This is a genomic window from Leclercia sp. LSNIH8, assembly GCF_002920195.1.
Classification (GTDB): domain Bacteria; phylum Pseudomonadota; class Gammaproteobacteria; order Enterobacterales; family Enterobacteriaceae; genus Enterobacter.
On the sequence record NZ_PQJY01000006.1, the window covers coordinates 1 to 114,243 of the forward strand.

The 114,243-nt window shown below is 54.2% G+C and carries 110 protein-coding genes and 6 pseudogenes (1 of these 116 only partly in view); 37 read left to right on the forward strand and 79 right to left on the reverse strand.

What is annotated here, in order from left to right:
* Both C3406_RS26525 and C3406_RS17110 read left to right on the forward strand, forming a co-directional pair.
* Positions 1–72: hypothetical protein (locus C3406_RS26525; protein ID WP_223177208.1), on the forward strand; the 72-nt coding region annotated here is incomplete at its 5' end.
* A gap of 203 nt (positions 73–275) precedes the next feature.
* Positions 276–1,205: an Rpn family recombination-promoting nuclease/putative transposase gene (locus C3406_RS17110; protein ID WP_040113343.1), complete on the forward strand. Its 930-nt coding sequence runs from the start codon at positions 276–278 to the stop codon at positions 1,203–1,205.
* On the opposite strand, the pseudogene C3406_RS26530 reads toward C3406_RS17110, so the two are convergent.
* Positions 1,202–1,434 (reverse strand): annotated as a pseudogene (locus tag C3406_RS26530) (DUF2913 family protein); the annotation flags it as partial. The gene C3406_RS17110 and the pseudogene C3406_RS26530 sit on opposite strands and share 4 nt — an antisense overlap.
* A gap of 160 nt (positions 1,435–1,594) precedes the next feature.
* Between C3406_RS26530 and C3406_RS17125 the strand changes: the two are divergent.
* Positions 1,595–2,292 (forward strand): IS1 family transposase gene (locus C3406_RS17125; RefSeq protein WP_223852547.1). Its coding sequence is split into 2 segments (ribosomal slippage): positions 1,595–1,844 and positions 1,844–2,292, totalling 699 coding nucleotides; the frame shifts between segments, so codons are not numbered across the junction.
* A 212-nt stretch (positions 2,293–2,504) separates the two neighbouring features.
* Here C3406_RS17125 and C3406_RS17130 read toward each other — a convergent pair.
* From C3406_RS17130 to C3406_RS17150, 4 genes and pseudogenes are all read right to left on the reverse strand, one after another.
* Positions 2,505–3,485, reverse strand: coding sequence for an NAD(P)H-quinone oxidoreductase (locus C3406_RS17130; protein ID WP_101743360.1), 981 nt, complete (start codon positions 3,483–3,485; stop codon positions 2,505–2,507).
* A gap of 145 nt (positions 3,486–3,630) precedes the next feature.
* Positions 3,631–4,107, reverse strand: a pseudogene (locus C3406_RS17135) (IS3 family transposase); the annotation flags it as partial.
* A gap of 80 nt (positions 4,108–4,187) precedes the next feature.
* Entirely contained in the window at positions 4,188–5,696 is a 1,509-nt protein-coding gene (gene ltrA, locus C3406_RS17140) for a group II intron reverse transcriptase/maturase (RefSeq protein ID WP_001189111.1), read from the reverse strand.
* A gap of 672 nt (positions 5,697–6,368) precedes the next feature.
* Positions 6,369–7,054 (reverse strand): annotated as a pseudogene (locus tag C3406_RS17150) (IS3 family transposase); the annotation flags it as partial.
* Positions 7,055–7,670: 616 nt separating this feature from the next.
* Here C3406_RS17150 and C3406_RS17165 point away from each other — a divergent pair.
* Positions 7,671–10,322, forward strand: coding sequence for an excinuclease ABC subunit UvrA (locus C3406_RS17165; protein WP_103824212.1), 2,652 nt, complete (start codon positions 7,671–7,673; stop codon positions 10,320–10,322).
* Between the two features lie 71 nt (positions 10,323–10,393).
* Here the strand turns inward: C3406_RS17165 and C3406_RS17170 are convergent.
* Positions 10,394–10,693 (reverse strand): annotated as a pseudogene (locus C3406_RS17170) (IS66 family transposase); the annotation flags it as partial.
* Positions 10,694–11,262: 569 nt separating this feature from the next.
* Positions 11,263–12,396, reverse strand: coding sequence for a glutathione-independent formaldehyde dehydrogenase (locus tag C3406_RS17175; RefSeq protein ID WP_022651297.1), 1,134 nt, complete (start codon positions 12,394–12,396; stop codon positions 11,263–11,265).
* 431 nt (positions 12,397–12,827) lie between these two features.
* Between C3406_RS17175 and C3406_RS17180 the strand changes: the two genes are divergently transcribed.
* Positions 12,828–13,154 (forward strand): four-helix bundle copper-binding protein, encoded by a 327-nt coding sequence (locus C3406_RS17180; protein ID WP_022649401.1) that lies wholly within the window; start codon positions 12,828–12,830, stop codon positions 13,152–13,154.
* A 447-nt stretch (positions 13,155–13,601) separates the two neighbouring features.
* A pseudogene (locus C3406_RS17190) lies at positions 13,602–14,198 on the forward strand (LysR substrate-binding domain-containing protein); the annotation flags it as partial.
* Positions 14,199–14,239: 41 nt separating this feature from the next.
* Here the strand turns inward: C3406_RS17190 and C3406_RS17195 are convergent.
* From C3406_RS17195 to C3406_RS17215, 5 genes are all read right to left on the reverse strand, one after another.
* Positions 14,240–14,899 carry an SDR family oxidoreductase gene (locus C3406_RS17195; RefSeq protein WP_007897903.1) on the reverse strand — a complete coding sequence of 220 codons (660 nt, stop codon included), beginning with the start codon at positions 14,897–14,899 and terminating at the stop codon, positions 14,240–14,242.
* 294 nt (positions 14,900–15,193) lie between these two features.
* Entirely contained in the window at positions 15,194–16,030 is an 837-nt protein-coding gene (locus C3406_RS17200; protein WP_023279881.1) for a helix-turn-helix transcriptional regulator, read from the reverse strand.
* Between the two features lie 75 nt (positions 16,031–16,105).
* Entirely contained in the window at positions 16,106–16,957 is an 852-nt protein-coding gene (locus C3406_RS17205; protein WP_023279882.1) for a DMT family transporter, read from the reverse strand.
* 106 nt (positions 16,958–17,063) lie between these two features.
* Positions 17,064–17,939: an MBL fold metallo-hydrolase gene (locus C3406_RS17210; protein WP_017384065.1), complete on the reverse strand. Its 876-nt coding sequence runs from the start codon at positions 17,937–17,939 to the stop codon at positions 17,064–17,066.
* Between the two features lie 82 nt (positions 17,940–18,021).
* Complete coding sequence (locus C3406_RS17215) at positions 18,022–18,954, reverse strand: LysR family transcriptional regulator (protein ID WP_158002126.1); 933 nt, start codon at positions 18,952–18,954, stop codon at positions 18,022–18,024.
* Positions 18,955–19,214: 260 nt separating this feature from the next.
* Here C3406_RS17215 and C3406_RS17220 point away from each other — a divergent pair, with 260 nt between their 5' ends.
* Together C3406_RS17220 and C3406_RS17225 are read left to right on the forward strand one after the other, a co-directional pair.
* Complete coding sequence (locus C3406_RS17220) at positions 19,215–20,339, forward strand: alkene reductase (protein ID WP_023279877.1); 1,125 nt, start codon at positions 19,215–19,217, stop codon at positions 20,337–20,339.
* A 95-nt stretch (positions 20,340–20,434) separates the two neighbouring features.
* Positions 20,435–20,743 carry an ArsR/SmtB family transcription factor gene (locus C3406_RS17225; protein WP_032415288.1) on the forward strand — a complete coding sequence of 103 codons (309 nt, stop codon included), beginning with the start codon at positions 20,435–20,437 and terminating at the stop codon, positions 20,741–20,743.
* 546 nt (positions 20,744–21,289) lie between these two features.
* Here the strand turns inward: C3406_RS17225 and C3406_RS17230 are convergent.
* The 5 genes and pseudogenes from C3406_RS17230 to C3406_RS17250 all read right to left on the reverse strand — a co-directional run.
* A pseudogene (locus C3406_RS17230) lies at positions 21,290–21,978 on the reverse strand (IS3 family transposase); the annotation flags it as partial.
* A 90-nt stretch (positions 21,979–22,068) separates the two neighbouring features.
* Entirely contained in the window at positions 22,069–22,497 is a 429-nt protein-coding gene (locus tag C3406_RS17235) for a hypothetical protein (protein WP_017384060.1), read from the reverse strand.
* 3 nt (positions 22,498–22,500) lie between these two features.
* A complete protein-coding gene (locus C3406_RS17240; RefSeq protein WP_017384059.1) occupies positions 22,501–24,618 on the reverse strand; it encodes a hypothetical protein in 2,118 nt (705 codons plus the stop codon).
* Entirely contained in the window at positions 24,606–26,372 is a 1,767-nt protein-coding gene (locus C3406_RS17245; RefSeq protein WP_040113334.1) for a hypothetical protein, read from the reverse strand. Before C3406_RS17245 ends, C3406_RS17240 begins: the two co-directional genes overlap by 13 nt.
* Positions 26,359–27,606 (reverse strand): tyrosine-type recombinase/integrase, encoded by a 1,248-nt coding sequence (locus C3406_RS17250; RefSeq protein WP_007897923.1) that lies wholly within the window; start codon positions 27,604–27,606, stop codon positions 26,359–26,361. The genes C3406_RS17245 and C3406_RS17250 overlap by 14 nt, the downstream gene beginning before the upstream one ends.
* 613 nt (positions 27,607–28,219) lie before the next feature.
* Between C3406_RS17250 and C3406_RS17255 the strand changes: the two genes are divergently transcribed.
* Positions 28,220–28,855, forward strand: a complete 636-nt coding sequence (locus tag C3406_RS17255) for a hypothetical protein (protein ID WP_023279901.1) — start codon at positions 28,220–28,222, stop codon at positions 28,853–28,855.
* A 27-nt stretch (positions 28,856–28,882) separates the two neighbouring features.
* On the opposite strand, the gene C3406_RS17260 is transcribed toward C3406_RS17255, so the two are convergent.
* The 17 genes from C3406_RS17260 to C3406_RS17345 form a co-directional block, all read right to left on the reverse strand.
* The gene (locus tag C3406_RS17260) at positions 28,883–29,938 is read right to left on the reverse strand and encodes a phosphoadenosine phosphosulfate reductase domain-containing protein (protein WP_022652116.1); all 1,056 of its coding nucleotides are present in this window, start codon (positions 29,936–29,938) and stop codon (positions 28,883–28,885) included.
* Between the two features lie 177 nt (positions 29,939–30,115).
* Entirely contained in the window at positions 30,116–30,562 is a 447-nt protein-coding gene (locus tag C3406_RS17265) for a hypothetical protein (protein WP_015063027.1), read from the reverse strand.
* A 46-nt stretch (positions 30,563–30,608) separates the two neighbouring features.
* Entirely contained in the window at positions 30,609–31,415 is an 807-nt protein-coding gene (locus tag C3406_RS17270; protein ID WP_015063028.1) for a hypothetical protein, read from the reverse strand.
* Positions 31,416–31,644: 229 nt separating this feature from the next.
* Positions 31,645–31,908 carry a hypothetical protein gene (locus C3406_RS17275; protein WP_032610382.1) on the reverse strand — a complete coding sequence of 88 codons (264 nt, stop codon included), beginning with the start codon at positions 31,906–31,908 and terminating at the stop codon, positions 31,645–31,647.
* Positions 31,909–31,964: 56 nt separating this feature from the next.
* Complete coding sequence (locus C3406_RS17280; protein WP_022652118.1) at positions 31,965–32,297, reverse strand: hypothetical protein; 333 nt, start codon at positions 32,295–32,297, stop codon at positions 31,965–31,967.
* A 602-nt stretch (positions 32,298–32,899) separates the two neighbouring features.
* Complete coding sequence (locus C3406_RS17290) at positions 32,900–33,358, reverse strand: RES family NAD+ phosphorylase (RefSeq protein WP_022652120.1); 459 nt, start codon at positions 33,356–33,358, stop codon at positions 32,900–32,902.
* Complete coding sequence (gene parS, locus C3406_RS17295; RefSeq protein ID WP_032610495.1) at positions 33,355–33,795, reverse strand: type II RES/Xre toxin-antitoxin system antitoxin; 441 nt, start codon at positions 33,793–33,795, stop codon at positions 33,355–33,357. Before parS ends, C3406_RS17290 begins: the two co-directional genes overlap by 4 nt.
* Positions 33,796–33,877: 82 nt before the next feature.
* Positions 33,878–34,186 carry a hypothetical protein gene (locus C3406_RS17300; RefSeq protein ID WP_022652122.1) on the reverse strand — a complete coding sequence of 103 codons (309 nt, stop codon included), beginning with the start codon at positions 34,184–34,186 and terminating at the stop codon, positions 33,878–33,880.
* Positions 34,187–34,361: 175 nt separating this feature from the next.
* Entirely contained in the window at positions 34,362–35,630 is a 1,269-nt protein-coding gene (locus C3406_RS17305) for a DNA methyltransferase (RefSeq protein WP_022652123.1), read from the reverse strand.
* Positions 35,617–36,228, reverse strand: a complete 612-nt coding sequence (locus C3406_RS17310) for a polyamine aminopropyltransferase (protein ID WP_022652124.1) — start codon at positions 36,226–36,228, stop codon at positions 35,617–35,619. Before C3406_RS17310 ends, C3406_RS17305 begins: the two co-directional genes overlap by 14 nt.
* 61 nt (positions 36,229–36,289) lie before the next feature.
* A complete protein-coding gene (locus C3406_RS17315; RefSeq protein ID WP_022652125.1) occupies positions 36,290–36,925 on the reverse strand; it encodes a polyamine aminopropyltransferase in 636 nt (211 codons plus the stop codon).
* A gap of 115 nt (positions 36,926–37,040) precedes the next feature.
* Positions 37,041–37,298 carry a hypothetical protein gene (locus C3406_RS17320; RefSeq protein ID WP_022652126.1) on the reverse strand — a complete coding sequence of 86 codons (258 nt, stop codon included), beginning with the start codon at positions 37,296–37,298 and terminating at the stop codon, positions 37,041–37,043.
* Between the two features lie 63 nt (positions 37,299–37,361).
* Entirely contained in the window at positions 37,362–37,796 is a 435-nt protein-coding gene (locus C3406_RS17325; RefSeq protein WP_015063073.1) for a hypothetical protein, read from the reverse strand.
* A gap of 135 nt (positions 37,797–37,931) precedes the next feature.
* Positions 37,932–38,309, reverse strand: coding sequence for a hypothetical protein (locus C3406_RS17330; RefSeq protein ID WP_015063074.1), 378 nt, complete (start codon positions 38,307–38,309; stop codon positions 37,932–37,934).
* 390 nt (positions 38,310–38,699) lie between these two features.
* Entirely contained in the window at positions 38,700–39,881 is a 1,182-nt protein-coding gene (locus tag C3406_RS17335; RefSeq protein ID WP_022652127.1) for a hypothetical protein, read from the reverse strand.
* Positions 39,882–39,889: 8 nt separating this feature from the next.
* Positions 39,890–40,186, reverse strand: a complete 297-nt coding sequence (locus C3406_RS17340; protein WP_015063076.1) for a type II toxin-antitoxin system RelE/ParE family toxin — start codon at positions 40,184–40,186, stop codon at positions 39,890–39,892.
* A gap of 63 nt (positions 40,187–40,249) precedes the next feature.
* A complete protein-coding gene (locus C3406_RS17345) occupies positions 40,250–40,717 on the reverse strand; it encodes a DnaJ-like cysteine-rich domain-containing protein (protein ID WP_022652128.1) in 468 nt (155 codons plus the stop codon).
* Positions 40,718–41,530: 813 nt separating this feature from the next.
* On the opposite strand from C3406_RS17345, the gene C3406_RS17350 reads away from it, so the two are divergent.
* The 7 genes from C3406_RS17350 (at position 41,531) to C3406_RS17385 (ending at position 45,824) form a co-directional block, all read left to right on the forward strand.
* Complete coding sequence (locus C3406_RS17350) at positions 41,531–42,307, forward strand: hypothetical protein (protein ID WP_022652129.1); 777 nt, start codon at positions 41,531–41,533, stop codon at positions 42,305–42,307.
* A gap of 148 nt (positions 42,308–42,455) precedes the next feature.
* Entirely contained in the window at positions 42,456–43,232 is a 777-nt protein-coding gene (locus C3406_RS17355; protein WP_022652130.1) for a hypothetical protein, read from the forward strand.
* A gap of 462 nt (positions 43,233–43,694) precedes the next feature.
* The gene (locus C3406_RS17365) at positions 43,695–44,036 is read left to right on the forward strand and encodes a hypothetical protein (protein ID WP_103826493.1); all 342 of its coding nucleotides are present in this window, start codon (positions 43,695–43,697) and stop codon (positions 44,034–44,036) included.
* Positions 44,037–44,136: 100 nt separating this feature from the next.
* Entirely contained in the window at positions 44,137–44,400 is a 264-nt protein-coding gene (locus tag C3406_RS17370; protein ID WP_022652132.1) for a hypothetical protein, read from the forward strand.
* 51 nt (positions 44,401–44,451) lie between these two features.
* Positions 44,452–44,706 carry a hypothetical protein gene (locus tag C3406_RS17375; RefSeq protein WP_022652133.1) on the forward strand — a complete coding sequence of 85 codons (255 nt, stop codon included), beginning with the start codon at positions 44,452–44,454 and terminating at the stop codon, positions 44,704–44,706.
* A 35-nt stretch (positions 44,707–44,741) separates the two neighbouring features.
* On the forward strand, positions 44,742–45,041 hold the full coding sequence (locus C3406_RS17380; protein WP_032610385.1) for a hypothetical protein: 300 nt from the start codon (positions 44,742–44,744) through the stop codon (positions 45,039–45,041).
* A gap of 84 nt (positions 45,042–45,125) precedes the next feature.
* Positions 45,126–45,824, forward strand: a complete 699-nt coding sequence (locus tag C3406_RS17385) for a hypothetical protein (RefSeq protein WP_022652135.1) — start codon at positions 45,126–45,128, stop codon at positions 45,822–45,824.
* Between the two features lie 519 nt (positions 45,825–46,343).
* Here C3406_RS17385 and C3406_RS26535 read toward each other — a convergent pair.
* Complete coding sequence (locus tag C3406_RS26535) at positions 46,344–46,748, reverse strand: Ig-like domain-containing protein (protein WP_071787996.1); 405 nt, start codon at positions 46,746–46,748, stop codon at positions 46,344–46,346.
* The gene (locus tag C3406_RS26540; protein WP_015063083.1) at positions 46,742–47,209 is read right to left on the reverse strand and encodes a DUF4165 domain-containing protein; all 468 of its coding nucleotides are present in this window, start codon (positions 47,207–47,209) and stop codon (positions 46,742–46,744) included. The genes C3406_RS26535 and C3406_RS26540 overlap by 7 nt, the downstream gene beginning before the upstream one ends.
* A 224-nt stretch (positions 47,210–47,433) precedes the next feature.
* Between C3406_RS26540 and C3406_RS17400 the strand changes: the two genes are divergently transcribed.
* Positions 47,434–49,854, forward strand: a complete 2,421-nt coding sequence (locus tag C3406_RS17400; RefSeq protein ID WP_015063084.1) for an Ig-like domain-containing protein — start codon at positions 47,434–47,436, stop codon at positions 49,852–49,854.
* A 458-nt stretch (positions 49,855–50,312) separates the two neighbouring features.
* On the forward strand, positions 50,313–51,194 hold the full coding sequence (locus C3406_RS17405) for a RepB family plasmid replication initiator protein (protein WP_015063085.1): 882 nt from the start codon (positions 50,313–50,315) through the stop codon (positions 51,192–51,194).
* Positions 51,195–51,781: 587 nt separating this feature from the next.
* Here C3406_RS17405 and C3406_RS17410 read toward each other — a convergent pair.
* Complete coding sequence (locus C3406_RS17410; RefSeq protein ID WP_015063086.1) at positions 51,782–52,297, reverse strand: hypothetical protein; 516 nt, start codon at positions 52,295–52,297, stop codon at positions 51,782–51,784.
* 188 nt (positions 52,298–52,485) lie between these two features.
* Between C3406_RS17410 and C3406_RS26300 the strand changes: the two genes are divergently transcribed.
* The 3 genes from C3406_RS26300 to C3406_RS17420 all read left to right on the forward strand — a co-directional run bounded on the left by C3406_RS26300 (position 52,486) and on the right by C3406_RS17420 (position 53,783).
* A complete protein-coding gene (locus tag C3406_RS26300; protein WP_015063087.1) occupies positions 52,486–52,812 on the forward strand; it encodes a hypothetical protein in 327 nt (108 codons plus the stop codon).
* Positions 52,813–53,125: 313 nt separating this feature from the next.
* A complete protein-coding gene (locus C3406_RS17415; RefSeq protein ID WP_022652138.1) occupies positions 53,126–53,398 on the forward strand; it encodes a hypothetical protein in 273 nt (90 codons plus the stop codon).
* A complete protein-coding gene (locus C3406_RS17420; protein WP_223203170.1) occupies positions 53,388–53,783 on the forward strand; it encodes a DNA-binding protein in 396 nt (131 codons plus the stop codon). Before C3406_RS17415 ends, C3406_RS17420 begins: the two co-directional genes overlap by 11 nt.
* A 292-nt stretch (positions 53,784–54,075) precedes the next feature.
* Here C3406_RS17420 and C3406_RS17425 read toward each other — a convergent pair whose 3' ends face one another.
* The 17 genes from C3406_RS17425 to C3406_RS26545 form a co-directional block, all read right to left on the reverse strand.
* The gene (locus tag C3406_RS17425) at positions 54,076–54,318 is read right to left on the reverse strand and encodes a DUF2274 domain-containing protein (RefSeq protein ID WP_004883121.1); all 243 of its coding nucleotides are present in this window, start codon (positions 54,316–54,318) and stop codon (positions 54,076–54,078) included.
* Positions 54,315–55,595 carry a TraB/TrbI/VirB10 family type IV secretion system protein gene (locus C3406_RS17430; protein ID WP_004883119.1) on the reverse strand — a complete coding sequence of 427 codons (1,281 nt, stop codon included), beginning with the start codon at positions 55,593–55,595 and terminating at the stop codon, positions 54,315–54,317. Before C3406_RS17430 ends, C3406_RS17425 begins: the two co-directional genes overlap by 4 nt.
* 2 nt (positions 55,596–55,597) lie before the next feature.
* Entirely contained in the window at positions 55,598–56,590 is a 993-nt protein-coding gene (trbG, locus tag C3406_RS17435; protein ID WP_004883112.1) for a P-type conjugative transfer protein TrbG, read from the reverse strand.
* Positions 56,587–57,291: a conjugal transfer protein TrbF gene (gene trbF / locus C3406_RS17440; protein WP_004883108.1), complete on the reverse strand. Its 705-nt coding sequence runs from the start codon at positions 57,289–57,291 to the stop codon at positions 56,587–56,589. Before trbF ends, trbG begins: the two co-directional genes overlap by 4 nt.
* A gap of 29 nt (positions 57,292–57,320) precedes the next feature.
* Positions 57,321–58,685, reverse strand: coding sequence for a P-type conjugative transfer protein TrbL (gene trbL / locus C3406_RS17445; RefSeq protein WP_004883106.1), 1,365 nt, complete (start codon positions 58,683–58,685; stop codon positions 57,321–57,323).
* Positions 58,682–59,008, reverse strand: a complete 327-nt coding sequence (locus C3406_RS17450; RefSeq protein ID WP_004883103.1) for a hypothetical protein — start codon at positions 59,006–59,008, stop codon at positions 58,682–58,684. Before C3406_RS17450 ends, trbL begins: the two co-directional genes overlap by 4 nt.
* A 12-nt stretch (positions 59,009–59,020) precedes the next feature.
* Positions 59,021–59,758: a P-type conjugative transfer protein TrbJ gene (trbJ, locus tag C3406_RS17455; RefSeq protein ID WP_004883101.1), complete on the reverse strand. Its 738-nt coding sequence runs from the start codon at positions 59,756–59,758 to the stop codon at positions 59,021–59,023.
* The gene (gene trbE / locus C3406_RS17460) at positions 59,755–62,205 is read right to left on the reverse strand and encodes a conjugal transfer protein TrbE (RefSeq protein ID WP_004883099.1); all 2,451 of its coding nucleotides are present in this window, start codon (positions 62,203–62,205) and stop codon (positions 59,755–59,757) included. The genes trbJ and trbE overlap by 4 nt, the downstream gene beginning before the upstream one ends.
* Positions 62,206–62,216: 11 nt before the next feature.
* Complete coding sequence (locus tag C3406_RS17465; RefSeq protein WP_004883097.1) at positions 62,217–62,489, reverse strand: VirB3 family type IV secretion system protein; 273 nt, start codon at positions 62,487–62,489, stop codon at positions 62,217–62,219.
* On the reverse strand, positions 62,486–62,860 hold the full coding sequence (locus C3406_RS17470) for a TrbC/VirB2 family type IV secretion system protein (RefSeq protein WP_425267603.1): 375 nt from the start codon (positions 62,858–62,860) through the stop codon (positions 62,486–62,488). The genes C3406_RS17465 and C3406_RS17470 overlap by 4 nt, the downstream gene beginning before the upstream one ends.
* A gap of 5 nt (positions 62,861–62,865) precedes the next feature.
* Entirely contained in the window at positions 62,866–63,933 is a 1,068-nt protein-coding gene (trbB, locus tag C3406_RS17475; protein ID WP_004883088.1) for a P-type conjugative transfer ATPase TrbB, read from the reverse strand.
* Between the two features lie 202 nt (positions 63,934–64,135).
* Complete coding sequence (locus C3406_RS26895) at positions 64,136–64,393, reverse strand: hypothetical protein (RefSeq protein ID WP_476629941.1); 258 nt, start codon at positions 64,391–64,393, stop codon at positions 64,136–64,138.
* Positions 64,390–66,405: a conjugal transfer protein TraG gene (locus C3406_RS17485; RefSeq protein WP_004883083.1), complete on the reverse strand. Its 2,016-nt coding sequence runs from the start codon at positions 66,403–66,405 to the stop codon at positions 64,390–64,392. Before C3406_RS17485 ends, C3406_RS26895 begins: the two co-directional genes overlap by 4 nt.
* 290 nt (positions 66,406–66,695) lie before the next feature.
* Complete coding sequence (locus C3406_RS17490; RefSeq protein ID WP_004883082.1) at positions 66,696–66,971, reverse strand: EexN family lipoprotein; 276 nt, start codon at positions 66,969–66,971, stop codon at positions 66,696–66,698.
* On the reverse strand, positions 66,968–67,912 hold the full coding sequence (locus C3406_RS17495) for a LysR family transcriptional regulator (RefSeq protein WP_004883081.1): 945 nt from the start codon (positions 67,910–67,912) through the stop codon (positions 66,968–66,970). Before C3406_RS17495 ends, C3406_RS17490 begins: the two co-directional genes overlap by 4 nt.
* A 74-nt stretch (positions 67,913–67,986) precedes the next feature.
* Complete coding sequence (locus tag C3406_RS17500; RefSeq protein ID WP_223852552.1) at positions 67,987–69,042, reverse strand: TolC family protein; 1,056 nt, start codon at positions 69,040–69,042, stop codon at positions 67,987–67,989.
* Positions 68,984–69,409, reverse strand: coding sequence for an outer membrane factor lipoprotein domain-containing protein (locus C3406_RS26545; protein ID WP_213191790.1), 426 nt, complete (start codon positions 69,407–69,409; stop codon positions 68,984–68,986). The genes C3406_RS17500 and C3406_RS26545 overlap by 59 nt, the downstream gene beginning before the upstream one ends.
* A gap of 109 nt (positions 69,410–69,518) precedes the next feature.
* On the opposite strand from C3406_RS26545, the gene C3406_RS17505 reads away from it, so the two are divergent.
* The 6 genes from C3406_RS17505 (at position 69,519) to C3406_RS17530 (ending at position 77,225) form a co-directional block, all read left to right on the forward strand.
* Positions 69,519–70,154 (forward strand): TetR/AcrR family transcriptional regulator, encoded by a 636-nt coding sequence (locus C3406_RS17505; protein WP_022652140.1) that lies wholly within the window; start codon positions 69,519–69,521, stop codon positions 70,152–70,154.
* A gap of 50 nt (positions 70,155–70,204) precedes the next feature.
* On the forward strand, positions 70,205–71,320 hold the full coding sequence (locus C3406_RS17510; protein ID WP_044256783.1) for an efflux RND transporter periplasmic adaptor subunit: 1,116 nt from the start codon (positions 70,205–70,207) through the stop codon (positions 71,318–71,320).
* Positions 71,321–71,342: 22 nt separating this feature from the next.
* Positions 71,343–74,459 (forward strand): efflux RND transporter permease subunit, encoded by a 3,117-nt coding sequence (locus tag C3406_RS17515; protein ID WP_004883075.1) that lies wholly within the window; start codon positions 71,343–71,345, stop codon positions 74,457–74,459.
* Between the two features lie 190 nt (positions 74,460–74,649).
* Positions 74,650–74,985, forward strand: a complete 336-nt coding sequence (locus tag C3406_RS17520) for a DMT family transporter (RefSeq protein ID WP_004883073.1) — start codon at positions 74,650–74,652, stop codon at positions 74,983–74,985.
* Between the two features lie 12 nt (positions 74,986–74,997).
* Positions 74,998–75,615 (forward strand): DUF3313 family protein, encoded by a 618-nt coding sequence (locus tag C3406_RS17525; protein ID WP_004883071.1) that lies wholly within the window; start codon positions 74,998–75,000, stop codon positions 75,613–75,615.
* A gap of 221 nt (positions 75,616–75,836) precedes the next feature.
* On the forward strand, positions 75,837–77,225 hold the full coding sequence (locus C3406_RS17530; RefSeq protein ID WP_004883070.1) for a patatin-like phospholipase family protein: 1,389 nt from the start codon (positions 75,837–75,839) through the stop codon (positions 77,223–77,225).
* Here C3406_RS17530 and C3406_RS17535 read toward each other — a convergent pair.
* The 9 genes from C3406_RS17535 to C3406_RS26900 all read right to left on the reverse strand — a co-directional run bounded on the left by C3406_RS17535 (position 77,218) and on the right by C3406_RS26900 (position 84,879).
* The gene (locus C3406_RS17535) at positions 77,218–79,200 is read right to left on the reverse strand and encodes a relaxase/mobilization nuclease domain-containing protein (RefSeq protein WP_004883068.1); all 1,983 of its coding nucleotides are present in this window, start codon (positions 79,198–79,200) and stop codon (positions 77,218–77,220) included. The two genes, C3406_RS17530 and C3406_RS17535, sit on opposite strands and share 8 nt — an antisense overlap.
* Positions 79,201–79,636: 436 nt before the next feature.
* Positions 79,637–80,236 carry a S26 family signal peptidase gene (locus C3406_RS17545; protein WP_103826494.1) on the reverse strand — a complete coding sequence of 200 codons (600 nt, stop codon included), beginning with the start codon at positions 80,234–80,236 and terminating at the stop codon, positions 79,637–79,639.
* The gene (locus C3406_RS17550; RefSeq protein WP_004883064.1) at positions 80,233–80,778 is read right to left on the reverse strand and encodes a DUF2840 domain-containing protein; all 546 of its coding nucleotides are present in this window, start codon (positions 80,776–80,778) and stop codon (positions 80,233–80,235) included. Before C3406_RS17550 ends, C3406_RS17545 begins: the two co-directional genes overlap by 4 nt.
* Entirely contained in the window at positions 80,775–81,050 is a 276-nt protein-coding gene (locus tag C3406_RS17555; RefSeq protein WP_004883063.1) for a hypothetical protein, read from the reverse strand. The genes C3406_RS17550 and C3406_RS17555 overlap by 4 nt, the downstream gene beginning before the upstream one ends.
* Entirely contained in the window at positions 81,047–81,685 is a 639-nt protein-coding gene (parA, locus tag C3406_RS17560) for a ParA family partition ATPase (protein ID WP_004883061.1), read from the reverse strand. The genes C3406_RS17555 and parA overlap by 4 nt, the downstream gene beginning before the upstream one ends.
* A gap of 265 nt (positions 81,686–81,950) precedes the next feature.
* Complete coding sequence (locus C3406_RS17570; RefSeq protein ID WP_425267602.1) at positions 81,951–82,769, reverse strand: replication initiator protein A; 819 nt, start codon at positions 82,767–82,769, stop codon at positions 81,951–81,953.
* A gap of 50 nt (positions 82,770–82,819) precedes the next feature.
* Positions 82,820–83,104, reverse strand: a complete 285-nt coding sequence (locus tag C3406_RS17575) for a helix-turn-helix transcriptional regulator (protein ID WP_004883058.1) — start codon at positions 83,102–83,104, stop codon at positions 82,820–82,822.
* A gap of 112 nt (positions 83,105–83,216) precedes the next feature.
* Complete coding sequence (locus C3406_RS17580; protein ID WP_004883055.1) at positions 83,217–83,984, reverse strand: DUF2285 domain-containing protein; 768 nt, start codon at positions 83,982–83,984, stop codon at positions 83,217–83,219.
* 343 nt (positions 83,985–84,327) lie between these two features.
* Positions 84,328–84,879, reverse strand: coding sequence for a DUF2958 domain-containing protein (locus C3406_RS26900; RefSeq protein WP_004883053.1), 552 nt, complete (start codon positions 84,877–84,879; stop codon positions 84,328–84,330).
* A gap of 79 nt (positions 84,880–84,958) precedes the next feature.
* Between C3406_RS26900 and C3406_RS17590 the strand changes: the two genes are divergently transcribed.
* Positions 84,959–85,291 carry a helix-turn-helix domain-containing protein gene (locus C3406_RS17590; protein WP_004883052.1) on the forward strand — a complete coding sequence of 111 codons (333 nt, stop codon included), beginning with the start codon at positions 84,959–84,961 and terminating at the stop codon, positions 85,289–85,291.
* On the opposite strand, the gene C3406_RS17595 is transcribed toward C3406_RS17590, so the two are convergent.
* The 4 genes from C3406_RS17595 to C3406_RS17620 all read right to left on the reverse strand — a co-directional run bounded on the left by C3406_RS17595 (position 85,288) and on the right by C3406_RS17620 (position 89,696).
* Positions 85,288–85,554: a hypothetical protein gene (locus tag C3406_RS17595; protein WP_034138236.1), complete on the reverse strand. Its 267-nt coding sequence runs from the start codon at positions 85,552–85,554 to the stop codon at positions 85,288–85,290. The two genes, C3406_RS17590 and C3406_RS17595, sit on opposite strands and share 4 nt — an antisense overlap.
* Before the next feature lie 39 nt (positions 85,555–85,593).
* Positions 85,594–85,908 carry a DUF736 domain-containing protein gene (locus C3406_RS17600; RefSeq protein ID WP_004883051.1) on the reverse strand — a complete coding sequence of 105 codons (315 nt, stop codon included), beginning with the start codon at positions 85,906–85,908 and terminating at the stop codon, positions 85,594–85,596.
* An 810-nt stretch (positions 85,909–86,718) separates the two neighbouring features.
* Positions 86,719–88,785 carry a ParB/RepB/Spo0J family partition protein gene (locus tag C3406_RS17615; RefSeq protein WP_004883050.1) on the reverse strand — a complete coding sequence of 689 codons (2,067 nt, stop codon included), beginning with the start codon at positions 88,783–88,785 and terminating at the stop codon, positions 86,719–86,721.
* 80 nt (positions 88,786–88,865) lie between these two features.
* On the reverse strand, positions 88,866–89,696 hold the full coding sequence (locus C3406_RS17620; protein ID WP_004883049.1) for a DUF932 domain-containing protein: 831 nt from the start codon (positions 89,694–89,696) through the stop codon (positions 88,866–88,868).
* A gap of 679 nt (positions 89,697–90,375) precedes the next feature.
* On the opposite strand from C3406_RS17620, the gene C3406_RS17630 reads away from it, so the two are divergent.
* The 6 genes from C3406_RS17630 to C3406_RS17650 all read left to right on the forward strand — a co-directional run bounded on the left by C3406_RS17630 (position 90,376) and on the right by C3406_RS17650 (position 96,649).
* On the forward strand, positions 90,376–90,567 hold the full coding sequence (locus tag C3406_RS17630; protein WP_004883046.1) for a type II toxin-antitoxin system RelB/DinJ family antitoxin: 192 nt from the start codon (positions 90,376–90,378) through the stop codon (positions 90,565–90,567).
* A 61-nt stretch (positions 90,568–90,628) separates the two neighbouring features.
* Complete coding sequence (locus C3406_RS17635; RefSeq protein ID WP_004883043.1) at positions 90,629–92,038, forward strand: Shedu immune nuclease family protein; 1,410 nt, start codon at positions 90,629–90,631, stop codon at positions 92,036–92,038.
* A 105-nt stretch (positions 92,039–92,143) separates the two neighbouring features.
* Entirely contained in the window at positions 92,144–94,282 is a 2,139-nt protein-coding gene (locus C3406_RS17640) for an AAA family ATPase (protein WP_103824214.1), read from the forward strand.
* 2 nt (positions 94,283–94,284) lie between these two features.
* The gene (locus C3406_RS26550; RefSeq protein ID WP_233210574.1) at positions 94,285–95,436 is read left to right on the forward strand and encodes a UvrD-helicase domain-containing protein; all 1,152 of its coding nucleotides are present in this window, start codon (positions 94,285–94,287) and stop codon (positions 95,434–95,436) included.
* 94 nt (positions 95,437–95,530) lie between these two features.
* Positions 95,531–96,064, forward strand: a complete 534-nt coding sequence (locus tag C3406_RS26555) for a 3'-5' exonuclease (protein WP_233210575.1) — start codon at positions 95,531–95,533, stop codon at positions 96,062–96,064.
* A gap of 288 nt (positions 96,065–96,352) precedes the next feature.
* Entirely contained in the window at positions 96,353–96,649 is a 297-nt protein-coding gene (locus C3406_RS17650) for a hypothetical protein (protein WP_040113300.1), read from the forward strand.
* A 5-nt stretch (positions 96,650–96,654) separates the two neighbouring features.
* On the opposite strand, the gene C3406_RS17655 is transcribed toward C3406_RS17650, so the two are convergent.
* Positions 96,655–97,686, reverse strand: a complete 1,032-nt coding sequence (locus C3406_RS17655) for an IS630-like element ISEc33 family transposase (protein ID WP_040113301.1) — start codon at positions 97,684–97,686, stop codon at positions 96,655–96,657.
* Between C3406_RS17655 and C3406_RS26305 the strand changes: the two genes are divergently transcribed.
* Positions 97,606–97,845, forward strand: coding sequence for a hypothetical protein (locus tag C3406_RS26305; protein ID WP_103791450.1), 240 nt, complete (start codon positions 97,606–97,608; stop codon positions 97,843–97,845). The two genes, C3406_RS17655 and C3406_RS26305, sit on opposite strands and share 81 nt — an antisense overlap.
* Entirely contained in the window at positions 97,829–98,755 is a 927-nt protein-coding gene (locus C3406_RS17660) for a hypothetical protein (RefSeq protein ID WP_052134032.1), read from the forward strand. The genes C3406_RS26305 and C3406_RS17660 overlap by 17 nt, the downstream gene beginning before the upstream one ends.
* Positions 98,756–98,994: 239 nt before the next feature.
* On the opposite strand, the gene C3406_RS17665 is transcribed toward C3406_RS17660, so the two are convergent.
* The 7 genes from C3406_RS17665 to C3406_RS17695 form a co-directional block, all read right to left on the reverse strand.
* Positions 98,995–100,062 (reverse strand): PDDEXK nuclease domain-containing protein, encoded by a 1,068-nt coding sequence (locus C3406_RS17665; RefSeq protein ID WP_004883035.1) that lies wholly within the window; start codon positions 100,060–100,062, stop codon positions 98,995–98,997.
* Positions 100,059–101,258, reverse strand: coding sequence for a tyrosine-type recombinase/integrase (locus C3406_RS17670; RefSeq protein WP_022652142.1), 1,200 nt, complete (start codon positions 101,256–101,258; stop codon positions 100,059–100,061). Before C3406_RS17670 ends, C3406_RS17665 begins: the two co-directional genes overlap by 4 nt.
* A 502-nt stretch (positions 101,259–101,760) precedes the next feature.
* Positions 101,761–104,217 carry an Ig-like domain-containing protein gene (locus tag C3406_RS17675; RefSeq protein ID WP_022652143.1) on the reverse strand — a complete coding sequence of 819 codons (2,457 nt, stop codon included), beginning with the start codon at positions 104,215–104,217 and terminating at the stop codon, positions 101,761–101,763.
* A 315-nt stretch (positions 104,218–104,532) separates the two neighbouring features.
* Positions 104,533–106,920 carry an Ig-like domain-containing protein gene (locus C3406_RS17680; protein WP_022652144.1) on the reverse strand — a complete coding sequence of 796 codons (2,388 nt, stop codon included), beginning with the start codon at positions 106,918–106,920 and terminating at the stop codon, positions 104,533–104,535.
* A 245-nt stretch (positions 106,921–107,165) separates the two neighbouring features.
* Positions 107,166–107,342: a hypothetical protein gene (locus tag C3406_RS17685; protein WP_022652145.1), complete on the reverse strand. Its 177-nt coding sequence runs from the start codon at positions 107,340–107,342 to the stop codon at positions 107,166–107,168.
* Between the two features lie 14 nt (positions 107,343–107,356).
* A complete protein-coding gene (locus tag C3406_RS17690) occupies positions 107,357–109,033 on the reverse strand; it encodes a DUF4942 domain-containing protein (RefSeq protein WP_015063091.1) in 1,677 nt (558 codons plus the stop codon).
* 265 nt (positions 109,034–109,298) lie between these two features.
* Positions 109,299–110,453, reverse strand: coding sequence for a ParB/RepB/Spo0J family partition protein (locus tag C3406_RS17695; RefSeq protein WP_022652146.1), 1,155 nt, complete (start codon positions 110,451–110,453; stop codon positions 109,299–109,301).
* A gap of 339 nt (positions 110,454–110,792) precedes the next feature.
* Here C3406_RS17695 and C3406_RS17700 point away from each other — a divergent pair, with 339 nt between their 5' ends.
* A complete protein-coding gene (locus C3406_RS17700) occupies positions 110,793–111,638 on the forward strand; it encodes a DNA adenine methylase (RefSeq protein ID WP_015063093.1) in 846 nt (281 codons plus the stop codon).
* Between the two features lie 14 nt (positions 111,639–111,652).
* Here the strand turns inward: C3406_RS17700 and C3406_RS17705 are convergent, their stop codons facing one another.
* The 4 genes from C3406_RS17705 to C3406_RS17720 form a co-directional block, all read right to left on the reverse strand.
* Positions 111,653–112,474 carry a hypothetical protein gene (locus C3406_RS17705; protein WP_015063094.1) on the reverse strand — a complete coding sequence of 274 codons (822 nt, stop codon included), beginning with the start codon at positions 112,472–112,474 and terminating at the stop codon, positions 111,653–111,655.
* Positions 112,475–112,740: 266 nt separating this feature from the next.
* The gene (locus C3406_RS17710; RefSeq protein WP_015063095.1) at positions 112,741–113,460 is read right to left on the reverse strand and encodes a DnaJ-like cysteine-rich domain-containing protein; all 720 of its coding nucleotides are present in this window, start codon (positions 113,458–113,460) and stop codon (positions 112,741–112,743) included.
* On the reverse strand, positions 113,457–113,657 hold the full coding sequence (locus C3406_RS17715) for a hypothetical protein (RefSeq protein WP_022652148.1): 201 nt from the start codon (positions 113,655–113,657) through the stop codon (positions 113,457–113,459). The genes C3406_RS17710 and C3406_RS17715 overlap by 4 nt, the downstream gene beginning before the upstream one ends.
* A gap of 17 nt (positions 113,658–113,674) precedes the next feature.
* Positions 113,675–114,243, reverse strand: partial view of a hypothetical protein gene (locus tag C3406_RS17720; RefSeq protein WP_022652149.1) — the 3' portion only. It continues 505 nt past the right edge of the window; 569 of the gene's 1,074 nt are visible here — the last part of the coding sequence; its start codon lies beyond the right edge, outside the window; it ends in the stop codon at positions 113,675–113,677.

Consider the following 114,243-nt stretch of genomic DNA (forward strand, 5'->3'; position numbering starts at 1 on the left):
GCTATGGCCATGGTGCGTGCGTTGAACAGGATGACAAAGGCTGGGATGCCAGAAAGCGTGCGTATTGCCTGAAAATCCAGCCAGCTACAGGGTCGTTCGCAAGAAATCTTATTTATTCAACAAAGCCTAATTGATGATGAGTAAAGATGGTTTAGGGAGGGGACCGAACCACCCCGGAACGGCCCCCTGAAGGAATGGCAATTCCGTTCACCGCCAATATTAGCTTTTTCCAGGCTGTGATAACATCTCCGGGTCATTTTTCAGAGCCAGGGCAGATGAAGAAGAAAAACAGCACACCCACTCCTCACGATGCCACGTTCAGGCAGTTCCTGACGCAACCGGATATTGCCCGGGATTTCATGGAAATCCACCTGCCTGCAGAGCTGCGAGCAGTCTGCGATCTCAGCACGCTGAAACTGGAATCAGGCTCGTTCGTTGAGGATGATCTCCGCCAGTATTTCAGCGACGTCCTCTATAGCCTGAAAACTACAGCCGGCGACGGCTATATTCATGTTCTGGTCGAGCACCAGTCAACGCCGGACAAACATATGGCTTTCCGCCTCATACGCTATGCGGTAGCCGCCATGCAGCGCCACCTGGAGGCAGGGCATAAAAAACTGCCACTGGTGATACCGGTGCTGTTCTATACGGGTAAGCGCAGCCCGTATCCGTACTCTACTCGTTGGCTGGATGAATTTGACGCTCCCGAGCTGGCAGGCAAACTCTACAGCAACGCTTTCCCGCTGGTAGACGTTACGATCATTCCGGATGATGAAATCGCTGGCCATCGCAGCATGGCCGCCCTGACTTTACTGCAAAAGCATATTCACCAGCGGGACCTGGCAGAACTGGTCGACCGGCTGGCACCCATCTTGCTGGCGGGATACTTGTCTTCATCGCAGGTGATATCGCTGGTACACTATATAGTGCAGGCAGGCGAAACATCCGACGCCGAAGCCTTTGTACGCGAACTGGCACAGCGTGTGCCGCAACACGGAGACGCACTTATGACCATCGCACAACAGCTTGAACAGAAGGGCATCGAGAAGGGGATTCAGCTCGGTGAACAACGCGGCATTGAAAAAGGCGAGCGCGAAGCCACCCTTAAAATTGCACGAACCATGCTCCAGAACGGCATTGACCGCAATACCGTCATAAAAATGACTGGTCTGACTGAAGACGACCTGGCGCAGATCCGCCACTAATCACCCTTTCCTGGCACTCCCTGTCTGGTCATCAGCGAATACTGGTGGGGCAGGGAGTCACCAGACTCAAGTTCAGCCAGCCACAGCGATTAAACAGCTTCATCACCTCGCCACATTCCCCCGTCAGACACGCTGTCAACGGATTTATCTGTAAAGCGACATAGAGATTGGCTCGTAAGAGATAAATGCCGTTCACACCCGCACTGAGCGCCACAGCATTCCGACCGGCCCCCAGTTAGCAGCTTCTCAGTCGGGCACAATCCAGTAAAAAAGCGATGAGTCATCGATGGAGATACAGGCTAGAAAAGTGCGGTTCTGGCTTGTTCATATCCCGGGTGATGCTGCCAACTTACTGATTTAGTGTATGATGGTGTTTTTGAGGTGCTCCAGTGGCTTCTGTTTCTATCAGCTGTCCCTCCTGTTCAGCTACTGACGGGGTGGTGCGTAACGGCAAAAGCACCGCCGGACATCAGCGCTATCTCTGCTCTCACTGCCGTAAAACATGGCAACTGCAGTTCACTTACACCGCTTCTCAACCCGGTACGCACCAGAAAATCATTGATATGGCCATGAATGGCGTTGGATGCCGGGCAACCGCCCGCATTATGGGCGTTGGCCTCAACACGATTTTCCGCCATTTAAAAAACTCAGGCCGCAGTCGGTAACCTCGCGCATACAGCCGGGCAGTGACGTCATCGTCTGCGCGGAAATGGACGAACAGTGGGGATACGTCGGGGCTAAATCGCGCCAGCGCTGGCTGTTTTACGCGTATGACAGGCTCCGGAAGACGGTTGTGGCGCACGTATTCGGTGAACGCACTCTGGCCACACTGGAGCGTCTTCTGAGCCTGCTGTCGGCCTTTGAGGTCGTGGTATGGATGACGGATGGCTGGCCGCTGTATGAATCCCGCCTGAAGGGAAAGCTGCACGTAATCAGCAAGCGATATACGCAGCGAATTGAGCGGCATAACCTGAATCTGAGGCAGCACCTGGCACGGCTGGGACGGAAGTCGCTGTCGTTCTCAAAATCGGTGGAGCTGCATGACAAAGTCATCGGGCATTATCTGAACATAAAACACCATCAATAAGTTGGAGTCATTACCGCGAATGTGTTAGACTGTGTCCACCATAGAAAAGCCAGAAAACGAAATCAGATATTTTAGTCGCCACATATCGTGTCCTGTGATATTTGATTACTATCACCCGATAAGCGTATTAATAAATGCTGGCTCAACATTGGTGGATATTTAAATGGTCATATTCCTGATGACCTAACGTGGGAGTTGTGTCGGGCTTAAAGCTAATTCACCGTAAGAACAATTTTCCCAACATGCTTGCCGGACTCCATCAATGCATGCGCGCGTGCTGCTTCGCGTAACGGGAATGTGCTGTGAATCATGGGATGGCAACGACCTGCATTGAGAATCGGCCAGATATTTTTAAGCAAGTCGTTGGCAATTTCGGCTTTTTCGACCGAAGTTCGTGCTCGCATCGTTGAACCCGTGACAACCGCTCGCTTCAACGCGAGTTCTTGCAGATCCACTTGTTCTGCGAAAGCTCCGCCAAGGAAGCCAATGATTACCAGCCGGCCATCCATTCCTAAACTCCTCATATTTCGGGAGAAATAGGATGCACCCATTATATCGAGAATGATATCAACGCCACGGCCATCCGTTTGCTTCAAAATGAAATCAGAAAAATCAGTTGTCCGGTAGTTGACTGGCGTAGCGCCAAGCTCTGCGATCACATCGCATTTATCATCTGATCCAGCCGTCGCATATGCCTCGATACCGATTTCGCGGCATAGCATCAACGCGGTTGTGCCGATACCACTTGTTCCCCCATGAATCAGAACACTCTGACCCTGTGTTGCGCCACCAATCTTGAACAAGTTTGCCCAGACGGTGAACAGAGTCTCAGGAAGTGCCGCCGCTGCTATCATTGACATGCTGTCTGGCACCGGCAGTGTCTGGCTTTCCGGCACGATGCAATACTCACCATAACCACCGCCATTCGTCAGAGCACAGACTCGGTCACCAATCTTTACGCCCGTGACGCCTTCACCAATTGATGAAACCGTTCCAGCGACCTCAAGACCAGGAATAGGGGTTACGTCGTCAGGCATAGGGTAATGACCCTGGCGTTGAATGACGTCAGGACGATTAACACCTGCGGCCTTGACGCGAACCAAAATTTCCCCAGCCTTTGGCACCGGAATCGTTGTCTGAACGGGCGTTAAAACCTCTGGCCCGCCAGGCTCAGAGATTTCAATGACAGTCATTTTATTCGCAGTATGTAACATGAACGTAAGTCCTTATGATTTTGTTTTTCGTTGAATTTCCCAACTACACTGTGTCTCATCACTAGCCACTTTTCTGTACGTTGCAGCACGTACCCTCTTCTAGGGGTGAATCGCCACGGATAATCTAGACACTTCCGAGCCGTTGATAATACTGGTTTTCATATTCTGTCGGTGACATCTGATCGCTAGAACCATGCCGACGCTTACTGTTATAAAACATTTCGATGTAATCAAAAATATCGCTGCGGGCTTCTTCCCGCGTTCCGTAGATCTTTTTCTTTATCCGTTCGCGTTTCAACAACTGGAAAAAGCTTTCTGCAACCGCATTATCATGGCAGTTACCGCGACGGCTCATGCTGCCCTCCAGGCCGTGTGATTTCAGGAACGACTGCCACTCATGGCTTGTGTACTGACTGCCCTGATCCGAATGAACCAGCACCTGTTTTTGGGGATTACGCCGCCATACAGCCATCAGCAGTGCGTTCAGGACAATGTCCTTTGTCATCCGGGATTGCATGGACCAGCCGATAATTTTGCGTGAGAACAGATCAACAACCACGGCAAGATACAGCCAGCCTTCGTGGGTCCTGAGTAGAGTAAGAGGCAGGGCGTAGTCGGACTATTTCCCTGCCTCTCCTCCCCGAACCGGACGTGCACCTTTCAGCGCATCCGGCTCTCCATTTAAATGCTGGCGAACGCCATTGCCACTTCTGTAAAGCGCGATGTATACGTGTTTCTGGTCTCCGTCCTCAGATAGGGATTACCTTCGGGTAGCCGCCAGCGGAACAGCTTCTTGCCTTGCCCCACCAACCGGTACAGTATTTCGCCGCTGAGCTTGCCGTGATTGGTTTTACCAAATAAAACCCACGTTTTGCTCTGACCCGGTTTCGGTGATTTACACCACCACCTCATCAGGGAAGCGATACCTGTACGGTATTTGCGGGCCAGCCAGTGAGCCAGCTTCCAGAACACGACACGGTCGATATAACTGAAGACTTTGGCCTTAAAATCAACGAACTGATAGAACATGGCCCAGCCTTTCAGTTTTCGGTTGAGTTGTTCAGCCATATCGACTTTGCTTTCACTGTAGTTGCCTGATAACAGTGCTGTCAGCGATGCGGCGAAGTTTCTGGCTTTCTCCTGCGGGATCGTTGAGACCACTCGCATCTCGCCATAACGACTGCGTTTGCGAATGATCCTGTGCCCCAGAAAGATAAAGCCGTCATTAACATGGGTGATTTTAGTCTTATCCATGTTCAGCCTGAGTTTCAGACTGCCTTCGAGCACACCCCGACACTCCTCCCTGATGGCTTCCGCCTGTGCTTTGGTGCCTTTGACGATGAGGACAAAATCATCGGCATAGCGGCAGTACGCCACCGCGGGTTTCCACTGCCAGTTTTCTCTGACCGCCGTACTTCGGCCCCGTTGGATACTGTTATTCCAGTACCACCGATCTTTTCTGGCTTTCCCGCTCAGGTAGCGCTCATGCAGGTATTGATCGAACTCATTCAGCATGATGTTCGATAATAGCGGCGATATAACACCGCCCTGTGGTACACCTTCACTGGCCGCCCGAAAGAGACCGACATCGATATGTCCCGCCTTGATGGTTTTCCACAGCAGAGTCATGAAACGTGCGTCACTGATCCTGCGGCGTACAGCCTTCATCAGCAGTCGATGATGTACGGTGTCGAAGTAACTGGACAGGTCGCCTTCAATCACCCAGCGTCCCCGGGTTTCACCACAGTCTGTGAGCTGTAATTTTACCGTGCGGATCGCGTGGTGGACACTGCGCTCAGGCCGGAAGCCATATGAGAGCGTATGAAAATCACTCTCCCATATCGGCTCCATCGCCATCAGCATGGCCCGCTGAACAATACGATCCCGCAACGCGGGGATACCCAGTGGTCGCAGTTTGCCGTTGCTTTTAGGGATGTAAACCCGTCTGGCGGGCAAGGGCTGGTAGTGGCCTGAGAGTAATTCATCCCTGAGGATTTGCAGCTCAACAGCCAGTCTGGCCTGTAGCATTGTTTTGTTCACGCCATCAACGCCGGGGGTATGGGCCCCCTTTGATGAAAGCGTGATCCGCGCCGCTTCAGCCAGCCATTCTGGTTGTGTTATCAGACGCAGCAGCCGTTGAATCCGTAGGGACGGATCGGTGGCTGCCCATGTGGCAAGCTTGCGTTGCATTTCGCTGATTATCAAAGGTCTTCACCTCGTTAGGTCAGTTAATTCACGTCGCAAACACATTCAAACTGCTTCCCTTCGCCATGTAATGGGCTTTCCCCATCGCGGACTACTACGGAAGCTCCGCCAGCCAGCGCGTCATCGGAGCCATGCCCCCTTAACATCCGTCGCTGACCTTCCCCGGTTTACCTGCCTGGACTCAGGCATACTGAGGAGGCTGCCCGTCGCACTCTTTATCCTTGCTTGCCGCAAGTTGGCAGAAGTCAGCATCGCAAGCGTGATAGACGCTGCTGCCCCGGTGTTTCGCATACATGTCAAAACACCTTCGACCGGCAGTGCTTACGTATCACTGCCAGTTCCTCCTGCACGGCCTGTCAGATCACGTAGGCCGTGGTGACGTTTTCAACCCACAGAGGCGGATTAACGGGTTCATGTTCTTCAGCCTTTCAGTACTTAACCTTGAGGATCATCTCGGCTTAGTGATCTCGCCTCAATCCCCGTTGTCAGCGGGTTACATCACCCTGCGGGCATGCCGCAGGTCACTGCCGCTCAGGTTCTCCACCGTCACACCCGGTGGGATTGTTGGGTTTCTCATCGTGAGTTACCGGTTCAATATTCCAGACAGACTCGCGGTTCATTTAAGCATCCATGCCCGCCCTGAACTCCGGGCACACTATAAGTAATATCGGTGACCCAGACCTGGGTGGCCCGGACAACGGTGAACTGCCGCTGCACGAGATTAGGAGCAACGACTGAAGGCCTGCCAGCGATACGACGTGGCGCTTTATAGCCGCGCACAGCTTTAATCCGGTCCAGTTGCATGATCCGACCCACCCGGTTTCTACCACAGGTTTCCCCGATTTCGTTCAGATCGCCATGAACCCGCCGGTAACCGTATACGCCTCCGCTCAGGGAATATGAGTCGCGGATAAGCATCAGCAGGCGCTGGTTATCTTTATCACGCGCCGAGACAGGGTTATGCAGCCACGCATAGAACCCGGCCCGGGCGACATTCAGTACCCGACACATCGTCATCACACCCCATACAGTTCGGTGCTCATTGATAAAGCGGTACTTCAGTCGGGCTCCTTTGCAAAGTACCGCGCGGCCTTTTTCAGGATATCCCGTTCTTCTTCGGTGCGTTTTAGCTGCGCCCGGAGTTTCAGGATCTCGCTTTTAGCTTCCAGTAAATCCCGGGCATGCTGCTCGCTGTTATCAGGTTTGATAGCCCGTAGCCACTTGTAGAGGCGGTGTGCAGAGACGCCCAGACGCTCAGATACTTAGGCGACGGAATAACCGCGTTCCGTTATCTGACGGACGGCTTCTTCCTTAAATTCAGGTGTAAATCGTGGTGTGCCCATACGCTCCTCCTATACTCAAACTATAGGGCAGGATCGTCTACCGGGGCGGGGTCAGTCCAGGGAGCCGTTAACGACCTGATGGCGGTTGTTCTGGAAAGCTATCTTCGGGAGGAATTCCCCGATACGGGCAAACGAAATGAGTCGCAGAAGAGGTCAATCGACGACACCATTTCGATAGTCCGCTCCTATCTCCGTTAACTCTGCCAGGCAGATGTCTGATGGGGTCTAAAACTGTAATGAAAGGAAATGACATATGAAATCACGTGCATTATTCATCTGTATTTTTTAATTGGTACCCGAAACCGCCTGAGTGTCGCCATCAGCTGGGTCTGGAACCACAGCGTCGCGTACCGGGGAGCCCGCATTATCACGGGAGCCAAATCTCCGGTCCCGGGTACGCCGCCAGCCAGTTCTCATACAGAAGGCGGATCCGCAGGGTACCGCTGAAACTTCAGCGGTGTCCCACATGGTACCACCGGGCCCAGCTTCAGCAATCTGTTTCCAGTCACACAAACGCTTTTTTCGACGGGCTTTCTGATCGAGCGGTCCGGCACACCAGATACCGTCACAAGAGGTGGCCTTATTAAGAGCGGACACACCTAGCACAGGAAATTCTATGGCAAAGAAACTTTTCGGTTATCATCCCATCCTGACTGACGACAACAATTCAGTTGTGATTCGCGGTGCTCGCGAGAACAACCTTAAAGAGGTGGATGTTTCCATTCCGCGCAACGCATTGGTTGTTTTTTCGGGTGTGTCAGGCTCGGGTAAGTCTTCACTGGCCTTTGGCACCATTTATGCTGAGGCGCAACGGCGCTACTTTGAATCGGTTGCCCCCTACGCTCGTCGCCTCATTGATCAGGTCGGGGTTCCGGATGTGGATGCCATTGACGGACTGCCGCCAGCCGTTGCGCTTCAGCAACAACGCGGTGCCAGTAACGCGCGCTCCTCTGTCGGCAGCGTGACCACCTTATCCAGTCTGGTGCGAATGATGTACTCACGGGCGGGCGCTTATCCTGCCGGACAACCGATGCTGTATGCCGAGGATTTTTCTCCCAACACGCCGCAGGGGGCATGCCCTTCTTGCCATGGTCTGGGCCATATCTATGAGGTAACTGAAACACTGATGGTGCCCGATCCCTCACTTAGTATCCGTGAAAAGGCTATTGCTTCCTGGCCCCCGGCCTGGCACGGACAGAATCTGCGGGATATTCTGGTGACGCTGGGGTATGACATCGACACTCCCTGGAAAAATCTGCCAGCGGAAGACCGTCAGTGGATCCTTTTTACCGAAGACACCCCCACTGTACCGGTTTTCCCGGGACTGAGTCCGGAAGATACGCGCGAAGCCGTCAGGAAAAAAATGACGCCGGGTTATATGGGGACCTTCACCGGGGCACGTCGTTATGTGCTACATACCTTCGCCAGCACGCAAAGCGCGTTGATGAGAAAACGAGTCTCCCGTTTTATGGAAGGCAAGCTGTGTCCGGTCTGTCACGGGAAAAGACTGAAGTCAGAATCATTGTCCGTCACCTTTGCCGGTGTGGACATTGGTGAATTTATGCAGATGCCCTTAGACCAGCTGGCGGAATTGCTCCTTCCAATCTCCCGGGGGGATTTCAGTGCCCACCACGCCGGCGCAGATGCCGACAGGGATATCACCCGTCGGGATCTGACAGAGCGTGCTGCATCCGGAAAAGCGGTCCATTCCGATAACGCCGATGTCTGCCGGACATCGGCGTTATCGGAAGAGAAACGACTGGCGGCACAACGGCTGACCGGTGGTGTCATGGCCCGGTTGTATCAGTTGCAGAAGCTGGGGCTGGGTTATCTTACGCTGGACAGAGCAACCCCAACTCTATCTGCAGGAGAGCTTCAGCGACTGCGTCTTGCCACGCAACTCAGTTCGATGCTGTTTGGTGTGGTCTATGTTCTTGATGAACCGTCTGCGGGTCTGCACCCCTCAGACAGTAAAGCGCTTTACGATGCGCTTGAGAACCTTCGTGATGCCGGCAACTCGGTGTTTGTCGTTGAACATGATCTTAACCTGATGCGACGGGCGCAATGGCTTGTTGATGTGGGACCGTCGGCTGGTGAACAGGGAGGACATGTTCTCTACAGTGGTATTCCTGAAGATCTGAAAGCCGTCACCCAATCTCGTACCGCGCGTTATTTATTTGATGAAGTCCGGCCACCACAATCTTTTGGCCGTATCCCATCCGGGTGGCTGAAACTGCAGGGGATCCATCGCCACAATCTTAAGTGGATCGATGTTGATATTCCTCTGGGTGTGCTGACAGCCGTGACGGGAGTCTCTGGCTCCGGTAAATCCAGTCTGATTGCCCAGGCCTTACCGGAACTGGTGCTTTCTTCACTTGGCGGTGAGCCAGAAGACGTGCTTTCCGAAGCCAGCGACGCTGAGGGGCCATCCGTAACGGAGAAAACGTACGGTACCCTGACCGGTGATACCGGACTGGTAAAGCGTCTGGTTCAGGTTGACCAGAAACCGATAGGCAGGACCCCCCGTTCAAACCTGGCGACATATACCGGGTTGTTTGATCCTGTTCGTAAGCTCTTTGCCGGAACGACTGACGCCAAACTCCATCATTACGATGCGGGTCAATTCTCTTTCAATGTGGCAAAAGGCCGCTGTGCAACCTGTGAAGGTGAAGGATTCGTCAGCGTGGAGCTGTTGTTTATGCCGAGCGTGTATGCACCGTGCCCGACCTGCCATGGCGCGCGGTATAACCGGGATACTCTCAGGATCTGCTGGCAGGACAAAAATATCGCGGAGGTCCTGCATATGACGGTGGATGAAGCCAGTCAGTTCTTTGCGACTGAAGAACCAGTGGCTCGTCCCCTCCGTCTGCTGAGTGAAATTGGTCTGGGCTACCTGCGTCTGGGACAACCAGCAACCGAGTTATCCGGAGGGGAGGCGCAAAGGATCAAGCTGGCAACCGAACTACAACGTAGCCAACGTGGCCACACGTTGTATATCCTAGATGAACCGACAACCGGCCTGCATGCTTCAGACGCCGACCGCCTCCTTGTGCAGCTGCAGCGGCTTGTTGATGCAGAAAATACGGTGATAATGATTGAACACGATATGCGGGCGGTTACTCAGGCAGACCAGGTTATCGACATCGGTCCTGGAGCGGGACATGAGGGAGGACGCCTGGTTGCCGCAGGAACTCCCGAACAGGTATCGCAGGTCAAAGAAAGCCGTACCGCACAGTATATTGCCAGGGAACTCTCACGGAACGGTTAAAAAGGGCTGTGTCGTCATTGCGTCAATGGCGGCACATTCCCGGCGTGTTCTGTATCAGTAATCTCCCGCAGGTATAATTTCAGCGCATCCCACTGGTTCAGCGCGTACGCGAACGCCTTCGACAGCTCCGAGTGCCGTGACAGCGTTTTCTGCTTTTCACGCAGCCAGCCCTCCAGCGCGGTCAGCAGCGGTACCGCTTTTTCCTGCCGAATGGCCAGCCGTTCCGCCGCGCTTTTGCCCCGGATGCCCGCCTCGATGCCATACAGCTCGCCGATACGGCACAGCGCTTCGGTCGTGGTGTCAGAGGGCGTCCGCACGTGCACGTCCGCCTGCAACACCCCGCTGAACCCCGCAAGATGCGACTGCGGATGTGTAACGCTGGCGTGATAGAAATTTTAAGTCAGTCATCAGGTGTCCACCTAATTAGGGGTCAGTTTGGATATCGAAAATTATTGTACGTCAAGGTTATTTTTTGACCTCTCTACTTTAGCGGGCCTCAGCCGACGAAACTTATCGGAAGCCGGTACCGGCCAGTCTGACTGAAGATGGAAGCAAAATTAATGCTGTGGGCTACCATACCTTCTTTAACAGGTGATTTGTGAACTGCAACTTCTCGGAACGGGAGTTTGCGCAAGGACCGGAAGTCCGCTTTTCGCTCATAGCGGACCGTTCCTGCGCACATGTCTGCTATGTGGTAGAGGCAGACAATACTTACAGCACAGGGCGTTAATAAATACGGAACAGATCAACCGCAGATGCCTCCTCCTGAATGTATTAATTTTGCTATCTCGTCGGCAAAATCAGGGAACAAGTCTGGATATGGAAGCGCCTGGCAGCTGAAAGTATGAATAATAACGCCCTGACAGGATATTTTATTGCACCCTGTCAAAAGTCATACATTCTTTCCCGGTTTTTGCTTTCTCATACCGGATAACTCTATTTAAGGCTTAAGGATAACCTTCGTCCATCCTTCATCCCGCTCATCGAAGTGCTTATATCCGGCAGGAGCCTCTTCAAGCGAAAGACGATGAGAAATTATTTTGCCCGGACTGGCTTTATCGTGATGGATGAGGCGAGACAGCTGACGGTTATAGGCCTTAACGTTCGCCTGGCCGGTACGGATTGCCTGTCCTTTAAACCAGAAACTCCCAAAATCAAATGGCATCTTACCCTCTCTGGCAAGCTCCGATTCAGCCCCCGGATCCTGAGGAATAAAGACGCCAACCACACCAATTCCCCCGGTTGCTTTCGTCGACGCAACAAGACTGTTCATGGTAACAGAGTTATCTTCATGGCCATGTTTGTTACAGCACTGATAGCCAACACATTCGCAGCCACAATCCGTACCGCGTCCATCCGTCAGGTCGAGAATTTTTTGTACAGCTTCATCGCCAGTAGCATTGATGCCCGTCGCCCCCATTTTTTCAGCCAGAGCCAACCGGTCTGTGTGCGTATCAACCACAAACACCTGTGAAGCACCTTTAATGATCGCCGAATGAGCTGCCATCAAACCGACCGGCCCCGCGCCATAAATGGCCACGCTTTCACCAGGCTTCAATCCGGCAAGTTCTGTTGCATGCCAGCCGGTAGGAAAAATGTCAGAGAGCATCACATAATCATCTTCTTTTTCTGCCGCATCAGGGGGAAGAACAAGGCAGTTAAAGTCGGCAAATGGCACCCGAAGAAGTTCCGCCTGACCTCCCTCCCAGGGACCCATTTCAGCAAAACCATAAGCTGCGCCTGCCGTACCCGGATTGGTAGTGAGACAAAAGCCGGTCAGACCTTTTTCACAGTTTTCGCAAAAACCACATCCCACGTTAAACGGCAGACAAACATAGTCGCCCACCTTAATACGTTCAACGCCTGAGCCAATTTCGACCACTTCACCCAGGTTTTCGTGACCCAGAATCCGTCCCTGTTCAAAGCTGGTCCGGCCCTCATACATGTGCAAGTCCGACCCACAAATGTTGGTGGTGGTGATGCGGACGAGTACATCCGTGGGGCGGACAATTTTCGCATCCGGTACGTCTTTTACTTTTACATCATAAGGACCGTTGTAAATTACTGCTTTCATGATCTTCTCCTTCTTGCGTGCGGAAAGGAAATGCTGCCCCGCGGATTGGGGTATCAATCGAGTTTAGCTGCCATAACAGATCTCGCGATCGGCGAAAGGACGATTAGGATGTTTCTTAACTAAGTGCATTGAAGTCTGTAAGACAGGTACTTACCGATGAAGGCTGCCTGGAAAACGTAAAAACATCACACGTTAATCCGGTTTTTTTAAGCAGGCAAGGGATTACGGACAGCTTTGAGCGAGAAGCGGATAAAGTAAATCTATCTCATTTCTGCATTGTGCCAGAAGTAGACATAGGTGAATTAGGTAACCCTAGAGATGCACTTTGAATCAATGATATGAAATGCTGAAAAGGTAATTAACTAATTCAAAATTTGAATAATCAGTTATCTCTTCCATGCTTAATACGTAACCTTAGCTAAGGAGAAATTATGTTAGACGAATACAAAAAATGCATCGAAGCCTGTTATCTATGTGCAACGGCATGTGATAACTGTGCGGCTTCGTGTCTCGACGAAGAGAATCTGGAGATGATGCGCGAGTGCATAAAACTGGATATGCAGTGTGCAAATATCTGCCGTCTTGCAGCTCAATTCATGACACTAAATAGCGGGTCTGCCCAGGATCTTTGCCGTCTTTGCGCTGATGTTTGTCAGAAGTGCGGTGACGAGTGTGGAAAGCATGAACATGACCATTGTCAGGATTGCTCAAGCGCTTGTCATCACTGCGCCGAACAATGCAGAAAGATGGCCGCCTGAGAAAAACTCAAATTACCAAACCCGCTTCGGCGGGGTTTTATATTCCCGGTAATAAGTCGTAGAAGGATGAGATAGATGAGTTTAAGAGTACGGGCGGGAAATAGATCTACTCGAAAGTACTAGCCTCAATGACAAATTCTGGCACAGATTATTTGATTGGCTCAATGTCCGTTTTCGCTGACAGCGGACTGCACCCCGCCGGGGTGACCGCTTCGTGCCAGAATTGGACGTTTCCAAAATCTGCATGCACTAATCGGTGGAGAGCAGATCTCACTGCATAGCCATGCAGACGCGCAGAAATCATCAGGGGCGTTTGAAAGGTGCCGGAAACAGGCGGGAGGCCGCAGAAACGTGCTGAGGGCGCCTGCGGCGGTGCGCCCAAGGGTTGTTATGTTTAATATGGCAGAACTTTCCTGTCGCTATCATTTTGACGCCCGCTATTCGCTCATAGATATGCCTGTCGCGTTTGCGGCTTTACTTGTTATACCCAACCTGCCTGATTTTTATCGCCAGCATCCCGGAATTGAAATTATCCTGAGCAGCTCAGACCGCCGACGGAATATGCTGCATGATGGCCTGGACTGCATACTGAGGGTGGGGGAGCTGGACGATGGCGACTATATCGCAAAGGAGGTGGGAACCGTTAAAATGACGACCTGCGCCAGTCCTGCGTATCTTGATCAACACGGCACCCCGGAAACAATGGACGAGTTGCAGCAGCATCAGGCCGTCAACTGGATTAACAGCAGCAACAGACAAGTTATGCCCTGGACATTCGGGACGTCAGAGGGCTCCACCGAAATTGAACTTCCAGGCAGGCTTGTCGTGGATAACTCAGAAGCCTACATTGCAGCAGGCCTGGCGGGGCTGGGAATACTACAGGGCATGAATATTTTTTTGCAGCCTTATCTCGATCGCGGGCTGTTGGTAGAGGTTCTGCCAGATAATACGTCCCCGAATCGCAAACTGTAACTTCTGTATCCGCACCGCCATCTCTCCCGAAAAGTACGGGCGTTTACCGACTGGCTGGAAAGTTTATTGTAAACGCCTGGGGGCCTGCAGCCTGCTGGTACGTGCGCTGCCTTTTATCGGCCCGCCAGCTTCTGTATGGCTTCACGGACAGGAGCATCGCCAGACGTCAGCTCAATGATGACGCGGCTGACGGCAGGTTGCTCAATGAGTTCAGCCAGCGTAGCCGCCACGTCATCACGGGGCACGTTACCATACGGGATGGCCAGGCCGGCACGTACATAACCCGTACCAGTCTTATCCTGCAGCGCGCCGGGGCGCAGGATCACCCAGTCAAGCTCGCTTTGTGCTAGTTCCACATCGGCCATTTTTTTAACACGCATATAATTTTCGAATGATTCAGAAGTGGTTTCTCCCCGTGCGGACTCCGGGAATGCAGAAACGAGCAGAAAGCGAGACACACCGGCACTGAGGGCGGCAGCTACCGACTTTTTCAGCCCTTCGCCGTCGACCGCATTGGTCATCTCCTGTCCCCCCTTACCGCCGGCACCGGCAGTAAACACCACTGTATCACTACCTGCAAAGTGCATCGCCAGCGCAGCTGCATCCAGCTCTGTCAGGCTCCCACTGACGGGCTCAGCACCCAGCTCGCCTAGCAATGCCTGCTGCTCTGGCTTACGGTAGAGGGCACGAACAGCATGCCCCCTACCTGAAAGGATCCTGCACAGACGCTGGCCGATTTTGCCTGCACCACCGATAATGAAAACATGAACCACAGTTGTCTCCTTCTGGGGTTATGATGTGTCCGAAATTATAACCTGACATCAGGTCAGTTCCTTTGAGCCTGACCGATTGCACTGCATGCTGCTGCCAGCACCAGACAGCTGGTCAGATACTCAGTTGTTCTTATAGCTGAGAACAACAGCCGTACCGATTTAGCTCTCCCGTCACGATGAGAACTCCTGAACCGGTTACACGCAATGCCGGCCAATATCTTCCGTTATATTCGAAAGATCCACGCAAGTTACTGAAGTGCGAGGGACGCAATGTGTACCTTGAACGAACTGAAGTCAGCGGAACCCTGAAGGTTCGATTCCATAGCGTTCAGAAAACTGCTTGCTGAAGCTCGATAGTGAATTGTAACCCACCCGCCCCGCGACCGTTTTTACCGGCAGCGTCGATGTCATCAGCAGGCGGAGAGCCTCCGCGATACGTGCATCGGCGATAACTGAGCGTAAGCTGGTTGACTCACTGGCCAGGTGGCGCCGAAGCGTGGGGCCACTGAGTCCCGTCAGATCTTCAATTTCAGCAGCACTCCAGGGATGAGCCGGTTTGTCCGCTACCATCTGACGGATTTTCATGGCCAGACTTGGCTGCCGGGCTCGCAGCAAAGCATGGTATCCCATGCCATAAAGCCAGAGCACCACTTCAACCATGGCGTGCAGGGAAAGCGGACGCTTCCCTTCCCGCATTGCGGCTGTCCAGCGGTTAAGGGGTGAAAGAAGAGCTGATACGGAAATGGCTGCGATGCTGCCGGTGTCCTGTGGTGGTGGTGCGGCAAGTAACAGCCTGGCTGCTTCAAGCTGTTCCTCCGCGAGCACCACGCTCAGGGCAACAAACTCACCACTTTGTTCTGAAGGGGCATATTCTATATCGATGCTACGGGCATTCGGGACGACCATAATCTCGCCCGGGATCACCCGGTGCCATTTCTCATTTTCACGATACCGGAATTCTCCTTCCAGCGGGAAGGAAAGGGTCGCACCTTCCACCTCGAACTTCTTTACCTGATGCGTCTGTTCTGCGCGAAGGCAATCGCAGGGAAGTGGAAAACGGGAGCGTGCCAGGGTAAGAAGCTCAGCGAGGAGATCATCAACGGGAGAATCGGAAAAGCTGACTGTTTGCATATTCATCCGGAATTTGACTTTGACCGCTATTATACGTCGCCATATACAAAAGCATACAGCGACGCGTGCGGTTGTCTATTCCCGGATGACAAAAATCAGGCCGATTATAGTTATTGCCATACCCACAAGCATGGGCAATGTAATGGCCTCTCCAAACAGCAACCACGCTTCAGCTGCCGTGAGAATGGGAACCAGGTAAAAGTAAGTAGCGACTTTGGTTGCTTCACCGCTTCGTATCATAAAAATCAGCAACATAATCGCCAGAACCGATACGCCAATAACCAGCCAGCCCAGACCCAGCGCAAATGATAAGCTCCACTGCGTCGGAGCAGATTCGAACATCAGGCTAATTGCACCCATCGATATTGTCAAAGTGACGTACTGTAAAAACGTGTTCGCAAAGATATGTCCATCTCCCTGAGCACGGCGCTGATAAAGCGCTCCGATCGTTACGCCAAATAACCCCAGCATGACCGACCCAAAAGCCACAGGATCCAGTGCAAAACTATGCTGGCCTGGCGAGAGCACCAGGAAAACGCCCGCAAAGCCAATCGCAATACCCAGCCATTTCCGGGGATGCAGGGACTGACGGTGCATGAGTGAAACCAGTATTGCAGTCAGTACCGGCTGCAGGCCGGTGATGAGCGCCACAATGCCTGACGGCATGCCACGATGGATGGCATAAAAGCATCCGCCCAGAAAGAAGCTCTGCAGGAAAAGTCCGACAATCAGGTTGCGAACCATTCCTCTGCCGGACGGAAAACGGGCCCTGAACCCCAGTGTAAGCAGCAGAAGGACCAGACAGGAAAATGCGCCACGCAGGAATAAAAGATGAAACGGCGCGCTGTACTGCACGGTAAATTTGGCTGCGACAAACCCTGACTCCAGAGGAATACAAAAAGCCAGGGCGCAAGAGTAATGAGCCATTTTTTTGTGAGGCAGTGATATTCATAGTATTGCAGGTGGGTTCTTGTCGGGCGATATGAAAGGGGATCTTCCCGGTCACTATTGTGTGCACCGGGAAGGAAGGTGATCAGACTGCGGGTGACCACAGGTCGTAATTCAGTGCGAAGCTGTTACCTTCACGGATAACCTTACCGGTAGTAGGCAGGTTGAAGTGCATACCACTGACAGCCAGGTTATCGCTCGCTGCGCGGTCAAGCACTTTGCTACGGATGGCCGCCGCCGCCGCAGGATCGCTGTCGAACGCGATAGTAACGTCAGGCTGAGCAACCTGAATGTGCGGGAAGTGAACAATATCACCCCAGATGAGCAGCGACTCTTTTTCATCACCCAGCAGATAACCGGTATGTCCTGGTGTATGGCCGAACAGCGGTACAGTCTGAATACCTGGTAAAATCGCTTCCTCGCGGAATGGCACCAGTTTGTCGTCATAAGCGCTGAAGGCGTTCCTTGCTACTTCAAAGAACGGCTTGAATGCGTCAGGCGCGCCAGCGGAAATGGTTTCATCACGCCAGAAAGCGAGTTCTTTCTCATGCACAAACAACTGCTGAACATTGCGGAAAACGGGAGTCTGCAGGGGGCCTGCAAGCCCGCCGATATGGTCAGGATGCGCGTGAGTCAGGAGAAGGGTATCAATCTGAAGCGGGTCAATGCCTGCCGCGGCCAGGGCTACCTGAAGCCGACCGCCCCAGCCATTGATACCTCCGGCACCACTGTCAATCAGGATGGTTCGCTCAGGCGTCTGGATAACGTAGACGTTGATATTAATACGGGGTACTGCTGGCACACCGCGCTTCTGCAGTAAATCCTCGGCACGTGAGCCGTCAATACCAGACAGCAGCTCAAAAGATACGTCCAGATAGCCATCACTCAGCATGGTCACAGTCATGTCACCTACTTTTTTGCGATTGATAGCCGGGGCCTGCCAGTTCAGTTGTGAAGTCATATTGGTCTCCGTTACGATTAGAGGTCATCAGGTTTTACTTTAGCAATAGTAACGAAATTTCTGGTTCGAACTGCTCATCCTGCTACGTAAACCGCTCATTCTTAAAATCCGGAGCACAGCAGGTTATATTGCTTTTGCCTTTCTCATGTAAGGTGTCGGTATTATCTTTACCGGAGCCTGTAATGGACATTATTGGAATTATCATGTCGGCGGGAAAAGCCTCTGACCAGTCCTCAAGCACCCGACAATAGTGTCCCGCCTCAATCCCCGCCAGGGCAGAAGACTCCGGCAGGTAGGCCAGGCCGTAGCCATCTTTTACTGCCTGAAGCATTGGATAAATGCTTGAAAAAGTAAGCTGCCCGTCCACTTTTTTCACAATCTCCCCCTGCCTGACAAATTCCCAGCCATACAGCGGGCCTGTGGGTGACAGACGTATATTGATGCAGTCATGTTTTTCCAGCTGAGAGGGATGTAGCGGCAGACCTCTTTCTGCAAGATAGGTGGACGATCCAATGACGACAAACCGTATGTCCGGTGCGATTCGGACGGCCACCATATCCTTTAATATGTCATCACCAATTCGGACTCCGGCATCAAAATTGCCCTCAACAATGTCGACAAAACCGTTCTGCTGCGACATTTCCACCTTGATATCCGAATATTTTTTTAGTAACGGTGATAATCGTGGCCAGAGACATTCATGAATCATGTGATCTGATACCGTAAGTCTGACCAGCCCAGCCGGTGTATGGCGCAGTCTCTGAAGAGCTGTCACGCCCGCTTCAATGCGCGCAAGACCGGGTTCAAGCGTCAGTAATAATTGTTTACCGGCTTCGGTGACAGCCACCCGCCTGGTTGTACGCATAAGTAACGGCATGCCAACGCGCTCCTCGAGACGACGTATCGTGTGTGAAAGCGTGGATGCCGAGATCCCGAGGCGGACAGCAGCCCGTGAAAAACTGCACTCCTGTGCTACTGCCATGAATGCAACATAGTCATTAAAATCGTGACGCATACCGTTCCCGTTCAGGATCTCCGATAACATTATCAGAACCATTTAGGTTCATGATGCCGATTCTGTGAGCCATCAGGCAACCCCCCCGTTCCGCTCATCCGATCATAATTTTTATAAATCTAGATATTGGTAAATCTCAATATGTGGAATAAAGTGTCGTGGTTCTGCGGCTACATCGGCCGAACGACGACATGCCAGGTCGTAAATGCTGAGACATGGCGTTTCAGTGATATTGAAAATTCGCTATATCAGGATATGTAATGAAGACGAAAAACCTGTTCTCTCCCACCAGACTAGGTCCCTACACCCTGAAGAATCGTGTTGTACTTCCGCCTTTAACCCGCTCACGGAGCTCACAACCGGGTGATATTCCGAACGAACTGATGGCTGAATATTACGCACAGCGCAGCAGTGCCGGGTTTATGGTGACCGAAGGAACACAAATCGAACCTCGTGGGCAGGGTTATGCGTGGACCCCGGGGATCTACAGCTCACGGCAAGTGGAAGGCTGGAAGAAAGTGACGCGGGCAGTGCATGAAAAAGAAGGCATCATTTTTGCCCAGCTCTGGCATGTCGGAAGAGTATCCCATAACTCCCTGCAGCCATGTAACGCCTCGCCTGTCGCTCCGTCGGCGATACCGGCAGGGGAAAACGTTAAGGTATTCATCGAAACCGGGCCGGGAGAGGGTGCGCTGGCTACCGCTTCCTGCCCCCGCGCACTGGAAAAAGAGGAAATTAGTGAGATTGTCAGGATGTACGCCGGGGCAGCTCAGAACGCCCTTGATGCCGGTTTTGACGGTGTGGAAATTCACTGTGCAAATGGATACCTGGTTAACCAGTTCATGTCATCCCATAGCAACAAAAGAGAGGATGAATATGGTGGCTCATTACATAACCGGCTGCGGTTTCTGCGCGAAGTGACGCAGGCTGTCGCTGATGTGGTCGGTAAAGACCGTGTGGGAGTCCGTTTTGCTCCGCTCTTTCAGACCACGGATGAAGTAAGGGTCTATCTTGGCCTGGTGGAAGATGATCCCCATGAAACCTATACCGAAGCCGTTAAAATTCTTGAAGAAATCGGAATAGCCTATATTTCTCTTGCTGAAGCCGACTGGGATGATGCTCCCGAATTGCCTGAAGCATTCAGAGCTGAAGTCCGTAAGTTATTCAGCGGTGTAATTATGTATGCCGGGCGATATACGCAAGAAAAAGCCGAACGGATTATCGGTGCTGGCTGGGGAGACATTATCGGATTTGGCCGCCCGTTCATAGCTAATCCGGATTTACCGCAGCGCCTTTATCATGAATGGCCACTGAATCCGGTCGATCCAACAACCATGTATGGTGGAACGGCAAAAGGCTACACAGATTATCCCGCCTTTGGCTAACCATTCTTATGAGCATCAGCTTTTCAAAAGCTGATGCTTAACGTAGAGAAGTATCGTAACATTGCAATTCCTCAATGCGACAAGTGACAGAGTTTATGCCTGATATTGATTTGAATGACGTGATTAAGGCGCTGGGAAACCCTGTTAGAAGAAAAATTCTGCATATGCTCAAGGAACCGAAAATACACTTCCATCAGCCTTATGCTGATGCGGACGAGTTCGGTGTGTGTGTCAGTATCATTCAGGAAAAGGTCGGGCTCTCACAGTCTACCGTTTCTCTTTACCTCTCAGCTCTTCAACGGGCACAACTTGTTACTTCTCAGCGCATCGGTCCCTGGACGTACTACAAACGTGACAATGATAAAATAAGGGTTGTTCTTGAGTTGCTGAAAAATACAATCTGATACAGGACTGAGCACATTCAGTGTAACAGTACCGGGGGTTCGTACTTGCGATCCCGGCAGGCATTCCATGAAAGCGCACTAATTCCTCAATATCAGGCTGCAGACCGGTCATAAGAGGCTAATAGTTTTGCAAAATATCCACCAGTTTGGGTCAAATCACTCTGTCGGTTGGTGTGCATACTCGGTGCAAGGACCTGCAGATATTTAAGATGGCGGATAGCTTGTTACAGTGCCGCTGATGACATTCCGACCCTGTTGCCGTCCGGGTAAGATAATACCTCTGACAGCGGTCATAAAAGCCCAACATAATTGTCTTTCGAGCCATATATTAATCGCTCATCGCGCTCTCTTTTTCGAAGAGGTGTCACTTAATCATGATCGGTCAGTACAAAAAGACAGTGCTTTTCCAAATTCCGGACGGTTGTATGCGAAAACGGTGAAGCTCAACAAATGGTGTCATCGCTGTGCAATGCTCTGCGGGCTCATTCTTTCAGTTAACTGTTTGGTTACAGCTTCAATGAAGTATTTCAGTTAATTCACAGCGAGGGTTTGAGGAAACCACGCTGTGATTACCCAACGCTCATCCGGAGCATCCGGATTGAACTGTCGCTGGAGCTTGTTGGGCGACACGATACTGGCCTCGCCTTTACATGCCCTCGGGCTCCGGTATCCGACCTGAGCCTTTATCCCGACACGTTTCATCAGTCGCCAGACTCTGTTCACTCCGCACTGTTGCCCGCTGTCCCGCAGATCCAGATGGATTTTGCGATAACCATAGACGCATCCCGATTCCAGCCAGAACTGTTTAATCTGTCCTGTCAGTCTCAGGTCTGCCTGATGGCGTTGTGAATGCGGCTGCTGAAGCCAGGCGTAAAAACCACTGGGATGTTCATCCAGCACCCGACAGAGCAGGCGAACAGGCCAGCAATAGGTGTTGTCACGAATAAAGGCGTACCTCAGTCGGACAGCTTTGCGAAGTACGCCGCGGCTTTTTTTAATATGTCCCGTTCGTCGGTAACCCGCTTCAGCTCTTTCTGAAGACGGCGGATCTCGGCCTGAGCATCTGACTGTTCTTTATTAGTGGAAGAATCCGGACCGTAGTTCTTTATCCAGGCGTAAAGGCTGTGGGTGGTGATATCGAGACGCGTTGCAACGCTGGCAACAGAATAACCGCGATCAACAACCTGTTTGACTGCTTCAATTTTAAACTCTTCAGGATAACGCTTACCGCTCATGGGCACCTCTCTTTAAGTCATCTTAAATGACTCTGAGGTGTCTGTTAAACCTGTGGCGATTCACCTCGCGTCCTTCCGTTCAGTATAGCCTCAGTCCCTGACACCACCCGAGAACGGAATGACGTCCCCTTTCTCCCTCCCGGTGTTGCGTTCAAGCTCCCTGACATACTGCTGTAAAAGTATAAGGTTATGTAACAGCTCTACATTTTCAGCCATCATCTTTTTGATTTCTTCCCTCAGCTCATTTCTCTGACGGCGATACTTTTCTTTCAGCTTGATCTGCTGCTCAATGCCCTGCTCATCAACCGGCGCGGTGCCCTGGCACGTTTTTTTCAGACTGCGGATAGCCTCCCTGACCTGCCTGTACTCAGGACAGTTATAATTCAGGGTGCCGTTTGCCAGCCCCGCTCGTTTTTCCACAGCATACTGGCTGATACGCTCCCCTGATAACATCAGTTCCCTCAGGGCCTGCTCTGCTCTTGCCTGTGTTTTTTTAACCCCCGACTGTTCGTTCGTCATGCTCTATTCATCCTTTTCAAAAAAACGGACAGCATCTGCATAAAAATCTCTCTCAAGCATCAGAAAATCCCTGTCAGCCTGAGGAGCATTATTTCGCACGGCAATCTCCAGAAGGTTGTCATAATGAGCCATCCTGCGTTTCCACACGGGAACAGAATCAGCTCCGGCCAGCATGTTCTCACATCCCGGATTGCAGGACGCTGACTGAACAACCGCCTTAAACTCGCAGTCATGGCCATTCATGCAATAAAAACCGTTTCCAAGAGATACCAGTTTTTGCCCGCCTCGTTTAGCCATGCTCATCGCTTTTTTCAGTGTAGGAAACGTCATCTGATGTAAGTGCCCACCTCTCTGGGACATCAGTAACTTCCCGCCTTCGCCATAAAGCAGGCCTTCATGCTGATAAGAAACAGCCCTGGAAGCTGAGAGTTCGGTATCAACCCTCTCAATCTCGGCAGCGAATGCCTGAGGGATCGCCCGGCTAAAATGCGAAGCGTTGAGTGCACCGGACATATACCACTCCGTCATGCCTCTGATTAAGTGCTTAAACTGCCGGATAAGATCATTAGTAGAAATCAGATCAAGACGCCTGAGGTGTACAGCAAGTGAACGGCGAAACTGATGGGTTCGCAATGGCCAGAAAGCCCCCTCCCGAATCTCCATCGCAACGCGTTCATCATCACGTATGTTTGGATTTAAAAGCCTGAACTCATCAATATGGTCACGTCGGATGAACAGATGGTGTCTTTTCACAAATTTCTTTGCCCACTCAGTCTGGCGCTGCGTCCCCATAAAAGAGAGTTTTTGCTCCGAGAACCACGACCTGATATTTAAAGACAATGGAACATTGTCCAGCGTCTTCCCGTCCAGGCCTGTCATGATTTGATTAATTCTGCGTAAATGCTGAAAAGGCTTTTCCACATAGCGACAAACAACCCAGTCTTCGTGACTTCCACCTTCCGGGGCGAACTTATGCAACACCGAACGAAGTCCCAGGATATCACCATCATAAATCAGTGAACCGTGCATCACGCCAAGCACTTCGCTGTGTCTCATCCCCGACATGGCCTGTATCACATTCATGACTTTTAACGTCAGCTCAAAATGCCAGGTGTTCAGCTTTATGTGATCAACGCCAATAAAATCAGATCTCCAGCGCTTATTTTTATGTACCGAGAACCAGCCCTGCATCCCGGGGCCAAGTGTCGCGAAAAGCGCCCGAATTTCCCCGGCAACAATATTGTAGTAATACGCGGCCCGGTAATCCGGTATGCTTTTTGCTGTCCCTCTTTTACGGGCTTCCAGCATCGACGTATAGTAAGGCGAATCATAAAAACCGTTTATGATAGCGCACAGCCGGGAAAACCCGTCAAAATCGAAATCACTGATTTCAGCATCCAGTTCAGTAATCAGCCCTTCCCAGACAGACATCATAAGACTGAAAGGCATACAATATGTCTGGTTTGAATCATCCACACTGTTGTAACTGTCGAAGCTAATATCAGGAAAGTAACCGTATTTTCGAAGACGGGTATGACCTGTCAGCGAGATATCCGCCAGGTCCATAAAGTAATTACGTAATGTTCTTTCAGAACGCTTCCTGCCGTGCTCATCCTCCTCCTTCATCTTTACAATGAAAGCATTCCGGACAAGCGGAAAACGAAGCTGAAACAGACTGCGATACCCCATAGACTCAATAATACGGGCTCCCGCCACAATGTTTGCACATTTCCGGATCAGGGACTGCGTCTTCGCGGTCCTGCCGACAATCCAGAGCAGGCTGGCTGAGATGATTTTGGCTTCAAGACGCAGTTCAGGATCCCGTATGCCTGAAAAATTAACGGTTCTTAACGTTTCACCAATATGGGTTCTGACATAGCGATTGGTCCAGACATCATCCCTGAAATAAATATTCAGCGTCTCCTCATTGATAAAACGCATATCATGTTCATCTGAGCTGGCGATAACCAGGCAGTTATTCAGACGTTCAAAGCTTTTGTTTTCTAGTGCCTCACAGATGATATCCTCAGTCGGAAACTCATCCCCTGAACGAAGCGGCGTTCCGGCAGGAAACTCCGCCATTCGACTACGGCTTACCTCTTTTTTCTTCAAATCTGCCATACCGGAGCCACACCTTCTCGCTGAAGTTTAACGCGCGCTTTTTTCAGGATCGCCTCATCTACCAGCCCAAGCCGTAAATCAATCTTCAGGAGTAACGTTTCATAACGCTCCACAGCATTGACCGAACCGATGTACAACGGTTTTCCATACTCGATAGCATGCCTGAATGACAGCAGGAGCCATACAGACTCCAGCGTTTCCACAACGCAACTTTTTGAACATTCGACACAATGAGAAAAATCCGCACAAGCCTTTGGTGTCCGGCCAAATCGTTTTTGCTTTTTTATAAAGCGCAATTCAATATCTGTAGGCGGCTCCTGCGATCGACATCCCAGGCCATTCAATAAAAGATCCACACCCTCATCGCTTCCACGCAGATCGATCCCCAGCTCATCAGCAACTTTTACCCGCTCGGATAACGCACGTGTCGCAATCCCCTGATTCATAAGCGTATCAAGTGCAGCACTGAAGTTTTCCTTCGCCCCCTGTGGGTTACCTGCAGCATAATTCCGCCTGTAAGTGCCCCAGTTATGCTGTGCTTTTTCCGCCGTAATCAGACCATTCTTTAATGTTCTGTCCGTATACTGCTCAGACGTTTTGCGCAAGCCAGAAACGGTAATTGATGGAAGCGAGGGATTAAGCTGCCGCATCGTGGCCCACGCCCCCTCAGAGTTAGAAAATTTAGTCAGATGACTGGGATTAAGAGAATAAAGCTTATGGAATTTCACCTGCGGCTCACTCAGAAACAGCGCCTGTACCGGAGGGAAGTTATCTGCGGAAACCAGATAGTTAACGATGTCGTCCCTGAGCCTGATAAAAGACAGAAACCAGTAATAGCCCGCACGTTTGGTCACATACTCCGATTTACCTATCGTCAGACGTATATACTTATTCGCTCTCCCCTTATAAACATAATCAGTGCTGATACCCTTTTCATCCAGATGTATATCATCCCGCGTCAGACCCAGAACCTGAGAGGTGTTTCCCCATGTGTGGTAACAGAACAGAAAAAAAGAAGTAAGAAAGTAATTTTCCAGAACGTCCCTGATGATGATCTCTGCCCTGCTGACCCCGTTCTCTCCCGGATACCGGAAATACGCTTCATAAACAGGTGCCAGCAAAGACGGTGAGAAATGCCGCACCCCTTTTTCCGATTTAGCGATATGCTCCCGGATACATCCCGCAAGGAACTCATTCATGGATGACAACTGCCTCAGGATCTCGGAAAGTTCATTCCTGGTATAGCTATCCCTTCCCTGCTGCTGATACGTTCCTTTCGGTAAGAATTCATATTCATACCGCCTCTGAATCTGCCCGCCCGTAAGCAAAAACCGGTTGACCACGGACAAGTAGTGTCTTGCCATCCTGACTGAAATTTTTCGCCGACGAATATCGTTCATGAGATGTTTAATATACATTTCAACGCCTTCAGCCGTGCCATAGTCATACTGATTGACTGACTGCCATATAAAAAACATATTGAGATAACGGAAAATGGTTAACCTTCCGGCGGGACGGTAAGACAGAAGAAATCGTTTCAGAGAGGCAATAAAATCGCGTTTTTCAGGGCGGGCAAGATGCGAATGTTCACTAAACCATCCGGGGAGCAACACATAATCTGAAAAATGAGCCTGAAGATAAACGTCAAGTAAATAATATCGGTTCAGATCCCGCTGAGTGATGTGTCCGCTGACCGTCTCCCATGACAGCACATTTTCGGCCATCCACGTTATCTGCGTTTCACTCCGGCTCATATATGGCTCCATCGCGACCTGCAGCACCGTCAATCAATGCGTCCATGACCCCGGCGACTGCATCAGAAATCTGGTTTTGCTGAAGAAAGACGATGTATTTCATCGTCGTATTTTCGCTTTTATGGCCCATCCAGTATTTTACTGTACCCAGCGCATTTGCGGCCTGATCGGGATAGCAACTCAGTGCCGAGCGTAAAAAATGGGTCGCAAACGTTGCCCGCAAATCATGGGGTTTATGTCTGAACACATTTCCCGGAGCAGACCGGGCCAGGCGATGGCGAAAACTGTACCAGCGGGAGTAAAAGGCTTTTTCAGACATCCGTTTCCCGTTTGCCATTAAAAATAAAGGCTCGTGCCGCCCTTCCCCACCCTGTCGTGCACGCCATTTTTGGATCTTCTTTTCATACTCCTCATCCGCCAGATAATCCAGAACCTGCTCGTACAATCGTCTGGTGATGAAGAGTTCTCGCGTCATCCCAAACTTCGTATGAACTCCGCATCTCGGACCAATATGAAGCCCCCTGATGGTCAACTCAGATACAGGGACACTGGCAAGGTACTCTTCAGTAAAGAGTGACGACGGCAGGGTCAGCATTTCATCCAGCCGTAACCCACAATTTTTCATCAGCACAATCATTAAACTGAACAACCCGGACTCAGATTTCAGTGCCTCATCCAGGATATGAACCTCTGCATCATTCAGTGGGTTGATTGTCCTTTTTGTTGTGCTGGTTATCCTGATGGCAAGATCCGAACTTATCACCTTGCGTCGCCCGTCAACGACTTTTTCGACCAACGTAAAAAATGAGCTGGCAGCCAGCTCACCACACTTGCCCAGAAATACGTAAAACCGTCGGATAACGCTGATGTACACCGCCGCGGTGGATGAGGCGATGCGCCCCTGCCTTACGGCCCCCAGAAGATACTCCCTGAAGCCATATGTAGGGCTTTGGTATTTCAACGTTCCCGGGGTGAAAGGGTCAAGTCCGTTATCCTCCAGCCACCTTATCCAGCGTAAAAATGCCCGGGCTAAAGGCTTTAAATCCCTGGCCTGCAGGATAGCTTTATCCATAAGATAAAAGTGTACATATCGGCTCAGTTTTCGATTCTGGATGCCGCTAATATAAGGTATTTCAGCATACAGAAATCCGGGTTCAAATTTCAGTTTCGGCTCTGTTGCATCCAGTTTGCTGACACGCCCATAACGCGCATGAATGTTAGTGATTATCCTCACAGTCTGTCGCCCTGAAACGCCACCTCATGCCTACACTATAAATCCGGAAGAAGAAAAAACAAACAACCAGGTTGCCGGGAGTGAATATGCAAATCAGGAGGAAAGTAAAAGATGTAACGACACCATCACGATGCAATACATTGACCTCAACACGTTACCCGGACCATACGTGATAAACATCACAAATCCTTTGAGTGAAGAACTTAAGATGTGATTTTCATTTCCCGGCACAAACCGTGCCCTTAAAAAACAGGCAACGGATACATCTTAATGCCAGAAGTAAACCTTAATTGATTGAATACAGCCTGAGTCCATTGCAAAAATAACACACAGGGTAAATTCGCATATACAGAACCCAACGAAAAGCAAAAGAAACCTGTAACACATTTCGTTTACCTGTCACTTTCAATTGTAAAAGCCAGCAGAAAAAGCGCATATAACTATATTTATCCCTGCGGGGACTTTTGTTTGTGCTATATATTTTTTACAGAGAACCGCAACGCGTCCAAACACAAGAATATATTTACCTCTGGAAAATGGTCTGACTCCCTTTCACGTGGTTGTAGTGACCTGTTCTGTGATTCATGTAATGTCTTTTCTGGATGAGGAAAATATGTCATCACTGATATTTTATACAGACGAAGCACAAGCACTGATTGTAACAGATACCCTTGCCGTCACCGATAATGGGGAGCCGTTATCTTTTGTTTCCAAAGCAGGTTACATCCCCCAGCTAAGAACCATCATAGCAGGTACGGGGGCAGGTGGATTTTCTAACACCTGGTTGCTTGAAGCATCAACCAGAATGGTCGTATCAGGTATACAAAATCTCAATTATCATACATCGGCCTGTCTAAGGAGGCTGTGGAAACAATACAAGCATGACCATGCAATTCCCTCTTCTTCAACGGTGACAACCAGTGTTTATCAGTTCGCAATTTGCGAGGAAACAGGAAATATCGTTTCGTTCGCCTATCGCTCAGTCCATGATTTCGAATCAGAGCAATTACAATACGGAACAGGAGTAAAACCTGAGTGCCAAATCCTGGATGGGGATTTGTTGCAGACAATTCCTGTAATGATGAATGAACAAAGGGCTATACAGGCGACATACTCACACCCGGAACGGATCCATATTGGCGGTGAGATGATTGCGCATTATCTGACATCATCTATGTATCAATGCTTTAAGATTGGGGAATTTGAGGATTTCAGAACTCAGGGAGAGTATATATTGAGCAGGATTTAGGCAAAACGCGGTTCAGATAAAGTGCTTTTAACAGGCTTGCTGAACATTAAAAGGATATCTCTCAATTACGATGAATAGCTTGAATTCTAAAAATAGAAAAGTAGAGTTTAACTCTAAATACATAAAAACAAGAGTAAGCGAGCATCCATAGCGAGCGCCGCAGGCAGAAGACCGGGCCGTGTATTTCTCCGGCGTCCAGATACATTCCCCGGTCGCGTCTTTGTAAAGCGTGGCGAGGCTGAAGTTGTCCGGCAAAAAGCTTGGCAGCGGAAATCGCGCCAGCGAACCACAGGCCATCAGAAATGACCAGATATCCTGTGTCCGCCACTCTTTCACCGGGTACAGTTCGCCGCCGAGCTCCGTGAGCGAGACGCTGTCCGACTGCCCGCCCATTCTGAGGATGTTGCCTGCCCGACGGGCGCTCTCATCATCGCGGGAACCCAGCATCAGGCACACTTTGTTGCGGACGGAAGCTGGTGCATTTTTTAAATAACGGGCTTTGGCCTGGCGCAGTGGAGAGCGTTTGAGATCTGTAGAGCATTGACGCGTATTGGAATTTGTCCAGGTCGGAAGTCCGCGCCCGGTCAGAATGCGTCCGACCCAGCTCTGGGTCATGGACGGGTGGGCCACCAGGACGGTCACGGGCAGTTGCTGTTCGGCAATAAAGGCTCGGAGCTGGCTGAGAACCTGCGTGGACTGATGATGCATCTCAGGGTTTTCAATCAGGGTGTTGGAGATCTGAATGAAGTGGTGCTGGCTGACGTTCGACCCGTTCCGTACGGCACGGATCAGGGCCATGAGGAACAGGTGCAGTAGCGAGTGGGAGTCTTTCCCGCCGCTGTAGCCGACGCACATGGTCCAGCCTTCGGTAATCGCATGATAAATGGCACTGGTTGCCGTCGTCACGCGCGATGCGAGACTGACCGGCTCACCGGCATCGGTATAATTCAGATCCGCATCGGTCTTCAGTGTTTGCCAGACATCGCCCCATTTATCCTGCGTCAGAATGGCAGCGTTAGCCGCCTCAGAAAATTGAATTTCTGAGGGTAATTCAAGGAATGTTTCTTTTATTTCGATATACATATTATTTCCTGAATTTTGGCTTTCGCTGCATTATCGCGCTATTTATTAAACCCATCTAATATCTTCAGTGCAATATGTGAAGATAAATTTAGTTAAATTGGAATTATGCCAATTTAACTAAATAGCACTGAATAAATAGAATTACGCGGCAATAAATATATTATCTTTACCACGCTCTCACGAATACTGCTGGGTAATTAAAACCGTCGTATTTGATTCCAGCTCTGCCAACGGAATTCTGGGGGTATTGAGCATCATGTCATCACCGCAATGGCGGGGTACAGCCGTCAGTTGAAATGATTCTTTCATGACCCGGATGGAAGTTGTTTCCGTGCGAGAGGACGGCATGACGTCCCGGAGCATGGTTTCCTGCCCGTTACTGTCACTTTCAATAAATGCAGCCTTCGCCATGAGTTCCTCAATGTCCTCTTCCGATGTTTCGGACCAGAGGCAGTCATAGAAGAAAAACTCTGCAACGTACAAATCATTCTCTTTCACGTATGCCGCCAGTTCACGGATACGCTGAGCCAGCGATGTATCAATGGAAAAGAAGACGCTTTGCGGGACTTCACTCGCAAATTCATTGATGCAGCTAGCGGACGCAATCAAAAGTTTATTGAACATTTCAGCTCTCCATGCCACCGGCTGTCCCGGTGGCAATCTAGGGTTATCAGGCAGTCACGGGGCACAATACGTCCAGCGAAGGCAGCAATTTGCTCAGGCTGTCGTACACGACGGGCGTCAGTTCGGTGACGCTGTGAAGCGCCATGCTGGTGTTGTCTTCTTCGCTGAGAATGATGACTCCATCCTCATCAGGATCGTCAGAAGTACTCTCGTCCGAGGCCAGGCGGTGGCGTGCAACGTCATAAGGCGATTCAGACGCTTTGCAGCTCATCAGATAGCATTCTGTGTATGTGTTTTCGTGGTTATACTGGTTCACTTTCACCAACGCATACTGAACACCGGCATCATGGGCTTCGTTCATCAGGCGGGAAAAATTAAAGCCTTCCTCATAGTGGTGTGTATCTTTAGTCACCACGATTGTCGCACCGCCGAACTCGTTTTCGCGTGGTCGGTCGCAGACGAAAGCGGCATTGATTGTGACCATTTCAGGCAGGTTAAACACCGACAACACGGCAGTTGTTACCGCGATTGCGTGGTCGAGGTTAATGCTTTCATCATGGCTGATTGCCAGACCGCTACCGGTGATTTCCGCTTTGAGTTCCAGCTCGTAATTGTCTTCTGGTGACTCCGGCTGACCAAAAGTCGGCTCAAACGGATCGCACTCCGGGTGGTTCTGAATAATACCCAGGACCAGCAGTTCAGTGAGGGAACACTCTGAAGCAGGTTTAGACAGCAGGTGATCACCTTCCGACACATCCGTGTCCGTAACATACGCAATCGCGTCCAGAGCCATCTGAGCCTGTTCCTGTGAACAGAGAATTGTGAAGGATGCCTGAGTGTAATTATTTGCCATTGCATAACTCCTTATTTAATTAAGTGTGATTGCTGTCTGTGAATAGATAATATCAAAACAGATACCCGCACCTAATAACCCGAAATGAAATATTTTCGAAGTTTTTATAGAGAAGACAGGCGCCATATTTATTAATCCAGCCATTATTTAGAGGGCGGCATTAAGTAATTATGCGGAAAAAATAAAAAACCGCCACAAGGGCGGCATTTATTAAATGGGAAAGATTCAGTTATAAGGTATGTGTCAGGGCGGAAACAATGATCCGGTCTGGTAACAGTGATTGAAGGGACGCCGACGAAATGACAAGTGCCTTTTCAATGTGTGCCTCTCTGTCGGCGATATGTCGCCGGAATGCCGCTTCTGCTTCACCGGAGGAGTCGGCTTCAACCAGCATCACTTCTTCCTCATCATCAAACATCATGCGGCCTGAGATAATATACAGTCGGCTTAAGTCCGGGAGATTTACAGCGTTGCCCTGTTTGTTAATCATCATTTTTCTCCGTCTGCAATTTTTAAATTTGTCAGTTCTGCTACGGGTAAAATACACCATCAGCCCTGTAAACCCGGACAGGTATCAACGTAGCTCATCGGTTTGCCAATCGCGGCGCTTAGGCGAAGGATTTCGCCGATGGAGACGTACCGCAGCATTTCAGAACGCCCGTGTTTCTGGTATTCATCCACCGACATGGTGCGCCAGTCCTTGTGCGGTGTGTTTTTGCACAACTGCCAGTTGTCGACAGTGGTCGGGCGACGCAGGACATACACACCCAGCGAAGGCGTGAGGCCTAAGCCAAATGACTGCTGCACCACAATACGCACTTCAGAGCCGTCGGGGCGTTTCAGTGTCTGAGTAATTTTAGTGATGAGCTGTTCGGATTCCATACTATTAACCTCGACCGTCAGTTGGGTTGCTGTAGGGATATTTTAGCAAAGTCGGTTCACTGGCTAATAAGTACAAAGCGAAATTTTTAAAAATAGAGGAATAAAACAGGAAGAGAACAAATCTGGAAACAGCAAAATCACATTATCCGATTGCAATTCATTTCACATTTGACATATTCGGAATTAAGTACGCAACGAACCTGCATCGTCTGGTATAAAAGTATATTTCAAATATTCAGGTTATTATCTGAAGTAAAATACTCTCTGCCCCGGTTGCAATACCAGACGGAACACAAGACGTTATGAAGAGCCTGTCCCGGTTCAAAAGCTGCGGCTAATTTTTTCTGACCCACTTAACGAGAATGCCAGCCAGAGTCACAGTCAGCATCAATGCCCATACTGAAGAAATAAAGTTAAGCAATGGAATACGCTCAGAATAATCACAGGTACTGGATGGGTCACTGGCAAATTTACAGATAAATTCGGGATCAAGCCCCCAGTAAACGAAAGAAAATAACACAACGAGCGATACACTGATTTTAAAGATTTTTTCGCTTGTCATCATTTATCATCTCAATCCAGGAGGTTATATAAACCTGAAACTATTTCAGCCGTGTGTCGTACTGGTAAGGAATTTTCTGGACGGTTTTCATCAGATCAAAAATCGCCGGATGAGCCGGATTTAAAAGGTAGTTAAACTCCACCGGAGATAATGCACTGGGAATACGCAGGGCAACAGAAGAGCCACTTTCAGCCCAGTTATCGCCATACAGGGCAAGTTCTGCGGGCGCATCTTCACTTGCCCAGCCCGGCGGCAGCAGGTTCAAGTCAAAGGCCTGGATCTGGTCATCCGGGACATCAATGCTCAGCAGCGTGTAAGCGTCCAGAAGCTGCGGGGCATTGATATGCACCAGCGTCTCCAGCATGGTCAGAGAGGCCGTCTCGGACAGATAGACAAGTGCTGTGCCGACACTGTTCCAGCGGCCTCCCGCTTCTTTCGCACCTAATCCCGACCATGCAGTCGTAATATAGCGGGTCTTGGTCATCCGATACAGGATCACGAATAGACTCCGTGTTCAATACGGGTGATCAGGCGCATCACTTCGAGTGCGCCGGTTTCCGAAGAGACAACATCTGCCGGAGTCTTCCAGCTCAAGCCACGGTTTGGCTCGTTCATCCATTTCTGTGCTGCCTCTTTGTCGCCTTCGAACAGCTCTACAGCCCGTTCAATGACGCGAATAATACGCACCAGACGTTCGCTCTGATCCGCAGTGAAACGGGCTTTTACGCTGCGATTGAAGGTGGTGTTCGGAATGCCGGACATTTTGCGCAGTTCCGACGGCGTGATGTTCGCCCATTCAGAAATGGAATGAGCGACTTTACCTTCCAGTCCGTGGCTAATTTTGTCCATCAGCGCAATGCCGTCATTATCCAGACCCACCACCTGCCATAAGCCGTGCGGGTTCATTTTGGATAAATCTGGAGAAAAAACTTTCATAGTCATAACCGACCCTCCCATTTGGTATGTCAATTATACCATATGGGTGACTACTGGCAATATTTTCACCTTTCTCATAACGTCAGTTCGTCACCCGGCTGACTCTGGCATGGGCATTGCCCTGAATGTTCCAGTACAGCCCAGCCGGAAGCTCTGCGGCCCAGGTTGCCCCCCGTTCCGACATTTGTTCGGGCGTTTCCAGCCATCCACGCGGAATAGTACCGGTGGTGTCACCGATAACCCGCGAGACGCAGGCGGCAACGCGGACGCCGCCGGGGACATCACAGCCGGATTCAACGATGTGCATCACTTCCATTAATGCGCCGTACGCTTCAACACGGTCGCCCTTTTGCAGTTCAATGGGGGAAACCTGTTCAGTCAAATTCTTCATGCTCACACTCCCTTCAGTGATTAAAATTGTCGCCGTCGTTTTTAAGGCATCCGGGAGAAGAATCCTGGTGGCCATTACGCCGGTATGTTGCTGAATCATTTTCTGTCAGCGCCGTCGCCGCAGGACATCCCCGCTGGCGTCACTTCCGGCTGCTGGCCAGGCTAAACCGCCCAGCTCATCCCCCTTCCCGCAGTTCATCACGGTAAAGGGCAACCAGGTCATCGAGTATCGGGCTGCTCTGGTATCCCGGCATTTCTGTAAACAGGCTGCGCGAGATCCCGAGCCATTCCATTATTTTGTCCGTTGCATACCAACGTCTGCCGAGCCGCTCAGCGGCAACCGGTACTTTGTGCAGACCGGCAAATGGCTCAACTACCAGATCACCAGGCCTGGTGAGGAACTCGATCAGGAATGCGGCGAGTCGAGTGGGTGACGTTGCACCGTGCAGCGGAAACCCCAGTTCGCGGGCGATGCGATGGCAGAGCCGCGTATCCGGGCAGGCATTGCCAAACATAAGCGTATTTTTGGAGATAGTCCCTTCTGTCTTATTGCCGAAGGCGCCATTTTTAAGCTGGTAAGCGCCATCCCCGTAAAATGTAGTGCGGTTTTCGCCGCCGGACGCCTGCAATTTCTGATGCTGCTCTGAATGAGGCTGGAGAACGCGCATGTTGTTCGAACGAACCTTTTGCGCGTCATTAGTAAACCACAGCACCGGCTCGTAAGACGAACAGAGCTGAACACGCTGTTTACACGCCCAGTGAGTCGGCGACGGGGGTTTCGCTCGGTTCACCCAGTTCAGTCTGTCCATCAGCTCAAGACCCAGCTTATCGCACAGCGCCAGTGTCAGTCTTTCCAGATACAGAGAGCGCGATGGCCTGCCTGGATTAAAGCTGTCCTGCGTCACATTGAGCGCCACGCTGCCCCCCGGCACGAGCTGCTTCACGATAGGCTCAAGAATCCGCAGCAGCCAGTCAATATACGCCTGCTCACCGCGTCCGCCGCCGTGCCCGTAATTTCGGGCATTACGCAGCAGGAACGGGGGCGACGTAAGGCAGAGATGGATTTGCTCATTGATGTTGCTGAAGAACGCGTACGCATTCCCGAAGACCGATGCCCCGAGCGAAGTTGAGAAGCCAACGACGCACAGTTTGTCCCAGGACTCATGCAGCTTCTTGTCATTTTTGAAGGCATAGCGCCAGACGCCCCGCTTTTCCGGGACACGCTCGATCACCCCGGCCTGCCGCAGCGTCTGCTGATACCAGCGAACCTGATGCTTGACGCCGCTGGTTCGCATTTTGTCCGAGCCGAACGCCTTCATTTTCTGTAGTTCTGCATCCGACATCCCCGTTTCGCGTTGTACCTCGCGATACAGCTCTTCGTTCGTTAACGGGGTGTCTGACGCGGCATAGATCCGCGCAATCAAATCGCTGTTAAGGTTGCTCATCAGCCATCCTTGAAAAACGGACCAGGGCGGCTTCACACTGCTCTTTACCCCACGAGTCCTGCCAGTCGCACAGGTGGAGATATTTGCGTTCGAGTGCTTCCATTTCATCGAGATTTGAACTCGATAATCCCGCCCAGACGTCGTGCCAGCACACATCGTAAGTAACGCCTGCCGGTGGGCAGTATTCCAGAGCATCCGCATGGATGATTTCAACACGGGGATCGTGGGCAAAGGCCTCGGCAACTAGGTTAATCACATCCTGCGACTTCTCAATGACAGTCACGTTGTTAACTTCCGGCTTCTGAAGAATGGCGTGCAGCACCATCCCCAGCCCCAGTCCGTTGATCAGGACGTGCCCTGTCGCTCGCTTTATGAACTCCTGACAGAGTTGGATTTCGTATGGCAAATTGGTCATCACCACATTTCTGCCATTTGAAAGGCGGCGATAGTTACCGGGCTGTAAAACCGCGTCGATATCCTCCGTAGCGGCACGGAGGAAAAGGCTAACCGCCTTATCTTTGGAGATTTCGAAGCTGTCCAGTGTCCAGGCACCGGATGTTCCATCTTTAACAGGTAAATTAGAAAAGCAACTCTTCATCAGTCATCCTTAAAATGGATTCAGTTCAACGTAAGTGGGCGCAGGAAGACGGTGAAGCAGGTCACTTCCCTTTCTGCATCAGGGACTCCAGTGACGATTCCAGCGCCGCGAAACGAATCAGGGCAGCTTCACACTGCTCTTTACCCCACGAGTCCTGCCAGTCGCACAGGTGGAGATATTTGCGTTCGAGCGCTTCCATTTCATCAAGATTTGATCTCGAAAAATCTGGCCAGATATCATGCCAGCACACATTGAAGGTAACGCCTGCCGGTGGGCAGTATTTCAGAGCATCCGCAAGGATAATTTCAACGCGGGGATCGTGAGCAAATGCTTTGGAAACCAGGTTCATCACATCCTGAGACTTCTCAATGACGGTCACGTGGGTCACGTCAGGCTTCTGAAGAATGGCGTGCAGCACCATTCCCAGCCCCAGTCCGTTAATCAGGATGCGTCCAGTTGCTCGCTCAATGAAAGCTTCACAGGTACGGATCTCCATCGGCGTATTGGACATCACCACTTCGTTATCACAGGACAAACGCCGGTAGACGCCTGCCGGGATATATTCATCCTGATCCTTTGTATATTCGGCGCGAAGCTTCAGGGTCTGCGCTTTTTCTGGCGTAATCACAAAGGAGTCCAGCGTCCAGTTACCGGATTTCCCGTTTTTCACCGGCAGCTCAGCAAATTTACTTTTCATACTGATAACCTTAATTTCGAATCATTCTGTTGCCGGGAAATTACCACATAACCCTCGGGCTGGGCAGGCAAGATCGCGTTACAACGGACGGCGGCTGACGCAACCGTCCACGGGTTCACAGGTAACGAAGTAGGATCTCCGCATCCTCCGGTGGCAGCTGTTGGCAGCTCTTCACTTGATAGAAGAATTCCCCGCCAAGATCATACACTCCGCCGTCTTCAAAACTCAGTGCTTCGACCTCGTCGCGACACTCATTCAGTAATGCCGTCTGGCTGGCGTTTGCCTCAGTATCGCTGGCGACAAGCTTCACGCTGGAATGCTCATACTCGCCATTCCGGCATACAATTTTGACAATGAAGTTTTTTTCAGGCATCTGCGCCTCCCGGCTGGTTAGGGGTTTATTCAGCGTTGCCCCGGCGTCCGGGGCAAGACTCAATCAACCCTTGATGAAACTCTGGCCGAAAGAAGGATTGGCTTTAAACTGGTGCTCCTTTATGATTTTTTTCATCATCTGAGAGCATTTCTTGATCGATTTGGTGCTGGCATCCGTGACTTCAGCCATCTTGCGGATAAAGCGATTCACCTGATACTGCGCCTCAGCATCTTGGCTGAGGGCTTCACTGTGGATGCGGTCTTCATGCTGCGCAATCAACAGCACATAGCAGCGGAGACCTGTGGCGGTGCTCACGCGCTGGCTGATCGTGATTTCCGCCGAGCGGGTAGACTGGACGACAGAGAGAGAGACTCTCGATAATTCGCCGTCCCGGAAAATAGCCGGAGTAAGACCATTAATATCCTCGCGGGAATAATTCAGAGAGTCCAGAATGGAAAATAAATCACAGGTGGTAAAATCGAATTCCTGAATGCTCATATCGCCTCCGACGCTTCATTATTTGTTGGCATTGCCTGTAGATATATAATACCAGGTTGGGTTCAAAACCTAATAACCCGGAAGAGAATATTTTGAAGAAAATCTCAGGCATCCATGCCGTGAATTAAGCTGGCACTATTCTGAAATAATATCACCAAGGCTGGTGGTAAATTCTCTTTTGACGGATTCAGTAAACGGCACTCGCTCAATATATTTATAATTCGTGGCATAGGTGTTGGTGTCTAAAGTCCGGGAGATCTCATCATCAATCGGGTCTTCAAACATATCAATGCGCACATCGATATGCTGCGTGCCTTCTGCGGTAGGATGTGACAGGCTGCACGACACTTCGATATAGCGATCTTTCTGCTCCGCGACAAACGTCCAGAAACCTGCATTAAAGTCGGTTGATGCACCGTGACGTTTAAATACAACATCAGATACGGAATAACCGACAGCATTAAGAAGGGAAATGAAATTAAGCTGACTGGAAATGATATCTAATTTATTCATGATGTCTCCTGTTGGTATGTGGCAATTATACCAGGACGCGCTCGACGGCTAATAACCTGCGGCAAAATTTTTCCGAATAGTTGATGATGTGATTGATAGCTTTAAAAATTAGGAGGATTGTTTATAAGAAGGAATATAACCAGAGGATTTGAAATTTAATACACCATGCCGACTGACCACGTCTAATTTTTCAAAAGTTACTTTTCCCGGCTGCCCTGATCCCACGTCGCTAAGACCCGGTATACTCAGGCATTCTGCCCGGAAGGCAATTGGCTTCGGTGATCGGGTATTAAAATAGGGCCAGTCTGTTTTTCTGCGAGTTTCGCGCTCTGTTGATGGCGTGAAATCACCTTTTCCGGATGCCCTCCCTGGCTGTCCGGTGCGCTGGCGCTACGCCCAGCGGTATGGGGTAAAATAGGTCTCGTTAACTTCAAGAAATTCGGTCAGGGAATTCATCGCTCTCGTGTCGTATGCAGTCACAATAAAACGGTAACCGTCCACCGTTTCGATGTAACTGATCCCCCGTGGCGTGCTGCTGGCATTCACCACTTCCGCCGTCATCATAAACTGGCCTTGCGGGAATTCCTGTGACAGGTAGATAAATCCGGTGGTTGCTGATGACGGGGTGGCATTCATCAGCACACCGTTAAATTGCTGGCCGTGTCGCGCCGGGATCAATGTGCTGTCCGCCGTCGCCTGATTCAGCAGCTGCCGGATCAGGGTTTCCTCTTTATATGAGCTGTAAGCGCGGACATCGTCTTCAGCCCCGGAGCGTGAGCAAACACCTACATGTGCAAGCCGCCGGTATTCGTTACGCATGTAGGCATGACAGGATGCACCCGCTCGCCCCTGAAGGGTGACACCAAAATCTTCACACAGCATCAGAACCTGGCGCAGATTGTTGTCATATACCGTCGCAGTAAGGGCCAGGTTATAACTGACGAATGTCAGCTCAAAAACCCGTGTATGCATGTCACTAACGTGTGCCTCCATCCGGATCAGCGGCTTTTCAGTCAGCGGATATGGAGTGCCGTTCACGCAGTACGGGGTAACGCCGCTAAAACACTCGCCGATCACGCTTGCAATGACTACGTCGGCGTCAATGACAGCCGGTGCCGGGACATAGATCTGAAACTGTCCTTCCGTGCCAGATTGGGTAAGGACGGGGAACAAACGCGGGGAATTAAGCTGCTCAAGGTCAGCATTGATCAGTTCTGTCCAGCTGGGTTTCCCGGTGGGTGCATCGAGGCGCAGGCCCAGGTTATCGCAGAAGTCGACGATCTGCCGGGAGTGTTCCACCATCACTGCCCCGGAGAGAGTCAGACCGTGCGTCGTCATCTTCAGCTCACTCGTCCGTGTCTGGGTATTCTGGGACCAGGGCTGTAAAGAAAGTGTCGTCCGGCTTAGTGAAGGTATAATTGTTTCATTCAGTGGGTCGATCAGTTGGCAATGCGCATTCAGCCGGGGGACAAGGGCATCAAATATGAAGCTTGCCTGTTGTTTAGTGCTGGTCTGAATATAAAACATCGCATCCGTGCCTGCATCCCTGGATAAAATACCGAAAAGTTTCATTTTTTACCTTAATGGATTAGCGATTTATAATCATGCGCCGACAGGTGAACGTTATGTACGCCATCATTCCACACAAAGAATAACCGATATTTTGAATTAACTCGAATGGAAGAGTACCGGTTTGCGGTCATCCTTAAGCGTTCGTAACGCAAACTACTTGATAACAATTCGCGTTCGTTTTTTACATTATTTAACGTTTTCAGTCTGCATGAAATCGCATTTAACAGATCAGCAGGAATACCTGCTGTGGACTTTCCATTACGGAAAAAGCTTTCCAGCCGTCTGTCTTTAAATGAATGGATCATATCTTCCTCCGTAATGGAATGAGTAAAATTAAATAAGAATTATAAAAGCCTGAAGCTGATTTATTAAATCCCGAGAATTCTGGCTGCGACCGTTAGTTGTTTATCACTTAATGGATATTTCCGTGATAACGTCGATTTCAGACTGTTCAGAAAGCTGTTCTCCCCGTCTTGCTGTGTGATGGCGTCAACCAGTTCCTGATTGCTCTTACACCACAGATTGAACGCGGAAGTCTTTGATTGTACAGCACGCTGACGCACTACTGCCTGAGCTGCTGAAATCTTGCGTGCCGCTTCCGGGTATGTGCGATATAACGCGGAAAGGGTGTAACATGTACGGGTTGTGACCAGGCTATAGCCCGTACCATTACATGCCATGCAGCGGCTCCTATAAAAGTGTTTACGCTCACCACGGCCTTTGCATTTATTGCAAGTGACCCGATAAATATATTCCCCGGTGCCTTTTACTGAATCAATACACTGAATCTTAGCGTTGTCGATTTCAATTCCGCTCTGGTCAAAGTATTTATCCATTTTTGATTCCTCAGGTTTGGTCTGAAGTAATCATGACAGATTGGTCTCGCTGGCTAATAACCTGAATGAAAGATTTTTAAAAATAATTTTGCAGCACTGCTAAAGGCAGTTTATATATGCAGGATTCAATTTTACTGAGAAATATTTTCGGAATTGTCTGTTTACAAATACCAAAAAAAAACCAATGAGGTCTTAATTACATCCTTAATGGGCATGGTTATTTTACATCCTTATGAGTAGCAATGCTTATGTGTTAATTTAAAAACACCATATGCGTCTAAGGAACTTCCTATCCGCCTTCATGAAGCTTTTTTCCGGTTACCAGTAAGGGCCATATGACTGGCAAATATTCCGCTCGCGGTATACCGAAGTTCCGAGAGGATGGCGAAACGGCAGAATGCTACAGTAAAGGAGAAATGTTAGCTATAAAACGGTGGCACAGGGTCGGGATACTCGCGGGCTGAAATGGCAGATTCAGTTTGTCTTCCGGCTGTAGCGTCCCTTCCCCACTCACAAGACCCATCTTAACCGAAGGTGTCGCAGCCTTTCTCCCAGACGCTCGACGATTCCTGGGTTTAAGGTCACGAAACAATGGTCATGCACACCGGCTTTCAACTGGCACAAATGTGATTACGAAACACTCGTTAATGCCCTCCCGGTAAGCCTTTAGAAAAGTTACTTTTCTGAGATTAAAATGGACTATTTTAATTATAGTTTGGATATGAATTTTTAAAAAAATAAATGCCTTCAACTTATTTGGAAAATAAGCCGGAATGTTAGAGTGTTCTCATTCAAAAAAGAGGAGAACCAACCATGCCAAAATGTCTATTACCTGCCGAGCTTGCGGAAATTGTCTGTGGATTACTGGTGCAACCCACATTAATGAATGAATTAAAAACACCGGAGTCGCATAAAGCATTTATGCAGGATATCGCTGAGCTGGTGGCGAAACATTGCGGAGGAGAGATTGACGGTGTGATCATGCCGGTGGATCGCGATGAATCAAGCCAGGCCGATTATCTGACCTCTCCGGATGTAACCCCTTATCTCGTCGTATCTCCCGGCGCGGACATGCACTCCCTCACCGATAATGTCTGGCGTCACCATGCCCGAGATGGCTGGCTTGACCATATCAAAGGCAGCGACGAAGAAAGCCCTGATGAATTGCCGACGCATAAAGAGTGCTCAGTTCGCCGCTACGCCCTCCAGCGGATGCTCCTTCAGACACAAACCAACCATGCTAATCTTCCCTCGCAGGTGGTACGAATGCGTGATTACTGCAACCTCGACGACGAACAGCCCGGGTCTTCAGCAGAGTTTATCGTTACTATGGCGCTCGGCGGTCATGCCCAGCTGGCAGTACAGGATGTGGAATCACGCCTGGTAATGGCCCTGACGTTGTTAATTGAAAATGGTGTTCCCTCGGTCCATGTAAACGCGGGTGACACTGATCCTTCAGTTCTGCACGTCCAGGCTGCTCACGGCGGCATGGTCCTTTCAACTGACTCCCTGAATCATGAATTCGGTATTTCGCCGCCTGACAGGTATACCAACGGTCGCCCTGGCTTATTAGTTAAAGCAGCCTCCTGATTCATTAATTACAAATTTGTCCTTTTTTAATTCCATTGTTCGCTCTTTGTTTAAAGGGCGAATATATTTTTAAAAAACTTCACGCCGGGTTATTAGCCAGCAAACCGAAACTGTTAGAATTAACACATCAGATGAAAGGATGACTATCATGGCTAAATTAATTTCAACTCGTGAACTGGCAACAATTATTACTGCATTACTGGTAAAACCGGAATTATTGGGCGAGCTGGATTCTCCAGAAAAACATCGCGCACTGATGGAGGATCTGGGGCGTGTTGTGGCAGAGCATTGCGGCGGCAATGTCACGGAAATCGCATTGCCGGAAACCGATGGTACGGCAGTTGATGAAGCTTTGCTGGATGGCCAGCCTGTCCGCTATCTGGAAACAAAAGAAAGCTCCCCATATCTCATCGTACACCCTGACGACTCACTACCGTCTCTGACGCATAACGTTTGGATGCACGCTGATCCTGATGGCTGGGAAGAACATTTCGATGGCGAGGACAATCCCCTGATGGAGGAGTTGAGCCAGCAGTTCCGCCAGCAGGTGTATGCGCTTCTGACGCCGGAATCGCAGGCAACGCCTTCAGAGATTATCCGGACGTTACAGGACTGGCAACTGGGTGAAACCCAGCTGCCAGAAGAAGACTGTCAGTCCTATCAGGTGAAGGTGTTGTTAGAAGAGAAAAACATTCAGTGTGAAGTGGTGAATGAATCCGGCACGACTTGTTTCGGCCTCATTTTTGAGATCGATCGGGGTGTACCGACGCTGCACATCGACACGGGCAGTGATTCACTGCTGCATATTCACGCGGCACATGACGGCCTTGTTCTGACACCAGATGCGCCGAACCACGGATTTGAAGATGCTCCAGTAGACCGCTTTTCTTATAACAGCCCGTCCCTGTTGGTGCCAGGGGTGTAACCTGGCAAACAACACAGCGGTATTTTGGCCCCGAGTGAAATAATTCAGGACAGGAGTCAGGCAGATGGGCGATGTTGCCACACTACCACCGAAAATTAACGATGGCGTACTTCGACGCTGGAATGCTCAGCGCGGGCAACGAAATGGCCGAGGCGGAAGGTATAAGCGCCTTCCGTCACAAAGCAACCTAAGTAACTGGGTTGTAAGACGTCTGATTGAAGAAATCATAATGGAGGACCGACGAAGAGCAGCATCAGGTTGAGCAGTATGTTGATCAAGTTACCACTACTGGCGCAGGAGAAGTGGAAGGTATGACCCGCGTCCCGGTAGTTCCCACGATGGAACAGCTAATTGCAGGCCGGAAGCAGATAACTTCGGCCACTGGAAAAATGTCTCGATTAATGAGCCAGCGTCTTGCAGATGTTTACCGTGCAATGGTCGCAACTGCAAAGGGGGAGTGAGATGCGTGAATTACTTGGAAAGACAGGGGCAGAACATCAAGCCTCCGTAATGTATCAAACGTTTGGACACCTCGATGCGAAGCCAGGCGAAAAGCATAAAGGTCACTTCGTTTTTATCAACGGTCAGCACGGCGATCTGTGTGTTGTGCATAGTGAATTTTCATCCTTTGACGAAGGTCCTGGCTATTTCAGTGACCGTGCCGATTTCATCTGGGAATTGGTTAAAGACGGAGGACCCTGCTCTAAGGTCGGCATCTACCGGTTTGACGGCGAATACTCGCTTCCTAAACGCCGGTACGGGAAAAGGTTTTCGGGAAGCGTGACGTGCCTTCAATCATTCTAATTTCGTAGTGCATGAGCACCGACAGGTTATCAGTAAAACGGGGAGCGCCACAGTTCGCGTGCAACCTTCCCTATCCATCAACTCGAATGAGTACATAATAATGACGAACGCTGACGCATCTAACGTTAAGACCAGTCCAGAATTACCAACTCTCGAACGTGTCTATGCTCTGCTCAAGGACAACTATAAACCCGCAAGATTTGCTGATCGGGATGGGGAAATCTGGGGGCATGAGTATTCATGGAATCTGGCAAAATCAAGCCTGCAAGACCTGGAGAAGTACGGGAAATCGTATGTATCGAAGCATTCCGACCGGATGGGCGATGGATTCAGTTTTGGTCCTGACCTGGTCATTATTCGCTGACATGCGCACGGAAGTGAGTAAGATGGCTGGCTGCACCGGAGGACAAGAGTGATGAAGGGTAAAAATATCGTGGCTCGTGTCGTGCGGGAAGCGACCTATAAGTGGGAAACCCGCCACAAGTTAACGCCAGAACAATGCTCTGAAATTAATCAACTGATGCGTCGGCTTTCAGAACACCTTGCCTGCCCCGTTTGCAAAGCAATGTCCTTAAAGCAACTCAGGCACGCAGAATACATTTTGAAATGCGGAACGTGCGGTGAAGAGTTTCTTATCAATAAACGTAAAGAATCGGCTCACGCGAGTTAAGCGCGGTGAATGAGCACAACAGTAAGGTGACAACCATGAAAGAACTGATTTCGGTAGCTCAGGCGGCTCTGGACTATATCGATGCCTTACCCAGCGACATGGTGGCATCACTCCATACGATGCCTGGCTTTGATCGCGATTGGGCAACAGAAGTCATTGCCGATGCTATCGTCGAAAGTAACGAGTCCCGGGAACAGATACAGCAGCAGTCGCAGGCAATTCAGTTGCCCGAGACCTGTTTCTTTGATGGCCCGGGCAACACAACAGAAACGTATTTCCTGGCAGACGATGTCAGAGAGTTACTCCGGTCAGCGGGCGTCCAATTTAGCGAGTGATACGGGTAAAGTTCCCAGGCAGTCCGGTCTCACATCGGTATTACGCCAGACGCTGTCAACATTAATTCGATTCAGGGCATGACAATGGAAAACACAGTAATACCGACGGTAACAGAAAACGAGATGGAAGAGGTGATCACCCGTCACACGGCATACGGGCAGGTATCGGTAAGCCGCACGACAACGACGGGGCAGCGCTTGTATGCCTCCGACCTCATTCATAAAGAGGTGATTACGCTGACCTTCAGTGAATCAGAGCAGGTTGAGCGCGATGGAGTGATCCGTCATCGGCTGGCGGAAGGCAGACGCCGTTCCCCACTTCTGAAAGTCAGTCTGTCTCCGGCTCAGTGGGCCTCAATGATCACATCGTTCGGAATGAGTGACGGCGTGCCGTGTACCATTAACAGTTTGATTCGCGGCGACTATGAGCGCCAGCCGGAGATTGGCTATATTGAGTCGACACGCGAACGTTATGAGCGTCAGATCCGGGAAGCCTCTGAGCGCGAGATGGCGAAAGTGAATGAAAAGCTGAAAGCACTGGCTTTGCTGGTGGCAAAAGGCAAGGCAGGAAAGCGCGAGCTTGAAGAAGTATATCAGTCTCTGTCCGGCGCAATCGCCAACCTGCCGGTTAATCTGGCCTTCAGCACCCAGTTGATGCAGGAATCCATGGACAAAATCGTCTCACACGGCAAGGCCGAACTCGAAGCCTCCGCCATGGGCGTGGCCGCTCGTCTCGGTATGAAAGAAATTAGCCGCTTGGCCTCGTTGGAAGACAAGAAGTAACCGGTACGATCACCCATAAGCATACCTGCTGCACACATAAGCGGCACAAAGCTCAGTGGCCAATTCATAGCGTGTTGACATAAACCGTACACACAAATGTGCTTCGTCGTGGCGGGTGCCTGATATGCGGTTCCCGACGCGGCCCCCTTCTCTCTTTAGCGGTCCACAGGACTCCAGGTAATGCCGGTGGGCTGTATCCAGGACGTTTTCCAGTAGCCGACAGTGGTCGGCGTCATACCCCTTAAGAAGGTGTTCCAGTTCTGCCATGGCGAGTGCGGGTGGTAACCAGGTGACGCCAAGACGCAAAAATTGGAGCTGCATTTGAATTTGATGGCGATCGGGCGTGAGACCCTGCACCCGGGGAGCGCGATAGCAAATTCTCTCCAGTGGAGCGAAATGCGTGATAAACGTTTTCTCAGCAATCTCTGACATTCGACTAAATCAGCCTGTTCCGTTTCTTTCTGGCTACGTTAAGACACCATGAAAAGGCCCCGTATGACGGGGCCGGTTCTGTGGTGTTTATTGGATTTGCGGCAGCTCGATCATGAAGCGGGATTCGCCAACTTTGCCGCTGGTGGCCGGGAAGATCGGGATCAGGATGCCATCCCCTTGACCGAAGTCTATTGTGATGTCTTTCGAATCTCCGGGAATGACAGTCGCCCCATTCATACTGACCGCAAAGGCCGCATCTTTACGGACCGTCAGCGTGCCGGTCTGCACTCCTGTGATCAGCGAACCATCTTTCTTCCGGATGCTGTTGGTCCGCAGATACGCCAGTGGCTGGTTATCTGATGTCTTCAGCCCCATGCCCACAGCCAGCGTCTTGATGGTATTAAATTCAATCAGGTTGTTCGGTACGTAGCGGAACCGGCTGCTCTTTGTGGTGCTGTTTCCGGCTTCATCCATTGCTATGGCAGTCAGCACGTAGGAATCTGCATCATCTGTTGCGGGGAAGATACGCGGGTATCAATGCTGAAGGAGTAGCTGGTTGTGGCCACGACATTCGACTTATTGTCGAGGGTTTCGGATTTAAGGGCAAAAGTCCCCTCGCCCAGTACCGGCAGTGCCATGGATTTGCCGTAGTACTCACTACCATCAGCGGCAGTGATCCTGTCGGCCACTGTCACCAGGCCGGTGACACTCTGGAACATCTGCACATTATCTGATGATCGTGTCACGGTAACGCGCTCGTAGCGGTCGAGACCAGATATCAAGTTCAGCGTAATTGCGCTACCTGGGTTGAGATACGCTCTGGAGGGTTCAGCATTCACTTTCGTACCACGTGTGTCGGTGTACGAATAGTTGTACAGCTGAGCCTGGCCGCAAAGTGGGAACAGCAGTGCCGCATAGACGGCGGCGATCAACGGACCTCTGTAAAATTTCATTTATGTTCTCCTGGTTGGCCAGGAAATTTTACCCGAAACGTTTTCATCACCCGGGTGATAAGAGGTGTAATTATTCAGTAAAACAACGCCCGTTTGTGCGCCTTTTGCCAGGCCAGCGAAAGTGACAATATCCGCTGATTAACGGCCCAGAAATACTCTGCTTAACGAAAAAGTGCCGGAGGTGAATCGTTTAAAATAACGACAAAACAATAGGGGAATACTGAATGAAATATCAGACTATAACTTTGGCTATGGTTTTGCTCGGCGTCTCAGTTCCGGTAACAGCTCAGATTTATGAATCCAGCTTTACAGATACCAATGGCATTGAAGTACACGCGCCTTCAACCCGGATGCTACTCAATCCGGCTTCTACCGTAACGCTGACGCTTATTTCTGGATTGGATCGCTTTGTAAACGTTAAAGTGACCCGGGAAACCGGGGCGCAGTTGTACAATACCACCACTACCCGTACCGGTGTGGCTGATCGGCTAAAAGCAGCCGACGGCAGTGAATTTTACGGGAAGAAAGTAACTTTACCCGCTCTCGGGGAAGGAAAACTGATCGTCCAGGTCAACATTTTGGATCTGAATCAGTCAGTGGTAGCTACGTATAACTACAACTGGACAATAGACACCACACCTCCGGCTGCAAATGCCCTTACAGCAACCACATCACTGGGCACTGGAACTGGAGCGGTATTTAAATTAGGTCTTGAAGCTGTGGCGCAATACAGCTTTTTATCAACGGGCATCGCTGATGCGGTTGGAATAGATAAAGGCATATTTGAAATCTATCGCGCTAATGGAACCCTTTTCAGCTCAACGCCAATGAAATACAACGTCGGTGACAAGACGATGTACCTGCCCTACACCTTCGCAAGTGTGAAGCAACCGGGCATCCCTGATAGCAACCTTGACGAAGAATTTCAGGCAAAAGCCAAAATTTACGACACCGCCGGGAATATCCGCACGTTACCGACCCAAAAATTTCGGTTTGATAATACAATTGGTGAGATATCCCTTTTCGCTGTTCATGATCCAAATGATGCAACCAGCGTCGTTCCCGGCGTGAAAAACTACCCGGCCTATAAAGCCGGTATGGTGGTTAACGAAAACCCTATCAGGCTGGTGTATAAAATCCCGAGATCTAACTACCGGGCATATGCAGAGGGTGGACTGGAATTTATTAACCTTTATTCGGCTGCAAAAGAAATCGCTTCTGATGCCACCTACAGCTATGTCGAAATGACGCTGCCATTTGGTGCCTTCAATGGGGATATGGCTCGTATGGCCAACTTTGGACAGTGGGCAGGATACTTCCCGACCTACACGATGACGCTCAACCCGAACGCAAACAAGACGCCTGCTTTTACTGGCACCTGGGAGGATTTTCAGGATAGCAATGGCACCTGGTATAAGTCGAAGGACTTCGAGACAGTTCTGTCTTCCAGATTGCCGATTAAAATCGTCCGGGCAAGATTTAATGTAGAAGCCAGACCGTTTGAGCAGGAAGTTGGGGGACGCCTAACCTGCCGCATTCCGGTTGGCCAGACAAGTTGCGAAGCTCCTGAGAATTTTGATATGGCGGTAGGGACTCAGGGTTATAACCGTACACTTTATTATGTACGCAGTGTCGCGAACCCTATTCTTCGTTCCGAGCAGTGGGTTATGACACGCTGGAACAATCAAATCGTCCCAGAAATTGGTGAGATCACCTACAGCCCGACATCTAAGATACTGACTGTTGAAGCTCATCTCAACAGAGATAATGATTGGTTCGACGGATTCAGACTCCTCGGATTCTATCTTACCGATAAGAACTCCAAACAGCGCATGACGCCTGTGGGAGTCGAAAAGTCCAGAAACGCGGGTAACTACACGATTGAGTATGACCTTTCCCGGCAGTCTGAAGGGCAATACAACGTTGAAGTGAATATTCAGGATCGTTTCGGTAACCAGACAAACAAAACCTATGGCGTGATAGCTCTCGATGCCACACCCCCAACGGTTGCTATTACCTTCGAAGGGAAGCCGGTAAAGGATGACACCGTCGTCTATGGTCTGGAAAATCTGCGCATTGCACTGAGCGATAACCTGACCACACCTCGCATTACTCGTCTCCAGCTAACTGGCGGACCGACATCAGACAATGTTGAACTCAGTTGGTCACCTGCTGGTAAAGACATATACTCGCCGGAATATCCGCGCATATTCCCGAATTTCGAGCCCTCTGAAAACTATGCTCTCAGTGTGACAGTGTCGGACAGCCAGTCCAACACAAAAACTTACACACAGAAGTTCAGTTATCTCCCGAATAACTTGGTACAGCTGCATAACCTTCGAACCCTTGCAGTAAAGTCGGCGCTCAAAACCTCTGATAACGTGCCACTTGCCTATCTGTCTACAAACATGCTCCGCAAGACTAACGGTGAAATAGCCAAAGGCTTACAGAACGCGACCCTCTCAGTACGTAAGGATGCCAACTTCGGGATAGTGTTTAATGGAGCGGAGGCAGCTCCTGGGGAGTCTGTAAATGTTAATATCGACATGGGTATGGGTGATAATCTTCTCATGCCGGTTTATCCATCAGAGAACGGCAAGACCGGAGCCGCTGAGTTTATGATCCAAATTGATGAGCTGAAGTAACCATAAAAAGCCGTCAGTCACTCTGGCGGCTTTTTTTCGTGACGCCATTTCCTGCATTTTCTCCGCTCTCTCTCCTCATAACTCTGTAGCCGCTTGCGTCAAAAAAGTAACTTTTTCTACAAGGGAAGAAGTGTGCTAGTGCGGTTCTTAGAACGGATCGGAATTTACTCACATTTCGATCGTAATGCTTCATGACGTCTCTGTGCATAGTTATCAACAGGATAGAATAATAATAAAGATCAATATAGGATCAATAGCAGATCAAAAAGGAATAACGATCCTCGCAGGCCAGTAATATCGGGGCTCTCAGCGGATCGCCATCCACTGTACAGGGGGCGAAATACACTATGTCGGGTAATCCATCCACTATACAGGGTGCATAATCCACTATACCGGGTGGATTCGATACACTATACCGGGTAGGATGTAGATCTTATGCACAAAACGGATCTTTCTATATGTCTAGTAATAACAACAAGTTATCTCTTGTCATTGAAGAGTCCCTAAAAGATTCCGGGGAAGTTATCCAACTGCTTCCCACGCTAAGACAGACCATTCAGCCGAAAGTTTTACTCCGTCTGGGTGTGTTTGTGCCAACACTGAAATCCACGGATAAGGGTGGCCGGAAGAGTCACCGCATCGATGCCACCGAACCCCTTTCGAGACTATCCATTGTCGAGGGTGAAGGCTACAGCCAGATCCAAATTTATGGCCCGCGCCTCGACATGGACTCTGACTTCAAATCATGGTGTGGGATCGTTTATGCATTGTCTAACCGTCCGCTCGACTCGGAAGGTCAGCTGGAGCTGAATTTCCCGGAGTTTGCTAAGTTCTGCGGTTTTGACACTAAGCGCATTGATAGGCAATTGAAAGAGCGTTTTGATGCTTCATTGACGCGTATTGCCCGAACCAGTATCTCGTTCATTAAGAAAATACCCGGTACAGACGATCAGATAACGATAAACATGCACCTCGTGGAATCCACGTACTACGACAGTTCCACCGGGAAAATCGTCATCAAGCCAAATTCGAAGCTCAATACGCTGTATCGCGTCGACGGTAAAACCCGACTCTACCTGAAGACGTTGCAGAAACTGGCCCGTAAGGAGTCCGCACAGGCCCTGTATCTGTATCTGGCTGAGTTACCGAGCACCTTTTACCGTATCGGATTTGACCGGCTGCGTGAACGCCTGCAACTGTCCTCACATCTTGGCAACCAGAATGCCACAGTTAAAAAGGCGCTGGGCCAGCTTAAAGAGATCGGTTTTCTGGAATACTCCATAGACAAAGAAAACGGCGATTATGTACTGAATATTCTGAAAAGAAACATGAAGCCATGATAGATGCCGGATAATGCAGCTGCCTGCCGCGTGGGTGGCTGCATTACCCGGAATAGTGGATATTCTTCTCCTTTCCGCTCTGTTTTTACCCGGTACAGTGGATCTCCACTACACCGGGTAATGTCAGCCCTAAAACTCCGATGCAGCCCTTTCTCTTCAGCCTTACCCTGACGATTCTGTGTGTTTTTCAACCAAAATGTGAACTATACCCGGTACAGTGGAGCCACGAAAATGTGATCCATACCCGGTATAGTGGATAAGGCCCCTTGCGAACCAGGCACCGGAAATGTGGCGGCACTGGTTGGCAAGTTTTACCCGGTATAGTGGAGCCCGTTACTGCCTCCGCCCCGGATGGCGTGATGTCACGGGAAGGAAGATATACCCGATAAAGTGGTTCGTGAAGGGTGAACGGCCCTGATAGCACGATGAGGCTGAAGTGGAAACTGTACCCGGTATAGTGGAGCCACTAAGATTGCGTACCCGGTGGCTGAGAGGGGAATCTTTTCCCGCCACAGTGGAGTAGCTGATATCGTCGAAAATGTCTTAACCACAATACGGCCATTCTGTTGCTGCACTAAAGAAATGCATCATCGAGTCTCAGGTGTTTTAAGTTGGTAAACCCCCTTCCACCAGGTGTCGAAAGAGACGCTATCATCGCAGCGCATAAACATGCCGTTATGCCTTGCGACAACGCTGAGAGAACCTTTATTTTTACCGCAGGTCTTCTCAAAAGACTCTGTAGCTTTAATAAAAGTTTCACCATCCGTGATGGTCGGGGAATCCAGTTCCTTCGCCAGCCATGACGGATAGCTGTCAGCATTAACCCATACAAGGCGTTCCACAACTGAAAAGAGTACGCCGACAAGGCCAACCGCCCAGAGCGTAATAACCAGTAAACGTAAAATTCGCAGGACTATGAATTTTGAATGCTGTAAAGGCGAGACAAGAAATGGCAACGATATCATGACTGTGAGCATGACTGATGACGCCAGCAACGTGTATAACAATGCCCATGATTTCACATAGGCCGAAAACGCGATCATCAAGCCAATAAGAACAAAGAGCGGTGCAGCGCTTTTCAGACTACCCATGTTTATTTTCATTATTTTGATGCTCCATTTTGTACGAGTTTAGAGATACTACGTTTAAAATCATCTACGGCCTCAAAAAAGGTTCGTGGATGACGTTATTGGTTTTTTATATTGTACCATTGGTGAGCGTTTACCTTTTTACCCTTTAATTAAGGCACCAGGATTCGCCCCTGAAAAAGCGAATTCCATGAGGTTAATGTATGTCACACAATATTTTTATAGCTGAGTTTGATGATGGACTTCGGATGTACGGTATCAATGACGGTACAGCCTGCCATATGCATGCTTTTTTGTTTCAGACCCAGGCGCAAGTAGAACACTGGCTGGGAAGCGGTGATCGTGATACCCGCAAGTTACCTGTAATGCCAGAAAACGCCTCATTGACGGAGGAAAACGTCACTATCGGCCCTGACGAAACATGGGCTTTTCGCTCCCGAGCTTCACGCACCGCACAATGGATCACCGGCCCCCTTGAACATGACAGTGAGTCATGGGAAGACCAGTCTGTATATGGCCACAGCACGTGAACTTCACGCCTCCAGTCCTGCTGACCGACATAGGCAGGACAGGGGTTTACAGTACCCGGTACAGTGTATCGCCTTGCTGAACCCGTGTTTGCTGCTGCTGGCCCAGCGGACGGATGCTGGGAAAGTCAAAGATGATCAGTTTTAGATCCGCGTTCGCGGGGATAATTATTCCTACTGGAATGTTAGCTACAGCGTTAGAATCCATTTTGTTGCCTCACCTTACAAGGGCGATTAACCGTCTTAATGGCAGCATTCGCCCGATCAGGCCGCAGGGGTAACAACTTGTGGTCTTTTTCGTACACAAGGAGTGTTTATGCCTTACATCCCCGAAACACTGGAAGGAACGTTTTTCCGCAAGACTATTGAAACATCACCGGAAGGTGAAAGCCTGTACTGGTTTCGCCGTGCAGATGGCATAGAATTCGCCGTCATTGAGTCGGCTCGCTACCCAGGCAATGATGCCGTGGTAATTTGCGGGGACGGGCGCCCAACAGGCAACACGATTTCAGAATCGCTTTTTGTCATTACTGATGACATGCGGGCGCTTCCCCGTGGCGTGTATGAACAGGAGGCGCATGATGCCTAACCAGATCCCGAACAACCCTACACTTCCGAAGAATTTCGACATTACGCCTAACGAGAAGCGCAGCAAGGCCCAGCTCGATGCCTGGTGGGATCATCCTTACTGCGTCACCCATAACGAGAAATTTCACGTGTACTGTCTGAACGGCGGGGCGTGGGATAGGCCGACATGGCTGGCTCAGGCTGACACGTATGATGAGGCCTGTGAACTGGCAGAACGGAAACAAGCTGAGTGGGTGGCACGCCGGGAACAGCCTATTTACTATATGACCTTTGAGCCGCCTTTTCAGATGGTGCGACAGCCGCAACGCCCTGATCATGATGCTGTAGTAGTTGTGTCGTTCGAAACGAAGGAAGAACTGGACGCCTGGAGCGCAGCGCAGCAATAAAAAATGTCCGCAGTCAAGCGATTGTTGAAATCAGCCTGATGGCCGGAAGTCTATATGGGGTGCGGGTTTGGCTCTACTTCGGGCCGCCTTGCGGGGCTGTGGCGTTGTGGGCTGGGAGCCACATAGGAGCTTCGCGGTAGAAAGCCCGAGCGTGCTGCATCGGGGGCGGTTGCCTGCAGGCGGTAGCCGCGTTTGGTCTTCATAGCCCAATCGGTCGCCGTCCTCCAGAATGAAGAACGCGCAGCCTTGGGCTGCGCGTTTGAGGGATGGCCGCCAGCGGAAACCGGCATCATCAGCTTGGCTTCGGCGGCGCGGCCTTGCCCGCGCCTCCCTTCCTGAATCCCCGATCTCCGACCATGAAGGCTTCTAGCATGTGCGGAATTAGCACCGTGGCATCGACCGCCTCGCCGTAGGTCTGCGCGTGCAGCGTAGCGTAGCGGTCGAGGTCGGCTTTCAGGCTGGCCGGGCAAGCAAAAGTCAGCTTCGTGGATTCCGTTTTCGGCAGCGGCCCGAGCCGTAGCTTGCGCGTCGTCATCGCGAAGTCCCCCTGTTGAAGAAAAGTGGCTGGTACGGCCGCAGCACCAGATCGCGGTTGACGATGATGCGAACCGGCAAGCCGGGGCGCTCCGTCAAGGTGGGCTGGATGTTGAGGTTGCGCCGGGTCATCTCCTGACCGACCTGATTGATGCTGTCCTGGGCGCTATCGCGGCCGGCGATGATGACGCGATCACCGTCCTGCCGGTTCTCCGGCGCAGCCAGTTCGGCACCGATGCCCAGTAGCGTCGTCAGTGCCGCACCGGCAAAGACGCGATCCCAATGCCAATCCACATCATCTTCCAAGCCGGCGTAGCCGGCCGGATCGGTGCCGGCCAAGTTGTCGAGCTTGAGCGAAGACGTGTCGGGCAGGATGATCCGGTTCCACACCACTTGCACGCGGCTCTGCCCGTAGCTGACCTGGCTGTTGTATTTGCCCAGGATGCGTGACCCCTGCGGGATCAGCAGGAACTTGCCGGTAGCCGTGTCATAGACCGGCTCCGTCACTGTGGCGATCACATCGCCCGGCAAGTCCGACTTGATGCCCGTCACCAGCGCCCCGGCGACCACCGTTCCGGCCATGACCTGATACGGCGACGCCGGCAGCGTCAGGTTGCCGGAATCACGGGCTTCCGTGGTTCCGGCTTTCTGGAATGCCTCTTTCTGGTCTTGCCGGTTCTGCACGGCGGTCGGGTCGGCGGGCTGGGCCGCCGTCGACGCAGGCCCGGCCGCCAGCGGGTCGAAGGCCGCATTGGCGGTGAAGCCCGGCGCAGCGGCTACCTGTGTCTGCGCCACCGGCGCGGCCTTCTGCGAACCAGAGCGGAAGAACACCGCCGATGCCGCTGCTGCTTCGGCTTCCTTGCGCAACGCGTCGTTGGGGTCGTTGCCGGGGGCCGCGTAGGCGGCCGTCACCGGCTGCTGCGACTTCACAATGGCCGGGCCAAGATCGCCTGGCAGCGGCGGCCCCAACTCCGGCACGGATGCCGCCAAGGGGGGCGGCAGCTTCGAGTAGTCCGCCGGCAGCGCGTCCAACCCTTCGGACTTCGAGACGCGATCGACGTTGTAAAGCTCGGTCTGCTCGCCTGCACCGCGCCGCTGCGGTTGCAGCGACCACATCAGCGCGCCGAGCACAGCGACCGAGAGACCGCCGACGAGGATGGCCAGCGTGCGCCGGTTCAGGCGCGTGACCGGGCGCGGTTGGGCGCGCAGCGCAACTGCCTCGGGTGCCACCTTGCCCGCATGCGGCGTGGCGAGGTCGGGAGTGTCGTCCTGGCTCATGGTCAGTTCCTCCGCGCCAAGCCATCCGTGCGTTCGATACGCACCACGTCACCCTTGTCGCCGCCCAGGCGCAGTTCGGCCGCGCCGAACAGCCGATCCACGATGTAGTAAGGCGAGCGAAAACGGTAATTCACCAGTTGTCCGTCGCCCTGCGCGCCGATGACGAACAGCGGTGGCAGCTCGCCTTGGGCGATTCCCGGCGGGAACTGGATATAGACCTTCTCGCCATCGTCGAAGGCGCGCAGCGGCTTCCACGGCGGATTGCTGCCTGAGACGGAATATCGGAAGCGGATCTTCTCCAGCGACAGTCCGGTATCGACCGGTGCGGCGGCGCTAGCCGCCTGCGACTGGCGCTGCAAGGCCAACATCCGGTCTTTTGGGTAGTCCCAGGACACCGACGCCATCCATGCCTTTTCCGTCGAGGTCAGTTCCAGCAGGTATGTTCTGCGACTGGTGGTGATGACCAAATTCGTCTTGAGGCCTGAGCGGATGGGCTTGACCAGCACATTGATGCGCATCGCGTCGCCGCTGCCGCTGGACGTGTCACCGACGATCCAGCGCACGGTATCGCCGGCTGCGACCGTCACTAGTTCCTCGCCCGGCTGCAAGGAAACCACGGTCACGCGTCCCGGCGCGGCATAGACTTGGTAGAGCGCACCATCGGTGAAGGGCCACACCTGAATCGCATTGACGTAGCCCTCGCGCGTGGGCGCGATGCGCGCCTCGGCATTGGCACGGGAAACGCGCACCTTCTCATCGGCCGGCTCCGGCTTAGCCGGGGCCGCGTCCAACTCGTGCAGCGGCTTCAACTGCGCTGGCAGCGCCAGCGGCTCGGGCATGGCGACGACTTCCACTGGAGCAGGCGGCTCCGGCAGCGGCTGTGCCTGCACCGGCTCATCGAGCGAAATGGACGGAGGCGGCTTGCCCTGCGAAGCGCAGCCCGACAGGGCCACCACGGTCAGCGCGAAAGCGTATAAGCGGAAAGACAGGTTCATGGCTTGGCTCCTTCAGAAGAATCCAGTTCGCGGCTCCACGACAGGCCGTTGACGTAGATACCCAGCGGGTTCTTGCGCAGGCGCTGTTCGGTGCGCGGGGTTTGCAGGACGGTGGAAAGCACCGCGTTCCATCGCTCGGTCCCGGCGGGGGCACCGTTGATGAACCGTTGCTCCGTCCAACGGACGTTGAACGAGGCATCGCTGGCGCGTACCACGCTGGTGATCTGCACCGTCACCGACTCGCGGCCAACACGGGCGAAAGGATCGTTCTTGCTGGCGTAGTCGTTGAGCACCGCCGCGCCTTTGTCGGTGGTGTAGTCGTAGGCGTCCAGCCAGTTTTGCCGCACCACGATGGGATCGATAGACAGCGAGCGCACCAGCGTCACGAAGCGCGCCAGGTGGTGCGCGATCTGCGCATCGGCGGGCCGGTACGGCGTGGCGGCTTCGCCGACGGCGCGCACCTGCCCCGACTGATCGACCTCGATGACGTAAGGGGTGACGATGGACTGCGCCGAGCGCCACACCAGGCCACCGGCCATCAGCAGCGCAAGCGTGAGGCAGCCGAAGGCCATAAAACGCCAGTTCTTGGCCTGGACGCGGGCCGAGCCGATGCGCTCGTCCCACACCTGCGCGGCGGATTGGTACGGGGTGGCAGGCTGCGGCGTGTCGGCATAGCGCACCTGCGGGCGTTTGAATCGCATAGGGTTCTCCTTGGTGGTCAGGTATCGGGTCACGCATCGGGGCGCAGGCTTGGGCCTTGCCCTGAGCCGCCGCCGTCGCCACTGCGCAGCGTGTGGGCTGCGGTGGTTGCGGCATGGGTGATCTGCTGGCGGCGGTGCATCCGCTTTGCCCAGGCGGGTTGCTCTTGCTTCGGCGCGCTGGCTGCGCCTTCGCCTGCGGCGGCCTGGCCGGAACCGGCAGCGCCGACATCCGCACCGTTCCATCCTGCCCGGAAGGAGTCGGCCACCTTCTGACCGGCAGCGGAAGCGCCCGATGCAGCTCGGCGGCCTGCCGCTTGCGCGCCGGTCTTGGCGACATTGCCGAGGCCCGCAGCCGCGCCTTTAGCCCCGCCGCCCGCAGCGGCGGAACCGGCCTGGAATGCGGACTTGGCGCTGCTGGCCGCCGACGTGGCGGCGCGTGCGCCGCTCCCGGCCAGCTTTGCGGCGGCCGGGGCCATGCGTGCGCCCGCCATGACGGCACCGCCCACGCCGGTCGCGGCGGCACCGATGGCAACACCCGTGCCTACCGCGCCGACGGCAGCGCCCGCCATCGCACCCGCGCCGAGCTGCGGCGCACCGGACACAAGGCCCGTGGCGATGCCGGGGCCGAAGATGCCCAGCGCCAGCAAGGCAAGCGAAGCCAGCATCACGACAAGCGCATGGTCGATGGAAGGCTCGTCGGGATGAACCTGGAACTCCGCGAACAGGCCCGAGCCGATGCCGACGATTACCGCCAGCACCAAGACCTTGATGCCTGACGAAACCACATTGCCGAGCACCTTTTCCGCGAGGAACGAGGTTTTGTTCCAGAGCGCAAACGGGATCAAGACGAAGCCGGCAAGCGTGGTCAGCTTGAACTCGATCAACGTGATGAAAAGCTGAACCGCGAGCACGAAGAAACAGAGGATCACCACCAGCCAAGCGATGAACAGCACCACGATGGGGTCGAGGTTCACGAACACTTCGGGGAAGCCGGCCATGTCACCGATCTGGTCGAGGATCGGCGCAGCGGCGTCGATGCCGGTCTTGGCAAGCCGACCCGGCTGCAAGAAGTTCTCCATCGTTATGGCCGAGCCAGTGGCGGTGATGCCTAGCCCGGCGAACGAGCGGAACACGATGCTCGACAGCCAATTGAAGTTACCGATGATGTAGGCGAAGGCACCGACGTAAAGCACCTTGCGCAGCAGCTTGGCGATCACGTCCTCGCCCTGGCCGGTCGCATGGCTCATGGCCCAATACAGACCGGCAATGGTCATGTCGATGACAATGAGAGTGGCCGTCAGGAACGCGACTTCGCCTTGCAGCAGACCGAAACCGGAGTCGATGTAGCGCGAGAAGGTATCGAGGAATCTGTCGATGATCGTTACGTCGTTCATGGCGTGTCCTCCGCAGCGGCGAGCGACGCATCACCTTCCGGCGCGTCGTCGGTTGGCGTGTCGAAACTCGCCGGAATCGGCGGCAGTTCTGCCAGCGTCCGGTATTCGTCCGGCCCAGTCTGGCCGGTGAAGAAGCGCCGCCGGAAGGCTTCGGCAGCGGCGCGACAGGTGTCTTCGCCTGCGGTTTGCCGGTCGGCTGCGCATTGGGCGCGCAGCGCCTTGAGCCGCACGGGATCGGCGGCCAAGGTGGCGGTCAGGTCTTCAGCCGGCTGCTGGCCGCATGCGGTCAGCAGCACGGCCAGCAGGACAGGAACGCATCGCATGGCCGCCTCCCGTCAGTTGTTGTAGAAGTTGACGGACTGCGGTGTGTACGGCGTGCCGGTGCCCAGGAAGCGCCGCCGCACTTCGCGGGCGCGCTCGGTGGCCGCTGCCTGCCGCGCCAGCTCCAGCGAGGCCGCCCTGTCTTGTGTGATCTGGAGCTGCTGGGCCTGGATGGACTGCTTGGCCTGCAAGGCGAGAAGCTGGTTCGTTGCCTGCATCGCTTGCAGCGCACCCGTGGCCGATTGGCTTTGGCTCACGAGGTCGGCCAGCGCGCTTTCGTCTTGCGTCAGGTTCTGCGACACCTGCGCCTGCATCCGCATCGCGGTGTGCAGGCCGTCGAGCGTGTTCTTCCAGCGTTCGCGTGCGTCCTGTGCCATGCGGTCGCCGCTGATGGTGGCGGCGTACTGCTCCGGGTACAGGCGCGAGAACGTGGCATCCATGCTCTGCACGTCGTAGGCCAGCCCTTGCGCCTCGGCAATCAGGCGTTCAGTCGTGGCGAGCGTCGAGCGCAGCCGGTTGACGATGTTGAAGTCGAGATTCGCCAGGTTGCGCGCCTGGTTCATCAACATCTGCGCTTCGTTCTGGAGCTGGTTGATCTGGTTGTTGATCTGCTCCAGCGTGCGGATGGCAGTCAGCGTGTTCTGCACCAAGTTGACGGGATCAACGAAAGTGAGCGCCGCCGCTGGCTGAGCGAGCATCAGCGAGCCGGCCAGCGCGGCGGCGAGCGAAACGGAAAGTACACGGGTCTTCATGGCGAAATCTCCAGGGGTTGAGTAGCGAGGAAAGAAGCCGCCGACGGCGAGGACGGCAGCAGGTCGGCGGCCCAATCGAGGCCGCGATGGCGTAGCCACGCACCGGCGAAGCCGGGAGCGCCGGCCTGCGTCAGCACTCGGTCAATGTCGCGTTGGTCTTGCGGTGTGGATGCGCCCGAGAAGGCGAGCGCGGCTGGCCCCAGGTCGAGGTCGAACAGACGATTGCCCAGGCGCGATTGGTAGTAGTAGTCGCGCTTGGGCTGCGCGGTGGCGACGATTTCGATTTGCCGACTGTTGAGGCCAAAGCCCTCGTAGACCGTGCGAATCTGCGGCTCGGTCGCCTGCGGGTTGGGCAAGAAAATCCGGCTCGCGCAGCTTTCGATGATCGCGGGCGCGATGGTCGAATCCTTGATGTCGGCAAGCGACTGCGTGGCGAAGATCACCGACACGTTTTTCTTGCGCAGAGTTTTCAACCATTGCCGGATGCGTGCCGCGAAGGACGGTTCATCAAGGAATAGCCAGGCTTCATCGAGAATCAGCAGCGTGGGAGCACCGTCGAAACGTGCATCGAAGCGGGCGAACAAGTAGCGCAGCACCGCTTGCACGGCGGCGGGGCTGTGCATTAGCTCTTCCATCTCAAAGCCCTGCACGTCGCCGCTGCCGAGCCGGTCGCGGTCGGCATCCAGTAGCTTGCCGTGCGCGCCGCCCAGCACATACGGCGACAATGCCTGCCGCAGCGCGTTCGATTGCAGCAGCACCGAAAGCCCGGTCATCGTGCGCTGCTCCACCGGCGCACCAGCGAGGCTGCCGAGCGCCGACCAAATGGCGGCTTTCTCGTCGGGGCCGACGGTCACGCCTTCATGCAGCAGGCGGCCTTCGATCCACTCGGCGGCCCAGGTGCGATAGCCTTCGCTGTCGATACGGGCCAAGGGCTGAAAGGCAATGGCGCCGTCCGCGCCGAGGTCGTAGTGTTCGCCGCCCAGGCCCAGCACCGTCGCCCGCATGGATCGCCCCATGTCGAAGGCGAAGATGCGCGAGCCGCCATAGCGGCGGAACTGCAAGGCGAGCATCGCCAGCAGGACAGATTTTCCCATGCCCGTCGGCCCCGCGACCAGCGTATGCCCCACGTCGCCGATGTGCGTCACCAGCCGGAACGGCGTCGCGCCATCCGTGCGCGTGACGATCAGCGGCGGGCCGTCGAGATGGGCGTTTTTCTCCGGCCCAGCCCACACGGCGGACACCGGCATCATGTGCGCCAGATTCAGCGTCGAGACGATGGGCTGGCGCACGTTGGCATAGGCATTGCCTGGTATGGACGACAGCCACGCATCGACTGCATTTAAGGTTTCGGGGATGGTGACGAAGCCACGTCCTTGGATGACACGTTCCACCATGCGCAGCTTTTCGTCGGCTACGGCAGGGTCGTCATCGAACACCGTCACCGTGGCGGTGAGGTAGCCGAAGGCGACTTGATCGCTGCCAAGCTCTTGCAAGGCGGCATCCGCGTCGGCCGCCTTGTTGCTGGCATCCGTGTCCACCAGCGGCGATTCCTGCTGGAAGATGGTTTCGCGCAGTAGCGCAATGACATTCTTCCGTTTCGCAAACCACTGGCGACGCAGGCGGCCCAGCTCCTTTTCCGCCTCGGCTTTATCGAGGCAGAGAAACCGGGTACTCCAGCGATAGGCAAAGCCCAGGCGATTGAGGTCGTCCAGCAGGCCCGGCCAGGTCGAGGTCGGAAAGCCCCGCACCGACACCACGCGCAGATGCTGGTCACCCAGCATGGGCGCAAGGCCGCCGACTAGGGCGGAATCGGCCAGCAGTGCGTCGAGGTGGAAAGGCACCTCGGGCACGGCCAGCCGGTAGCGCCGCGTGGACACCGTGGCGTGAAGATAAGTCAGCGTCGCGGCATCGTCCAACCAGACGATTTCTGGCATCACGCCATCGAGCAGGTCGAAAACCCGATCCGTTTCTGCCAGGAAGGCGTCAAGCCGACCGCGCCAGTCCACACCATCGCCCGGCGCGTGCTCGTAGAGCAGCTTGGCTGCACGAGCGCGGGATTCCTCCGGCGGCAGATAGGCTAGCGTCAGGTGATAGCTGCTTTCGTAGTGGTTCCCCGATTCCTCAAAGGCAGCGCGGCGTTCTTCGTCCACCAGCCAGGACAGCGGTTCGGGAAAGTCGGAATGCGGATAGTCCGCGGCCGACTGGCGCTCGGCTTCCACGAACAGCGCCCAGCCCGAACCCAGCCGGCGCAACGCGTTGTTTAGCCGTGCCGTCGTGGCGATCAATTCGCCCTGCGTGGCGCTGTCCAGATCAGGCCCGCGAAAGCGCGCCGTGCGCTGAAACGAGCCATCCTTGTTCAGCACCACGCCCGGCGCGATCAGCCCAGCCCAGGGAAGCCAGTCGGCCAGCAAGGCGGGCCGCTGGCGGTATTCGGCAAGGTTAAGCATGGCGGCGTCTCCTACACGTCCAGCAGCGGCTTGTGCTTGATGTGCCGGGCGAAGACCTGCATGAACTGCGGATCGACCCTCGCGCCCCACACGGCCAGCGAGTGACCGACGATCCAGAGCACTACGCCAGGAATCCAGAGTTGCAGGCCCAGCCCGACGGCAGCGGCTAGCGTGCCGTTGGCAATCGCCACCGTGCGCGGTGCGCCGCCCATCAAGAGCGGCTCGGTCAGCGAGCGATGTAGCGGCACCTCGAAGCCGGCCGCGAAGCTATCCGGGCCACTCATACGACAGCCCCGCCGGAGAAGCTGAAGAACGACAGGAAGAACGAGGACGCGGCGAACGCGATGCTCAAACCGAACACGATCTGGATCAGCTTGCGAAAGCCGCCCGACGTGTCGCCGAAGGCGAGCGCGAGGCCCGTGGCGATGATGATGATGACCGCGACGATGCGTGCCACCGGCCCCTGAATCGACTCCAGAATGGATTGCAGCGGGCCTTCCCACGGCATCGAGGAGCCGGATGCCTTCGCCGTGCCCGCCGTCATCAGCATGACTGCGGCCAGCAGCAGGCCGTGGTGCGCGGGGCCGGCCAGCCGCCGCAGGCGTGCGATGGTTGAAACCGGATTTACGGAATTACGGAAAGCGTGAACGTGCATCTGCGTCATGGCAGTTCTCCAGGTAGGTCAAGGGACGAGGAAGGCGCAGCGGCATCGGCTGCGAGAGGAACCGGCATCAGCTCGGGAAACGGTGTTTCCAGCGCGTCCGCCAGGCGATAGCCGGTGCCGTCGAAACCGACGACACGGGCGATGCTTTCGACGCGGCGCTTGCGGCCACGCCCGGCGATGTGGATCACGACGTTGACCGCCTCGGCGATCAGCGCACGCGGTGGGTTCACCGCCACTTCAAGAATCAACTGTTCGAGGCGCAGCAGCGCGCCCAGCGCGGAACCGGCGTGGATGGTGGCGATGCCGCCGGGGTGGCCGGTGCCCCACACCTTAACCAAGTCCAGGGCTTCGCCGCCGCGTACCTCGCCGACGATCACGCGGTCGGGGCGCAGGCGCATCGTGGCCCGCACCAGCTCGGTCATAGACACGACGCCAGCGCGGGTGCGCAGCGGCACATGGTCGCGGGCTGCGCATTGCAGCTCGATGGTGTCTTCGAGCACAAGCACGCGGTCGCCCGTGGCGGCGATCTCCGCAAGCAAGGCATTGGCGAGTGTGGTTTTGCCGCTGCTCGTCGCCCCGGCGATCAGGATGTTCTGGCGCTCACGCACGGCGCGGCGCAGGAACTCGGCCTGGCCTGTGGTCAAGATGCCGTCGGCCACATAGCGATCCAGCCCGATGATGCTCACGGCGCGCTTGCGCAGCGCGAAGGCTGGGCCGGGCGCTGCGGGCGGCAAGATGCCCTCGAACCGCTCGCCGGTTTCGGGCAGCTCGGCGGTCAGCAGCGGCCGCCCGCGATGCACCTCTGCGCCGACGTGCGCAGCCACCAGCCGGATGATGCGTTCGCCATCGTCTTGGGACAGCTCCACGCCCAGCGGCATGCGGCCCGATGACAACCGATCCACCCATAGGGTGCGGTCGGGGTTGAGCATGATTTCCACCACGTCGGGGTCGGCCAGCGCAGCGGCGATGACTGGCCCCATTGCCGTGCGCAGCATCTGGATACGGCGATCCAGAGAGGTTGCGGCGGATGAGAGTTCGGGCGGGGTTTGCGGAATGGCGCTCATGAGGCACGCTCCTGCGCTTCAGCCAGTGCCTCCGCGTCATCCATTCGCGCCGGGTCTGGGTGCAGTTCTTCCACAACGTCGCGCACCAGGCTGCGGCCACGCAGCAGGTGGCGGCCGAGCCGCTCCACGAATTGCTCGAAACGCGCTTTGCCTTGGGCGCGAGCTGCGTCCTGATGGGCTTCGGGAATCGGGGTGCTGACGGTCAGGAAGTAGCGGATGAACAGCCCAGTGTTTCGATCTGGATGTTCTGGTCGCGCTCCATGCGCTCGGCCTGCCGCGACAGGCGATCGAGCCGCTTGGCGATGGCCGCCTCGCGCTGGTCGCCAGCATCGGGCGATAGCCACGACGCGAGCGCCGCCGCGACAATGGACGACTTGGACACGCCTTTCTTGGCGGCCAGTTCTTCGAGACGCTTGGCGTGCTCGGGCTGAATGAACAGATTGAGGCGGTATTGGCTCATAAGTCGATTCCGTCGTTGGGGTCGAGGGAAGCCAGCCGGGCCGTGCGCTGCATGGCCGGGTCGAGCTGGCCGGGAAGCGGCAGCGGCAGGTCGTCGTCGTCATCGAGCAGAGTCAGGTCATGGCCGGCGAGCAGCGGTTCGGGGCTGTATTCGCTGACTTCGGATAGCTCCGGCTGTCGGCGTGGGCCGCCGTCATCGGCGGTGCCTGTGCCATCGCCGGACAGGCCCGCAGCCCGGACCGTTGACACGGCTGGGATCGATAGGCCGCTCCAGTCGTCGGGCCGGGCCGGTGGCGCGTCCGCGTATTGCCCGGCCGCGAGCACAGGCGGCGGTAAAACGCGGTTCTTGAAATTCGCGTCGGCGTAGTAGCGCAGCTTCTTGGCCTTGATCGGTGCCACGCTGGACACCATCACCACAGCTTCCTCAGTCGGAAGCTGCATCACTTCACCGGGCGTCAGTAGCGGGCGGGCCGTCTCCTGCCGCGACACCATGAGGTGCCCCAGCCACGGTGCCAATCTGTGCCCGGCATAGTTGCGCTGCGCGCGCAGTTCGGTAGCGGTGCCAAGCGTTTCGGAGATCCGTTTCGCAGTGCGTTCATCGTTGGTGGCGAACGTCACGCGGACATGGCAGTTATCCAGAATCGAATGGTTCTGGCCGTAGGCTTTGTCGATCTGGTTGAGCGATTGGGCGATAAGAAAACTGCGGATTCCGTAGCCCGCCATGAAGGCAAGCGCCGTCTCGAAGAAGTCCAGGCGGCCCAGCGCCGGGAACTCATCGAGCATCAGCAGCAGCTTGTGGCGGCGTTCGATGCCGTCGCTGCCGTCGAGCGATTCGGTGAGCCGTCGGCCGATCTGGTTGAGGATCAGGCGAATGAGCGGTTTCGTCCGCGAAATATCCGAAGGTGGCACTACCAGATAAAGCGACACCGGATGCTCGGACGCGATCAGGTCGGCGATACGCCAGTCGCAGCGCGAGGTGACTTCGGCCACCGTGGGGTCGCGGTAGAGGCCCAGGAACGACATGGCGGTGCTCAACACGCCGGAACGCTCGTTGTCCGACTTGTTGAGCACTTCGCGCGCCGCCGAAGCGACGACTGGATGCGGGCCACCACCTTCCACGTTCACGAGGTGCTGTGTGGTCATCATCCGGTGCAAGGTCAGCTCGAAGGGGCTGGCCGGATCGGAGAGGAAATTGGCGACGCCGCGCAGCGTCTTGTCCTCGCCCGCGTAGAGCACATGCAGGATGGCCCCGACCAGCAGCGCGTGCGAAGTCTTCTCCCAATGGTTGCGCTTCTCAAGCGCGCCTTCTGGATCGACCAGAATGTCGGCTATGTTCTGTACGTCACGCACTTCATGTGCGCCGCGCCGAACTTCTAGCAGCGGGTTGTAGGCCGCCGACTTCGCATCGGTCGGATTGAACAGCAGGCAGTGTGAGTAGCGTGAGCGCCAACCTGCGGTGATCTGCCAATTCTCGCCCTTGATGTCGTGGACTACGGCGGATGCAGGCCAAGAAAGCAGCGTCGGCACCACAAGGCCGACGCCTTTGCCTGAGCGCGTGGGCGCGAAAGTGAGGATGTGTTCCGGGCCTTCATGCCGAAGGTACTTGCCATCGTGCTGACCGAGGAACACGCCGATCGGCTGCGTAAGGCCGGCTTTGCGAATGTCCTCCGTACTTGCCCAGCGTGCCGAGCCATAGGTCGTGACTAGGCGTGATTGACGAGAGCGCCAGATCGACATGCAGACTGCGACCACCACCGCCAGCAAGCCACTGCCACCCGCTATGGCACCGCCCGTGTCGAAAACGCGTGGCGCGTAGGCATCGAAGAAGAACCACCACTCAAACAGCTTCCACGGGAGGTAGATCGGTGTGCCGAGGAAATCAAACCAGGGGGAGCCAAGGCGTACCTGATAGCCAAGGGCTGCTGCCGTCCATTGTGTGGCGCCCCACACACCCGCGATCACGATGCCGAATACCACGGCTATCTGACCGAACAGCACATTCGTACCTTGCATAGCCCCGCCTCCAATCTCTCCTACGCTGATTCCCTTGGGAAACGCGGCTTAGAAATGTGCCGCAGGCGTCAGGATCGGTGCTGGCTTAGTGCCGGTCAAAGACCGTTTGGGGCAGAAAGGTCGATAAGAAAGAATGAATTCGCGCTGTGTCTAGCCAGGGAGTGACTCCGTAAGCGCCGGCGAATATCAGCGTGCCGAACAGAAGATTCAGGCAGACTAGCGAATTGCTGAATTGCTGAATTGCTGAATTGCTGAATTGCTGAATTGCTGAATTGCTGAATTGCTGAATTTCAGAATTTGGGGGATTCTTTGGGCGGTGTGTATGGCGTTTTTCCGTCACCGTAGAACCGCTTACGTGTTGCCTCCGCTACCCGGTTGCAAAGCAGTTCGCCCAAAGTAGGCCGATCCGTCTTGCATTGCTGGCGCAACTTCTTGAGCTGTTCCGGGTCTGCCACCAGCTCTTCTACTGTCGGGGTTTTCTTTTCTGCACTAGTGGCTTTGTGCGGTTTATCAGATTGACCGCATGCGACTAGCATTGCAGCGACGAGCGTGATGGCGAGTCTCATGGCATCAATTCCTCCGGAAGATCGGGATTTCGGCTTTTTGTTGACCTGAGAAACTCTGGCAATTCGATGGCCTGTACTCGCTGAATGAAGCGCGCAAGCTCGTCAAACGGATCGCCTTCAAGTCTGAGTAGATAGGTCGTCAAAGGTGGTACGCGTGTCGAAAGCGGCCTCGCCACGACTCCTGGCTCTCGGGAGGCTGCAATGTGTGCAGCCCCTGTAAGTCCGAGTGCAAAACCGGCAGATACCAACGCCATCATCAGGTCGAAAGTGGTAACCCGCTCGGCAACTAGAGGCTGCATTTCAGCCCGGCTAAGTACTCGCTCAATGTGCTTGGCGTGGCCCTCGCACACTTGAGGATCAGATAGCACTAGCGGGTAGCGCAGCAGTTCATCCAATGGAATTCGCTTAAGAGCCAGCAACGGATGCCGAGCTGGCAGCGCCACCATAAGCGTGTCAGTCCACGCGGGAAGTGCGACGATTCCATCACCTACGTCGTCGGACTGTGCAAAGCCGACGTCATACAGGTCGTCGTGCAATCCTTTGATTTGTTGGGATAGTGGCACCTCAAAAAAGCGAATCTCAACCTCGGGCTCCTCCTCGCGACACAACGCCAATAGGGCTGGTAAGCACAGTAGTGTTGCGCCGTCTGACAAGGCGACGCGGAGTTGTCCATGAAAGCCATTTTTTGCTGCCTTCACGCAGTCCCGCGCCTGTTGCAAGGATGCGAACACCCGAGGTGCGTGCTCCATGAGCATCAACCCAGCTCGTGTCAAACGCGTGCTTCTCGTGTTCCGAATAAAGAGCTGTGCTCCTAACTCCTCTTCGAGTTCTTTGATCGTGCGAGACAGTGGGGACTGCTCAATATGCAGTTTCGCAGCGGCGCGAGCGAAGTGAAGTTCCTCGGCGAGCGCCATAAAACAACGTAGATGTCGAATTTCCATGCGTCCCCTACTAATCGTCGATCTATTCAGTATTTAAAACTCGCTGCCATGCTGCGTTCTTCCAACTCAAGGACTCAGGGTGAAGATTGCAGATTCACATGCTCTGGCGAACCAGAAAGCGCTTTAGCGAGAACACCCCATTGCACGGCTGCGTCGGCGCGAGCACGGACCAGAGCCGCTCGCTGGGACAAGGTGCCACGCTCCGCTTCTGCAACAACGGTCGCATCCACCTGTCCCGCCTCAAAGAGGCGTCGACTGCGGTCAAGGAGTCGATCAGCGACGACAAGACCATCGACCTGATGCTGCAGAGAAGTCCGCTGGGTCTGCCAGCCCAGATAAGCGTTCTCCACATCCTGAAGCGCAAGCAAAACCGTGCGTTCCAGGTCAGCCTGTGCGCCGCGACTGCGTGCTGAGCCCTCGTCGATTCCCGCTTGTATTGCTCCACCGTCAAAGATCGGAAGCGTCACACCCAAGCCCAGAGAGAAAATGTTCCCTGCCACACGTGTTCCGTTGTTCTCGAAGCGTTGGCGCCCACCACTCAAATCGAGCACAAGTTTGGGGAGCCGCTCGCCTTCTGCTGCGTTCCATCGCGCCGTCGCCGCTGCAAGACGCGCCTGCGCGGCTCTGACGTCGGGGCGCTGCTGCAGCAATTCGCCTGGCACGCTTCTGGGAGTCCAATCGGGCATGGTGAGAGAGGCAAGCGCAGGACCGCTGCCAAGCGCCCCCGGAATCCGGCCAACGAGCACATCCAAGGCATGCGTTGCTTCGCCGCGTACGCGTCGCAACTGCTCTTGCTCCACCCGGAGGGCGATGACCTCGGAACGCGTGCGTTCAATGTCAAAGCCCGTAGCTTGACCTGCCTTGAACTTCTGCTCTGTCAGACGCTCAAGGCGCTCGGCGACTTGAAGTCGCTCTTTTGCCAGATCTTCCAGCTCTGCCGCCTGCCGCTGCTGCAGTGCAGCGGACACTGTCTCAAAGGCGATCTGCCAACGTGTCGCGAACCAGTTCTGTTCGACAGCAACTGCGTCCATCCGTGCGCCATCAGCGGCATGCGAGAGGCGGCCCGCTAGATCAACTTCCCATGAAGCCGACAGCGGAAGCCTGGCATCGCTGCTGATGGTCGGTGCCAAAGAAAAGTCGCGCGCGCGTTGCTTGGGGCGTGAGCGCCAAGCTAGGGAACATTGAAGCGCGTGTACGTCGGGTGATCGCCACAGCTTCATCAATCCGCGCTCTTGCAATAGCGAGATCGGTGTTGTGCTCCAGCGCGTTGCGCACCAGCGCGTCAATCAGCGGATCACCGTACGCCGTCCACCACTCGGCCGGGAGTGCTTGTGCTGGCACCTGCTGCACAGCCAGACCCGCTTCGTTCATGAATTTGGCCGGAACCTCAACGCGTGATGTCTCCACCCTGTGAGGCGAGTGGCTGCACGCGGCGAGAAGCGTGATCGATAGGAATGCAACAGCAGTAAGGCCGCGGCGGGCGTAGGGATCGGACATGTTGAGCCACTAGGTTGTGAATTGAGGAGGCCGTCTTGACGGGCATAGTTCATGGCGTGTACTATACCGTCCAGACGATTCAAAAATCAAGCATCTTTGGAGTTTCACCATGGCAACTCGTATGAAATCAAGCCCAGAGGAGTCGCATTCGGCGGACAACGGCGCTGAAGCCCCCTCCATCTCTAAGAAAGCGCAACAAACACGGGAGCGCATCCTTCAAGCTGCGCGTGACGTAGTCATGGAGGGAGGTGCCGGGCACCTAACGCTTGACGCGGTCGTTGCACGGGCAGGAATGAGCAAAGGTGCGTTCCTGTACCACTTCAAGACCAAGCGCGATCTGCTCCTCACGATGATTGATGACCAGGTCTCGGCGTTTGATGGCGGGCAGGAAGAGCGAGAGCTGCCATTCGTCGGCGATCCAGACCCTTGGCTATCCAGCCAGGTCTCGGCTATGCCTGACGGCGGGATGCAAAAGATGAGCGCTGCATTGCTGGCGGCCGTGGCTGAAGACCCCACGCTGCTTGAGCCTGTGCGCGGCTGGTACCGCAGGCAGTACGAGAACGCGAGCAAATCTCCACGCGGCACCGATATCGCCGGAATCGTTCTATTTGCCTTGGACGGAGTCTTCCTCGCCGAAATGATGGGTTTTCCGACGTTTGCTGCCGAAGACCTTTCTCGACTCATGCACACCCTCCAGGCGCTCGCCCGCGGCGAACTGGAACTCACCCCTATTGATAAACGCTGATGAAAGGCCTTCCCGTGTCTTGCACTCCCTTTAAATCCCAGTCCTGGCAAATGCAGAAAGTCGGCCTCGCGTTTGTTCTGCTCGCATCGCTTGCCGGCTGTGATAGTCAGAAGGAGCCTGCTTCCGATCCACCGCGAGCGGTCAAGCTGCTCACGGTGGGGGATGTAGGTTCTGTGGCCAATCGCATTGAATTGAGTGGTCTAGCTCGCTCCAGTGAGCGGAGTACCTTGGGGTTCGAGACTGGCGGGCGTATCAGCAAGCTTCATGTGGACGTGGGAGATCGCTTCTCTCGCGGACAGCTTCTGGCTGAGTTGGATGTTCAGCCCGAGCAACTCCGCCTAGAACAGGCTCGGGCGACACTCGCTGCTGCGGAAGCCGCATTGGCAGACAGAATCGTGCAGACAACGCAGCAAAGGGGGCTGCTTGAGGGCAACGTAATCTCCCCGGCTGCATTCGAGAGTGTGAAAGCACAGTTGGTTGCAGCTGAAGGCCAGGTGCGCAATGCAAAGGCCGCATTCGGCCTTGCCGAGCGTGCGCGAAGGGGGGCCGCCATTCATGCGCCATTCGACGGCGTCGTCGCGGAGAAACTCGCTCTGCCGTTCACAGATATTGCAGCCGGAGCGCCGGTGCTTCAAGTGGATGGACTACGCAGCGGCGTAGAAGTCCTTGCGACTGCATCGACGACCCAGGCGGCAAATATCAAAATTGGGCAGGTCGCCGAACTGCGCCTGAGCGAGTCAGCAAGTCCCGTTCGTGCTTCGGTACAACGCATCGGCTTGCGTGCTGAAAATGGCTCACTTTTACCTGTCGTGCTCGTTCCTCAAGATGCTACTCTTGCGCGCAGTCTTCGACCCGGGTCTGCCGTTCAAGTATTGCTGAAGGCACCGGAAGCGAAGGATGCCTCACCAGATCGTCTGATGCTTCCCTATTCGGCACTGGTGCTCAGTGAGAAAGCAGGACAAGCCGCAGTGTTTGTATATGACGTGACCGGAAAGAAGGTGCACCGCCGGGAAGTGCAATTCCAGAGCGAGCCAGGCGGCGACAACGTTCGCGTTGTGGGCGGCCTGAAGCGCGGCGAGATGGTAGTCGCGGCTGGCGCGAGTTGGCTGACGAACGAGCAACAAGTCACCCCACTCAAGGCCACGACCCAATTGGCCGGACGCTGACCCGCTACAGGAAGACTTCGCTATGAAGATCACAGAAATGGCGCTGCGCGCCAGCAGACTCACCTACCTTGCCGCGGTCATCATTCTTGTTGCCGGCATTGCCACGTTTCTCAATTTCCCTTCGCAGGAAGAGCCATCGGTCACGATTCGAGATGCGGTTGTTGCCGTTCTGAACCCTGGCATGCCAGCCGAACGTGTTGAGCAGTTGATCGCGCGTCCGATCGAGGAGCGTTTGCGGGAGCTGGCCGAGGTCAAGCGTGTAACCACAACCGTTCGCGCGGGCGGGGCCGTCATACAGGTCACGATCTGGGAGCGGTACACCGACCTAGCCCCCATATGGCAGCGCGTTCGCGCGAAGGTTGCCGATGCTCAGCCTCTGCTTCCACAGGGTACGTTGGGGCCATTTGTCAACGACGACTTCGGCCGTGTTGCCGTGGCCTCCATTGCGGTGACCGCGCCGGGCTACTCCATGGGCGAAATGCGTGTGTCGTTGAAAGAGATGCGCGATCGCCTATACGCGCTTCCCGGCGTTGATCGCATCAGCTTCTACGGCTTGCAGGAAGAGCGCGTCTATCTCGAATTTGATCGACCAAAACTAGCCCAGCTTGGATTGACCCCACAAGGGGTGATCGATCAACTCGTTAAACAAAACGTCGTGCTTTCAGGCGGGCAAATCGCCATCGGTGGCATCAACGCTTCGCTGGCTGTTAGTGGAGAGGTTCGCGACGCCGCTTCGCTGCGCGCGTTGCCGATCATGATGGCGCAAGCTCAGGGTGCGCGCGGTGCTTCGCCTGCTCCTTCAATCTCACTGGGAGAGCTTGCGCGCGTGCAGGTACAACCTGCAGATCCTCCCGAGTCTGCTGCAGTCTATAAGGGCCAGCCTGCCGTAGTGATGGCAGTGTCCATGACCTCGGGCCAGAACGTGGAGCAATTCGGCGTAGCCCTCAAATCCCGTGTGGCCGAGCTTGAGAAACTTCTGCCCGCAGGTTTCGAGCTCTCCTATGTGACATTCCAGGCAGACGTCGTCAAACGTGAAATGGGCAAGATGAACCAGGTGATGATCGAAACGATTGTCATCGTGCTCGGCGTCGTCGTCCTTTTCCTGGGATGGCGCACAGGATTCATCGTCGGGATGATCGTGCCGCTTACCATTCTGGGGGCACTGATCGTGATGCGCGCGCTGAACATCGAGCTGCAAAGTGTTTCGATGGCAGCCATCATCATCGCTTTGGGGCTCTTGGTAGACAACGGCATCGTGATTGCCGAAGACATTGAACGGCGCTTGGCAGCCGGTGAAGACCGCAAACAGGCTTGTCTCGAAGCGGGTCGTACCCTCGCACTGCCGCTGCTGACGTCCTCATTGGTTATCGTCATCGCCTTCTCCCCGTTCTTCTTCGGCCAGAGTGCGACGAGTGAGTATCTGCGCTCTCTCGTCATTGTCCTCGCGCTCACGTTACTCGGATCTTGGCTGTTGTGTCTGACCGTCACTCCACTGCTGTGCTACCACTTCACCAAAGTGCATCATCAACCGGCGAATGACGCGCAAACCTACAACACACGCTTCTATCGCGGCTATCGCAAGTTGCTTGAGTGGGTGCTTGACCACAAGGCGATCTACGTTGGTGTGATGACGGGTGCATTGGCCGTAGCTCTGTACGGATTCACGACACTGCCATACGACTTCTTGCCGAAGTCCGACCGAGTTCAATTCCAAATACCGGTGCAGCTCGCCCCTGGAACGGATTCACGGCTCACTCTTGCCAAAGTGAAGGAAGTGAGCGGCTGGCTCGGTGATCAAGAAATCAACCCCGAAATCACGGATCACATTGGCTACGTCGCTGACGGTGGGCCGCGCTTCATCCTTGGGCTCAATCCCCCATTGCCAGCATCGAACATCGCGTACTTTGTCGTGACGGTCAAGGCAGGCACCAACATTGACGTCGTGATTGCCCGAACTCGGGCTTACTTCGCGCAGCATCATGGAGATGTACGCGCAGAGCCTCAGCGGTTCTCGCTAGGCACTACCGAAGCCGGCACAGCCGTCTACCGGGTCAGTGGGCCGGATCATGAGGTGCTGATGAATGCGGCGGCGAAAATTGAGTCCGCGCTACGGGAGCTGCCAGGTACGGCCAACATCAAGAACAACTGGGATACCCGTGTCGGCCGTCTCGATGTTCGGGTCGATCAAGATCGTGCGCGACGTGCTGGCGTCACCACCGACGACATAGCTGCCTGGCTTGGCACCCGCTACATCGGCCAGTCGATCTCTGTGATCCGAGATGGCGATACCAGCGTGCCAATCGTGATGCGCGGGACGTCCAATGATCGGCGCAGCACTGCGGACGTTGGTTCGACGACCATCTATCCAGCGTCGGGTGGCCAGCCGGTTTCCCTGGCGCAAGTGGCCGATGTCACGCTCGCTAGCGAGCCGTCTGTGATCCAGCGCCGCAATCTCATTCGTACAGTCACAGTTCAGGGGCAGAACACCGCATACACCGCGCAAGAGATCGTGGATCACCTCGCACCTCGGATCGCCGCAATTGAACTACCTGCAGGCTATGCCATAGAGCTTGGTGGAGAAATTGAGGAATCGGCTGAATCGAATGCATCGCTCACGCACTACATGCCGTTCGCTCTTCTGGCGATGTTGCTGCTATTCATCTGGCAGTTCAACTCCTTCCGCAAGCTGATCGTGATTCTCGCAACGATTCCCTTCACGTTGATTGGGGTCGTGATTGCACTGAAGGCAACAGGCACTCCTTTCAGCTTCATGGCGACATTCGGGGTGCTTGCGCTGTTCGGAATCATCGTCAACAACGCCGTTCTTCTGCTCGAACAAATTGAACACGGCCTCTCGGAAGGTCTCGCCCGACATGAAGCCCTGGTGGGAGCTGCGATGCAGCGGCTGCGTCCAATCGTGATGACCAAGGTGACCTGTATCGCGGGTCTCGTGCCCCTGATGTTGTTTGCGGGGCCGCTGTGGAAGGGCATGGCCATCGGCATGATCGGTGGTCTCGCACTTGGCACGCTCGTGACGCTTGGCCTGATTCCGTTGCTCTACGAGGTGCTGTTCGGAATGAAGTGGCCGGGCAGCAAACGGAGTCACGAGGCGGTACAACAACCAGTGCAACCGGTCTGATCCCTCAGCGTAACTGTCCACACGCTTCCCCCGATCTCTCTCGTGGCCGGAGAGATCGGGGAGACAGATTCTCGCCATCAGAGAGTTTAAGAAGAAATCAGAAGCAGAGCGAATTGACCGCCTACTGCCTATTCTTTGATGCTTTGATGCTTTGATAATCAATTTTCACTGAATAGATTTGGAGAAATATATGAACCCGTTGTCATGGAATCCATGGTTGGTTCTACTGATTGCCGGCCTGTTCGAAATCGGTTGGCCACTAGGCCTCAAGATGGGTGCGGCCAATGCAGCGATGCGCTACGTGGGGCCGGCGATTGCAGTTGCCTGTATGGCAGCCAGCGGCTTTTTCCTATGGTTATCTCTTAAACAGATCCCCATAGGAACAGCTTATGCGGTCTGGACCGGCATCGGTTCGCTGGGCGCGTTTTTCGTGGGCGTGTATGTGTTCGGCGATACCGCCTCCTTGATACGTTGGGTTGGAATTGCGCTGGTTGTTGCTGGCATCGTCTGTCTGAAAATGGGATAAATGAAAATATATATGAAACGCCCTATTTCATTAATCCATTTTGTGCTGCTGGCAGGCCTCACGGCAACCTTATCTGGCTGTGCTTCAAACGGAATGACTCGATCAGGGTTTCTTGGTGATTACGATGTATTGGGAAAAACGAAGTACGAAAATGTTCTGCTCTTCAAGGCGCCAGGCTTTGAACCCAGTCGTTACCGGGAAATATTAGTCGAGGATGCTCAGGTAGTGACGGCAACTGGACGCATAGGTGGGCTTGAAGCTGAGCAAGTGCGAGAGCTTCTCGATCACGTCAACAGTGAACTGCGACATCTCCAAACTAAGTCCGAAGCTCCCGCATCGTCAGGCCGCATACGTGTGCGTGTGGCAATTACGACCATTGAGACGCCCAATAGAGCAGTCAACACCCTAACGACGTTGCTTGTTGGACCAGTGACAACTGGGGGAGCTAGTTTGGAGTTTGAGGCAGTAGATGAACAAACAGATCGTCGGGTGGCTGCTGCTAGCTGCTTCGAGCACGGCAACGCTCTCGCGGATTTCAAAGGCTCCTACACACTGCTCGGGCATGCAAAGTCTGCAATCACCACCTGCCTTGAACGGATCAATAGCGCTTGGAGAAGTGCTGGCTCGTGAATAGCTGCTATTCCATAACTTCGCGCGGATCGCGAGGAGCCTCATCAAGGGGATTCGTAGGGTGCCGTTCTTGTAACGTCTGCAGCATTCTGGAGTGGCTCTGCTTCGTCGCAAAATTGCCGGCGTTTCTCGTTCTTGTCTATTCGAAACGCTGCGTGGTGCTGCTTGCAGAGGTAAAGCGCCTGGAGGTGTGTAAATTCACACGATGGAGTTTGGCCGGTGTGCTGGCAACGGTAGTTCTGACAGGGTGTTCCACTTACCGTCCTTGGATCAACCCGACACTTTCCGACGCCGCCTTAATGTCTCTCGCCGAGAACGACCAACGCATCAGGCCGTCGGAGGTCAACCAACCGGTGGTTGTAGCGGTGACACTGTCAGGCGGGGGCGCTCGGGCGGCGGCCTTCGGCCTGGGCGTGCTGCGCGAACTCAAGGCCACACGCTTCGCGCTAGAGGGCCAGGAGACCACTCTGTTGGATCAGGTGTTCCTGGTCAGCGGAGTGTCGGGGGGCAGCATCCTTGCCGCGCACTTCGCGGCCTTCGGCGATGCCACGCTGACTCGTTTCGAGCCGGATTTTCTGCTTGTGCCTTTTGAGGGGCGACTCATACGTGAAGCTCTGTGGCCTGAGCGTCTTTATAGACTAACTTCACCTTGGTTTGGGCGCAGCCAGATCCTGGCTCAACGCTTGGACGAACTTTTTGAAGGCCGCACCTTTGGTGACGTGCGCCGACGACCGGGCGCGCCCGAACTGATGATCACGGCAACCGACCTCACGACCGGTGCCCCTTTCGATTTCACCACCGAGCAATTCCGGCTAATCTGTTCCGACCTCGATGCAACGCCGCTGTCTTTCGCGGTGGCGGCCTCGTCGGCAGTACCGCTGGTGCTGTCGCCCGTAACGGTGCGAAACAACGCCAATACCTGTCCGCCGCCTCTCCGATCTTTGCCTGTCAGAGGGCAAAATTACAGATCACGCATCCTGCAAAGCGGCATAGACAGCTACCTCAATGCGCACGATCGGCCCTATATCCACCTCGTGGACGGTGGTGTCTCCGACAACCTCGGCGTACGTCTGATGCTAGACCGGCTAGTAGCTTCGGGCTCAATGAGCGCCAATTTCTCGGAGGTCAAGCCCGGAAGCTTGCGCCGACTCGTGTTGGTGACGGTGAACTCCGAACGAGGACTGAGCGAGAGAGTGGACAGTAGCGACCGAGTTCCCAGCACGACGCAAGTACTTGAGTCGCTGATCTTCGGTGCCGGCGCTCGCGAGACCCAGGTGACGCTGGCCATGCTTAACGACGACCTGCAACACTGGCGTTCCGAGATTGTCCGCACCCGTGGCCAAGCGGACAGCCCCTTTGCGGCCGACGCAGAAATCTACGTAGTAAGCGTAAGTCTGAACGACGTGCCGGACGACAAGATCCGGCATTCGCTGCTGCGCGTGCCCACAGCCTTCACGATCGAGGCTACGGATGTCTTGGACCTGCAAACTGCGGGAGGCGAAGCACTGAGGCAATCCAAGGAGTTTATGGCATTGATTGAATCTCTAAGAAGAATCACAGCAGCCAAGCAGACTGCGCCTGGTACTCAGCTTCCCTTGATATCTAACTGATACCGATACTGGGCTTTCGTCCAAGTTCCCAAGAGGCACTTCCGCCGATAACCTTTGCGGCAAGCTGTTGTCCCAGTCGCGGCTCAATTACCGGCCGCCACGGCACAAGGCTGAACCCCATGCCGTCATCGAGCATCGCGTAGCGCCCGCTGGCGAGCATAATGGAACGCCGGTAGATACCGGCTACGCGCTGCCCGTCGGCCACCGGGCGATGCTCTAGGCCGGTTTCCGCCGCAATGTCTTTCGCGGCCTGCACTAGTTCCCGATTGCGTAGCGTGCCCAGCAGGTTGCGCGCGAGGATGACGCGCTGCCCGCGGCGCTGTGCCAGCCCCTGTTCTTCGAGGAAATCGGCTCGCTGCTGTATGGCCTGCTTGGTATCACCGCCAAAGCCCAAGTTGCCCAGCCCACGGCCACCGCCGATCAGTTGCTGGTCAAGCCAAGTCGCGCCGATGACGCGGGCCTGCCGTTCAATAGGAAGGTGTGATTTCAGCTCTACGGCTACATCGCCCAGCCGTTGCGCGTCGTATTGGCGGCCACGCTCGGCCAGGTCGTCCGGTACCTTCCATAGCCCTTCGGCCACGCGCTCCACGATGCAAGCCCGGCGCAGGGCTTCCAGCCGCCGGACATGAGCGGCGACGACTTCCTGCGGGTCGCGTCCGGGCGTAGCCCGGCCCTGCTCGATTACCAGGTGATGATCGGTGCGGTACAGGCCATCGCTCGCCAGCGAGGCGATGTTCTTGTCGGCCGTGCGCACCTCAGTCGAACCCTTCACCTCTACCACAGCGCCCGTGGGATAGTTCGCCAGTTCGTCGCGGGCGTTCAGTGCAACGTAGTGGGCCTTACCGTCCGTGCCGTCGATGATCAGATAGCCTCGGTCGTGCAACTCATCGGCAAGCCCCTTCGCGGCCACGCGGCCGATGAGGCTGCGACCATCGTCGCCCGGCTCGAACACCGCCAGCTCACGCGGCTGGCCGCTCATGGCCCGCTGCATCGTTCGGATGATGTCGCCACGCTCACCCAGGGCACGCAAGGTCTTCTCGGCATCGGCATGAATGGCCCAGGTGCCGGGCTGCACCTCGTCGGCTAGGCCCAGGCGCTGCAAGCGTTGCAGGCGGCCGATCAGCAGCAGGCGCTGGCGTTGCAACCTCGGCTCGTTGAGCCGTTCGACATGCACCCGGCCATCCTCGCCGGTCTCGCGCTGCAAGGTGCGATCCAGGCTCGTCCACCGCTCCTGTTCCACCTCGCGCCTCAAGGTCTGCTGAATCTCCAGTTCGGTGCGCGGCCCCAGCCACTCGGTCGCCAGCTCGGCGGCGCGATGGCGGAAGCCGTGGGCGATGTAGTCACCCGCGATGATGAGGTCTTTGCCGGTGTCGTCGCGCCCGCGCACGATCAGGTGGGTGTGCGGGTTGTCGGTGTTCCAGTGATCCACCGCCACCCAATCCAGCCGCGTGCCCAGGTCGGCTTCCATGCGGCTCACCAGATGCCGGGTGTAGGTGCGCAGGTCGTCCAGCTCGGCCCCGTCCTCGGGCGAGACGATGAAGCGGAAATGGTGCCGGTCGTCGGCGCAGCGTTCCTTGAAGGCGTCCAGATCGGCTTCGTCGGCCTGTGGCCCGTAGCCCCGGCCCGGTTCGCCATCGCGACCCGCGCCGTCGCGCTCGATGTAGCGCAGGTGCTTGGCGAGCGATTGCGGGCTGGCCCGCTGGTGATTGACCAGCAAGGTCTTGATGGTCACGCGCCGCGACATGGGCATTAGCTTCGCCCCGGCGAAGCGCGCCGCCGTGTGGCCACGTCCGAGCCGAGAGCCGGGCCGCTGGCCGGTGCCAGCCGCGCCAGGACGGCGTACTGCCGACTTGCCGCTGCTGGCTTTGCCGGCCTGCTTGAGCACCTTGGAAACGAAGCTCTGCCCCTGGCCCTTGCCCCGGTTCTTCGGGGCGCTGGGGCGCACGCGAAAGTCGTCGTCGCGGCTGTCGGTCATGGCTGCGCTCCCCGCAAGCTTGGGCGTGTCCTGTCGTGCGAAGCACGCGGACATGCCAGCATTGGCGCGACCCTCGCGCCAAACGCGGCACGGTGGCGAAGCCGCTCCGTGCCGCGTTCCCCCCATGTGCTGACTGGCTTTCGACGCGGCCAGGTGCCGCGTCCTTTTGTCTTGCCTTCCGCCTTTGCCCTTCGCTGTCGCTCCAGGCAACGGCGGCCCGGCGGCGCTGCTGCGTGAACAGACAGCGCGCCGGCGAAAGCGCCAATGGCCGCAGGCCGGGCGCGTTCGAGGCAAGACGCCTGAACGTTGGACGGCTGCGCCGGATGCTGCGCGACGTGCGGTGCGAATGCACCGGCACGACAGGCGCAGCGACACTGAAGCAGCCAGCAGAACGACATGCCCGATGGCACGTCAGAGCGCAGCGAATCGGCGGCCATCATGGGCGTATCTCCGGCCACACCGGATGCGCAACGCAGATCACGGCGGATGCGCTGACCGGGCCGAAATAGCGGCTGTCGAACGATGCTGGATTCGTCACGCTCAACAGGAGCAGTTCGCCCGGTTCAAGGCGGCGGCAAAGCTGCAAGGACGGCAGCGCCCGGCCCAGCCGGTCGGCGGGCAGTACGGCGGCCGAAGGCACGCCGTCGATGCGTACCTGACCGGCGACGATGCAGACGTGTTGCGGCGCGACCGCGCCCACACGTTTGAGCAGCGGAACGCGCGTCGGCAGGTAGCCGCGCTGCGCAGCGAGCGCGGCAGCCGTGGCCGGAAGCGGCACCAGCACGATGCTGTCCACGGACAACGGACGTGGCAGCGAGGCGGTGCGCGGGTCGAACGGGTCAATGCGATACCAGCCGACCGCCACGCTGTCGGACGGGTTGTAGGTCAGACGCGGCAGCGGCGACACGAAAGCCGCCCAGGCCAGCGCAGCGAAGCCGATGGCGGCCAGTGTCGCCAGCACGATGCGAGCGCGCAGGCGTGAGCGAGGACGCGGCGCCACGTCGGGCGCGTTGGGTGTGGTGGTCGGGGCGGTCATGGCAGCACCTTCCCGGCCAGCCAGGCGGTATGCCGCTCGGTGGTGTATTCGGGCAGCGCAAGGCGAGCCGCAAGACGGTTGCCCAGCGTGCGCCAGTACGCCGGCGACACGTCGATGGCAGCGATGCCCAGCGCCTCGATGCCGTCGATGCGCTCCAGCACGGCGCGCACGTTGGCATCGCCTTCGGTGTGTAGGAGCAAGCGCGCGCCCGGCTGAACACCGGGGATGCGCTGCGCCGCGTCCAGCGGTGTGCAAGCCTGCATCACCATGAGTTGCCAGCGGATCGTGCCGTAGTCGTTGGCCTGCCAGCGGATGCGGCAGAGCATCGCGCCCGGCAGGAACACCGCGCAGCGCCGCCAGCGGTCGAGCTGAAGCGTGCGCGCCGGTTCGCCGAAGCGCAGGTAGAGCTTGAAGCGATGTTCGAGGTAGGCCAGCGAAACGCGCGTCAGCGGCACATTGCCGGCCTGTCCGGCGAGTGCCGAAAGCGCAGGCAGCGGCGCAGCCGGTGCCGCGTTCGCGGCAGGCCAAGCGAATGCGTTCATGGTGTGTTCTCCGGCGGAAACTCCCGCTCCAGCAGGCCGCGCAGCAGGTCGGCCACGGTCACGCCTTGCGTGAAGGCCGACACCTTGATGCGCGCCCGCATGGCGGGCGTGATGTCGAGCGTGAGGCGGGCCGTGTAGAGGTCGCCTTTGCCCAGCGCGTCGGCATCGCCCTGACGAATCCACGCCTCGGCGTGCGGATTCGCGGGCGGACGTGCGCCGATGCCGACGCGCTTGCCCGTGCGTTTGCTGTTGGGTGGCTGCTGCGCTGTCATGTCGGCCACCGCAGCAGTTCGTCCACCAGGGCGGTGATTTCGCGGGCGGCGGCACTGTCGGGCGCTGTCTCGCGTGCGAGCCGGCCAGCGGCCACGCTGTCGGCGAAGACGATGCGCTGATGCACCTCCGAGCGCAGCGCGGGCAGCGGCTGTTCGGCGAGCGATTGCCGCGCCTCGCGCCCGATGATGGTGGTGCTGACGCGCCGGTTGATGACGAAGGCCGCGCGGAGCAGCGGCCGGAACACCTGCGCCTCGCGGATCAGCGAAACCATTTCCGAGCTGGCCCAGAGGTCGTAGGGGCTGGGCTGCACCGGGATCAGCACGCGCTCGGCCGCCAGCAGCGCGGAGCGCGCCAAGGCGGCGATGCGCGGCGGCCCGTCGATGATGACGTGATCGGCCCGCCTGGCGAGTTCTGGCGCTTCCTGATGCAGCGTTTCGCGTGCGAGGCCCACGGCGCTGAACAGCCGTGGCAAGCCTTGCTGGCTTCTGCGCTGCGTCCAGTCCAGGGATGAACCCTGCGGGTCGGCATCGAGCAGGACGACATGCTGGCCGCGCATCGCCAGTTCGCCCGCGATGTGCGTGGCGAGCGTGGTCTTGCCGACACCGCCTTTCTGGTTGAGCAGAGCGAGGATCATGGCGCGGCCCTCCCTGCTGGAAAGCCGGGCTTTACCTGCCGTGCAAAACGCTGTTCGCCGTGCCGTTTCTCGGTTGTCCACCGAAACGGCGCGCTTCTACTAAAAGTTATGTATTTCTTGTTAGGGAAGTTAGAGGGGCCGCAAACCCGCGCCGTTATTGGCTTTCCGGCGTTTTCGTACTCCTGATAGCACGATAGGCGTACTCCCGATAGCACGATACCCGGTACTCCTGATAGCACGAGGCCGTCCACACCTTTTCCACGAGTTATCCCCGTGCCGTGTGCAGCACGGGCCGGAAGGTCAGCAGTTCTTGTCCGTCGTCCGGCATTCGCTCGATGCCCAGGACGTAGCCGGGCAGCGACTGCCGCGCCACCAGGACGCGCAGGTCGTAAGCGAAGTCGGAGAAGCGCGCAGCGCTGCCCGACTTGCGGTGCAGGTGCCGGAAGTCGAATTGCCAGCCGCCCGGCTGCTTGCCGCCGTGCTTGCGCACCAGGCGGTACAGCCAGCGCTCGATCCCGCCCTTCAAGCGGAAATAGGCTGGGTCGATGGTCAGCACCAAGGCGGCATCGAGCACGCCCGCATAGAACCAGTCCGGCAGGATCAGTTCGATGCCCAGCGGCACGCCGCTGGCATCGGCCAGTTCCTTCCACTCGTTGATCCACGAGAAGCGATGCAATCGCCTTCCCGTGGTTTCGCGGATGGACGTGGCCACCGTGGTCGATTGCAGCCGGTCGAGCGCGGCTTTCAGGCGCAGGTAGTCGTTGAGAGACGTGCCGCGCCCGATGAAGCGCAGGATCTCGTAGGGAGTGGCGCGTATCCAGCGCGACGGGCGCAAGCCCGCGTCGCGCGCCTCCACGATCTGCGAGGCGGCCCAAATCAGCAGGTCGGCATCCCATATCGTTGCGATGCCGTGCTCCTGCGTACCCTCCACGCGGATGGTGATGCCGCCGGCGCGGAAGTCGATCGGCGCGGTACGCCGCGACTTCGCCAGCGAGAAGAACGGAAAGGCCATCAAGTCCTGGCTGTCGCGGGGTGCCATGTCGCCCGGCAGCGCGCGGAACAGGTCGAGCTGTTCGCGCTGCAAGGCTTGCCCTGGCGGGCTGGACATGGCGACGGCCACCCACGCGCCAGCGATCAGCGGCCATCACGGTAATCGCCCGCGTGGCGTTCGGCATATTCCGGGTCGGAAGTCGCCTCGTAGCTGCGCTGGTCGGCCCAGGCATCGAGGTCGGACACCGCGTACATGACGCGGCGGCCGAACTTGCGGAACTTCGGGCCGCCGCCGATCACGCGCTGTTTCTCCAGCGTGCGTGGCGACAGGCGCAGGTACTCGGCGGCTTCGTCGTTGGTCAGGTAGCGTTGGGGCTGCGCAGGCGCAGCGACAGCAGCGGCGGCAGGCCGCAAGGGAGCGGGTCGCATGGGATGTACCTCCATCAAGCCCGGCCACACCACGCGGCCGGTTAGAGGCACTTTCAAGAAAGCGAGGCTGCTTGCTAAGGGACGATCTACGGGGGACGCGAAACGTCCCCCCCTACTGCAACGGCGGCGGAAGCTGTGCCAGGCGGCGATAGCCGCCACGCATCAGCGCATCGCCACGACGTACCAGCCGCCGCACGCGGGCACGTAAGGCGCTGTCCTTGTGCCAGTCGGCGGCGACGGCATCGGCGCCGAACAGCCCTTCGGCCACTTCGCGCAATGACGCGCCCGCCAGGGTCGCGTCGAGCGTCTGCAAGGTGTGCAGTTCCAGCACCGCGGCCGTCGTGGGCCTGGAACGGGCCGCCGCCGCAGGCGTGGCAACCGTGGCCACGGCCAATGCGTCCAGCTCGGACGCGAGCGTGCGATAGCGCGCGCAGGGCGTGGCGCAGGCGCGGGTGGCGTAGAGGTAGGCCATGCCGTCTTCCAGGCCCGGCGCGAGCGCGAGCCGCAGGCAGCAGCCGGGCCAATGCGACACCAGCACCAGGCGCTTGCCGTCGTGGATCAGTTGCTTGCGGCCAGGGACGCGCCAGAACTCGAAGGCATGGGCTTCGGGTGGCGGGTCATCGTCCGGGTAAACCTGCACGACGGCATCGTGATCGGGAAACCAGGCCGGATGCGCGTCGCGCGCATCCAGGGCTGGGTCTTCCAGCAGGCGCAGGCCCCACGCCTGCGCCGTGTCCGGCCGGCGGCGGCGGCGCAGCCAGTCGCGGCGGTAGTCGGGATTTCGGCGCAGGTATTCCCACGCCAGCGCAGGGCCGTCAAGGTGCAGAACGTAGAGATAGGCCGCTGTCGGATACCAGTGTTCGGCGCTGCGATCAGTCATGGCGAAACCTCCCTCTGTTTGGGATGCGTCGCCACGATTTCCGCGATGCGGGAACTATCGAAATGCCATCAGGTCGTCATCAAAATTGGTTAGGCTGTAACTGTCGGTGTCAAGACCATTTGGCTCTGCGTGTTGCGGAAATCGTCTGAATGCGACGGCTACGCCTTCAGGAAAATGACGCGCAGCACCGAACACCGTGCCGCAGCCCGCGCCCAAGATCAGGACTGTTTTCAACAGGATCGCACCACTTCGGTGCAAGAATGCGGATTCAGACCTGCACGGTCTTGATCAAGATTGAAATAGTCACGATGCGCCCCGGCTGGCTAGGCCGCGCTGGTTTTCATCAGTCCGTGATCGCGCCGTTCTCCTGCGCCAGCCGGACGTACTCCGATAACGGGCGCACCGCCTGGAAATACCGATCCCGCCGCACCGGCAGCTTGCGCGGCCCGACGATGCCCGCCAGGTCGGACAGCTTGACCATCCCGAGCTCAGGCATACCGATACCGAGGTCGATCAGGCCGTAGGCCGTGTCGCCATCCGCCGGGTCGAGCGACACCAGCAGCCAGGTCACATGCGCGTCCGGGGTGAACAAGCGCACCACGGGCAGCGGGTCGAGCCGCTGACCAGCGGCGAGCGCCGCGCCGTGGGCCAGCAGCCGGGCGCGTTCATCAGCGGTGACAAGCGGCAGGGTCATGGGCAGCTTCTCCACGAAACCGACGATGCGCGAATGCGCTTTGGTGCCGAAGCGCAGAACTGCCGAAACGCATCCGTGCATTCGTGTGGAAGCACCGATGTGCAAGCCATCGCATCCGTAGAAGAACAGAAGCGCCGAAGCGGAATTGTCGGAAGCCGGAAAGACACGGATGCGATTCCCCGGTTCTGTCGGAATCCGCATCTGCGGATTTCCGTAAAAGCACGAAAGCGGGCCTTTCAGCCATGAATGAACACTATAGATTGTAGCCCTATAGGGCGCAATGGGCTGTCATCTTGGTTTTTATGGGGAAACCAAGTTAGTGACAGCGAAACACTCATTGGCAACGGCAATACGGACAGTCAGGAAGGCGCGAGGCTTGAGCCAGGAAGCGTTCTCCGACGTGTCCAGCCGCACCTATATGAGTACGCTGGAGCGCGACTTGAAAAGTCCGACCCTGCACAAGCTGACCGAGCTGTGCGAGGTCATGGAAGTGCATCCGCTGACGCTGTTGACGCTGGCCTACGCCGGCGACGACACGCACAAGGCCGACGAACTGCTGGCGCGGGTGCGCCAGGAGTTCGAGGCCGTGCTGAAAGAGCGCGACGCGCCCTAGCGCGTCTGAATGCCCGCAAGCGGAGCGCGCAGCGCCGCCAGGCGCGAAGGCGTGAGGGATTGAAGCCGAATGGACATGACGCCATTGGCGGCATGGGGCGCAGCCCGAAAGCCCGGCGGCGCAATGCGCCGACACGCCATGCTGTTCCTACTGCCACGGGCTTCGAGCCATTCGACCATCACCAATGCAATGCTGGCCTTGGACATGCGGGACATGGGGCAACTGCCGAAACCCTGTGCGTGCGATGCTGCGATCAGCAGCACCGCGCCCCGCCGCAATGGGCGGGGCGCGGTGGGCGGCCGTCAGGCCGCCTTGGGCTTGCTGCGCGACCAGATGAGGTCGTGCGTGTCATTCTCGCCTTCGATCAGGCGGGCATAGACCGTCGCCGGGAATGAAGGATCGTCGATGGCCACCGACAGGTAATCCCGCCCGGCCTCGCTGGTTTTCTTCCACGCCGCGCCGAAGTCGTGGCCGGCCGCTTGCAGGCGGAAGTCCGGGGCGCTTTCGTTCTCGCCCTTGTCGTTGGGAACCAGCTTGACCTTGAAGTTGAGGGTCAGGGTGCGGAGCTGGCCGGTGAAGCCGTCTTTCTCTGCGGTGAAGGTGCCGATGTTAGCCATGATGATTTCTCCTTTCGGGTTGAACAAGGTCGCGCCAGTGCGTCCTTGTTGTGATCCGTCCGGCGGGGGATGGGCTGGCCGCACCGCGCAGCGGTCGCAACACCGTGGAGAACCTGGAAGCGAAAAGAATTTGTCCCGCGAGGAATGCGCGCAGCGCAGGGGGAATTGTTTTCGCTGGAAGGTTGCGGCCATGAAGCCCAGCCACCGCCAGGATTCACAACAACACAAGGACGTACTGGCCGCCCGCTCCCGAATGGAGGCATGGCCGACTCGGCATCCCCGCGCGACGGCTTCACCGGCCTGCGCCCTGACACGGGCAAGGACAATGCCCAGCGACAAGGTGAAAGCGTCCCTACTGCTGCTTGCGGCCCTTTGCGTGAGGCGTGGCGTGGAAGCTCCATTGCAAGGCCGGGCGGCGTGTCGGTGAACCGTCCTTCGTGACGTACAGGCGACGAACCGCCAGCGTCGAGGACGGCACGCTTTCGTGCAACCTGCGGCAGCAAGCCGGGGCGTAGCCCCACACGCCCGTCCATTGCGGTGGGGCGCGTTCGGAATGTCGTCGGCGCTGTGCGCCGACGCACTTATGGGCTTCGAGGGTTTCCCGCGCACAAGGTCACTTGTGCGCCGCCCCTTCGCCGTCCGCCCGAAGGCGGCGAAGGGGCGTTCTGGCTTTGGGCTTGGAAACCGGGCGCGGCCACCGCCGCGCCCGGATTTTTGACCATCGGCACCAGGGCGGAACGGCCTGGGGCCGATGCTGATGGAACAGCGAAGCGCCCCGGCCGAAACCGGGGCGCTCGGTGGTGGTGAAGGTCAGGCGGCGAGTGCGTGGGCCTGCTGCTCGTCGTCGTTGTCGATGGCTTCCGGCTCGTCGTTCGTCACCGCCTGCGGCGCATCCTGCGCCGTGGTGTCGTCGGTGCCTTCGGCCTTGAAGATGGCAGGCATCCAGCCGGTGCCATCGGCCAGCCGCTCGGCTTCGCTGGCAATGTCGGCCTTCTTCAACTTCGCCAGCCGGGTGACGTGCGCCGGGGCGTACTGCTCCACGGCTTCCAGAATCGCGGCCTTCGGCACATGCCGGAAATAACCCTCATTGGTGGGCTTCCACCATGCGGCCATGTCCAAGCCGACAGCCTGCGCCAGTTCCGCGCCCGGTTGCTGCGGCGTGGCGCGGGGTGTCACCACGTCCACCGTGACGGCCACGGATATCGCCAGCAGCCGCACCAGTTCATCTTGCGACTTCGCTAGCAGCACGGCGAACAGTTCGGCGCTGTCCTCCGGCAAGCCTTCGCCTGCTACCTGCTGCAACTCGCGCAGCGCCACGGCGGCGGGCGAATCCGGTATATCCGGGGCGATGCCTTCCAGCCGGTCTTGCGCTTTCAGGCTCACGCCCAGCGGCAAGTCGTGGCCGTAGTGGCTGCCCTGCAAGACGGTCTGCACCATGCCATGCACCAGCGCGGCCAGCGCCACTTGCGGATGCCGGGCGACTTCGATTTGCAGCGCGGCGGTGCGGTGGGCGCTCAACCGCTGCGCCAGCTTGTCGGACATGGCGGCGGTCTTGGGCTGCTCGTCGTCCTCGCCTTCGTCGTCGTTCCCGGCTTCGCTTTCGCTGCCGAAACCTTGGCGCAGGCGTTCCAGTGTGCGCAGCGCCTTGGCCTCGGCCTCGCGCATCAACCCGCGATGAATCACTGCCTGCCCGTTGCGGTCGATGGTGACGATGGCACCGGCTGCGGCCTTCACGGTCGTGCCGTAGTCCTGCAAGCCATCTTCCAGCGCCTGCAACTGCTCGCCCACGGCTTCGCCTTCTTCCTGCAAGGCATCGGCCTTTTCCTCGTCTTCGGTATCAAGCGCGTCATCCACGGCGGCGGCCAGTTCGTGCATCTTGGTTTGCAGCTTCTCGATGCGCTGCGCTTCGCGCTTGTTCGGTTCGCGGCGCTCCCTCGGCGCACGCTGGAAGGCGTGCAGGTCGGCATGGGTCACGGCGGGGGTGGCATCCACCCACGCCCAGCCTTCGTCCTTCACCTCGGCGGCGATACCTGCCAGCTTGTCTTGCGCCAGCCGTTCCAGCAGCGCGGCATCGGTCAGATACACGCCCGCGTCACCTTCCGCGAACAGGTCACGGCGCACACCACCGCCTGCGGCTCCGTAGGTATCCAGCCCCACGAAACGCACCAGCGGATGCCGGTATGCGTCAATCTCGCGCTCGGTGAGGCGGTCGCGCAATTGGGAAGGGTTGCGCTGCCACGTCGGCGCGTCGTAGAACGCGGTTTCCTGCGCGGCGTGGTCGTCGGTGATGGCAAGGGCCATCAACTGATCGAGCGTCACGGCTTCGGCGCGGTAGTCGGCCAGCAGCCGGGGCGAGACGTTCGCCAGCTTCAAGCGGCGCTGCACCACCAGCGGCGTGACGCTGAAATCGGCGGCTATGTCCTCGATGGGTCGGCCTTCGGCCACCAGCGCGGCGAATGCCTCGAACTGGTCGGCGGGGTGCATGGCTTCGCGCTGCACGTTCTCGGTGAGGCTGGCCGTGCGGGCGGTGCCATCGGCCACCAACAGGCAAGGCACTTCCCATTCCTTGCTGATGCGGCGCTTCTTCGCCAGCAGCTTCAACGCGGCCAGCCTGCGGCCACCGGCCACGACTTCGTAATGCTCGCCATCGGCGGCGGCAATGACGATGAGGTTTTGCAGCAGGCCGACACGCTGAATGCTCGCGGCGAGTTCGGGAATGGACATGCGCGGGGTCTTGCGCACGTTGCGGCCAGCAGGACGCGACACCAGCCGCGACAGCGGAACCAAAATCAGGTTCTTGGTCGGGTCGGCGGCTTCCAGCGGGATAGCGGCGGCGGTGTTGAGGGCGCGGGCTTCGGTTTGGGTAATGGCGTTCATGGTGATAACTCCTATCGGTTCAGGGATGCAGCAGCGAAGAAAGCGGCAAGGGCTGCTGCCTGCCCCTGCCGCGTGGGGAATCAGGCCTTCAACTGGCGCAGGCCATCGGCCAACATCCAGAGGGCGCGATTGAGGCGCACATCGGAATCAATGCCCTGCACGGGGCGGGTCTGCTGGCGGCGTCCGTTGGCGCTGCGGCCATGCAATCCGCCTTTGGTCAGGTTTTCTTGGGTGCGGTTGAACACGCTCCACAAGTCCGGGCGGCGGTCGTCGAACCGGCGCGGCATCAGGATTTGGCTTTCCGTGATGGGCGCGGGCTTGTTATCGGTGGGGTCGTACTTGAGGGCCAGCGCGGAACGGGCGAACACTTCGGCTTCGCCTTCGTCCAGCGTGATAGCGCGCATCAGGTCGCGGGATTCCTTCACGCGTTCGAAGCCGCTCAACACCTCGAAAGCGCCTTCGATGACAGAACCGGCCACGTCGCCCTTGTGCGGCACGCGCACATCGGCCACGGTATCGCCGCACACAAGGCCATTGCTGCAAACGAACCGGAACATTCCGGCCAGCATCTGATAGCTGCTGGTGCCGTCGTGCGAGTTCAGCAGCACGATTTCATTGGCTTCCGCGCCGTTGATCTGACTGGCATGGCGCAGGCGAATCATGTGTTTGGTGTAGTCGCGGCGGTCGTCGTGCCGCACGCGGGTTTGCGCTGCCATGAAGGGTTCAAACCCTTCCTTGCGCAGTTCCGCCAGCACGGCGGCGGTGGGAATGTAGGCGTACCGTTCGGAGCGGCTATCGTGCGGGGCCTCCGCGAAGATGGACGGGGCTACGCGGCGGATTTGGTCGTCGGACAGCGGGTAGTCACTGCGCAGCGTCGGGGAATGGGAAGCGAATCGAGATGCGAGTTGCATGGTTTTCTCCAATGAGTTGCTGTGGTTTCAAAGCTGACCGGATTCCAAGATTCGGAGCCCGTTGTGGCTTCGGTTGGTTCGGCGCAGAGACCTGGGCCGGTCCTGTTTGCCGCCGTCTTTCCTGAGTTCATCGCCCGCGAAAAACCGGGCCAGCGAGGGACTGGCCGTCAAGGGAGAAGCGCAGGGTTGGTGCGGCCCGCAGCGCAGCGAGGACTCGGCCCTGCGCGCCTTGACGGCCAGGCACCGCGGGCTACGGTCGCGGGAAAAAGCGATGAACTTGGGGAAAGACGAACAGCGGCCAATGGGCCAGGGGGTGCGCTGAAACCAACGCCGCGCGGCGAGCGCCCCTGCGTGCCAGCGGCACGCCTAGCTGGATGGCTGTTGGTCGATCAGGTGCAACCTGTTCGGTGCATGCGAGGGGCGCCAAGCAAGGCGCGGCGGGGATGGGCTGTCCAGCCGATCCCCTGGAGGGCAAGCGCCGCGCGCAGGCCAGGAGCGAAGAGACGGCCGGAGGCATCAGGGATCAAAGCCGCATGGCCGCGACTCGGCACGAGGCGCGGGGCAACGCCCGCGAGCCCGACGGCGGCACGCCGGGATGCTCTACTGTTCACAACAAAATGTAAGTGACGCAATAGTACTTATGAGCCACAATGTAGCTACATCTATTGTGAGCGCAACAATGGCAAGTAACGACGTCGTTCGTGCCCGGATTGACGGGCAGATTAAAGAAGCCGCAACTGTTGTTCTGGCTGAAATGGGGTTATCAATTTCGGATGCGATTCGGATGCTGCTGACCCGAATCGCGGCAGATAAGGCACTCCCCTTTGACATCAATCGTGTGTCGTCCGATTCTGATCGGAAGGCACCATAAGGTTGCGCTGAGGCAAGGCCCGCAAATCGTTTCTCTGAACAGTAGGGATCAAGAATAGTTCATGGCATCTATCAGACCTTCAGCATTCAATCAACGTGAGCGTTTGGACGGCGGCCCCTTCCTTGTCATTGAAGCAGCCGAACCGGAAGAGGAAGGCATTAACGTTTTCTTCACTGATATTCCCGCAGCGGAGCGCAAGCCGGATTCGCCAATAGCGAGACTGCTCAATGTGTGTCCAGACAGATTGACCATTTGGCCTCTTAATATTCGAGAAGATCGCGACGATTACCTGCAACCTAAATACGGCACCCTTGAACGCATCGTCGTCGCTCGGCCTGTTATCGAGCCCTACATACTGCCAGAGACTACTGACGATGTCGTTGGGCTTCTTGAGCAGTTGCCGGATGGGTTTGCCAAAGATTTTCGATTCGGTTTGGGGCTTCTGTGGGAATATCGGCAAATTTGCGAAACAGCCGCCAGCTTAGAAAACGTAAGCATACTCATTGTCCACAAAGGAAATGACGCGAAAATTGATTCGCCATTCTTTATTCTCGGAATAAGAAGATTTCATGAATTAAGAAAAGAATTAAATCGCATAGCCTCTCGCCACCAGAGAGACGCGCGCAAGGACAAGCAATTTCATGTCTACCAGACCTTATTACATGCTGCCGATTCAGCACAATTTCCCGCTCTAAAGAAGAGCGTAAGACCTGATGCACTAACGGAAATGACCGATGGTGGGCGGCAGCATGTGACGCTTTCCAAGCGTGATCGGCGCGCCGCTGTTCGCATGGTTCAAGACAATATAGAAGCACTGGCGGAATCTGAGCCGCGCTCGCTGCTGGCATTAAAGAATGATATTGAGCTCATCACACTGAATCAACTGATTGAGCGATACCAGGAAATGCTTGGAAAAGGACTGACGGAAAGCAAGTGGCAAAGCTTCTTTCTGGAAAATCCTTTCATACTTAGTCTTGCATTTGCCGTTCCAGCCATGCTGGTTCAGGGGCAAGCTTATGCAGGTGGCAAGCGACTTAACGGGTCCGGCGGAAAATTTTCAGATTTTCTATACGCATCCGCTTCCACGGGCAATCTTGGCCTCATTGAGATAAAAAAGCCGCAAACCGAACTGCTAGGAAAATCTCCCTATCGTGGAGATGATGTTTTTGGCCCATCGACAGAATTGGGTGGAGCGATTGCTCAAATTCTAGATCAGCGTTTCAAATTGCAGAGTGAACTACCCGTCATAAAAAATAACATGAACCGATACGACCTCCACAGCTATGCGGTTCGCTGCATAGTTGTCGCTGGCATGACGCCACAAGAGCATCAGCAAAGAAAGTCATTCGAGCTCGTTCGAAATGCGTTCGCAGAGATCGTGATCGTGACTTTCGATGAACTACTTGCAAGGCTAACCGAGATTAAAAATGCGCTCCAACCGATTCCTACCTTAGACACGGTGCCGTTCTAAAACCAACTGACAGTTGGCCATTCCGTAGTTGGGATCAATGGCTGCAGTGTTCAACCAATCCATCGGCCGATCGGCATGTGGATTTCAACAACAAGATTGAATCAAATGCATATATCCAAGCTCAGCCTGGTCAACTACCGGAACTTTCCCAACACGAAGCTGCTGTTCCAGAAGGGTATCAACACTGTCATCGGCGAAAATGGATCTGGCAAAACCAATCTCTTTCGCGCAATCAGATTGCTGCTTGATGACAACATGATTCGCTCTGCCTACCGGCTGGAGCATACCGACTTTCATCGCGGCCTAGGGCGCTGGCAGGGACATTGGATCATCATCAGTCTTGAGTTTGAGGAAATCTCTGCGGATGAATCAGTGCAGGCGCTCTTCCGACATGGGACGGGCGTAATTGAGGAAGAGGCGAACGGCAAGGCCACTTACAACCTGATCTTTCGTCCGAAGAAGGAAATCAGGCTGCGACTTTCTCAATTGAACGATGGTGATCAGGCAGGCCTCGACGCTATCCTGAACCCGGTCACCATCGACGACTATGAAACGATTTTCACAGGTCGGAGTGAAGCCGACTTCAACGACGAGGCCTTCTATAAGGATGTGGTCGGCGACTTCGCGAATGTTCGATTCAATGAAGAGGTTGAATTTCGTGTTATCGGCGCGAAGATTCCGAACGTGCTGTCCGTCTCCAAAGAAATTTCGTTCACTTTCGTCCAGGCGCTACGGGACGTCGTCTCCGAATTTCACAACAACCGGACAAATCCGCTCTTTTCGCTTCTGAAGGGCAAGAGCGGCGATATCGACCCCGTGGCGTTCCAGGCTATCACCGACGGGGTAAAGGCATTGAATGACTCCATCGAAGCGTTGCCAGACGTGCAGGTCGTCCGGACGGATATCAGAGACACCATCAAGGATGCGGCGGGTGAGGCGTATTCGCCGTCTTCTCTTTCTATCAAGTCGGATCTGCCAGACGAAGCTGACAAGTTGTTCCAGTCGCTCAAGCTGTTCGTTGGCGAATCGGGGGAGAGCCACGAAGGACCGATCCACGAGCTGAGCCTTGGTGGAGCAAACCTGATATTCCTCACGTTGAAACTGCTTGAATTCAAGTATCAAAAGGCTAAACAGTCGATCGCCAACTTTCTGCTTATCGAAGAGCCGGAAGCTCACATTCACACACATATCCAGAAAACACTGTTCGACAAGCTCAAATACGACGACACACAGATCATTTATTCGACCCATTCGACGCACATCTCTGAGGTCAGCAATGTTCAGAACGTGAACATCCTCGGCAGAGAAGGTGATCGTTGCGAGGCATACCAGCCTGCAATTGGCCTAAACCCAGAAGAGATCGGCAACATTCAACGCTACCTGGATGCTGTCCGTAGCAACTTGTTGTTTGCCAAGAGCGTCCTCTTAGTGGAGGGCGATGCAGAAGAAATTCTCGTTCCGATCCTGATCAAGAACGTGCTAGGCGTCAGCCTTGATGAACTCGGCATCAGTTTAATTAATATCCGCAGCACTGGATTTCAGAACGTCGCGGTTCTTTTCGATGATGCCCGAATCCGGAAGCGGTGCAGCATCGTCACCGACCTTGACAAGTCCATCATTGACACAACGCCGGCGGCGGGAGACTCCGAAGGGCTGCTCCGGCGCAAGGGCAAGTATCAGGCATCCCAGGAAAAAGGGCTCGCCAGGAAAGCGTTATTGGAAGACACCTTCAAAGATAACGGGTGGGTTTCTCCATTCTTTGCCCCCCATACCTTCGAGGTCGACTTCATTGCCGCCGGCAATGCGCGTAAGGTGGTCGGCATCCTTCCTGATGTCTACAAGGATGCACCAACCATCGCGACGGCCAAGGCGGAGCTCGAATCAGCGGACATCGCGTTGTTCGGTCAGCGCGCATTGACCATGGCGGACAACTACGGCAAGGGATGGTTTGCCATCTTGCTGGGAAAGAAGATCGATCCGCAGACCGCCATTCCGAAGTACATCTTGGACGCCATCGCTTTTGCGCATCCGGTGGTCACTAAGGAAGTCTGGTTTAACGTGCTGAGCTACCGCGTGAACTACATCGATGCAGAAGATATCTTCACTGCGTCTGCCGTATTCGACGACTTTAGGGCCAAGCTGCTGGCCTTCCGAAATGGAGACATCGACTTCGTCGGCATCCGAAACGAGATGCTTGCCACGTTCCCAGATGATCGCATCAACGATGTACTCGCGGTGTTCTGATCATGTTCATGTGGAACAAAGATGATCTGAATCCCGAGCAGGAAGCAGCCATTCTGAAGCCAGGGAGCGTCTTTCTCATCGCTTGCCCGGGCAGCGGGAAAACGCGCACGCTCACCTACAAAATCGCCTATGAGTTGTCCAGGCTGAAATCGAACAAGCAGTTTGTCGTTGCCATCACTTATACGCACCGTGCCGCCGACGAAATCCACGAGCGCATTGAGAGCCTTGGGGTGGATACATCCCGATTATGGATAGGAACGATACATTCGTTCTGTCTTGAATGGATATTGAAACCGTACGGCATCTATCACGAAGCGTTGGATCGAGGCTTCCGTGTGATCGATCAGCATGAGCGCGAGAAAATCCTGGAGGCATTGTGCAAGCCTTACCAGAAGCCAAAAATAACATTCTGGGATTGTGAGTTTTATTACACCGAAACTGGATATGTGCTCTCCTGCCCACAAGATTGGAAGCATTCGGGTCTTCACGTCATATTGGGCAAGTATTTTGAGATTCTGCACGAAAGTCGGCAGCTAGACTTTGAGCTCATTCTTTACTATGCGTACCAACTGATCGCACGTCATCCTGCGATCAGCACTCTTCTGGCACAGTTGTTCTCTTTCGTGCTGATCGACGAGTATCAGGACACCAAACGAATTCAGTATTCGATCATCACCGCCATTCTGAAAGCTGGTCAAGGTGCGACCAAGGCCTTTATTGTCGGAGATCCTAACCAGGCGATTTATCAATCGCTTGGCGGATATCCGATTGCCTTCGAGGATTTCAAGGCGATGGCCAATATCGATTTGGACGAACTCGAACTGTCGCGGAACTACCGTTCTTCTGAGCGCATCATTGAGTACTTCGGAAACTACAACGTTCACAACACACGCATCGAAGCCGCATCCGAGGACAAGGCGTACCCAAGCCTTATTTCATTCGACGACACAGTGAGCAAAAATGATCTGGACGCTGAGCTCATCCGGCTCATCCGTTTCAACATTGAGACTATGGGCATCTCACCCGCCACAGTGGACGCATCTTGCAAGCATGACACGTCGTTTGGTCGCCAGCATGCCGGAGTACTCATTCGATGGCCCCGGTATGGTTCCCTTTGCACGGGACACAGAGAATTTCTGGTACAGGCTTTCTAAGATTGCACTTACTCAGGCATCGCCGGGAATGTATGTGCGCAGACTGCGGTGGGCCGGGGAGATTCTGAATGACCTAGAGGCGGCCGGGGCTAGCGTGTCGAAGCTCACGCGGAGGTCCTTGTTGAGGGAGTGCAATGCAATTAAGATCGATGAAACAGATGGTCTTACCTACTTGAGCGCATTTTTCGAGCGTCTGTTTGCAAACTTAGCAATCGACTTTCGCCTTTTCACGCTGCTTCAAGAGCATCACGTTGCCTTCTTCGATAGTTCGCAAGCCCGGGTAAATCGATTGAAGAGTGAAGGTAGCGAATTTATAGGCGATATTGAGACATTCAGGAAGGTATTTCAGCATAGGACTGGAATCACCATCTCGACGATACACGGCGTCAAGGGAGCCGAGTTCGATGCAGTGATCGCTTATGCATTATTAGAAGATATGGTGCCGCATTTCAATGATCCGAACGGTCAAGAAAGCGCGATGAAATTGCTGTATGTCATTGGTTCGCGGGCAAGGAAGAACCTGCACCTTGTTTCGGAACGAGGTCGAGTTCGCCAGTATTCTGGCGAAGAGTATCAAGTAACTCGCAAGCTTGCCTCATGCAGTTTTGGATACGATCAAATTCCATAGAAATCACGAGTAGCGCAACCGCGCTCTCTATGGGATGCCCTACAGCTTTGTTTAGCGTTTGGCTGAATCATCTGCGCGCGGCTCGCTCTGCATGCCCTGCTGTCGCCAGCTCAACATGCAAGCGGAGCGCGCAGGCCCGGATCACAGTGTCGGGCCGTGGAGGGCTGGCGAATGCCAGTCCCGTCAGGGATGAGCGAATAGCGAACGTGGAGCAGCGCGATCCACAAAGTGGAGACGCTCAAGGTTCCGTCGCTTACTATTTGGACTACGGCGAGTTGAGTAAAAAATATGAAAAATATCTTTGAAGAAATCAATGAATTTTCTTCGGAAAAAATCGCGTTATTCAGCTTTGGGAAATTTTGCTACGTCTTTCTTAATAAAGACCCGATCTTTGTCAAGAAATTGCTTCCCCTCATCCAAACCTCTCTGGCAAATGAGAGCTTTCAGGCAGACGTAATGCGTGCTTATACGGAGGGCTGCATGAATGAAAAGGCGGCCATTCTGAAAGAATTTGAAGCCAAACGCGACCATCCAAACGCAGCCAAGTTTTATGGGCCACAGCTTGATCTAAATAGCTGCGCCTAATACCGCTACACTTTTGCCTGACCATGTTTTCCTCCGGGGAATGGGCTGGCGGTTTCCATAAAATGGCGGACCTTTTTCAGTAACTGCCACATTGAGCGGCACTGATGATTGCGGGTTATCGTGTCATGAAGTGCCTGCCATAGCCGTTCCACATGATTCACCCACGGCGAGTAAACCGGCTGGTAAATTACCCTGAACTTGGGATTTGCTTTCAACCAGCGCTGTGTTTCGCGGCTTTTATGGATAATGTAGTTATCAACGATCAGCGTGATTGTTTTCGCCCGCCGGTAAGTGGCTTTCAGGTGCTTCAGCAGAGCGATAAACAGCGCTGAACTTTTGCTGTTGCCGCCCACGTAGCTGACTTTACCCGTGCCACTGTGCAGTGCGCCGGCCAGATAGTATTTTTCGTTCTGCCCCGGCGTCACTACCCGTTTCTGCTGTCCGCGCAACTGCCAGTCCGCACCGATTTTAGGATTAAGGTGGATATCCACTTCATCTTCATAAAATACCGGATGCTCTGCGCTGCATTCATCCAGCGCTTTGTGGATTACCGCCATCTTTTCATCTTTATGTGGGTCACGGATACGCAGAGTTGGCGCGGCCCTGCGCCATACAAGCCCCGCAGATGGCAACCAGCGGCGAACGGTTCCTGCATGTAACTGGCAACCGGTTATCTCATTGATTTTTAATGCCAGTAATTCGGTGCTCCAGCGTGAACGTTGATAACCAAAATCGCCGGGAGAATGCTTTATCAGCTCACGTAACAGGGTGCAGATATGTTCAAAAGGCCAGCGTCGGGAGCGCCCTGCGGGTAAGGATTTCAGGCCTTCAATACCTGAGTGCGTAAACCAGTTAATCCAGCGACCAACGGATGAACGGGCACAACAGAGAGTTCTGGCAACATCGCTGACCCGTTCACCCCGATGAAGCATTAGCATGGCCGTGAGTCTGCGGGCATGATTTTTATCACGCGTTTTATGAATAGCTTTCTGCATCAGGCGTCGTTCGCCACGGGGTATTGGTACTATGATCGGCATCGCTCAGCCCGGTTGGTGATTTTGGTTGGTTTGGCGATTGATCAGATCGCACAATCCGGGCTGAGTTCCCTTTCAGTGATCTACTATTCCGCGCAGCTATTTAGTGGACAAGCGATTGGCTATAAAGACAATCCAGCATTTAATGGACTACTTAAATAATTATCTCAACGAGTATCCGGGATCGCTAGAAATTCTCAACAATTCCTACAAGCATATCCATGACGAAGATGGTGTTTCGTACATAAAAGAAAATTACGCAAATTATCGCATTGGCTGCATTTTTTATTCCAAGCACCAATCAATCATGGGGAGGGCTGAGATGCTGGAGCTAAAATATTCCAAGGTAGTTGAACGTGAGTACGAGAAAATTGGAATTGACATAAGAAAGGAAGATGCTCAGTTCTCTAAATATAGTCTTGTCAGCCTGAACGAGAATATTCAGATATTCAACGACAAGGATAGTCAGACAATACGCGATGAACGCATAGGGCGACACTTCTGGATAAAAGTTCCGAGGAAGCTGCTTACCTCTATCGAGGAACTCATTGAAAAAGGAATGCTGTCCGAAATAGCATTCAGGATTGATTACGTCTCCGATTATGTCCCTGCAATGGAGGAGATGGAGTTTGGCGCTCCGTTGCGATTGAAAATATCTTCCCTTCCTAGATTGTCAAAGTTCTACTCCACCGATAAATATGAGAACAATCTATGGATTCACCATGACGCAGAGAAGCTAAGTTTGACTTTTGAAGAATTGATGGAGGACTTTGAGGTGGCAGGCGACGACGTCGTAACGCAAGTCATCCATCTTGAATACAGTTCAAAAGGCGATGATTTTTTTATAACTCACTTGGATCACGAATTTATCGTATATACGTTGGATAGCTATCAAGAAAGATTGAGCAATGCCAACATCAAGGGGCATAGAAAAATAAAGACATTCAAAATAGATAACTCAATGATCCCGTTTGATATAAATATTAGCGGGGATCTTTTTCTGTTTCAGGTTCTCGATTCGTATTTAAAAAATGATGACTTGATTCGTGAATATTTTGAAAAAATTAACTGACTTTATAGTTTGAGATATTTAATTAAAACAGCGATCGGCATAGAACATGGCGCTGCTGCCCGCGATAATCATGTGATTGGGCGCTCGCGCCCACTAGCCCCAGCGCATCCTTGAGCCGCAGGCCAGTTCCTTATCGGCCTATGGCGATTCCACACTAGCATGGAGCCTCGATAGAGCAAGAGATCCGTTGCCACATGCTCGTGCTGTGGTTTGGGTGTACGGTTGGACAGATGCTGCTGTCAGGACTTCTCGCCAGGCTGCCGCTGCTCGATCTGCAACCGCGCCCGTTCGGTCGCCTGCTGCAACCGCTCCCCCAGCACCGCACGCGGCGGCAGGGTCGTCAGGTATTCGGCTACGTGGATGCCCGACTTGTCCAGCTCCAGCAACTCGATCTGCTCTGACTTCTTGCCGGTACAAAGAATGATGCCCAGCGGCGAGGCTTCCTCCGGTTCGCGTTCGTGCTTGTCGAGCCAACGCAAATAAAGCTCCATCTGCCCCTTGTATGCTGCCTTGAACTCGCCGATCTTCAACTCCACCGCCACCAGCCGCCGCAGCTTGCGGTTATAGAACAGCAGGTCCAGGTGGAAATCCTCGTCGTCGATCTGGATGCGTTTCTGCCGGGCTAGGAAAGAGAAGCCCGCGCCCAACTCCAGCAAAAAAGACTCCATTTCGCGGATGATCGCGGCTTCCAGGTCGCCTTCCTGCCAGGTATCGCGCAGGCCCAGGAAGTCGAGGATGTACGGGTCGCGCATGACCAGCGCCGGCGACATGCGCTGCGCATCGCGCATCGCCGCCAGCTCTTGCGTGATCGTCTCGTCCGGCTTCTTGGACAGCGCCGTGCGCTCGTATAGCATCGAGTCGATGCGCTCGCGTAGCGTCCGCACGCTCCAGCGTTCGGCGCTGGCCATTTGCACGTAGTAGTCCCGCTGGAGCGGGTCTTTTAGCGGCAGCAGCGCCACGAAATGCGACCAGCTCAATTGTCGTGACAGCGTCACGACAATTGGCTCGTCCGAGAAGGTGGCGGCGAACTGCACCATCCGGCGCAGGTTCTTGTCCGCGAAGCTACGTCCGTAGTCGCGGACAAGCTGCGCCGCCAGGGTCGGCAGGATTTCGTCGCCGTACCCGGCCCGCTGCCCGGCAAGCACTTCCGTATGGATGCGCTGGCCAATGCGCCAGAACAGCAATGTCAGCTCGGCATTGACCGCCGAGGCGACGCGCTGGCGCGACGCTTCGATCAGTGCCCGGATGTCGCCCAGCAGCGCGGGCGGCGCTGCTGGCGCTGAGACGGATGCCTTGCGCCGGGTCATGCGGCCACCTCCTTGGCTCCCTGCATCCCGGTGATCGTCTTACGCCGATTCGCCACCAGTTCGGCCGCCTCTCGCACCGGCTTATCCTCGGTGTGGACGTAGCGCATGAACATGACGACGGTCTTGTGCGCCGTTAGCGCCATGCCGACCTTGACCGGGATGCCCGAATTGGCAATGTCGGTCGCCGAACGGTGGCGGATGCCGTGCGTGCCCACGTGCGTAGCGCCAGCCGCCTTGAGCGCACGGCTCCAGCCACCGTAATACTCGCCCGTGGTTAGATGCTTGCCAGCGTGGCTAGGAGAAGGCAGCACATAGCGGCTACCCTCCTGCCGGGGTGCCGTCGAGAGTAGCCGATAGGCTTCCTCGCTCATGGGCTTAGACATGCCGCCTGTCTTGCTGTCAGGCCAGACGACGCGCCGGTTCTGCAAGTCAACCCAGTTCCATTCCAGCGCGATGATTTCCGAGCGGCGGCCGGCGAACTCGAACTGCAGGCGGATTCCCAAAGGGATGACGTAGTTCTCCAGCCCCTCCGACTCGATCTTGTCGAGCTGTCGGAACAGGTTGCCCATTTCTTCGTCGCTGATGAGGTGAGTCGATTTGCCGGCAGGGAACATCGGGACGTGACGGCAAGGGTTGGTACCGTCGGGCCGATAGCCCCATACCTCGGCCATGTTGAACATCTTGCGCAAGACGCTGAATACCTTGTTCGCCTCGGTCTGCTTGTACGAAAGCTTTTCCATCAGTCCGGCGATTTCAGGACGCTTCACGTCCTGAACTTTCTTGCGTCCCAGCAGCGGAATAATGTTGCGATTGATGACAGCCTGATAGCCGGCTTGGGTGCTGAGCTTGTTGCGCTTCTTGGAGTAGTCCTCCATGAACTTCGTGCATAGCTCCTTGATCGTAGGTGCCTGGCGCGCCTCCGCCTTCTCTGCGGCGGGATCTCCGCCTCGGCGGACTTGGGCCAGCCATTCCTGCGCCAGCGACCGCGCCTGTTCGACGGTCAGCTCCCCGTACAGTCCTAGCGAGGGCTTGCGGCGCTCGCCAGCGTTCGTCCGGTACTGGAGCATGAACACCTTGCGACCCGCCGGGGTAATCTTGCACAGGAAGCCGGGGACCAGCGTGTCCCGGAGTTCGACGGCCTCTGCCTGGGGTTGCGCCGCATCGACAGCGGACTTAGTGAGTTTGATCTTAGCCATGATGACTCCTTGGAAAGACCTGGATTCCAAGGGCCGGATAGGAGTCAGGCGGTCGGAAGTCAGGTCAGGTTTCGGAAAGCACCGGCATATGTTGAACTCGCTTAAGTCATTGATAAACCTGCTGTATCGGGCTGTAGCGTAGTCCAGCGAATTTCGGTGCTGGAGTCATGGTGAAATAAAAAAGCCTCCCGTTTAGGCGCCTCTTAAGGATGGGTTTTCGTGGCTAAAGATGAAAAGCAACACGCTTCCCGGTTAGGAGAGTTGCCCAAATCCACTATGCCGGGTGAATGATGTGTTGATCCATGCTGACGGGTAGGTGTATGGGCAGATCCGCAGAGAGCGGCAGGCCAGTTTCATTTGCGGTTTTAGTGATGGGACATCAGGTTATCCACAAAAACGGTGCATAAACCTGTGACCGGAATCTGGATAAGATGGGATAATCATCATCGCGGTGCCATTACCTTGAAAGGGTGACCCGGTACCGGGTCACCCTGCCTCGCTTTTACTTCAGTTCCTCGATATTCAGCATAAATTCTGACGTTCCGCTGACGCCGGAAATCGATGGGAAAATCGGGAAGCTGCGGCTGTCACCCAGACCCAGATCCAGCTGAACGTTTTTGCTCTCCCCTGGTGCTGCGGAAACCCCATTCACCGTAACGCCGAAGGCCGCATCCTTACGTACCGTCAGTATCGCGTCCTGTTTCCCTGTTGCGATAGAACCGTCCTTCTTGCGCAGCTGGCTGGCATACAGTACAGCCAGCGGCGTGTTGTCGGACGTTTTCAGGGCGGTACTGACGGAGATGGTCTTAAGGTTCTCCAGACGTACCAGGTTGTTCGGCAGGTAGTTAAATTCGACGGCGCTTTCTTTAACGTTGTTCATCTCGTCTTTGGCATACACGGTCAACGTGTAGGTTTCACCGTCATTAAGTGACGGGAAGATCTTCGGGTAATTCGGTGTATAGAGATCATTTCCGAGATTTACCCAGGACAACTCAACAGCATCAGATACCGGTCCACCTCGAAGCGTCATGCGAGTTAACGAGGGTTTGGTCAGAGTATCTGCGAGCTGAATTCGGACGTTTTCCAAGCCGAACACTGTCACGTTGCTGGTGATAGGTTTGTTTTCGTAGTTGATACTGATGGACGGCGGCGAGTTATCGACCGTCACGGTTTTGTAGGCTAAGCTTCCCGTGTTGCTGAAAGAATCCTGGGCGTTGAGCTGCACGTTATAGCTGCCCTCCGGGATCTGTTTCAGGTTGAAGTCGTAAGTATAATTCCCGGTTGCTGTGTTACGCCCCGTTTGTTTTCCTGTCACGTTGATATCCGCGTTATTGCGGGATTTGTCAGACAACCACACCCGGCTCAGTTTAACGGCATCGAAATACCATCCGTCTCCTGGCTCGTTGACGAATACCTGAAGAATGTTGGTCGCATCATTGTAGTTGTAGCCAGTAACTGTGGGCCCCTTTGTATGCCAGGCGATGTTTTCCCAGAGCGGCATGAAGAAGGTGGACTCGGTTGTCGAACGCACTTCATAGGCAGTATGTATATAGCCGGTGGTACCGTTTGTAATCGCCTGTGTCAGGTCGACAGTACACGACGTTGACCCGGCAGGGATCTTGCAGGTGGCACTGCCGGTAATTGCTTGTTCGTAGGGGCGTGCTTGCACAGTGAAACGGATCTTGGTTAGGTTCACCGGCATATCTGAAGCCAGAAAATTTTTCCAGTCGACGCTATTGAACCAAGTGCCGTCAGACTTCTGTCGCTCAATCGCAGGACTCCCCCACGCAGGACTTTTTACCGCCGCCGGGTCCCAGTTCAGCCAGGAGGCGTACTGAGTCAGACCGCCACCGGCCCATTGGTACCTGTTCACAGGGCGATAGTAGTTTCCATCCAGAGTACCCTGTGGGAGCTTCACTTCTACGTACACATAGGTCGTGTCTTCTGAAATAACCTTAGAGCCGCCATAATTGTTAAGAATGGTGATGCCGCCGTTACGGTATGGCTGCCAGTTAGTTCGGGGAATACGAATGACCATCCGGTACGGGTTTTCGAGTACAGAGAGCCCCCGCACAAACGGTACGTACCCTGAAGAGATCCCTGGAACCACACTCGTACTGACTCGTGAGTCATGGACCGCAAAGGGCGTATATTCACCTATCTGGTCATCAAATAAAAAGCGCTGCGGAGGAATATTCAGCGTGTTTCCGGCCTTATCAGTGATGATAAAATTGAAGGTGAATTCTTCATTGAGATCGCTGGTGGGCATGCCAGGTTGAGTGACCGCTTCCTTTATCCAGGGGTAAAAGGCACGTTTTGCCGCCGTGTCGTAGCTGAGTGTATTATCGGAAACGACTGTTCCATTGCTGCGCTTGATGACCAACCGGATCTTGTCTATGCCATACGCATCATCAACGCCGTCAGCAAAGATGGAAAACTGGCCAGAACCTCCGCGACCGAGCTCCCAAAGTGGTCCACTCAGGACCATGTCATAGCCTGCGTTCTGGCTTGGGTATATGCTGGTGTACTTCGGCGCTGTAGTATCGATGGTGAAACGATACGTTGTGGAACTTACGACGGCTTGCTGGAGATCTAGCGTGTCATTGATTACCGTGAAAGACCCTTCACCAAGTGCAGGTAACCCCATGTCCTTTCCGTAATACTCTGTGCCGTCGGCAGCAACAATGCGGTCTGCAACACTTATCTTGGCCGTTAGTCCCGAATACATAACCTTTTTATCACTGTCCCTGGTTACAGTCACACGTTCGTACCGGTCTAGACCGGAAATTAAGTTTAGGGTCAGGGCGCCAGCCGGATTGAGATAGCTCTGCGTTGCAGGCTTAAGCGTCATTGCCAGCTGATTGGTGTCGGTATAGGAATAACTGAAAATCTGAGCCGCCGCCGGATAAGTTGAAGAGATGGCCGTGGCAATGATACAGCCTGTCAGTATTTTACGCATGTGATGCTCCCGGGATGTATTTGTCCCTATTTTACAAAATCATTTCTTCTGACCTTGCTGGTTATCAGAGGTATTTCATAGCTTTAAACTTTTGAAAATGTCCGTTATAACAACTTTGGCGAGGTAAAAATTGGCAACGGATTGACTATTGAGATGGATCTTCACCAGGACGAGAAAAAGTGACTTTTCGTACACGAACAAGTAAGCAAGAATTCATGTTTTGATGTAAATGCCACAGTGCGGGAACTGAAAGATATGGGTGGAGGTTTGGCTATATTTCAGCAAGGTGCCGACTTAACGACACCCCAAAATTATTCAGAACTGCGGGAATTCCACGGCAAACTCAGATGTACCAGAAACGCCACTCTTTCCTGGTGTGACAGAATAAATACGTTCTTCACCCTGCCCCATATCAAAAATGATTGCCTTTGTCTCTCCTGGCGCAACGGTTACGCCAGCTACACTTACCGGGAAGTCAGCATCTTTCCGCACGGACAGCGTACCGTTTAACTGCCCAGTAATGACAGAACCATCCTTTCGGCGAAGTACGCTTGTCCGGATAAAAGCCAGTGGCTGGTTATCCGTGGTCTTTAGTGCAGCCGCAGTAGCAAGGGTACGTAGCCTGTCCAGAGTGATCATGTTTGCTGGTTGATAGAGGAAATTGAGCTTTTTCGAGGACCGGTTTCCAGAGGCATCGACTGCGTGAGCTTCAATTGTATAAATGCCATCCTCTTTTGCTATTACGGGAAAGATACGCGGGTACTCTGGCGTATAAACTCCTGAGCCCTGACTGGAATAAGCTAATGTCACCTGTTCACTGTTTGGTCCACCGCTCAACACCAGTGATTCAAGCGAGGCGTCACCTGAAGGGTCAGCTACACTAATTCTGAGGTTTTCTAGTCCCTTAACCAGTTTGCCTTCAGGATCATCATTCAGATACCGGTAGGAAATTAGAGGGGCAGTGGAGTCAATGGTAAGCAAATCATTTATCACGTAGTTTGCCGTGTTGCCCACAAGATCTCTTGCATAGGCGGACAGAACGGTATATTTGCCGTCCGGCAGATCAGCATAGGAAATGACCGCGTTTTTTGTTTTAAAATCACTCTCTGTCCATGTCCTGGCGGGTAGGTCAATCACATTCCCCGTTTCGGTTTTAAGCACCACGCCAAATTCTCGGGTATCCCATGCTCCTATTTGCCATCCATTTATCCGGTCATCATCAGTAACCGTCATGGTTACATTTTTATCCATACGGTTAATTTTTACGGCGTTAATAACCGGTGGGTTGTTATCCCAAATCACTACGAATGCCCCAGCCAGATTATCATAAATAGCAGTACCGTCTTTACCTGAGACCAGATGGATGTATTGCATCCCCTTATCGGAAGTAAAGGTATAATCCACGTTCATGGTACAACCAGTGCTTCCTACCGGGATAAGGCAGTACCAGTTACGGTTCGAATTAGCTGCAACCCGTTGTACATAGTTACGAGGTTCGGTAGTCACGCGTATTTGGGTAAATTTGGCAGTTCTTACATTCCCAGTAGCACTGCTCCATTTACCGGTATCACTACGAAAAATTTCTTTGCTTGTGACCTTTGGTGCAAGTTCCATGGTTGGGGAAGGAGTGAAAGATAACTCAGAGTGATGGTACCGACGAACGCCTCCCGCAAGTGTCTGGAATTCGTGATAAATATCACCGGTACTGGGGAAAACAAAATTGAACGAATAAATATTATATGTGCTGTCAGAACTTTGATAATTGGCATCTGCCCACCCAAAGCTTGTTTTATTAGCAGCAGTAAAGTTACTTTTATTCCTGAGTACCCGCAATGATATTGGATTACTGTAAACAGTTATCCCAGCTGAGTAGTTTTCCCAGGTATTTGTCCTGGTATTAAGCACCTGTAGAACAGAAGGAGGGTTGACCCGATCAATCACACTTTGTCTGCTTACTGATGCTTTATTTCCTGCCTTGTCATAAACATAAAGGCCCATACGGTATTCAGACTGAGAAGCTGGCGCCAGGGCTGGATCGCTCGCAGTAGTATTTTGGACGGTTACTGAATTATCGACCAGGTTAATTACAGCCCCTCTCTTTCGTTCAACGCCGTTCGAATCGACAAGAAAGTACTCAGCCCGGTCGAGACCAGAGCGACTGTCTGAAAGGCCTGAAAAGACGAGAGCCTGAACAGAGGCATACTGCATACCTGAAGGAACGCTGGTAAAGATGGCTTCGCTACCATATTGCCATCCATTTCGCGTATATCCAATTGTGCTAGTTTTAGGGGGAGTGCGGTCGATAGATATAACGTAGTCCCGGCGAGAAATTTCATTATTTTGGAGATCTGTGATCACTTCCCTCAGGGTGTAATTATCTTCACCAAACGCAGGGACACTTAACCTTTTTCCATAATAGTCATACCCGCTACTGGAGGTCATACGGTCATCAACCGTAACTTTGCTACTTTTCGTGCTCCACAAGCTTGCACCGTTGACATTAAGTAACGACAACTGGACGTACCGGTCTAAGCCGGAGATTACATCAGCCTCGAATGAGGTTGCTGGATTAATCCACTGCACAGATGGAACAACAATCTTTGGTTGATTCTGAGTGTCATTGAATCTTAACTCTGCAATCTCAGCTTGTGCCGTAAACGAAAAAGCTATGAGTGGTGCTAAAAGTATCGCCCTGCATTTCATGATTATCCTCCCCCAGTCAGGTATCAATAATACCAAGTGAGCAAGGCTAACTTTTCTGGGAAGGGGATATAAAAAACAAGAAAAAAAGAGTGAAATGTTCGCCAATAAAAGCAGGAATGCGAAGTGCTTAACATGCACTATTAATCACAGTTTATCTCATCCTGAGTAATAACCACTGCTCGGGCTCCCCGCTATCTTGTAGGGAGCCCATAAAGGGAGCAATCTGTACCAACTCCTTTAACAGGTTAGTTTTCAAACCAGGGCGAATCGGCAGCGTTGGCGGAGTCTTCACTTTGCGGTGACTCTCCCAGAAATTGCACTTCATGTACCGGTTTACTTTTCCCCAGGCTCTGCTGGAAATCATCCATCATAAATTCAACATCATTTTGGTCCTCTGGCAGGCCAGGTGAGATTTCAGACATGGTCTTTCCTTCAGTTAAAGGCATTCTACATACAGAACACGGACGGAGACGGCAGTGTTGTCAAACTCGTTATCGAAGGTGTCCATCCATTCAGCACGGTATCCCTCGCCCAGCAGGTTATCGATCCCCTGAAGGGATAGCGGCAGGACGGCCGCTAAACGCCCGCCGGAAACGAGATGAGACGCAGCGGCCAGTAGATGGAGTTTAGCCCGGTTGTCAGCAAAAGGTGGGTTCATCACCACGCAGTCGAATTTCTGATTTGGGTTCGCTGCTGACCATGCCAGAAAATCGGCCTCCGTTGTATCGTAACCTTTAGCTCGGGAGACCAGACAATTTAGTGTATCCAGTTCGATGCCGGTAACGTTGACGCTCTTAGGAAAACATTGCAGCAAATCCCCGTGCCCGATGCTTGGCTCTAGCAGTCGCTCCCCCTCCCCGGTCGCAATAATGGATGCGACGTATTCACTGAGTCGCAGCGATGAAGGGTAAAACTGGTGGGATACAATATCGGGCATGGCACCCATATGACCGATGAAGCGCATCACTTCGGTCGGGTCATAATCAAATGTCACATGGTAGCTAGTAATCCGGGCACCGAGGAACCGCAGAACCTCCGCGTTCACCTGCCGCGTTTTATCAGCGAACTCACCGGCATAACCGAGCGATGTCCAGCTGGACCATTCCTTTTCATTCCGAGTGAATTCCAGCTCTGCGAGCTGCATCCGTGAATGAAAATCGATGCAGCGTTTCAGTGCCGGGAACTCCTGCAACGTGGCTTTGTAATGGGCTAAGCGTTCAGTAGGCAGCGCCAGAGGGACAATGGCAGCAAGAATGTTGTTAAGCCGTTCTGCAATATCAGGATGTACATCAATGTGCATCGAACCATTCTTGTAAACCCGAAAACGAATACTGTTGCCATCCAGGCTGATCCAATTTCTGAACCCAGCATGACCAACCATATTCTCAACCATTTTTTTCGTGTCATAGACCGGTTTAACTGTTTCTCCCCGGAAATAAGAACAGATCACCCGCAGTTCCGACAGTGGCATGAGTCCTGATTCTTTGAATTCAACTTTAAGTTTTACCCACTTGTCTTTCACCCCTTCACAGACACCGACGGTGATCATGCGGGTTGAGAAACCAAAAGCTTTATTGGTTTTGTGGTGACGGCTTAATGATTGAAAAACGGCATAGACGCGCTCTTTAATGAACTGATGCCGGTCATTGAGCAATGTGACAACCGTGGCAACTACTGCGTCGAGTGTAAACTCAGGGATCTCTTGCGGAGGCCGGTGATACCGGTCAGCAGTAAATTGCTTGTCCCATTCGTTCTTTTTTTCGTCAGACATCACGGACAGCACATCGGTAAGGGCCATTACCCGCTTCCAGTACTCAGAACGAAGTGCATTTTCTGCGTACAGGGCATCTGTTTCTGAAATGAGATGGTTATAGCCCGAGAGGTAGGAATAGAGCTTCTGATTTCCGTATTTCATAAACTGAGTGGACATGGACCTCAGTAAACTAAGCTCTTCGTTATAGGATTCGACCTGGCTGGCAATGATGCCAAGCTCTTCCCGCATTTCGGGCAGAAAGTTATCCTCGTTAACACTGAGGCCAGTTAGGGGCATACAAGCGACCAGAGAGTTCCCTGGGGCGCCAATTTGGGGGAAATTAGATTCAACAGCAGACATAGTATCAGTCCTTTATGTAGGAATTATCTATTACCAGGATATCAACCTCGTTCAAAAAGCTAATAGGTTGGGCGACATAAAAATCTCGAAAGTTGCGCTGCGGGAGGTAGGACAGACAGATGTCGTTTTAATGAAGAGAAAGCGTGCCGGAGACAGGACAAAAAAAAGCCCCTACTTAGTAGGGGCAATGGGCGAGAGCCTGGGTGGCTCGTTCTTGAATATCGTACTTCTAATTATGTGCTACTCATAAGTTGAAATGCTTAATTCAAGCCTGTGCTGGTGGTGCTTCAGATTGTGGTTCTCCGCCAGTATTTGTGTTTTTCGCGGATTTGTAAGTCACTTTCTCCCCTTTCAATCGAGCTTGCCGATTTTCGACCCGGCGAAGCTGCTTGTTTTCTGCTTCAGTGATCTCACTTTGCAGGTTCTTGAGCATCTCCAGCATGCTTCGGTTCAACGTAAAGGAAATTTCTTCATCTTCGCTGGAGTCGGTCACTTCGGGAAGTTGGATATCACCGAGTTTCTGCAACAAACTCGTAGTGATGAGTTTGACCCCTTCTACGGCTTTTGTGGCGAGAACAGGTGGAACACGTGCCGGTTTAAAATCGGAAGGGACAACACGAATACTGCCACGTGGCGTCTTCTTAATCTTGATACCGCTTGAATCAGCTTTCTCAAGCTCGGCGATCATTTTTTCGATACGAGAGATGGCTTCCGTTTCACCGAACTCATCAATAAGGGATAGGACTGCAACATAGGAAATAGCATCGGCATGGATTAATTTTTTGATGTAGACAGAGCATCCGGTCAGACGAATGAGAGCAGCAATGGTTGTACTACTCTTGCCCTCACGTTCGGCAATACGATCAAGCGACCATCCGCCCAGCGCCTGAAGACGTCTGTAGGATTCACCCAGTGCCACTGGAGAAAGAGCCAGACCACGGTTCCCGTCAATTGTCGTCAGTTCGCAGCTGATCTCATCGGCTTTCATCTCGATGCAAAGAATGGTGAGGTCAGTATGTCCTTCTGCCTGAGCCATTAAAGCCGCTTTTAAACGGCAATGGCCCTGGCAAACGTACGGAATACCGTCTTTGATCAGAACGCGTATAGGGTCAACGTAATCACCCCGGATGAATGCACACTTGATGTTATTGAGATGATCTACGACTTCCGGCAGCTGGTAATATGCCTCCCCCATCCCCATCTCACGGGAGTTGAAGCCTGGCGAGATTTGAACCACTGAAGGGTTGATAGCCCAAGCTTTTTGTTCAGTGACTTCATTACAAAGGTCAGGGTTCGCGTCGCGGAACTGCTTCATGCCACTGACGAATCGGCCGGAACCTGTCACTGTTGAAAATGACACGAGGGGTGATTTAAAGACCCGTGAGTTAGTTTGCTGGGAATCAGTCATCAGATCACTCATAGATACTCCGTTGTATTCTTTTTTGCCATACCTTTCATCTGTGCGTGAATACTACCGGAAAAAAAAATCTCACTTTTTCGTTAAAAAGGTACTTTTGGGGTTTATTCCGAATTTCGCGAAGCAAAACGTTCTGATGCTCAGACCTAAAAGATTAAATAAACAATTAAAAACAAATGTTTATGCGAGCTAAGAAGGTAGTTAACTTTTTTGCCAAAAAGTGAAAAAAAATAAAAAAATGTGTCGGAATGAAAATTTCTTTCACAACACCCGCGATTTTCCCTGCTTAAACCTTGTTGGTTGTAATCCGGCTTTCGGTACCATAAGGGTGACATACCGATAATGCTTAAAGGAGAATACGCGTTGCGAAAACATACACCAATCATCAAATGGGCGGGGGGTAAAACCAAACTGATGCCATTCATCAGTCAGCATTTCCCACATGATCAGAGCCGTCGGTGGGTCGAACCATTTATCGGCGGGGGCGCTGTGTTCCTTAACATGTTTGCCACCGATGCACTCTTGGCAGACAGTAATCCGGATCTAATCAATCTGTACCGCAACATCCAGCGGAATAAATCGGCATTCATCAGAGAAGTGAATCTTCTGGCGGAAAGGGAATTTGATAAAGAGGATTACTTAAAGCTGAGGAACACGTTTAACAGCACCAGTTTGGATGATGCCCCGCTGCAACGAGCAGTCCTTTTCTACGCAATGAACCGACTCGGATATAACGGCCTGTGTCGTTACAATCTGAAACGTAAGTACTCAGTTCCGTGGGGGAATCGATCCAAGTTAACTCTGGACCCCCAGAAAGTCGATTATCTCTCATTCAGACTTTCTGGCGTTGAGCTGACAACCGCAGATTTTGGTCTGACGTTGGAGAGTGCTGGTGGTTGTGACCAAATTTATTGCGATCCGCCTTATGATAAAATCAGCAAAACCAGCTTTGTCAGTTATGACGGCATACCGTTCAATAAGAGCGCACATGTTAAACTGGCGGATATGCTGGTGGCAGCTCATCGTAAAGGGGCTTCAGTGGCCATATCCAACAGCTTGACTCCCTTTACGCTGGAGCTCTATGAAGAACGCGGTTTTGAAATTCATACTCTCAATGCTTACCGTTCTGTCGGCAGTCAATCAAAATCGCGAAAAAAGGAAAAAGAGATCCTGGCTGTCCTTCGTTAAGTGACAGTCAGTGGTTAGTCGATCGGGCTTATCCATTCCTCAAAGCTCAAAACTTCGGAATGGTCCCGACTGGCATAAGGAATAAACTGAAGCTCTTCGATGGACCGCTCCCCTCTCTTACCTTCACAAATAAACGATATAAGCCCCAGATCTGCAAGTTGGGTAAGAACATGCATGATTCGTACGTTCACCGTCTGCAACTGAAGAGCGTTAGCAATATCGGTAATTTTATGGGAATGGCGCCGAGACTTTCGCAAATATTCAAAAATGACAAGTTGGGTATTACGTCTCTTCAATAACTTCTCGGTCATAAATTCCTGAATTAACCCCCCAAGTAACACCAAGATCGGCCGCAGCACACCAGGGAACATCAAAGTATAAGACTGTGATGTTTTGATCAGTGTAAAGGACGTCAGAAAGCTAAAGTTCAGGCGCTTCTTTGAATACGGGATATATACGGCCAATGTAGTCGACAAGTGAGTAAGTAATTCTTCCAGATGATCCAATGTGATCATTGCTGTTTTATCGGTATTACGCAGACCGTGATAATCAATAAATGCCACTCTGGCACGACTCAGCCATTCATGTATGTTAATGGATACAGTGAACGGAGCATTTTCATCGACAACGTTGGCGGCATGATCAGCGAGCTGGTTGTGGATTAGCATAGACAGCTGGTAAAACGGAAACCGGCAGGATGGATGACACTGTAGTCCCGTTAGGGTAAGTTTTGTAGTACTCGAGCCATTTAGCGGAAAAGTAACTTTCCGGGATATAATTTTTGCTGACGCTCTTGCTGACTTGCAGATGAACCCAAGTCCAAGATCATTTTGCATACATCACTCCGTTTTAACAAAATCGCCTTAACCTGAATGTTAAGGAGAATAAAATTAAATATATAATTAATAAGATTATCATTTTTAATTTAAAAGATTAGTTAATAACGGGTGTTGAATTTAAAGAAATAGGCATATTTTTCGGAGTTTAAAACCGGGTAAAAACCCGATGCGTGAGCAACAAATTTGACGTGAGTGAGTCGGCACGACAGTGCAGAAAGCCTGTGGCTAATGAATAAACACCCTGTATTTGGGAGTTCTGTTCACTACGCACTAGGCTTTGTGGTTAATTTAAACACCGTCAGTAATGCGTAGGGCACAGAGTCAAAATAGTGGATCTTTCTCACCCTTCCGGAAAGATGATAGCTATGCCCCAATAAAACATGATCCTGCACATTACCTGTTAATGCGAATCCATCATTCTGCTTTTTGCCTGTAAAAGTAAAAAAGTAGCTGTGGGAGCCTTTTGAAAAAGCAGCTCGCACTTCTGTAAAAATGATATCAATACTCACTACATCACCAATGCTGAAAGAATGCTCAACAGGTACATCAGCGTTTTCTGGCAAATCTTTAGAAACGGGTTGGTAAGTTGAGTAGAAAGATTCTAACTGACGAACTGTTAAAAAGAGATTGTTGTTTAACTGCTGTGAAATGCTTACTGCAAACTTAGAATTATCGGCTTGTAACAATGCCAGGTGCCCGCTGTGCCTACGTTTCCAAGCGTCTAGATCGGGATTGCAGCGAAATTCCGGGATAGTTTCAAGAAATTCGATGCCCTCTTTCAGTACCAGTTTTTCCTCTGTGGCCGGTGACGTTTTGCTTCCATTACATGTCACGCAGACGGCGTTTGCGATTTCTCCTGTCCCTCCGCAGGCAAAGCATTCACGTGTGATCATGGCATAATAGTGCCCATCGTTACCGTGGAAAGGCTTTACGACCGCTGGCAATAAATAACCATCGTGAGTAAAAAAAATTGAATGTTTCATTTTTTAAGGTTCTCCAGACGTCCCTCCACGATAAGTAAAGCGTCAGTCACTTTCTGTACATACTGATCATGTCCTTCTTCAAAATGATCAAAGCGCTTACCAGCGTTGATCTCAACAATGTTACGGTCGAGCGAGGCTTTCGCAATAAGTAAATCGTTAAAAGTATTAATGACGGTAAAATGTACAATCTTGTCCATAAATTATCCTCAGCTATCTACTCATTTGTCAAAAGGTCACGAATTTCGTTCAGTTCTGTAACCTTAGATTTTGGAATGATGATTGCAGTATTTTCATCATTTAGAAGACTTAATACAAGTTGAAGTTTTGCTTCATCTAAAGTGATCTTTACACTTTCATTTGTTTTTGTGATTAAAGTGTTACTGACGTTCATAAATAAATTAGAATGCTGTCCGTCTAAAATTAATTCTGTCAGTTTATTATTGTCTGACATTGTTGACCCTACATTATCAATCAAACCAATAAATTCATTTTTTAACCGTTCAGTTTTTTTATGTGAAAGACGTTTAATACCTAACGAACTGCGAGTGATAGACTTTGTTTTAATGTCTTTAGGGTTAATATGTACAGGAGGTTTTTCCTGTTCTTCGAGTGGCTCACTGTTTGTTGCTGTTTCAACGGTTGTTGGTTTCGATAAATCAAGTACGCCAGAAGATGGCACTAAAAAAGAACAGGACTCCAAGTGTGCAAGGACTTTTGCATGATCATTGGAATACTTCAACATGATTTCAATCGCGAGTGTTTTTTTAATAAGGTTTAGGCTGA

What these genes read in the sequence shown, in the direction of transcription:
- C3406_RS17620 (WP_004883049.1), bottom strand. Translation starts at nt 89,696, where the DNA reads ATGCAACTCGCATCTCGATTCGCTTCCCATTCCCCGACGCTGCGCAGT.
- C3406_RS17650 (WP_040113300.1), top strand. Translation starts at nt 96,353, where the DNA reads ATGAAAAATATCTTTGAAGAAATCAATGAATTTTCTTCGGAAAAAATC.
- C3406_RS17680 (WP_022652144.1), bottom strand. Translation starts at nt 106,920, where the DNA reads ATGAAATGCAGGGCGATACTTTTAGCACCACTCATAGCTTTTTCGTTT.
- C3406_RS17700 (WP_015063093.1), top strand. Translation starts at nt 110,793, where the DNA reads ATGCTTAAAGGAGAATACGCGTTGCGAAAACATACACCAATCATCAAA.
- C3406_RS17375 (WP_022652133.1), top strand. Translation starts at nt 44,452, where the DNA reads ATGAAGGGTAAAAATATCGTGGCTCGTGTCGTGCGGGAAGCGACCTAT.
- C3406_RS17370 (WP_022652132.1), top strand. Translation starts at nt 44,137, where the DNA reads ATGACGAACGCTGACGCATCTAACGTTAAGACCAGTCCAGAATTACCA.
- C3406_RS17365 (WP_103826493.1), top strand. Translation starts at nt 43,695, where the DNA reads ATGCGTGAATTACTTGGAAAGACAGGGGCAGAACATCAAGCCTCCGTA.
- C3406_RS26305 (WP_103791450.1), top strand. Translation starts at nt 97,606, where the DNA reads ATGATTTTTATCACGCGTTTTATGAATAGCTTTCTGCATCAGGCGTCG.
- C3406_RS17525 (WP_004883071.1), top strand. Translation starts at nt 74,998, where the DNA reads ATGAAACGCCCTATTTCATTAATCCATTTTGTGCTGCTGGCAGGCCTC.
- C3406_RS17660 (WP_052134032.1), top strand. Translation starts at nt 97,829, where the DNA reads ATGGACTACTTAAATAATTATCTCAACGAGTATCCGGGATCGCTAGAA.
- C3406_RS17225 (WP_032415288.1), top strand. Translation starts at nt 20,435, where the DNA reads ATGCCTGATATTGATTTGAATGACGTGATTAAGGCGCTGGGAAACCCT.
- C3406_RS17215 (WP_158002126.1), bottom strand. Translation starts at nt 18,954, where the DNA reads ATGCGTCACGATTTTAATGACTATGTTGCATTCATGGCAGTAGCACAG.
- C3406_RS17130 (WP_101743360.1), bottom strand. Translation starts at nt 3,485, where the DNA reads ATGACTGTCATTGAAATCTCTGAGCCTGGCGGGCCAGAGGTTTTAACG.
- C3406_RS17510 (WP_044256783.1), top strand. Translation starts at nt 70,205, where the DNA reads ATGCAGAAAGTCGGCCTCGCGTTTGTTCTGCTCGCATCGCTTGCCGGC.
- C3406_RS17465 (WP_004883097.1), bottom strand. Translation starts at nt 62,489, where the DNA reads ATGAGTGGCCCGGATAGCTTCGCGGCCGGCTTCGAGGTGCCGCTACAT.
- C3406_RS26540 (WP_015063083.1), bottom strand. Translation starts at nt 47,209, where the DNA reads ATGAAATTTTACAGAGGTCCGTTGATCGCCGCCGTCTATGCGGCACTG.
- C3406_RS26550 (WP_233210574.1), top strand. Translation starts at nt 94,285, where the DNA reads ATGTTCATGTGGAACAAAGATGATCTGAATCCCGAGCAGGAAGCAGCC.
- C3406_RS17630 (WP_004883046.1), top strand. Translation starts at nt 90,376, where the DNA reads ATGGCAAGTAACGACGTCGTTCGTGCCCGGATTGACGGGCAGATTAAA.
- C3406_RS17590 (WP_004883052.1), top strand. Translation starts at nt 84,959, where the DNA reads ATGGGCTGTCATCTTGGTTTTTATGGGGAAACCAAGTTAGTGACAGCG.
- C3406_RS17430 (WP_004883119.1), bottom strand. Translation starts at nt 55,595, where the DNA reads ATGAGCCAGGACGACACTCCCGACCTCGCCACGCCGCATGCGGGCAAG.
- C3406_RS17405 (WP_015063085.1), top strand. Translation starts at nt 50,313, where the DNA reads ATGTCTAGTAATAACAACAAGTTATCTCTTGTCATTGAAGAGTCCCTA.
- C3406_RS17545 (WP_103826494.1), bottom strand. Translation starts at nt 80,236, where the DNA reads ATGACCGCCCCGACCACCACACCCAACGCGCCCGACGTGGCGCCGCGT.
- C3406_RS17325 (WP_015063073.1), bottom strand. Translation starts at nt 37,796, where the DNA reads ATGAGCATTCAGGAATTCGATTTTACCACCTGTGATTTATTTTCCATT.
- C3406_RS17535 (WP_004883068.1), bottom strand. Translation starts at nt 79,200, where the DNA reads ATGACCGACAGCCGCGACGACGACTTTCGCGTGCGCCCCAGCGCCCCG.
- trbG (WP_004883112.1), bottom strand. Translation starts at nt 56,590, where the DNA reads ATGAACCTGTCTTTCCGCTTATACGCTTTCGCGCTGACCGTGGTGGCC.
- C3406_RS17715 (WP_022652148.1), bottom strand. Translation starts at nt 113,657, where the DNA reads ATGGACAAGATTGTACATTTTACCGTCATTAATACTTTTAACGATTTA.
- C3406_RS17575 (WP_004883058.1), bottom strand. Translation starts at nt 83,104, where the DNA reads ATGCGACCCGCTCCCTTGCGGCCTGCCGCCGCTGCTGTCGCTGCGCCT.
- C3406_RS17260 (WP_022652116.1), bottom strand. Translation starts at nt 29,938, where the DNA reads ATGTATATCGAAATAAAAGAAACATTCCTTGAATTACCCTCAGAAATT.
- C3406_RS17305 (WP_022652123.1), bottom strand. Translation starts at nt 35,630, where the DNA reads ATGAGCAACCTTAACAGCGATTTGATTGCGCGGATCTATGCCGCGTCA.
- C3406_RS26545 (WP_213191790.1), bottom strand. Translation starts at nt 69,409, where the DNA reads ATGTCCGATCCCTACGCCCGCCGCGGCCTTACTGCTGTTGCATTCCTA.
- C3406_RS17380 (WP_032610385.1), top strand. Translation starts at nt 44,742, where the DNA reads ATGAAAGAACTGATTTCGGTAGCTCAGGCGGCTCTGGACTATATCGAT.
- C3406_RS17710 (WP_015063095.1), bottom strand. Translation starts at nt 113,460, where the DNA reads ATGAAACATTCAATTTTTTTTACTCACGATGGTTATTTATTGCCAGCG.
- trbF (WP_004883108.1), bottom strand. Translation starts at nt 57,291, where the DNA reads ATGCGATTCAAACGCCCGCAGGTGCGCTATGCCGACACGCCGCAGCCT.
- C3406_RS17665 (WP_004883035.1), bottom strand. Translation starts at nt 100,062, where the DNA reads ATGACCCGGCGCAAGGCATCCGTCTCAGCGCCAGCAGCGCCGCCCGCG.
- C3406_RS17400 (WP_015063084.1), top strand. Translation starts at nt 47,434, where the DNA reads ATGAAATATCAGACTATAACTTTGGCTATGGTTTTGCTCGGCGTCTCA.
- C3406_RS17520 (WP_004883073.1), top strand. Translation starts at nt 74,650, where the DNA reads ATGAACCCGTTGTCATGGAATCCATGGTTGGTTCTACTGATTGCCGGC.
- C3406_RS17315 (WP_022652125.1), bottom strand. Translation starts at nt 36,925, where the DNA reads ATGAAAAGTAAATTTGCTGAGCTGCCGGTGAAAAACGGGAAATCCGGT.
- C3406_RS26895 (WP_476629941.1), bottom strand. Translation starts at nt 64,393, where the DNA reads ATGAGCCAATACCGCCTCAATCTGTTCATTCAGCCCGAGCACGCCAAG.
- C3406_RS17640 (WP_103824214.1), top strand. Translation starts at nt 92,144, where the DNA reads ATGCATATATCCAAGCTCAGCCTGGTCAACTACCGGAACTTTCCCAAC.
- C3406_RS17265 (WP_015063027.1), bottom strand. Translation starts at nt 30,562, where the DNA reads ATGTTCAATAAACTTTTGATTGCGTCCGCTAGCTGCATCAATGAATTT.
- C3406_RS17175 (WP_022651297.1), bottom strand. Translation starts at nt 12,396, where the DNA reads ATGAAAGCAGTAATTTACAACGGTCCTTATGATGTAAAAGTAAAAGAC.
- C3406_RS17490 (WP_004883082.1), bottom strand. Translation starts at nt 66,971, where the DNA reads ATGAGACTCGCCATCACGCTCGTCGCTGCAATGCTAGTCGCATGCGGT.
- C3406_RS17200 (WP_023279881.1), bottom strand. Translation starts at nt 16,030, where the DNA reads ATGCAAACAGTCAGCTTTTCCGATTCTCCCGTTGATGATCTCCTCGCT.
- C3406_RS17670 (WP_022652142.1), bottom strand. Translation starts at nt 101,258, where the DNA reads ATGGCTAAGATCAAACTCACTAAGTCCGCTGTCGATGCGGCGCAACCC.
- C3406_RS17450 (WP_004883103.1), bottom strand. Translation starts at nt 59,008, where the DNA reads ATGCGATGCGTTCCTGTCCTGCTGGCCGTGCTGCTGACCGCATGCGGC.
- parS (WP_032610495.1), bottom strand. Translation starts at nt 33,795, where the DNA reads ATGAAAGTTTTTTCTCCAGATTTATCCAAAATGAACCCGCACGGCTTA.
- C3406_RS17415 (WP_022652138.1), top strand. Translation starts at nt 53,126, where the DNA reads ATGCCTTACATCCCCGAAACACTGGAAGGAACGTTTTTCCGCAAGACT.
- ltrA (WP_001189111.1), bottom strand. Translation starts at nt 5,696, where the DNA reads ATGCAACGCAAGCTTGCCACATGGGCAGCCACCGATCCGTCCCTACGG.
- C3406_RS17705 (WP_015063094.1), bottom strand. Translation starts at nt 112,474, where the DNA reads ATGCAAAATGATCTTGGACTTGGGTTCATCTGCAAGTCAGCAAGAGCG.
- C3406_RS17355 (WP_022652130.1), top strand. Translation starts at nt 42,456, where the DNA reads ATGGCTAAATTAATTTCAACTCGTGAACTGGCAACAATTATTACTGCA.
- C3406_RS17690 (WP_015063091.1), bottom strand. Translation starts at nt 109,033, where the DNA reads ATGTCTGCTGTTGAATCTAATTTCCCCCAAATTGGCGCCCCAGGGAAC.
- C3406_RS17655 (WP_040113301.1), bottom strand. Translation starts at nt 97,686, where the DNA reads ATGCCGATCATAGTACCAATACCCCGTGGCGAACGACGCCTGATGCAG.
- C3406_RS17310 (WP_022652124.1), bottom strand. Translation starts at nt 36,228, where the DNA reads ATGAAGAGTTGCTTTTCTAATTTACCTGTTAAAGATGGAACATCCGGT.
- trbE (WP_004883099.1), bottom strand. Translation starts at nt 62,205, where the DNA reads ATGCTTAACCTTGCCGAATACCGCCAGCGGCCCGCCTTGCTGGCCGAC.
- C3406_RS17385 (WP_022652135.1), top strand. Translation starts at nt 45,126, where the DNA reads ATGGAAAACACAGTAATACCGACGGTAACAGAAAACGAGATGGAAGAG.
- C3406_RS17280 (WP_022652118.1), bottom strand. Translation starts at nt 32,297, where the DNA reads ATGGAATCCGAACAGCTCATCACTAAAATTACTCAGACACTGAAACGC.
- C3406_RS17495 (WP_004883081.1), bottom strand. Translation starts at nt 67,912, where the DNA reads ATGGAAATTCGACATCTACGTTGTTTTATGGCGCTCGCCGAGGAACTT.
- C3406_RS17515 (WP_004883075.1), top strand. Translation starts at nt 71,343, where the DNA reads ATGAAGATCACAGAAATGGCGCTGCGCGCCAGCAGACTCACCTACCTT.
- C3406_RS17470 (WP_425267603.1), bottom strand. Translation starts at nt 62,860, where the DNA reads ATGCACGTTCACGCTTTCCGTAATTCCGTAAATCCGGTTTCAACCATC.
- C3406_RS17240 (WP_017384059.1), bottom strand. Translation starts at nt 24,618, where the DNA reads ATGGCAGATTTGAAGAAAAAAGAGGTAAGCCGTAGTCGAATGGCGGAG.
- C3406_RS26900 (WP_004883053.1), bottom strand. Translation starts at nt 84,879, where the DNA reads ATGCGGATTCCGACAGAACCGGGGAATCGCATCCGTGTCTTTCCGGCT.
- C3406_RS17580 (WP_004883055.1), bottom strand. Translation starts at nt 83,984, where the DNA reads ATGACTGATCGCAGCGCCGAACACTGGTATCCGACAGCGGCCTATCTC.
- C3406_RS17420 (WP_223203170.1), top strand. Translation starts at nt 53,388, where the DNA reads ATGATGCCTAACCAGATCCCGAACAACCCTACACTTCCGAAGAATTTC.
- C3406_RS17235 (WP_017384060.1), bottom strand. Translation starts at nt 22,497, where the DNA reads ATGACGAACGAACAGTCGGGGGTTAAAAAAACACAGGCAAGAGCAGAG.
- C3406_RS17245 (WP_040113334.1), bottom strand. Translation starts at nt 26,372, where the DNA reads ATGAGCCGGAGTGAAACGCAGATAACGTGGATGGCCGAAAATGTGCTG.
- C3406_RS26300 (WP_015063087.1), top strand. Translation starts at nt 52,486, where the DNA reads ATGTCACACAATATTTTTATAGCTGAGTTTGATGATGGACTTCGGATG.
- C3406_RS17165 (WP_103824212.1), top strand. Translation starts at nt 7,671, where the DNA reads ATGGCAAAGAAACTTTTCGGTTATCATCCCATCCTGACTGACGACAAC.
- C3406_RS17685 (WP_022652145.1), bottom strand. Translation starts at nt 107,342, where the DNA reads ATGTCTGAAATCTCACCTGGCCTGCCAGAGGACCAAAATGATGTTGAA.
- C3406_RS17550 (WP_004883064.1), bottom strand. Translation starts at nt 80,778, where the DNA reads ATGAACGCATTCGCTTGGCCTGCCGCGAACGCGGCACCGGCTGCGCCG.
- C3406_RS17485 (WP_004883083.1), bottom strand. Translation starts at nt 66,405, where the DNA reads ATGCAAGGTACGAATGTGCTGTTCGGTCAGATAGCCGTGGTATTCGGC.
- C3406_RS17675 (WP_022652143.1), bottom strand. Translation starts at nt 104,217, where the DNA reads ATGCGTAAAATACTGACAGGCTGTATCATTGCCACGGCCATCTCTTCA.
- C3406_RS17425 (WP_004883121.1), bottom strand. Translation starts at nt 54,318, where the DNA reads ATGACGACGCGCAAGCTACGGCTCGGGCCGCTGCCGAAAACGGAATCC.
- C3406_RS17270 (WP_015063028.1), bottom strand. Translation starts at nt 31,415, where the DNA reads ATGGCAAATAATTACACTCAGGCATCCTTCACAATTCTCTGTTCACAG.
- trbL (WP_004883106.1), bottom strand. Translation starts at nt 58,685, where the DNA reads ATGAACGACGTAACGATCATCGACAGATTCCTCGATACCTTCTCGCGC.
- C3406_RS17615 (WP_004883050.1), bottom strand. Translation starts at nt 88,785, where the DNA reads ATGAACGCCATTACCCAAACCGAAGCCCGCGCCCTCAACACCGCCGCC.
- C3406_RS17410 (WP_015063086.1), bottom strand. Translation starts at nt 52,297, where the DNA reads ATGAAAATAAACATGGGTAGTCTGAAAAGCGCTGCACCGCTCTTTGTT.
- C3406_RS17300 (WP_022652122.1), bottom strand. Translation starts at nt 34,186, where the DNA reads ATGAAGAATTTGACTGAACAGGTTTCCCCCATTGAACTGCAAAAGGGC.
- parA (WP_004883061.1), bottom strand. Translation starts at nt 81,685, where the DNA reads ATGATCCTCGCTCTGCTCAACCAGAAAGGCGGTGTCGGCAAGACCACG.
- C3406_RS17335 (WP_022652127.1), bottom strand. Translation starts at nt 39,881, where the DNA reads ATGAAACTTTTCGGTATTTTATCCAGGGATGCAGGCACGGATGCGATG.
- C3406_RS17255 (WP_023279901.1), top strand. Translation starts at nt 28,220, where the DNA reads ATGTCATCACTGATATTTTATACAGACGAAGCACAAGCACTGATTGTA.
- C3406_RS17600 (WP_004883051.1), bottom strand. Translation starts at nt 85,908, where the DNA reads ATGGCTAACATCGGCACCTTCACCGCAGAGAAAGACGGCTTCACCGGC.
- C3406_RS17505 (WP_022652140.1), top strand. Translation starts at nt 69,519, where the DNA reads ATGGCAACTCGTATGAAATCAAGCCCAGAGGAGTCGCATTCGGCGGAC.
- C3406_RS17695 (WP_022652146.1), bottom strand. Translation starts at nt 110,453, where the DNA reads ATGAGTGATCTGATGACTGATTCCCAGCAAACTAACTCACGGGTCTTT.
- C3406_RS17320 (WP_022652126.1), bottom strand. Translation starts at nt 37,298, where the DNA reads ATGCCTGAAAAAAACTTCATTGTCAAAATTGTATGCCGGAATGGCGAG.
- C3406_RS17345 (WP_022652128.1), bottom strand. Translation starts at nt 40,717, where the DNA reads ATGGATAAATACTTTGACCAGAGCGGAATTGAAATCGACAACGCTAAG.
- C3406_RS17205 (WP_023279882.1), bottom strand. Translation starts at nt 16,957, where the DNA reads ATGGCTCATTACTCTTGCGCCCTGGCTTTTTGTATTCCTCTGGAGTCA.
- C3406_RS17635 (WP_004883043.1), top strand. Translation starts at nt 90,629, where the DNA reads ATGGCATCTATCAGACCTTCAGCATTCAATCAACGTGAGCGTTTGGAC.
- C3406_RS17180 (WP_022649401.1), top strand. Translation starts at nt 12,828, where the DNA reads ATGTTAGACGAATACAAAAAATGCATCGAAGCCTGTTATCTATGTGCA.
- C3406_RS17350 (WP_022652129.1), top strand. Translation starts at nt 41,531, where the DNA reads ATGCCAAAATGTCTATTACCTGCCGAGCTTGCGGAAATTGTCTGTGGA.
- trbB (WP_004883088.1), bottom strand. Translation starts at nt 63,933, where the DNA reads ATGAGCGCCATTCCGCAAACCCCGCCCGAACTCTCATCCGCCGCAACC.
- C3406_RS17220 (WP_023279877.1), top strand. Translation starts at nt 19,215, where the DNA reads ATGAAGACGAAAAACCTGTTCTCTCCCACCAGACTAGGTCCCTACACC.
- C3406_RS17275 (WP_032610382.1), bottom strand. Translation starts at nt 31,908, where the DNA reads ATGATGATTAACAAACAGGGCAACGCTGTAAATCTCCCGGACTTAAGC.
- C3406_RS17210 (WP_017384065.1), bottom strand. Translation starts at nt 17,939, where the DNA reads ATGACTTCACAACTGAACTGGCAGGCCCCGGCTATCAATCGCAAAAAA.
- C3406_RS17330 (WP_015063074.1), bottom strand. Translation starts at nt 38,309, where the DNA reads ATGAATAAATTAGATATCATTTCCAGTCAGCTTAATTTCATTTCCCTT.
- trbJ (WP_004883101.1), bottom strand. Translation starts at nt 59,758, where the DNA reads ATGAAGACCCGTGTACTTTCCGTTTCGCTCGCCGCCGCGCTGGCCGGC.
- C3406_RS17555 (WP_004883063.1), bottom strand. Translation starts at nt 81,050, where the DNA reads ATGACAGCGCAGCAGCCACCCAACAGCAAACGCACGGGCAAGCGCGTC.
- C3406_RS17340 (WP_015063076.1), bottom strand. Translation starts at nt 40,186, where the DNA reads ATGATCCATTCATTTAAAGACAGACGGCTGGAAAGCTTTTTCCGTAAT.
- C3406_RS17110 (WP_040113343.1), top strand. Translation starts at nt 276, where the DNA reads ATGAAGAAGAAAAACAGCACACCCACTCCTCACGATGCCACGTTCAGG.